General features: G+C 70.3%; 98 protein-coding genes, 1 pseudogene and 2 riboswitches. Of the genes and pseudogenes, 46 read left to right on the forward strand and 53 right to left on the reverse strand.

Features of this window, described 5'->3' with window-relative positions:
• Positions 1-689, reverse strand: a 689-nt coding sequence (locus GFJ45_RS00540) for an IclR family transcriptional regulator (protein WP_153392786.1), incomplete at its 3' end; no start/stop codon positions are given.
• Positions 690-858: 169 nt separating this feature from the next.
• Here GFJ45_RS00540 and GFJ45_RS00545 point away from each other — a divergent pair.
• The 7 genes from GFJ45_RS00545 to GFJ45_RS00575 are packed head-to-tail and all read left to right on the forward strand — an operon-like array spanning position 859 to position 9,068.
• Positions 859-1,770, forward strand: coding sequence for an ABC transporter ATP-binding protein (locus GFJ45_RS00545; protein WP_228386268.1), 912 nt, complete (start codon positions 859-861; stop codon positions 1,768-1,770).
• Positions 1,767-3,773: an AMP-binding protein gene (locus tag GFJ45_RS00550; protein WP_228386270.1), complete on the forward strand. Its 2,007-nt coding sequence runs from the start codon at positions 1,767-1,769 to the stop codon at positions 3,771-3,773. Before GFJ45_RS00545 ends, GFJ45_RS00550 begins: the two co-directional genes overlap by 4 nt.
• The gene (locus GFJ45_RS00555; RefSeq protein ID WP_153392789.1) at positions 3,770-4,642 is read left to right on the forward strand and encodes a branched-chain amino acid ABC transporter permease; all 873 of its coding nucleotides are present in this window, start codon (positions 3,770-3,772) and stop codon (positions 4,640-4,642) included. Before GFJ45_RS00550 ends, GFJ45_RS00555 begins: the two co-directional genes overlap by 4 nt.
• 8 nt (positions 4,643-4,650) lie before the next feature.
• Positions 4,651-5,718 (forward strand): branched-chain amino acid ABC transporter permease, encoded by a 1,068-nt coding sequence (locus GFJ45_RS00560; RefSeq protein WP_153392792.1) that lies wholly within the window; start codon positions 4,651-4,653, stop codon positions 5,716-5,718.
• Between the two features lie 24 nt (positions 5,719-5,742).
• Positions 5,743-6,966: an ABC transporter substrate-binding protein gene (locus GFJ45_RS00565; protein WP_153392795.1), complete on the forward strand. Its 1,224-nt coding sequence runs from the start codon at positions 5,743-5,745 to the stop codon at positions 6,964-6,966.
• Entirely contained in the window at positions 6,963-7,811 is an 849-nt protein-coding gene (locus GFJ45_RS00570) for an ABC transporter ATP-binding protein (RefSeq protein WP_153392798.1), read from the forward strand. Before GFJ45_RS00565 ends, GFJ45_RS00570 begins: the two co-directional genes overlap by 4 nt.
• Positions 7,812-7,832: 21 nt before the next feature.
• Positions 7,833-9,068: a phenylacetate--CoA ligase family protein gene (locus GFJ45_RS00575; protein WP_153392801.1), complete on the forward strand. Its 1,236-nt coding sequence runs from the start codon at positions 7,833-7,835 to the stop codon at positions 9,066-9,068.
• Between the two features lie 7 nt (positions 9,069-9,075).
• On the opposite strand, the gene GFJ45_RS00580 is transcribed toward GFJ45_RS00575, so the two are convergent.
• Complete coding sequence (locus tag GFJ45_RS00580; RefSeq protein ID WP_153392804.1) at positions 9,076-9,528, reverse strand: MarR family winged helix-turn-helix transcriptional regulator; 453 nt, start codon at positions 9,526-9,528, stop codon at positions 9,076-9,078.
• A gap of 149 nt (positions 9,529-9,677) precedes the next feature.
• Here GFJ45_RS00580 and GFJ45_RS00585 point away from each other — a divergent pair, with 149 nt between their 5' ends.
• Complete coding sequence (locus GFJ45_RS00585) at positions 9,678-11,075, forward strand: FAD-binding oxidoreductase (protein ID WP_153392806.1); 1,398 nt, start codon at positions 9,678-9,680, stop codon at positions 11,073-11,075.
• A 127-nt stretch (positions 11,076-11,202) separates the two neighbouring features.
• On the opposite strand, the gene GFJ45_RS00590 is transcribed toward GFJ45_RS00585, so the two are convergent.
• The 4 genes from GFJ45_RS00590 to GFJ45_RS00605 form a co-directional block, all read right to left on the reverse strand.
• The gene (locus tag GFJ45_RS00590; protein ID WP_153392809.1) at positions 11,203-11,478 is read right to left on the reverse strand and encodes a hypothetical protein; all 276 of its coding nucleotides are present in this window, start codon (positions 11,476-11,478) and stop codon (positions 11,203-11,205) included.
• Between the two features lie 70 nt (positions 11,479-11,548).
• Positions 11,549-12,577 carry a chymotrypsin family serine protease gene (locus tag GFJ45_RS00595; RefSeq protein WP_153392811.1) on the reverse strand — a complete coding sequence of 343 codons (1,029 nt, stop codon included), beginning with the start codon at positions 12,575-12,577 and terminating at the stop codon, positions 11,549-11,551.
• A 76-nt stretch (positions 12,578-12,653) separates the two neighbouring features.
• Positions 12,654-13,835 (reverse strand): metal-dependent hydrolase family protein, encoded by a 1,182-nt coding sequence (locus GFJ45_RS00600; RefSeq protein WP_153392814.1) that lies wholly within the window; start codon positions 13,833-13,835, stop codon positions 12,654-12,656.
• Between the two features lies 1 nt (position 13,836).
• Positions 13,837-15,066 carry a metal-dependent hydrolase family protein gene (locus tag GFJ45_RS00605; RefSeq protein WP_153392817.1) on the reverse strand — a complete coding sequence of 410 codons (1,230 nt, stop codon included), beginning with the start codon at positions 15,064-15,066 and terminating at the stop codon, positions 13,837-13,839.
• 93 nt (positions 15,067-15,159) lie between these two features.
• Here GFJ45_RS00605 and GFJ45_RS00610 point away from each other — a divergent pair, with 93 nt between their 5' ends.
• The 4 genes from GFJ45_RS00610 (at position 15,160) to ald (ending at position 19,507) form a co-directional block, all read left to right on the forward strand.
• The gene (locus tag GFJ45_RS00610) at positions 15,160-16,065 is read left to right on the forward strand and encodes a MurR/RpiR family transcriptional regulator (protein WP_153392819.1); all 906 of its coding nucleotides are present in this window, start codon (positions 15,160-15,162) and stop codon (positions 16,063-16,065) included.
• A 109-nt stretch (positions 16,066-16,174) separates the two neighbouring features.
• Entirely contained in the window at positions 16,175-17,611 is a 1,437-nt protein-coding gene (locus tag GFJ45_RS00615) for a sodium:solute symporter family protein (RefSeq protein ID WP_153392822.1), read from the forward strand.
• A gap of 1 nt (position 17,612) precedes the next feature.
• Positions 17,613-18,338 carry an HAD-IA family hydrolase gene (locus GFJ45_RS00620; protein ID WP_228386272.1) on the forward strand — a complete coding sequence of 242 codons (726 nt, stop codon included), beginning with the start codon at positions 17,613-17,615 and terminating at the stop codon, positions 18,336-18,338.
• Between the two features lie 53 nt (positions 18,339-18,391).
• Positions 18,392-19,507: an alanine dehydrogenase gene (ald, locus tag GFJ45_RS00625; RefSeq protein ID WP_153392825.1), complete on the forward strand. Its 1,116-nt coding sequence runs from the start codon at positions 18,392-18,394 to the stop codon at positions 19,505-19,507.
• A 467-nt stretch (positions 19,508-19,974) separates the two neighbouring features.
• Here the strand turns inward: ald and GFJ45_RS00630 are convergent, their stop codons facing one another.
• Together GFJ45_RS00630 and GFJ45_RS00635 are read right to left on the reverse strand one after the other, a co-directional pair.
• Entirely contained in the window at positions 19,975-21,033 is a 1,059-nt protein-coding gene (locus GFJ45_RS00630; protein WP_194288436.1) for a hypothetical protein, read from the reverse strand.
• 131 nt (positions 21,034-21,164) lie between these two features.
• Positions 21,165-21,851: a winged helix-turn-helix transcriptional regulator gene (locus GFJ45_RS00635; protein ID WP_153392831.1), complete on the reverse strand. Its 687-nt coding sequence runs from the start codon at positions 21,849-21,851 to the stop codon at positions 21,165-21,167.
• A 315-nt stretch (positions 21,852-22,166) separates the two neighbouring features.
• On the opposite strand from GFJ45_RS00635, the gene GFJ45_RS16210 reads away from it, so the two are divergent.
• From GFJ45_RS16210 to GFJ45_RS00645, 3 genes are all read left to right on the forward strand, one after another.
• Entirely contained in the window at positions 22,167-23,012 is an 846-nt protein-coding gene (locus tag GFJ45_RS16210; protein WP_194288437.1) for a LamG domain-containing protein, read from the forward strand.
• Between the two features lie 149 nt (positions 23,013-23,161).
• Positions 23,162-23,899 (forward strand): LamG domain-containing protein, encoded by a 738-nt coding sequence (locus GFJ45_RS00640; protein WP_228386274.1) that lies wholly within the window; start codon positions 23,162-23,164, stop codon positions 23,897-23,899.
• A 309-nt stretch (positions 23,900-24,208) separates the two neighbouring features.
• Positions 24,209-25,891: a cell wall-binding repeat-containing protein gene (locus tag GFJ45_RS00645; protein WP_194288439.1), complete on the forward strand. Its 1,683-nt coding sequence runs from the start codon at positions 24,209-24,211 to the stop codon at positions 25,889-25,891.
• Between the two features lie 73 nt (positions 25,892-25,964).
• Here GFJ45_RS00645 and GFJ45_RS00650 read toward each other — a convergent pair whose 3' ends face one another.
• Positions 25,965-27,674, reverse strand: a complete 1,710-nt coding sequence (locus tag GFJ45_RS00650; RefSeq protein WP_153392840.1) for a delta-60 repeat domain-containing protein — start codon at positions 27,672-27,674, stop codon at positions 25,965-25,967.
• A 203-nt stretch (positions 27,675-27,877) separates the two neighbouring features.
• Here GFJ45_RS00650 and GFJ45_RS00655 point away from each other — a divergent pair, with 203 nt between their 5' ends.
• The gene (locus tag GFJ45_RS00655; protein WP_153392843.1) at positions 27,878-31,963 is read left to right on the forward strand and encodes a PKD domain-containing protein; all 4,086 of its coding nucleotides are present in this window, start codon (positions 27,878-27,880) and stop codon (positions 31,961-31,963) included.
• Positions 31,964-32,020: 57 nt separating this feature from the next.
• Here GFJ45_RS00655 and GFJ45_RS00660 read toward each other — a convergent pair whose 3' ends face one another.
• From GFJ45_RS00660 to GFJ45_RS00675, 4 genes are all read right to left on the reverse strand, one after another.
• The gene (locus GFJ45_RS00660) at positions 32,021-32,950 is read right to left on the reverse strand and encodes a glycosyltransferase family 2 protein (protein ID WP_153392846.1); all 930 of its coding nucleotides are present in this window, start codon (positions 32,948-32,950) and stop codon (positions 32,021-32,023) included.
• 151 nt (positions 32,951-33,101) lie between these two features.
• On the reverse strand, positions 33,102-34,424 hold the full coding sequence (locus GFJ45_RS00665) for an O-antigen ligase family protein (RefSeq protein ID WP_153392849.1): 1,323 nt from the start codon (positions 34,422-34,424) through the stop codon (positions 33,102-33,104).
• On the reverse strand, positions 34,421-35,749 hold the full coding sequence (locus GFJ45_RS00670) for a hypothetical protein (RefSeq protein WP_194288440.1): 1,329 nt from the start codon (positions 35,747-35,749) through the stop codon (positions 34,421-34,423). The genes GFJ45_RS00665 and GFJ45_RS00670 overlap by 4 nt, the downstream gene beginning before the upstream one ends.
• Positions 35,746-36,672, reverse strand: coding sequence for a sulfotransferase (locus GFJ45_RS00675; protein WP_153392855.1), 927 nt, complete (start codon positions 36,670-36,672; stop codon positions 35,746-35,748). Before GFJ45_RS00675 ends, GFJ45_RS00670 begins: the two co-directional genes overlap by 4 nt.
• A 183-nt stretch (positions 36,673-36,855) precedes the next feature.
• Between GFJ45_RS00675 and GFJ45_RS00680 the strand changes: the two genes are divergently transcribed.
• Positions 36,856-38,472 (forward strand): hypothetical protein, encoded by a 1,617-nt coding sequence (locus GFJ45_RS00680; RefSeq protein ID WP_194288441.1) that lies wholly within the window; start codon positions 36,856-36,858, stop codon positions 38,470-38,472.
• Here GFJ45_RS00680 and GFJ45_RS00685 read toward each other — a convergent pair.
• Together GFJ45_RS00685 and GFJ45_RS00690 are read right to left on the reverse strand one after the other, a co-directional pair.
• Positions 38,445-39,353 (reverse strand): sulfotransferase domain-containing protein, encoded by a 909-nt coding sequence (locus tag GFJ45_RS00685; protein ID WP_228386275.1) that lies wholly within the window; start codon positions 39,351-39,353, stop codon positions 38,445-38,447. The two genes, GFJ45_RS00680 and GFJ45_RS00685, sit on opposite strands and share 28 nt — an antisense overlap.
• Positions 39,353-40,879, reverse strand: a complete 1,527-nt coding sequence (locus tag GFJ45_RS00690; protein WP_153392861.1) for an oligosaccharide flippase family protein — start codon at positions 40,877-40,879, stop codon at positions 39,353-39,355. Before GFJ45_RS00690 ends, GFJ45_RS00685 begins: the two co-directional genes overlap by 1 nt.
• Before the next feature lie 132 nt (positions 40,880-41,011).
• Between GFJ45_RS00690 and GFJ45_RS00695 the strand changes: the two genes are divergently transcribed.
• Together GFJ45_RS00695 and rfbA are read left to right on the forward strand one after the other, a co-directional pair.
• Positions 41,012-41,773: a hypothetical protein gene (locus GFJ45_RS00695; protein ID WP_153392865.1), complete on the forward strand. Its 762-nt coding sequence runs from the start codon at positions 41,012-41,014 to the stop codon at positions 41,771-41,773.
• Positions 41,774-42,189: 416 nt separating this feature from the next.
• Positions 42,190-43,053 carry a glucose-1-phosphate thymidylyltransferase RfbA gene (rfbA, locus tag GFJ45_RS00700; protein ID WP_153392868.1) on the forward strand — a complete coding sequence of 288 codons (864 nt, stop codon included), beginning with the start codon at positions 42,190-42,192 and terminating at the stop codon, positions 43,051-43,053.
• Positions 43,054-43,079: 26 nt separating this feature from the next.
• On the opposite strand, the gene GFJ45_RS00705 is transcribed toward rfbA, so the two are convergent.
• The 5 genes from GFJ45_RS00705 to cysC form a co-directional block, all read right to left on the reverse strand.
• Positions 43,080-43,691, reverse strand: coding sequence for a hypothetical protein (locus tag GFJ45_RS00705; protein ID WP_153392871.1), 612 nt, complete (start codon positions 43,689-43,691; stop codon positions 43,080-43,082).
• Between the two features lie 80 nt (positions 43,692-43,771).
• The gene (locus tag GFJ45_RS00710) at positions 43,772-44,620 is read right to left on the reverse strand and encodes an SGNH/GDSL hydrolase family protein (RefSeq protein ID WP_153392874.1); all 849 of its coding nucleotides are present in this window, start codon (positions 44,618-44,620) and stop codon (positions 43,772-43,774) included.
• Positions 44,621-44,651: 31 nt separating this feature from the next.
• Positions 44,652-46,103, reverse strand: a complete 1,452-nt coding sequence (locus tag GFJ45_RS00715) for a polysaccharide biosynthesis tyrosine autokinase (protein WP_153392877.1) — start codon at positions 46,101-46,103, stop codon at positions 44,652-44,654.
• A 91-nt stretch (positions 46,104-46,194) separates the two neighbouring features.
• Positions 46,195-46,965 carry a 3'(2'),5'-bisphosphate nucleotidase CysQ gene (locus tag GFJ45_RS00720; RefSeq protein ID WP_228386276.1) on the reverse strand — a complete coding sequence of 257 codons (771 nt, stop codon included), beginning with the start codon at positions 46,963-46,965 and terminating at the stop codon, positions 46,195-46,197.
• Positions 46,958-48,148 carry an adenylyl-sulfate kinase gene (gene cysC / locus GFJ45_RS16620; protein WP_228386277.1) on the reverse strand — a complete coding sequence of 397 codons (1,191 nt, stop codon included), beginning with the start codon at positions 48,146-48,148 and terminating at the stop codon, positions 46,958-46,960. The genes GFJ45_RS00720 and cysC overlap by 8 nt, the downstream gene beginning before the upstream one ends.
• A gap of 78 nt (positions 48,149-48,226) precedes the next feature.
• On the opposite strand from cysC, the gene cysD reads away from it, so the two are divergent.
• The 5 genes from cysD (at position 48,227) to GFJ45_RS00750 (ending at position 55,565) form a co-directional block, all read left to right on the forward strand.
• Entirely contained in the window at positions 48,227-49,138 is a 912-nt protein-coding gene (gene cysD / locus GFJ45_RS00730) for a sulfate adenylyltransferase subunit CysD (RefSeq protein ID WP_153392883.1), read from the forward strand.
• Between the two features lie 11 nt (positions 49,139-49,149).
• Complete coding sequence (locus GFJ45_RS00735; RefSeq protein WP_153393031.1) at positions 49,150-50,391, forward strand: sulfate adenylyltransferase subunit 1; 1,242 nt, start codon at positions 49,150-49,152, stop codon at positions 50,389-50,391.
• A gap of 503 nt (positions 50,392-50,894) precedes the next feature.
• Positions 50,895-51,860: an MATE family efflux transporter gene (locus tag GFJ45_RS00740; protein ID WP_153392886.1), complete on the forward strand. Its 966-nt coding sequence runs from the start codon at positions 50,895-50,897 to the stop codon at positions 51,858-51,860.
• A gap of 1,220 nt (positions 51,861-53,080) precedes the next feature.
• The gene (locus tag GFJ45_RS00745; protein WP_228386279.1) at positions 53,081-53,947 is read left to right on the forward strand and encodes a glycosyltransferase; all 867 of its coding nucleotides are present in this window, start codon (positions 53,081-53,083) and stop codon (positions 53,945-53,947) included.
• A gap of 226 nt (positions 53,948-54,173) precedes the next feature.
• Positions 54,174-55,565, forward strand: coding sequence for an O-antigen polymerase (locus GFJ45_RS00750; protein WP_153392892.1), 1,392 nt, complete (start codon positions 54,174-54,176; stop codon positions 55,563-55,565).
• A gap of 75 nt (positions 55,566-55,640) precedes the next feature.
• On the opposite strand, the gene GFJ45_RS00755 is transcribed toward GFJ45_RS00750, so the two are convergent.
• From GFJ45_RS00755 to GFJ45_RS00785, 7 genes are all read right to left on the reverse strand, one after another.
• Entirely contained in the window at positions 55,641-56,582 is a 942-nt protein-coding gene (locus GFJ45_RS00755) for an NAD-dependent epimerase/dehydratase family protein (protein ID WP_153392895.1), read from the reverse strand.
• 32 nt (positions 56,583-56,614) lie between these two features.
• A complete protein-coding gene (locus tag GFJ45_RS00760) occupies positions 56,615-57,925 on the reverse strand; it encodes a glycosyltransferase family 4 protein (protein WP_153392898.1) in 1,311 nt (436 codons plus the stop codon).
• On the reverse strand, positions 57,925-58,575 hold the full coding sequence (locus tag GFJ45_RS00765) for a NeuD/PglB/VioB family sugar acetyltransferase (RefSeq protein WP_323368701.1): 651 nt from the start codon (positions 58,573-58,575) through the stop codon (positions 57,925-57,927). Before GFJ45_RS00765 ends, GFJ45_RS00760 begins: the two co-directional genes overlap by 1 nt.
• Positions 58,572-59,174 (reverse strand): sugar transferase, encoded by a 603-nt coding sequence (locus GFJ45_RS00770; protein WP_153392901.1) that lies wholly within the window; start codon positions 59,172-59,174, stop codon positions 58,572-58,574. The genes GFJ45_RS00765 and GFJ45_RS00770 overlap by 4 nt, the downstream gene beginning before the upstream one ends.
• A 7-nt stretch (positions 59,175-59,181) precedes the next feature.
• On the reverse strand, positions 59,182-60,318 hold the full coding sequence (locus tag GFJ45_RS00775) for a DegT/DnrJ/EryC1/StrS family aminotransferase (protein WP_153392904.1): 1,137 nt from the start codon (positions 60,316-60,318) through the stop codon (positions 59,182-59,184).
• On the reverse strand, positions 60,311-61,984 hold the full coding sequence (locus tag GFJ45_RS00780) for a nucleoside-diphosphate sugar epimerase/dehydratase (protein ID WP_153393037.1): 1,674 nt from the start codon (positions 61,982-61,984) through the stop codon (positions 60,311-60,313). The genes GFJ45_RS00775 and GFJ45_RS00780 overlap by 8 nt, the downstream gene beginning before the upstream one ends.
• A 313-nt stretch (positions 61,985-62,297) precedes the next feature.
• Positions 62,298-62,570, reverse strand: a complete 273-nt coding sequence (locus GFJ45_RS00785) for a DUF4235 domain-containing protein (RefSeq protein ID WP_153392907.1) — start codon at positions 62,568-62,570, stop codon at positions 62,298-62,300.
• A gap of 86 nt (positions 62,571-62,656) precedes the next feature.
• A riboswitch (TPP riboswitch) is annotated at positions 62,657-62,761 on the forward strand.
• A gap of 44 nt (positions 62,762-62,805) precedes the next feature.
• Here GFJ45_RS00785 and GFJ45_RS00790 point away from each other — a divergent pair.
• Positions 62,806-63,927 (forward strand): thiamine ABC transporter substrate-binding protein, encoded by a 1,122-nt coding sequence (locus tag GFJ45_RS00790; protein WP_153392910.1) that lies wholly within the window; start codon positions 62,806-62,808, stop codon positions 63,925-63,927.
• Between the two features lie 17 nt (positions 63,928-63,944).
• Here GFJ45_RS00790 and GFJ45_RS00795 read toward each other — a convergent pair whose 3' ends face one another.
• Positions 63,945-65,093 (reverse strand): DUF2267 domain-containing protein, encoded by a 1,149-nt coding sequence (locus tag GFJ45_RS00795; RefSeq protein WP_153392912.1) that lies wholly within the window; start codon positions 65,091-65,093, stop codon positions 63,945-63,947.
• A gap of 54 nt (positions 65,094-65,147) precedes the next feature.
• A riboswitch (TPP riboswitch) is annotated at positions 65,148-65,253 on the forward strand.
• On the opposite strand from GFJ45_RS00795, the gene GFJ45_RS00800 reads away from it, so the two are divergent.
• On the forward strand, positions 65,245-66,924 hold the full coding sequence (locus tag GFJ45_RS00800; protein ID WP_153392915.1) for an ABC transporter permease: 1,680 nt from the start codon (positions 65,245-65,247) through the stop codon (positions 66,922-66,924). It overlaps the preceding riboswitch by 9 nt.
• The gene (locus tag GFJ45_RS00805) at positions 66,924-67,937 is read left to right on the forward strand and encodes an ABC transporter ATP-binding protein (RefSeq protein WP_153392917.1); all 1,014 of its coding nucleotides are present in this window, start codon (positions 66,924-66,926) and stop codon (positions 67,935-67,937) included. Before GFJ45_RS00800 ends, GFJ45_RS00805 begins: the two co-directional genes overlap by 1 nt.
• Positions 67,938-67,967: 30 nt before the next feature.
• On the opposite strand, the gene GFJ45_RS00810 is transcribed toward GFJ45_RS00805, so the two are convergent.
• Positions 67,968-68,777, reverse strand: coding sequence for a M15 family metallopeptidase (locus tag GFJ45_RS00810; RefSeq protein ID WP_153392920.1), 810 nt, complete (start codon positions 68,775-68,777; stop codon positions 67,968-67,970).
• A 115-nt stretch (positions 68,778-68,892) separates the two neighbouring features.
• On the opposite strand from GFJ45_RS00810, the gene GFJ45_RS00815 reads away from it, so the two are divergent.
• Together GFJ45_RS00815 and GFJ45_RS00820 are read left to right on the forward strand one after the other, a co-directional pair.
• Entirely contained in the window at positions 68,893-69,744 is an 852-nt protein-coding gene (locus tag GFJ45_RS00815; RefSeq protein ID WP_153392923.1) for a phosphatase PAP2 family protein, read from the forward strand.
• Between the two features lie 316 nt (positions 69,745-70,060).
• A complete protein-coding gene (locus GFJ45_RS00820) occupies positions 70,061-71,266 on the forward strand; it encodes an HNH endonuclease signature motif containing protein (protein WP_153392926.1) in 1,206 nt (401 codons plus the stop codon).
• 149 nt (positions 71,267-71,415) lie between these two features.
• Here the strand turns inward: GFJ45_RS00820 and GFJ45_RS00825 are convergent, their stop codons facing one another.
• From GFJ45_RS00825 to GFJ45_RS00870, 10 genes are all read right to left on the reverse strand, one after another.
• Positions 71,416-72,234, reverse strand: coding sequence for an ABC transporter permease (locus GFJ45_RS00825; RefSeq protein ID WP_153392929.1), 819 nt, complete (start codon positions 72,232-72,234; stop codon positions 71,416-71,418).
• The gene (locus GFJ45_RS00830) at positions 72,231-73,130 is read right to left on the reverse strand and encodes an ABC transporter ATP-binding protein (protein WP_153392932.1); all 900 of its coding nucleotides are present in this window, start codon (positions 73,128-73,130) and stop codon (positions 72,231-72,233) included. Before GFJ45_RS00830 ends, GFJ45_RS00825 begins: the two co-directional genes overlap by 4 nt.
• Before the next feature lie 154 nt (positions 73,131-73,284).
• Positions 73,285-73,860 (reverse strand): hypothetical protein, encoded by a 576-nt coding sequence (locus tag GFJ45_RS00835; RefSeq protein ID WP_153392935.1) that lies wholly within the window; start codon positions 73,858-73,860, stop codon positions 73,285-73,287.
• Between the two features lie 308 nt (positions 73,861-74,168).
• Positions 74,169-74,888: a glycosyltransferase gene (locus GFJ45_RS17025; RefSeq protein WP_153392938.1), complete on the reverse strand. Its 720-nt coding sequence runs from the start codon at positions 74,886-74,888 to the stop codon at positions 74,169-74,171.
• A complete protein-coding gene (locus GFJ45_RS00845) occupies positions 74,798-75,289 on the reverse strand; it encodes a glycosyltransferase family protein (protein WP_153393040.1) in 492 nt (163 codons plus the stop codon). Before GFJ45_RS00845 ends, GFJ45_RS17025 begins: the two co-directional genes overlap by 91 nt.
• Positions 75,290-75,547: 258 nt before the next feature.
• Entirely contained in the window at positions 75,548-76,228 is a 681-nt protein-coding gene (locus GFJ45_RS00850) for a response regulator (RefSeq protein ID WP_228386287.1), read from the reverse strand.
• On the reverse strand, positions 76,204-77,406 hold the full coding sequence (locus tag GFJ45_RS00855) for a sensor histidine kinase (protein WP_228386289.1): 1,203 nt from the start codon (positions 77,404-77,406) through the stop codon (positions 76,204-76,206). Before GFJ45_RS00855 ends, GFJ45_RS00850 begins: the two co-directional genes overlap by 25 nt.
• On the reverse strand, positions 77,403-78,245 hold the full coding sequence (locus GFJ45_RS00860; protein ID WP_228386291.1) for an ABC transporter permease: 843 nt from the start codon (positions 78,243-78,245) through the stop codon (positions 77,403-77,405). The genes GFJ45_RS00855 and GFJ45_RS00860 overlap by 4 nt, the downstream gene beginning before the upstream one ends.
• Entirely contained in the window at positions 78,217-79,176 is a 960-nt protein-coding gene (locus GFJ45_RS00865; protein ID WP_228386293.1) for an ABC transporter ATP-binding protein, read from the reverse strand. Before GFJ45_RS00865 ends, GFJ45_RS00860 begins: the two co-directional genes overlap by 29 nt.
• Positions 79,173-79,784: a hypothetical protein gene (locus GFJ45_RS00870; RefSeq protein WP_228386295.1), complete on the reverse strand. Its 612-nt coding sequence runs from the start codon at positions 79,782-79,784 to the stop codon at positions 79,173-79,175. The genes GFJ45_RS00865 and GFJ45_RS00870 overlap by 4 nt, the downstream gene beginning before the upstream one ends.
• A 134-nt stretch (positions 79,785-79,918) precedes the next feature.
• Between GFJ45_RS00870 and GFJ45_RS00875 the strand changes: the two genes are divergently transcribed.
• From GFJ45_RS00875 to GFJ45_RS00885, 3 genes are read left to right on the forward strand one after another with little or no spacing between them, the layout of a single operon-like run.
• A complete protein-coding gene (locus tag GFJ45_RS00875) occupies positions 79,919-80,494 on the forward strand; it encodes a DinB family protein (RefSeq protein ID WP_153392941.1) in 576 nt (191 codons plus the stop codon).
• A 58-nt stretch (positions 80,495-80,552) separates the two neighbouring features.
• The gene (locus tag GFJ45_RS00880; RefSeq protein WP_153392944.1) at positions 80,553-80,753 is read left to right on the forward strand and encodes a hypothetical protein; all 201 of its coding nucleotides are present in this window, start codon (positions 80,553-80,555) and stop codon (positions 80,751-80,753) included.
• A complete protein-coding gene (locus GFJ45_RS00885; RefSeq protein WP_153392946.1) occupies positions 80,754-81,014 on the forward strand; it encodes an OsmC family protein in 261 nt (86 codons plus the stop codon).
• A 15-nt stretch (positions 81,015-81,029) separates the two neighbouring features.
• Here the strand turns inward: GFJ45_RS00885 and GFJ45_RS00890 are convergent, their stop codons facing one another.
• From GFJ45_RS00890 to GFJ45_RS00900, 3 genes are all read right to left on the reverse strand, one after another.
• A complete protein-coding gene (locus tag GFJ45_RS00890) occupies positions 81,030-81,710 on the reverse strand; it encodes a GAF and ANTAR domain-containing protein (protein WP_153392949.1) in 681 nt (226 codons plus the stop codon).
• A gap of 72 nt (positions 81,711-81,782) precedes the next feature.
• A complete protein-coding gene (locus tag GFJ45_RS00895; RefSeq protein WP_153392953.1) occupies positions 81,783-82,625 on the reverse strand; it encodes a thioesterase family protein in 843 nt (280 codons plus the stop codon).
• 54 nt (positions 82,626-82,679) lie between these two features.
• Complete coding sequence (locus tag GFJ45_RS00900; protein WP_153392956.1) at positions 82,680-82,889, reverse strand: dodecin; 210 nt, start codon at positions 82,887-82,889, stop codon at positions 82,680-82,682.
• A 99-nt stretch (positions 82,890-82,988) separates the two neighbouring features.
• On the opposite strand from GFJ45_RS00900, the gene GFJ45_RS00905 reads away from it, so the two are divergent.
• Entirely contained in the window at positions 82,989-84,014 is a 1,026-nt protein-coding gene (locus tag GFJ45_RS00905) for a DUF2891 family protein (protein WP_153392959.1), read from the forward strand.
• Positions 84,015-84,072: 58 nt separating this feature from the next.
• Here the strand turns inward: GFJ45_RS00905 and GFJ45_RS00910 are convergent, their stop codons facing one another.
• Entirely contained in the window at positions 84,073-84,543 is a 471-nt protein-coding gene (locus tag GFJ45_RS00910) for a VOC family protein (RefSeq protein ID WP_228386297.1), read from the reverse strand.
• Positions 84,544-84,704: 161 nt separating this feature from the next.
• Between GFJ45_RS00910 and GFJ45_RS00915 the strand changes: the two genes are divergently transcribed.
• From GFJ45_RS00915 to GFJ45_RS00940, 6 genes are all read left to right on the forward strand, one after another.
• Positions 84,705-85,283: a mycothiol transferase gene (locus tag GFJ45_RS00915; RefSeq protein WP_153392962.1), complete on the forward strand. Its 579-nt coding sequence runs from the start codon at positions 84,705-84,707 to the stop codon at positions 85,281-85,283.
• A 135-nt stretch (positions 85,284-85,418) separates the two neighbouring features.
• Positions 85,419-85,709, forward strand: coding sequence for a hypothetical protein (locus tag GFJ45_RS00920; protein ID WP_153392965.1), 291 nt, complete (start codon positions 85,419-85,421; stop codon positions 85,707-85,709).
• Positions 85,710-85,719: 10 nt separating this feature from the next.
• Positions 85,720-87,174 (forward strand): sodium:solute symporter family protein, encoded by a 1,455-nt coding sequence (locus GFJ45_RS00925; RefSeq protein WP_153392968.1) that lies wholly within the window; start codon positions 85,720-85,722, stop codon positions 87,172-87,174.
• The gene (locus tag GFJ45_RS00930; protein ID WP_153392971.1) at positions 87,164-87,757 is read left to right on the forward strand and encodes a hypothetical protein; all 594 of its coding nucleotides are present in this window, start codon (positions 87,164-87,166) and stop codon (positions 87,755-87,757) included. The genes GFJ45_RS00925 and GFJ45_RS00930 overlap by 11 nt, the downstream gene beginning before the upstream one ends.
• Positions 87,757-88,398 (forward strand): VOC family protein, encoded by a 642-nt coding sequence (locus GFJ45_RS00935; RefSeq protein WP_153392975.1) that lies wholly within the window; start codon positions 87,757-87,759, stop codon positions 88,396-88,398. The genes GFJ45_RS00930 and GFJ45_RS00935 overlap by 1 nt, the downstream gene beginning before the upstream one ends.
• Positions 88,391-88,681, forward strand: coding sequence for a hypothetical protein (locus GFJ45_RS00940; protein ID WP_153392978.1), 291 nt, complete (start codon positions 88,391-88,393; stop codon positions 88,679-88,681). The genes GFJ45_RS00935 and GFJ45_RS00940 overlap by 8 nt, the downstream gene beginning before the upstream one ends.
• Positions 88,682-88,762: 81 nt before the next feature.
• Here the strand turns inward: GFJ45_RS00940 and GFJ45_RS00945 are convergent, their stop codons facing one another.
• Positions 88,763-89,212 carry an AAA family ATPase gene (locus GFJ45_RS00945; protein WP_153392981.1) on the reverse strand — a complete coding sequence of 150 codons (450 nt, stop codon included), beginning with the start codon at positions 89,210-89,212 and terminating at the stop codon, positions 88,763-88,765.
• Between the two features lie 210 nt (positions 89,213-89,422).
• Between GFJ45_RS00945 and GFJ45_RS00950 the strand changes: the two genes are divergently transcribed.
• The 3 genes from GFJ45_RS00950 (at position 89,423) to GFJ45_RS00960 (ending at position 91,563) form a co-directional block, all read left to right on the forward strand.
• On the forward strand, positions 89,423-90,172 hold the full coding sequence (locus tag GFJ45_RS00950; protein ID WP_153393060.1) for a CPBP family intramembrane glutamic endopeptidase: 750 nt from the start codon (positions 89,423-89,425) through the stop codon (positions 90,170-90,172).
• A gap of 113 nt (positions 90,173-90,285) precedes the next feature.
• The gene (locus tag GFJ45_RS00955) at positions 90,286-90,852 is read left to right on the forward strand and encodes a hypothetical protein (RefSeq protein WP_153392985.1); all 567 of its coding nucleotides are present in this window, start codon (positions 90,286-90,288) and stop codon (positions 90,850-90,852) included.
• A 102-nt stretch (positions 90,853-90,954) separates the two neighbouring features.
• A complete protein-coding gene (locus GFJ45_RS00960) occupies positions 90,955-91,563 on the forward strand; it encodes a TIGR03086 family metal-binding protein (RefSeq protein ID WP_153392988.1) in 609 nt (202 codons plus the stop codon).
• Here GFJ45_RS00960 and yczE read toward each other — a convergent pair.
• Complete coding sequence (gene yczE, locus GFJ45_RS00965; RefSeq protein ID WP_228386299.1) at positions 91,548-92,327, reverse strand: membrane protein YczE; 780 nt, start codon at positions 92,325-92,327, stop codon at positions 91,548-91,550. The genes GFJ45_RS00960 and yczE overlap by 16 nt on opposite strands.
• Before the next feature lie 62 nt (positions 92,328-92,389).
• Between yczE and yczR the strand changes: the two genes are divergently transcribed.
• Positions 92,390-93,856, forward strand: a complete 1,467-nt coding sequence (yczR, locus tag GFJ45_RS00970) for a MocR-like transcription factor YczR (protein ID WP_228386301.1) — start codon at positions 92,390-92,392, stop codon at positions 93,854-93,856.
• A 56-nt stretch (positions 93,857-93,912) separates the two neighbouring features.
• Here yczR and GFJ45_RS00975 read toward each other — a convergent pair whose 3' ends face one another.
• From GFJ45_RS00975 to GFJ45_RS01010, 8 genes are all read right to left on the reverse strand, one after another.
• Complete coding sequence (locus tag GFJ45_RS00975) at positions 93,913-94,914, reverse strand: helix-turn-helix transcriptional regulator (protein WP_153392991.1); 1,002 nt, start codon at positions 94,912-94,914, stop codon at positions 93,913-93,915.
• 127 nt (positions 94,915-95,041) lie between these two features.
• Complete coding sequence (locus GFJ45_RS00980; protein WP_153392994.1) at positions 95,042-98,875, reverse strand: S8 family serine peptidase; 3,834 nt, start codon at positions 98,873-98,875, stop codon at positions 95,042-95,044.
• Between the two features lie 430 nt (positions 98,876-99,305).
• Positions 99,306-99,707, reverse strand: a complete 402-nt coding sequence (locus GFJ45_RS00985; RefSeq protein ID WP_153392997.1) for a four-helix bundle copper-binding protein — start codon at positions 99,705-99,707, stop codon at positions 99,306-99,308.
• 158 nt (positions 99,708-99,865) lie between these two features.
• Positions 99,866-100,912, reverse strand: coding sequence for an alginate O-acetyltransferase AlgX-related protein (locus GFJ45_RS00990; RefSeq protein ID WP_153392999.1), 1,047 nt, complete (start codon positions 100,910-100,912; stop codon positions 99,866-99,868).
• 7 nt (positions 100,913-100,919) lie between these two features.
• On the reverse strand, positions 100,920-101,384 hold the full coding sequence (locus tag GFJ45_RS00995; protein ID WP_153393002.1) for a hypothetical protein: 465 nt from the start codon (positions 101,382-101,384) through the stop codon (positions 100,920-100,922).
• 3 nt (positions 101,385-101,387) lie between these two features.
• Positions 101,388-103,265 (reverse strand): carbamoyltransferase family protein, encoded by a 1,878-nt coding sequence (locus tag GFJ45_RS01000; protein ID WP_228386302.1) that lies wholly within the window; start codon positions 103,263-103,265, stop codon positions 101,388-101,390.
• Between the two features lie 84 nt (positions 103,266-103,349).
• Positions 103,350-104,135 carry a ZIP family metal transporter gene (locus tag GFJ45_RS01005; protein WP_153393005.1) on the reverse strand — a complete coding sequence of 262 codons (786 nt, stop codon included), beginning with the start codon at positions 104,133-104,135 and terminating at the stop codon, positions 103,350-103,352.
• A 3-nt stretch (positions 104,136-104,138) separates the two neighbouring features.
• A complete protein-coding gene (locus GFJ45_RS01010) occupies positions 104,139-105,020 on the reverse strand; it encodes a manganese catalase family protein (RefSeq protein ID WP_153393008.1) in 882 nt (293 codons plus the stop codon).
• Positions 105,021-105,265: 245 nt separating this feature from the next.
• Between GFJ45_RS01010 and GFJ45_RS01015 the strand changes: the two genes are divergently transcribed.
• The 3 genes and pseudogenes from GFJ45_RS01015 to GFJ45_RS01025 all read left to right on the forward strand — a co-directional run.
• Positions 105,266-106,102, forward strand: a complete 837-nt coding sequence (locus tag GFJ45_RS01015; RefSeq protein WP_228386304.1) for an MBL fold metallo-hydrolase — start codon at positions 105,266-105,268, stop codon at positions 106,100-106,102.
• Positions 106,103-106,163: 61 nt separating this feature from the next.
• Positions 106,164-106,790, forward strand: coding sequence for a hypothetical protein (locus GFJ45_RS01020; RefSeq protein ID WP_153393014.1), 627 nt, complete (start codon positions 106,164-106,166; stop codon positions 106,788-106,790).
• Between the two features lie 289 nt (positions 106,791-107,079).
• A pseudogene (locus tag GFJ45_RS01025) lies at positions 107,080-108,319 on the forward strand (lamin tail domain-containing protein); the annotation flags it as partial.

The following is a 108,319-nucleotide window of genomic DNA, read 5'->3' on the forward strand; positions in this document are numbered from 1 at the left end:
TCCCGGCTGTCGTGCGGCAGGTCCGCGGCCAGCGCCGCGACCGCCTGCCCCTGCCCGTCCACCACCGGCACCGCCACCGTGCCCGGCACCGTCGGGTCGCCACCGGTCACCAGCAGCCACTCCCTGCCCGCCCAGTCGCTGCGCCGCTGCGCCGCCTCCTCCCGGACCGGCCCGGCGGCACGCTCAAGGGCGTGCTGCCAGCCAACCTCGTCGGCGCGGGCGGCCAGCAGCCGGCCGGCCGCGCACTCCAGCGCCGGCAGCACCAGGTGGGTCTCCCGGTAGGGGCCGTGCTCGCCGCCGTCGACGCGGTCGACCGAGACCACCTCCCCCCGCACCAGCACCTGCACCTGCACGGTGCCGCCGACGCTGTCGCGCAGCCCGGCCAGGTAGGGCCCGAGCGCGCCCAGCAACGGCAGCCGGGACAGATAGCGGTGGGACAGCCGGGTCAGTTCCGGGCCCAGCCCGTAGCGGCTGGAGCGCGGGTCCTGCACGACCAGGTCGGCGAGCACGAGCGAGCGCAGCAGCCGGTGGACGGTCGGGACCGACAGCCCCGAGCGGTCCGCGAGATCGGTGAGCTGCTGGTAGGCGGCCCCCTCGCCCAGCAGCTCCAGCAGCCGGACGGCGTTGCGCACCGTGCCCAGGCCGCCCTGGCCGCGGGCGGTCGGGCCGGCCGGCTCAGCCTGGGACACGGCGCTGCTCTCTCATGGTGGCCCCCATCTTCCATCACCGAACCCGTCGTGACCAGATCGTGTCACACGATTTCGCTCAGGATCCTTGCGCTTGCAGATAGTGGAATCGTAGTGTCAGGTCCGGCAGCACCGGTTCGACGAGGACACCGAGGAACACCAGGAGACGAGCGTGCTCACGAGGGCGTACCAGCACTCGCTCAACGGCAGCCAGCTGTCGGCGGGCCGCCCGGTGCTGGAGGTCGACCAGGTCTCGCTGCGGTTCGGTGGTGTCAAGGCCCTCGACGACGTCAGCTTCACGGTCACCTCGGGCCACGTGCACGCGGTCATCGGCCCCAACGGCGCCGGCAAGTCCTCGCTGCTGAACTGCATCAGCGGCCTCTACCACCCGCAGCAGGGCCAGGTGGTGCTGCACACCGCCGACGCCCCGGCGCCGGACGGCACGCCCGGGCAGGAGCACCGCCACCGGCTGACCCGGCTCTCGCCGCACCGCATCGCCCGGCTCGGGGTGGCCCGCTCGTTCCAGAACATCGAGCTGTTCTCCCACCTGACGGTCCTAGAGAACCTCATGCTCGGCCGGCACATCCACATGCGGCACTCGGTGCTGGCCTCGATGCTGTGGTTCGGCCCGGCCCGGCGGCAGGAGATCGCCCACCGGCAGCTGGTCGAGGAGGTCATCGACCTGCTGGAGCTGCAGGCCCACCGCGGCAAGCCGGTCGGCTCGCTCGCCTACGGCATCCAGAAGCGGGTGGAGCTGGGCCGGGCGCTGTGCCTGCAGCCGGCGCTGCTGCTGCTGGATGAGCCGATGGCCGGCATGAACGCCGAGGAGAAGGAGGACATGGCCCGCTACGTGCTGGACGTGCACGAGCTGGCCGGGGTCTCGGTGGTGCTCATCGAGCACGACATGAACGTGGTCATGGACATCTCCCACCGGGTGAGCGTGCTCGACTTCGGCAAGCTCATCGCCGACGGCACTCCTGAGGAGGTCAAGGCCGACCCCGCGGTCATCGAGGCCTACCTCGGCGCCGAGGACGAGGACACGGACGTCCGCGAGGCCGTCGCCCGGCAGGGGGAGGAGCGGTGAGCACCTTCCCGCAGCTGCTGGCCGGGCTGGCCCGGGAACGACCCGACGGGGTCGCCATGCAGGAGAAGCGCTACGGCATCTGGCAACCGATGACCTGGGCCGAGTACGCCGAACGGGTGCGCGACCTGGCCCACGGGCTGGCCTCGCTCGGGGTCGGCCGCGGTGACGTCGTGGCGGTGCTGGGCGACAACCGGCCGGAGTGGCTGATCGCCGAGCTGGCCACGCAGAGCATCGGTGCGGCGGTGGTCGGGATCTACCCGACCTCCATCGGGGAGGAGCTGCGCCACATCCTCACCACCGGCCGGTGCCGGGTGGTGGTCGCCGAGGACCAGGAGCAGGTGGACAAGCTGCTCCGGCTGCGCGACGAGGAGGCCCGGCGGCTGGAGCGGGACGGCGGCAGCGGTGGTGGCGAGCCGCTACGGCTGGAACAGGTGGTGTTCTACGACCCGCACGGCCTGGAGCACTACCGCGACGAGCTGCTCACCGACATCGCCGAGCTGGAGGCCGCCGGCCGCGACTGGGGCGAGGCGCACCCGGGGTGGCTGGACGAGCAGGTAGCGGCGGGGGCGGCAGCGGACATCGCCGTCATCTGCACCACGTCCGGCACCACCTCCAAGCCCAAGCTGGGCGAGCTGTCCCACGCCAACCTGCTGGCGATGGCCGACCACCTCACCGAGGTGGACCCGATCGGGCCCAAGGACCGGTACGTGTCGTTCCTGCCGTTCGCCTGGATCGGCGAGCAGATGCTGGCGGTGGCGTGCGGGCTGTCGCGGGGGCTGACGCTGTCCTTCCCCGAGGACGCGGCGACCCAGCGGGCGGACCTGCGCGAGATCGGGCCGGACGTGATGTTCTCCCCGCCGCGGATCTGGGAGTCGATGCTCTCGGAGGTGCAGGTGCGGATCGACGAGGCCGGCTGGCTGAAGCGAAAGGTCTTCGGCTGGGGCTACGACGTCGGCGACCAGGTCGCCCGGATGCGGGTGACCGGGCAGCAGCCCGGGGGCTGGCTGGCCGCCAAGCACAAGGTCGCCGACTGGGTGGCCACCCGCCCGGTGCGCGACCAGCTGGGGCTGGCCCGGATCAAGCGCAGCTACACCGGTGGCGCCCCGCTGGGCCCGGACGTGTTCCGGTTCTTCCACGCCATCGGCGTCAACCTCAAGCAGATCTACGGCCAGACCGAGATCTGCGGGATCGCGGTCGTGCACCGCGACGACGACATCGCCTTCCACACCGTCGGCACCCCCATCCCCGGCACCGACCTGCGCATCAGCGACGACGGGGAGATCCTGCTGCGCTCGCCGTCGGTGTTCCGCGGCTACCACCGGCAGCCGGAGGAGACCGCGGCGACCGTCGACCAGGACGGGTGGCTGCACACCGGCGACGCCGGCTACCTGGACGAGGACAACGGCCGGCAGCTGGTCGTCATCGACCGCGCCAAGGACGTGCTCACCGCCCCCGACGGAACCCGGTACTCCAGCGCCTTCATCGAGAACAAGCTCAAGTTCTCGCCGTACGTGGAGGAGGCGGTGGTCTTCGCCCCCGAGTCCAGCGGGCAGGGGATGACCGCGCTGGTCACCCTCGACCCGGCCACGGTCGGCTCGTGGGCCGAGCACGAACGGCTGAGCTACACCACCTACACCGACCTGGCCGCCAAGGCCGAGGTCTACGACCTCATCGCCGAGGAGGCCACCCGGGCCAACGAGGACCTGCCGGAGAGCATCCGGGTGCGCCGGTTCATGCTGCTGCACAAGCAGCTGGACCCCGACGACGACGAGATCACCCGCACCCGCAAGGTGCGCCGCAACGTCATCAACGAGCGCTACGCCGACATCATCACCGCGCTGCAGCGGGCCACCGGTGACGACGAGGTGACCATCCGCAGCCGGGTCACCTACCAGGACGGCACCAGCGTCGAGCGGGAGCTGCCGCTGCGGATCTTCGACCTGACCACCTACCGGATCCCCGAGGGCCGGGGCCGGCGCCCCGTCTGGAGCGGCCGCCGATGAGCACCTTCGTCAACCTGCTGGCCTACGGGCTCGCCGACGGCGCCATCCTGGCGCTGGCCGCGCTGGGCTTCGTGCTGATCTACAAGGCCACCGGCGTCATCAACTTCGCCCAGGGCGAGTTCCTGCTGGTCGGCGCCTACATGTTCTACACGGCGTTCGTGGTCCTGCAGCTGCCGATCCTGCTCGCCGTCGTCGCCGGGGTCGTGGTCGCCACCGTCATCGGCGTGCTGGTGGAGCGGCTCATCCTGCGGCCGATGGTCGGGGAGAGCGCCATCAGCATCATCATGGTCACCATCGGGCTGTCGATGCTGCTGCGCGCCCTGGTGCAGATGTTCTACGGCACCTCGGCCAAGAGCCAGCCGCCGGTGCTGCCGCGCAGCTCGATCAGCATGCTGGGGGCCACCATCCCGCTCAACCGGCTGCTGGTCATCCTCATCGCCGGCATCGTGCTGGTCGCCTTCACCGTCTTCTTCCGCCGGTCCCGGCACGGCATCGCGATGCGCGCGGTCGCCGACGACCAGCAGGCGGCGATGACGATGGGCATCTCCGTGCGCCGGGTGTTCGCGATGGCCTGGGCGTTGGCGGCGGTCAGCGCGCTGATCGCCGGTGTGCTGCTGGCCGACATCTCCGCCGTCGACCAGAACCTGGCGGCCTTCGGGCTGCTGGTCTTCCCGGTCGTGATCCTCGGCGGCCTGGACTCGGTGCCCGGCACCATCGTCGGCGGCCTGATCATCGGGCTGCTCAAGCAGTTTGTGTCCGGCTACCTCGACCCGGGCCTGTCCACCGTCCTCCCGTACATCGTCCTGGTGCTGATCCTGCTGGTGAAGCCCTACGGACTGTTCGGCGAGACCCGCATCGAGAGGGTGTGAGGGCAGCCATGGCCGCGACCGCGACGGGGATCTACCACCGCAGCTACCGCTCCGAGCTGGCGCTGCGCGCCACCCGGGCCGAGTACGCCCGACTCGGGCTGCTCACGGTGGTGCTGCTGGCGGTCCCGTTCGTGCTGGACAACTACTGGCTGTCCATCGCCAACACCATCCTCATCGCCGTCATCGGCGCGGTGGGGCTCAACATCCTGGTGGGCTACACCGGACAGATCTCGCTCGGCCAGGGCGGCTTCCTGGCGGTCGGCGCCTACACCTCGGTGATCCTGTCCGACCGGATCGGGCTGCCGGTGCCGCTGTCGATCCTGCTGGCGGTGCTGATGACCGCCGTGGTCGGCACCTTCTTCGGGCTGCCCGGGCTGCGGCTCAAGGGGCTCTACCTGGCGATCGCCACCCTGGCCAGCCAGCAGATCATCGAGTTCATCATCCGGCGCGACTACGGCGGCTGGCTCACCGAGGGCGCCGGCTACATCAACGTCGAGCGGCTCGAGGTGGCCGGCTGGCGGCTGGACCGGATGGTCTTCGAGCAGCAGTGGTACTGGATCCTGCTGCCGCTGACGGTGCTGTCGGTGCTGGCCGCGCGCAACCTGTTCCGTACCGGGCTGGGCCGGTCCTTCCAGGCGGTGCGCGACCAGGACATCGCCGCGGAGGCGATCGGGGTCAACCTCACCCGGGCCAAGCTGACGGCGTTCGCCGTCTCCTCCGGGTTCGTCGGCCTGGCCGGCGCGCTGACCGCCCACTACACCGAGATCGTCACCTGGGAGCGCTACACCCTAGAGGTGTCCATCCTCTACCTGGCGATGATCATCGTCGGCGGGCTGGGATCGGTGGCCGGCGCCGTCTACGGGGCCATCTTCATGACGGTGCTGCCGGTGCTGATCCGCACCGGCGCCGACGGCCTGGAGCCGGTCGTGCCGTTCCTGGCCGACCAGCTGCCGGCGGTTCAGAACGCCGTCTTCGGCCTGACCATCATCGTCTTCCTCATCGTCGAGCCACGCGGGCTGGACCGCATCTGGCAACGCATCAAGGAGTACGTCCGCTACTGGCCGTTCCGCTACTAGCGGGCCCACCCGAAGGAGAGACCCATGTCCGTGACGACACGCACCACCCGCACCGCACGCCTGACCCTCACGGCGGCGACCGCCGCGCTGGCGCTCGGCCTGTCCGCCTGCGGCGGCGGCGACGGCGGCGCCGGCGGCGCCGACAGCGAGGACCCGATCCCGGTCGGGATCATCGCCGACCTGACCGGCGCCACCGGCGACGTCGGCACCCCCTACAACGAGGGGATGCTCGCCTACATCGAGCACGTCAACGCCGAGGGCGGCGTCGAGGGCCGTGAGCTGGAGCCGATGAGCAACGACTACGCCTACGAGGTGCCGCAGGCCGAGGACCTGTACCGCCGCTACCTCAACGAGGGCGCGGTGGTCATCCAGGGCTGGGGCACCGGCGACACCGAGGCGCTGCACTCCCGGGTGGCCGAGGACGAGGTGCCGTTCATGTCCGGCTCGTTCGCCGAGTCGCTGACCGACCCGGAGGAGAGCCCCTACAACTTCGTGGTGGCGCCCACCTACTCCGACCAGATGCGGGTGGCGCTCAACTGGATCCACGAGGACTCCGGCAGCCAGGGCGACGTGGCGGTCTTCCACCACGACAGCCCGTTCGGGCAGGCGCCGGTCGCCGACGGCCAGGCGTGGATCGAGGAGCAGGGCTACGGACTCGGTTACGAGTCCTACGCCATGCCCACCGGCCAGCAGAACTACGTGGGGCTGCTGTCGCAGGCCCAGCAGCAAGGCGCGAAGTACATCGTCATCCAGAACGTGGCGTCCCCGGCCGCGCAGGTCGCCAAGGACATCGCCGCCCAGGGGCTGGACATGACGATCGTGTGCCTCAACTGGTGCGCCAACGAGCTGTTCATCACCACCGCCGGTGAGGAGGCCGCCGAGGGGCACCTGCTCATCCAGCCGTTCGCGCCGGTCACCGCCGAGAAGCCCGGCCACGAGGTGATCGTGGAGTACCTGGAGGAGCAGGGCGAGTCCGCGGAGGACAAGTCCACCTCCTGGGTGCAGGGCTGGTACGTCATGCACGTGATGACCGAGGGCATCCGGCACGCGCTGCAGAACAACGACGAGCTCACCGGCCCGGCGATCCGCGAGTCGCTGGAAACCATGGGCCCGATCGACACCGGCGGCGTCGTCGGCGGTGGCGAGGTGGAGTTCAGCCCCGAGTCGCACCGCGGGACCAGCGGCACCGGCATCTACCGGGCCGAGGGCGGCCAGATGGTCGAGGTCCAGGAGAATGCCCAGCCATGAGCCAGGCACCCGCCACGGGACCGGCGGGGGCGACCGCTGCCCCCGCCGGCCCCCCGGCCCTGCTCAGCCTCAACAACGTCGAGGTCATCTACGAGGACGTCATCCTCGTGCTGCGCGGGCTCTCGCTGCAGGTCCCGAAGGGCCAGATCGTGGCGTTGCTCGGCAGCAACGGCGCCGGCAAATCCACGACCCTGAAGGCGGTCACCGGGCTGCTGCCCAGCGAGCACGGCGAGGTGACCGACGGGCAGGTGCTCTTCGACGGCCAGGACATCACCCGGATGGACGCCCCCGACCGGGTGCGGGCCGGGATGAGCCTGTGCATGGAGGGCCGGCACGTCTTCGAGCACCTGACCGTGGCCGAGAACCTGGTCGCGGGCTGCTACACCAACGCCTCGGACTCCGCGGAGCTGCTCGAGGAGGTCTACGAGTTCTTCCCCAAGCTGGCCGACATGCGCAACCGGGTGGCCGGCTACCTCTCCGGCGGTGAGCAGCAGATGCTCGCGATCGGGCGGGCGCTGATGGCCAAGCCGCAACTGCTGATGCTGGACGAGCCCTCGCTGGGGCTGGCGCCGCTGCTAGTGCAGGAGATCTTCGGCTACATCAAGCGGCTCAACGAGGAGCGCGGGATGACCGTGCTGGTCGTGGAGCAGAACGCCCGCCGCGCGCTGGAGGTCGCCGACCACGGCTACATCATGGAGCAGGGCCGGATCGTGCTGGAGGGCCCGGCCGCCGAGATGCGGGAGAACCCGGACGTCAAGGAGTTCTACCTGGGCCTGGGCGAGGAGGGGGGCCGCAAGAGCTACCGCGACGTCAAGCACTACAAGCGCCGCAAGCGCTGGCTCTGACCCCCGGGAGGACAACCGACCATGACCACGATCGCCGAGGCGCTGGCGGGCCACCATGCGCGCAGCGGGATGGACGCCGCCGTCGCCGACGCGGTAACAGCCGGGTGCCGCCGGGTGCCCGCGCTCGCCGAGCGGCTGTCCCGGGCGGGGATGGCCCCCGAGGACGTGACCGGCGTGGCCGGTCTCGCCGCGCTGCCGGTGCTCAGCAAGGACGAGGTGCTGGAGGTGCAGCGGGCCGATCCGCCCTTCGGGGGGATGCTCGCCGACGGTGCCGACGTGGTGCGCGTCTTCCAGTCCCCGGGCCCGCTGTACGAGCCGCAGCTGGCGGGCGAGGACCCGTGGCGGTGGGGGCAGGCGCTGGCCGGCCTCGGCGTGGGTGCCGGTGACACGGTCCTCAACTGCTTCGGCTACCACCTGTCTCCCGCCGGGGCGATGATGGAGTCCGGGGCCAGGGCCGTCGGAGCGCGGGTGGTGCCCGGCGGGATCGGCAGCCAGGAGCTGCAGGTCCGCGCGATCGCCGACCTGGGGGTGACCGCCTACACCGGGCTGCCCAGCTACCTCAACGCGCTGCTGGAGCGCTACGACGGGGCCGGGCTGGACCCGGCAAGGTGGCGGCTGACGCGGGCCATGGTGACGGCCGAGCCGCTGCCGGAGAGCCTGCGGGCGGTACTGACCGAGCGGGTGCCGCACGTGCAGATGGCCTACGGCACCGGCGAGACCGGGCTGCTCGCCCACGAGACCGGCGACGGGCACGGGCTGGCCCTCGCCCAGGGGGTGCTGGTGCAGGTGTGCGAGCTGGGCACCGGCCGGCCGGTCGAGGACGACACCGAGGGCGAGGTCGTGGTGACGCTGCTGCGGCCGGACTACCCGCTGGTGCGGTTCGGCACCGGCGACCTGTCCGGCTGGCAGGTCGGCCCCGACGGCTCGCCGCGGCTGCGCGGGGTGCTGGGACGCTCCGGCGCGGCGGTCAAGGTGCGCGGCATGTTCCTGCACCCCCGCCAGGTGGCCGAGGTGATGGCCGGGGCCCCGGTGAGCCGCTACCGGTTCGTCATCGGGCGGGAGAACCACCGCGACACGCTGCGCTGCGAGGTGGTGCCTGAGCCGGGCGCCTCCAGCGACGGGGTCGCCGACGAGGTGCGGCGCCGGGTGCGCGACGGGCTGCGGTTCAACGCCGAGGTGGTCGCGGTCGAGGCGCTCCCCGGTGACGGCGACGATGCCAACGCCGGGCCGCTGGTGGACACCCGCGACTGGGCCTGAGGGGGCCTCACTCCGGGGGGCGGGTGGCGTTGGCGACCAGCCGGTCGAGGACGTCGCGCAGCACCCGCAGCTCCTCCGCGGAGACCCCGCCGCGCAGCTGGCGGTCGAAGCCCAGCGCGGCCTGCTGCAGCCGTCGGAAGGCGGCGTGACCTTCGGTCGTCAGCTCGATGGTGTGCGCGCGCCGGTTGCGCTCGCAGCGGCGCCGCACGATCAGCCCGCTGTCCTCCATCCCGGCCAGGTGATGGGTGAGCGTGGCGTCCTTGATGCCGACCGCGCCGGCGATCTCTCGCTGCGTCGCTCCCGGGTCGCGGACCAGCGCCAGCAGGATCCACCACATCGACCGGCTCCCGCCCGCAGCGGCCAGCGTCTCCTCGAACCGGCGGGCGATCACGGTGACCGCGTCCCACAGGGCACGGCCGATGGGCGGCTCCGTGGGCCCGGGGAGGCTGTCGTCCGTCATGACTACGAGCCTACCGCGAAAGCGTTGACGACTAAACATTAGACATCGAACCCTTTGATTCCTACGCTTCGGTAGCAGGCGGCTCGCTCCTCCGGCTTGTGGACCGGGCGTATCGCCGCCGCAGGGACCGAGGAGAGGTGGAGCCGAGCATGGCTGAGGTGCAGGGACAGCTGGAGTGGGACGACGAGCTCTCGGAGCGCGTCACCGGGCGGGTGGTGCGGCCCGGCGACCGCGACTACGACGCGCTGCGGGCGGTGCTGCTGGGGTGGGTCGATGCGCGGCCGCTGGTGATCGTCCGGGTGGTCGACGCCCAGGACGTCGCGGCGGTGCTGGCCGTGGCGCGTGACCACGAGCTGCCGGTCGCGGTCCGCAGCGGGGGGCACTCGATGGCGGGCCACAGCGGTGGTGACAGGGCGGTGGTGCTGGACCTGCGGGAGCTGACCGGCCTGGAGATCGACGTGGCGGGCCGTACCGCGTGGGTACAGGCGGGGCTGACCGCGGGGGAGTACACCGCCCGGGCCGCCGAGCACGGCCTGGCGACCGGGTTCGGTGACAGCGGCAGCGTCGGGATCAGCGGCCTGCTGCTGGGCGGTGGGGTGGGCTACCTGAGCCGCCGGTTCGGGCTCACGGTCGACCAGCTGCTCGCGGCGGAGGTCGTGATGGCGGACGGCCGGGTGCTCCAGGTCGACGAGGAGCACCACCCGGACCTGTTCTGGGCCATCCGTGGCGGCGGCGGTGGTTTTGGCGTGGTCACCGGGATGCGGCTGCGGCTGCACCCGGTCTCCGCCGTCGTCGGCGGGATGCTGGTGCTTCCCGCGTCGCCGGAGGTGCTCGCCGGGGCGGTCGCCGCGGCAGAGACGGCTCCGGAGGAGCTGTCGGTGATCATCCAGGTGATGGTGGCCCCGCCGGTGCCGTTCCTCCCCGAGGCCGCCCACGGCCGCACCGTCGTGCTGCTCATGATGTGCTACTCCGGGCCGGCGGAGCAGGCCGAGCAGGTGCTCGCGCCGTTCCGCAGCCTGGCCACCCCGCTGGCGGACCAGCTGGCGCCGATCACCTACGCCGAGATGTTCCCGCCCGAGCCTGAGGGCTTCCGGCCACGGGCGGTCGCGACCAGCGCCTTCCGTGACGCCTTCGACGTGGCCACCGCCGAGCAGGCGCTGGCCCGGCTGGAGGTACCGGGGGACGGCGTGGCCGAGGCGGTGCCGATGCGCGGGGTGCAGGTGCGGGTGCTGGGCGGGGCGATCGACCGGGCGCCCGCGGACGCCACCGCCTACGTCCACCGGGGGCGTCGCATGATGCTCGTGGTCAACGCCGGGTCGGTCGGTCCGGAGGGTGACGGCCTCGCCCAGGACTGGGTCGCCGGCACCGGCGCCGCCCTGCGGGACGGGGACGGCAGCGGCTACCTCAACTTCCTGGGGGTCTTGGACGCCGACCGACTGCGGGAGGCGTTCCCGGGGCCCGCCTGGGAGCGGCTGCGGCGGGTCAAGCGCGACTACGACCCGGGTGACCTGTTCCGCGCCGCGCACCGGATCCCGCCGGCGGGCTGAGCCGCGCGCCGCGGTGGGGCAAGGGGTGCCCTCGAGCGCACTCGTTGTCCTACCGCGGCCGCGCCAGCCGAGACCTGGGTGGCGGGCCCACGGAGGGAGCGGCGCTGCCGGTCCGTGCGGCCCGGAGTCACAGGGCGCTGATCTCCCCGGTGAGGCACACCTGCACGGGGACGCCGTCGATGTCGGCCGGAACGTCTCCGGCCGTGTCCGAGGACACGACGTCGACCCGGATGCACCAGTCCTCATCGCCGGCGCGCGGGGGCTCGCGACCCGCGTCCGAGGCAGCGGCACCCGCCGTCACCGGAGCGAGCCCGATCCCGGTCACTCCTTGGCTGCCGGCGAGGGCCTCGCGAAGTCGGCGCTTGGCCGCCCGTGCCTGCTCGATGGTGGCCACGGTGATCACCTCCGGGCTCCATTGTGCCCTCGAACGGCGGGTGGCGGCACCGCGCGGACGGGCCGATGGTGACGGCCGCTCAGCCCGTGACCAGGGTGATGCCCAGCGACTCGAGCACCGCACCGATCGGGTTGACGTAGGTGAGGCCGGTCCCGCCCGGACCCCCGGTTTCCGACCCGGCGAACAGCAGCCCGAGTGCGACACCGTCCGGGCGGTAGACGAGCGAGCCGGAGTCACCGCCTCGCGAGAACGCACCGGCGCCGGTGGACTCGACCTCGACCTGGTTGTCGAAGCTGATGGCACCGAGCTCGCCGTACCCGACGACGAGGCCGTCGAGCTCGATCGCCGAGACCCGCCCGGCCGTCACGCCGGTGGTGCGCCCGACCTTGCCGACGGCCTCGCCGCCACGGGCCTCGACCGTCTCGCTGACCGGTCCCACCGGGTAGCCGAGGTCGACCCCGGCGTCGTCGAGCATCGCGATCGCGGCGTCGACGACGGCCGGCTGGCTGGGGCGCAGCGGCACCAGGTCCGCGAGCGTCCCGACCCGGTCCGCCGGGGCGGTCCCGCCGTCGGCCGGTCCGGGCTGCAGCACCACGTCACCGGGCTGCGCGGACGGGGAGCCGGCGAGCACGTGCCAGTTGGACAGGGCGTACACCTCGCCGCCGGCGCCCCGTGTCACGAACCCGCCCAGCGTGCCCGCGGAGACGTCGGCATGAGCGATGGAGACGCCGGGACGCAGCGGCCGGACTCGCCCCGTCTGGCCCTGCGCCGCCTCCACGGGCAGGGCCGCGCCGGTCCAGGACGCGGTCAAGCTCTCGATCCGGCCGATGCGCCGCACGTCCGCCGCCGGCCCGGCCTCGGCGGCGACCCGCTCGGCGATCTCCCGCGCCCGAGGGACGTCCAGGCGGTACCGGACCGCGATGCCGTAGTCGTCCTCGGCCTGCGGGGCGAGGCCGAGGGCCAGGGTCGGCGCGTTGACGACGTCCTCGGCGGTGACCCCCTCCCGGCCGAGCCTGCTCGGCCGCGCGGCGACGCCCTCCTCGTCGGCGAGCTCCTCGGCCCACCGCGCCAGCTGCTGCTTGATGGTGCGTGCGTCATCCCAGTGCATGTCTCCGAGTGTGGCTGACGGCTCCGACATCGGTCGCGGTGAACCGGGGGCTTCCGGCCAGCGAGCCGGACTGCGCTCAGTTCCGGCGCAGCTGTGCCCGGCGCACGACCCCCCACGGCCGACGCAGCAGAGCCGGGTCGGAGAACGGGTCGCCGTCGACCAGCAGCAGGTCGGCCGGGGAGCCGGGCCGGATCCGGCCGGTGGCGGGCAGCCCGAGCGCGTCGGCGGCCGCGGAGGTCGCGGCCCGCAGCGCCTGCAGCGGGGAGAGCCCGTAGTCCTGCAGCGCCGTGATCTCGTCGACGAGGCTCGGGTGCGCCATGCCGGGAGCTCCGGCGTCGGTCCCCGCGATCACCGGCACGCCCGCCGCTACCGCCATCGCGACGCTGCGGCGGTGGGCCTGGACCACCTCACGTGCCTTCTGCACCGCGTAGCCGGGAGCCGCACCCCCGGCCATGCGCCGGTAGACCTCGACCGTGGGGCACAACACGGTGCCCTGGCGCACCATGTCCGCGACCACGTCCTCGGCGAGGAAGACGCCGTGCTCGATGGTGTCGATGCCGGCCCGGACCGCGTTGCGGACCCCGTCCTCGCCCAGCGCGTGGGCAGCGACCCTGCGTCCCCGCCGGTGAGCCTCTCCGGCGAGCGCGGCCAGCTCCTCGTAGGTCAGCTCGCTGGCCCCGACCTCCTCGCCGTGCGCCTGCCCGTAGACCCCGCCGGTGGCGGCGGTCTTGATGACGCCGGCGCCCTTGGCGACCTGGCCCCGTACGCCGCGGACCACCGCGTCCGGACCGTCGCACGGGACGCCCCAGAAGGGGTCGTGCCCGCCGGTCATGATGACGGTCTGGCCGGCGGCGACGATCGTGGGACCGTCCAGGTGGCCGCGGTCCACGGCGCGGGCAACGGTGATGGCGACGTCCCAGTTGCCGCCGAGGTCGCGGACCGTGGTGATCCCCGCCGGCAGGTAGCGGCGGGCGTACTCGGCGGCGCGGACGGTCGTCAGCTGCTCACCGTCCTCGGCGACGTGGGCGACCGGGTCGGTGCTGCCGTCCCACACCAGGTGGACGTGGGCATCGACCAGCCCGGGCAGGACCGCGCACCCGTCGACGTCGACCGCCAGGTCCTCCCGGCCGGTCCGGGCCGTTCCCGGCGCGACCAGCTCCCGCACCAGGCCGTCCTCGCACACGACGTCGGCAGGACGGGGCCCGCTGCTCAGGCCGTCCCAGACCTGGCCACCGCGGAGGACCAGGGCGGGTGCCACCTCAGGGCCGTCCCGCGACGATCTCTCCGCCCTGGATGACGGCGCGAAGGTGCCGCTCCGGCTGCGCGAGGACGTCGGTGTCGGTCAGCGGGTCACCGTCCACGAGCAGGATGTCGGCGGTCGCCCCGGGCGCGATGACGCCGAGCTGGCCCTCCCGTCCCAGCAGGGCGGCGGCGGTGACGGTTGCCGCTCGCAGCACCTCGTGCGCGGGCTGCACCTGTCCGCGGATGCGGAACTCCTCGCTCTGGTGGTGGTGCATCGCCCCGAGCAGGTCGGTCCCGAAGACCAGCTGGACCCCGCCCTTCCAGGCGAGCTCGAGGGCGTGCAGGCCGGCCTCGAGCACGTCGGCGACCTTGGCCTGGCTGGCCGGGGGCAGGCCGGCGGCGGCGCCCTCGCGGTGCAGGTACTCGTAGGTCACCAGCGTCGGGACCAGGAAGGCACCGCGCTCGACGAACAGCCGCACGCTGGAGCTGTCGATGAGGTTGCCGTGCTCGATGCAGCGCACGCCGAGCTCCAGGCCACGGTTCACCGCGGGCGCCGTGTAGGCGTGCCCGGTGACGTAGCGGTTGGCGTTGGTCGCCTCCTCGACGGCCGCCCGGATCTCCTCGGCGGAGAACTGCAGCGAGTCCACCCGGTCGGTCGGGGAGGCGACCCCGCCGGAGAGCATCAGCTTGACGTGGCCGGCGCCCGTCCGCAGCTGGTGCCGGGCGCCGCGGCGCACCTCGGACACCCCATCGCAGACCAGCCCCAGGTTCGGGCAGCAGGCATGGTCGTCCAGCACCTGCCGGCCGGCGCTGCGCAGGTCGGCGTGGCCACCGGTCGGCGACAGTGCCTTGCCCCCGAAGATGACCCGGGGGCCGGCCCAGAGGCCCTCCTCGACGGCGGCTGCGATGCCGTGGTCAGCACCACCCACGTCCCGGACGGTGGTGAAGCCGCGGTGGAGCATCCCGCGCAGGATCTGGCTGGTGTGCGCGGCCACGTAGTAAGGCGACTGCTCGGCCACGTCCCCGAGGTCGGCGCTGGACGCCGTGACGTGCACGTGCCCGTCGATGAGCCCGGGCACCAGGTGCCGCCCGGCCGCGTCGACCTGCTGGGCTGACTCCGGTGCGCGCAGCCCGCTGCCCACGTCCTGGACGACGCCGTCGTGCACCAGCACGTCGGCGCCGCGCGCCTCGCCGGTCGCGGCGTCGCACACGACGCCGCGACGGATGATGAGAGTGTCCGAGGTCATGAGCTCCCTTCCCGCAGCCCGGGCGGGCGGCTGGCTGTCCGCATCGTGCCAGCCAGGCCCGCGCGAGCGCAATAGTTGTTGCATGATGGTGGCGTGACCTCCGGCGACGACGCGGTGGACGAGCTCCGCGACCAGGTGCTGCCCGGCTGGCTGACTGCCCGTCTCGGGGACCGGCGGCCGGCGGCCGGCGCGAGGAGGGTGCTGTCGGCGATCGCCACGCAGCCGCGGCAGATGTCCTACGCCAGCACCTCGGCCGCGGCCACCGCGGCGGAGGTGAACGTCGCCACCGTGGTGCGCACCGCCCAGCAGCTGGGCTTCAGCGGCTGGCCCGCGCTGCGGGCCGAGATCCGGTCGCCGTACCTGTCCGGGCTGTCGGCCTCCGAGGTGCTGAGCGAGCACGACGAGGAGGCGGAGCAGGGGCCGGCCTGGTCCACGCTGCGCCGGGACCTGCACAACTTGCAGGACCTCGCGCGGCTGCTCGACGAGGACCAGGTGGAGCGGGTGGCCCGGATCATCCACGGCGCACCAAAGACGCTGGTCCTGGGGTCGGGCAGCTTCGCCGCCCCCGGTCTGCAGCTGTCCCACCTGGCGCAGACGATCGGACACGACGTCCGGCTGCAGCGGGTGGGTGGCACCTCGCTGTTCAACGCGGTCTCGCTGCTGGGCCCGCACGACTGCCTGGTGGTGTTCCAGCTCTGGCGCACGCCCCATGAGATCCGGCACGCCATGCAGGTAGCGGCCGCGGCCGGCGCCTCGGTCGTGCTGGTCAGCGACCAGGTCCGCGCGGACCTGGTGGAGGTGGCCGACGAGCTGGTGGCGATGCCGAGCGAGGGCGCCAGCATGTTCCCCTCCCTGGTCGCCGCGATCACCGTCGTGCAGTCGGTGATCGCGGCGCTGGTGGCCTGCGACCCGGCCGCCGCGGCCGGATGGAGCGACCGGGTCGAGGGGGTGTGGTCGCGCTACGGGCTGTTCCCGGACCCGGGCGAGGATCTGCAATAGCCATTGCATTCTGCGGGGCGAGCGGGTTTGATGGGCCCACCCGATCCCCGGGCGGGCCGGCCGCTGGCCCGGTCCCGCCGCACGGATCACTCACGACCCCGGAGGCGTCATGCAGACGACCCATGTGACCGTCCTGGTGCTGTACCTGCTGCTCATGGTGGGGATCGGCGCCTGGTTCACGCGCTCCAAGGAGGTCGCGACCGGCGACGACTTCGTCTTCGCGGGCCGCAACCTCCCCCGTCCCGTGATGATCGGGACACTGCTGGCGACCTGGGTGGGGTCCGGCACGATCATCGGTGGAGCGAGCTTCGCCTACACCTACGGCCCGCTGGCCTCCATCTTCTTCCTGGCGGGCACCCCGGTCGGGATCGTGGTGCTGTACTTCCTGGCCCGCCGGATCCGACGCGGCTCCACCTACACCGTCCCCGAGCTGCTGGAGAGCCGCTACGGCGTCGCCGTCCGGATGATCGCCGCGGTCATCACCGTGCTCGCCTACACCGGCATCACGGCCTACCAGTTCACCGGCGGCGGCTACATCGTCAGCGTCATCACCCCGCTGTCGCCCGGGCAGGGCGCCATCGTGGTGGCCCTGCTGGTGACCTTCCTCGCGGTGGGAGGAGGGCTGAAGTCGGTCGCCTGGAGCGACTTCCTCTCCGCCCTGGTGATCGTCTCCGTCCTGGTGGCCGCGCTGCCGCTCGTCCTCGGCGTCGAGCTCGGCGGCATGGCTGAGTACTGGCAGGGGCTGCCCGAGTCCCACCGCACCGTCAGCGGCGGGCTGACCGCGCTGCAGCTGCTGGGCTTCTTCCTGCCGCTGTTCATGCTGATCCTGGCCGACCAGAACATGTACCAGCGGCTGGGGGCCGCCCGTGATGAGTCCGAGGCCCGGATGTCGGCCGGCGGCTTCTTCCTGACCAGCTTCCTGGTGACGGTGCCCGTGGCGCTGCTGGGCTCGGCCGCGATCATCCTGATGCCCGACATCGAGCCGGACACCGCGGTCCTCTCCCTGGCGGGCCAGGAGTACCTGCCGGTCGTGATGGGCGGTCTGCTGCTGGCCGGTGCGCTCGCCTTCATCATCACCACCGGCTCCTCGTTCCTGCTCTCCGGCGCCGGCAACGTCGTGTACGACGTGACCAAGCGGATGTTCGGCGTGCCGATGGACGACCGCCGGCGGCTGGTGATCCACCGGCTCGCGGTGCTGGCCATCGCACTCGTCGCCTACGTGCTCGGCCGGTTCTTCCCGACGGTGCTGGAGCTGCAGATGTACTCCTACACGGTCTACGGCGTGGCCATCGCCCCGCCGGTGCTGGCGGTCTTCCTGTGGCGGCGCGCCAGCAAGTGGGGCGCGCTGACCTCGATGGTCCTCAGCACGGTGGTGACCATCACCTGGGAGCAGCTCGGCCAGCCCTTCGACCTGAACTCGGTGCTGGTGTCGCTGCCGGTCTCCCTCATCACGCTGGTCGTGGTCAGCCTCGCGCTGCCCGACCGGGGCGGTCACGCTGCGGACGAGACACCCACCGACCCCGACGCCGCCCGGACGGAGGCCTGAGATGACGCTGGACCTGACCGCCTTCCGCGTGCTGAGCTTCGACTGCTACGGCACCCTCATCGACTGGGAGCAGGGGATCAGCGCGGTGCTGCTGCCCTGGGGCCGGGAGCAGGGGCTCGAGCACGACGGCGAGACGCTGCTGGAGACCTACGCCGGCCACGAGGCCGCGGTGATGCGCGAGCACCCGACCTTCCGCTACCCCGACGTGCTCGCCGAGGCGTTCGGCCGTACGGGTGTGTCGCTCGGGGGTGAGGTGAGCCAGCCGTGGGCCGAGCGGCTCGGCGGGTCGGTGCCGGACTGGCCGGCGTTCCCGGACTCTGCTGACGCGCTCGCCCGGCTGCGCCGCCACTACGACCTGGTGATCGTGAGCAACGTGCACCGCGACGGGTTCGCGGGCAGCAACCGGCACCTGCGCGGCGAGTTCACCAGGGTCATCACCGCCGAGGACGTCGGGGCCTACAAGCCGGCCGACCCGCACTTCGACGCGCTCGATGGTGCGCTGCAGGAGCTGGGCGTGGGCCGGGAGCAGCTGCTGCACGTGGCGCAGAGCCTCTTCCACGACCACGTGCCCGCCCGTCGGCGCGGCCTGTCCTCGGTCTGGATCAACCGGCGCCATGACCGGCCCGGCTGGGGGGCCACCCCTGAGCCGGCGGAGGCGTGGAGCTACGACGCGGAGTACCCCTCCATGGCCGCCTTCGCCGACGAGGTCGACCGCCAGCACGGGTAGCGGCGGCGTCTGCCACACTGCTGGCGACAGGGTTCCAGCGAAGGAGGTGGCCCGTGCGCGTTGGCGTGCCCAGGGAAGTCAAGGTCCACGAGTACCGGGTGGCGATCACGCCGCCTGGCGTGCATGAGCTCGTGCAGCACGGCCACGAGGTGGTGATCGAGCAGGGGGCCGGCGCGGGGTCCTCGATCAGCGACGAGGACTTCGTCGCGGCGGGGGCGACCATCCTCCAGACTGCCGACGAGGTCTGGGAGCAGGCCGAGATGGTGCTCAAGGTCAAGGAGCCGATCGAGGAGGAGTACCACCGGCTCCGGGAGGACCTGGTGCTGTTCACCTACCTGCACCTGGCCGCCTCCGAGCCCTGCACCAAGGCGCTGCTGGAGGCGGGGACGACCGCGATCGCCTACGAGACGGTGCAGCGCCCGGACGGCGCGCTGCCGTTGCTGTACCCGATGAGCGAGGTCGCCGGGTGCCTGGCCCCGCAGGTCGGAGCCCACACCCTCATGCGCGCCCAGGGCGGCCGTGGCGTGCTCATGGGTGGTGTCAGTGGGGTGCGCGCCGCCGACGTCGTCGTGATCGGCGCCGGTGTCTCCGGCTCGAACGCCGTCGCCATGGCCACCGGCCTGTGGGGTGACGTCACGGTGCTCGACACCAACGTCGACAAGCTGCGCGCCGTGGACCGCCAGTACGAGGGCCGGGTCCGCACCGTCATCGCCAACGCCTACGAGATCGAGCACGCGGTGCTGCGGGCCGACCTGGTCATCGGGGCGGTCCTGGTGGCCGGCGCCAAGGCGCCGACGCTGGTCTCCAACGAGCTGGTGTCGCGGATGCGACCGGGCAGCGTCCTGGTTGACATCTCGATCGACCAGGGCGGCTGCTTCGAGGACTCCCGCCCCACGACCCACGCCGAGCCGACCTTCCAGGTGCACGACTCGGTCTTCTACTGCGTGGCGAACATGCCGGGGGCGGTGCCGCACACCTCCACGTACGCACTGAACAACGTCACGCTGCCTTACACGGTGGCCCTGGCGGACAAGGGCTGGCGGCAGGCGCTGGCCGACGACCCGGTGCTCGCGCCGGGGCTCAATACCCACGCCGGCCAGGTCACCAACGAGCCGGTCGCGACGGCGCACGGCCTGTCCGCCGTGCCCGCTGAGCAGGTCCTCGGCTGAGGCGAACGCTTTCCAGACCTTCCTGGCGCCCTGCTGATTCCTTCGTTACTGGAACGTGACCTAATCGTGAAGGATACTTGAGCATCATGCCGCAGTGTTGTCCATGTCGAGGTCGAGTCCTCAGGGACGTGGACGACGGCCTCGACGCAGGTCCGGCAGGGACACGGCGAGCCAGATCCGGAACAGGGCAACCGCGCAAGCGGAGTTCCGACTGGGGAGCCCCCGAGCTGAGGCTGAACGCGGGTTGTGGAGGCGAAGACCACCGTGGGGCCCCGTCAGTCAGCCGAGGACCGAGTGCGGGACGCGGGGCCGAGCGGGGCCCCGCGTCCCGCCATGTCTGCGTCGGTCGACGCACCAGTTCGGCGCACCCGGCCTCGGCCGTGAGAAAGCCCGCCCGGAGGAGCTCCGTCCGGGCGGGCTGTTCCCTGCTCCCCTGGGCGCGGCACGCGCCCCGGCGCGTCAGGACATCACGGTGTCCCGTGGAAGACTGCGATCCCGTGCTGTGGGATGCCGGCCACCCACCCGAAGTCGCCACCCACGAGGACGCGGTCACTGGCAAGATCGATCGACCAGGGGCCCATGTTTCCACCCAGGTGCGGGTCCCAGCTGGTCAGCTGCCCGTCCAGCGTGATGGAGGCCAGCAGGTTCCGCTTTGCCTTGAAGGTGTTGATGTTGCGGAAGTGTCCCCCGAAGTACACCTCGGTATCTGACACCGCGATGGCCTGGGTGTCACCTCCCGTCTTGATCGCATAGACCGGGCTGCTCGAGACCGCGGGGTCGTAGGCGTAGAGGTTGTTGTCCGTGGTGGAGAAGAAGAACCGGGAGCCGTCCGGGCTCAGCCCCACTGCGAGGCCGACCCCACCACGCTGCGGATTGAAGTCGGTCGCCTCGCCAGTGCTGGCCAGCACCTCGGCGGCACCGTTGCGGTCTTGAGCGCCGATCCGGTTGAACCCACCGGTCGCGTAGACCTTGGTGCCGTCCGGAGAGACAGCGATGTCCTTGACGGTCCACGCGGGCCAGGGGTTGAAGGGCTTGAAGACCTGAGCCGTGGACACGTCGAGCGCCGCCAGCCGGCGACGAGCCACGTCGGCGATCGAGGTGAAGGTGCCGGCCGCGTAGAGCCTGTCCCCGGAGACCTCCACCGCGTAGACGATGCCGTTGGTGTCAGCCCGCCAGTCCACGAGCCCGCCGCTTACCGACAGCGCCGCCAGCGCGGCACGTGGTGCCCCGTTGATGTGGGCGAACTCCCCTCCGACGAAGACGGTCGTGCCATCGGAACTGCCGTCGATGGCACGCACCACGCCGTCCACCGATGGGGCGAAGGTGGGGTCGACGGTGCCGTCGGCGCGCAGCGCTGCCAAGTTCTGCCGTGGCTGGTTGCCCACGGCGGTGAACTCGCCCCCGATGATGGTGAGACCACCCACCTGGGCCACTGCGTACACGACCCCGTTGGTTTGTGCGGTGCGGGTGTGCTGGTCGGAGACGGCTGCCGACGAGGGAAGCGCTCCGGTGAGGACCAGTCCCACGGCCAGGAGGAGGGAAGTGAGCAGTCGCCCCGTCCCACGACGCGATCGAGCAGGCAGCTGTGTGGACTCCATGACGTGACGCCTTCCCGGTGCGGGCTGGTGTTGCGGTGGTGAAGAAGGGGACTTGCGGGTCAGCCGCGGAGCCGGTAACCGACCCCGCGCACCGATTCGACCAGCCTCGGTCCACCAACGGCTTCGATCTTGCTGCGTAGCCGACTGAGATGTGACTCCAGCGCGTGCGGTCCCAGCGGGCGACCGTCGCCGGCGTCGGACGTCAGCTCCTCCCGAGTGAGTACCTGCCGGGGATGGCGGGCCATCAGCAGCAGCAGGTTGAACTCGGTCTTGGTCAGCGGCACCGGGGTGCCGTGCACGTGGACCTCTCGGCGGGCGGGGTCGATGACGACGTCGACGACGCGGTACCTCTCGCCCTCCCGGTCCTCGGCCCGCTGGTCGACCAGGTAGCGGTGCATCGTGACGATGCGGGTACGCAGCCGCCGCCGCGAGGTGGGCAGACCCATCACGTCCAGCGCTCCAGCGTCGAGGACGATCGACTCGCCCTCCTCGTTGAGGTCACCGACCAGGGCCAGGACGGACTGGTGCTGCTGAGCCAGCCGCCGCACCAGGTCCAGGACGTCCACCGTGAGCCGCGCGGACTGCACGATCACCATGGCCGGGTCGACGTCGAGGCGCTCCAGCGCGGCCGTGTCTGGCGCGAGTACGCGGTAGGGGACGGCGACGTCCATCAGGAGGGCGGTGGTCTCCGAGAGCGCGGCGGCTTCCGCCCCCACGGGGATGAGCGCCACGGGGTGCTCCGCCATTGCGACCCCCTGCCCCGGGTGCTCTGGAAACGGTTCGGCTGCCACGGTCTGCTCCCACCTGTCGAAGCGGCCCCATCTTTACGATCCCTTGGGGTAGCGCTTACTAGCGCTTTATACTTGCGGAGCCGCTACCTCGAGCGCAAGAGCAAATCGAGAATTCCCTTCGCTCGGTGACGCCGGGAGGTCGGCTTCCTCACGGGTCGCTCGCCCTCAGGGCCGCTGAAGGTCAAGTTTTCCTCTAGACTGAGGCGATCAGTTGGCGGCTGTTGCACTGGAGCGGACGGGGGAGTGGTGTTCAGGGTTCGAGCAGCGGTCGTGTGCGCCCTGGTGTCAGCTGCCTCAACCCTGGTCCCGCTCCCGGCGCAGGCGGAGAGGCCCCCAGTCGATGTGGTGCTTGACCTGCGCCCACCAGCGGACGCCGCGTCAGGGCAGACCGTCGACACGTTGGAGCAGCACGGAACCGCGCGTGTGGACGTCTCGGTCGGGACGCTGGACGGCGGGTCGGCCCAGTGGGCGGACCATCCAGTAGGCGGCCTGGTCGTCGATTTCCCCCAGCCGACCTCAGACGTGCTTGTGCCGCGAGCCGTTCTGGCAGTGCGTGACCTGGGGGCGCCCGACGGCACTCAGGGGGGTGACGCCTTCAGCCCTGGCCGCCGGTCCTTCAGCTTCGGCGCTGACTTCCGTCCCAGCCTGCTCCAGAGGGGCCGCTACGACGACGGGGACAACGTCATCCAGCGGGGACTCGCCTCGGACGCAAGCCAGTACAAGCTTGAGATCTCCGGGGGGCGCGTCGCCTGCTACGTCACTGGCTCCCGTGGCACCCTAGGGATACACGTCGGAGATTCCGTGGATCCCCGTGCGTGGTATACCGCCCGCTGCAGCCGGCTGGGGGAGGCCATCGTTCTTTGGGTGGCTGAGCATCGGCCCGACGGGTCCGTCCAGGCGCAGTCCCGCACCCGGCACGGGCTGCTCGGAGAGGTGGCCTGGGACAGCGACGGGCCGCCAGTTGCGATCGGGGGAAAGCTCGGGGCGACTGGTGAGCTCGTCCGCTCCGCGACTGACCAGCTCAATGGTCACGCTGGCCGGCCCGTGATCGTGCTCGACAGCACGCTCGCACTGGAGTGCGAATGGTCCGCGTGTCCGTATGCTGTTGCGCTATGAGTCGTTGTGGGACGACCAGACGACGGGCGCTGCCGGTCATGCTTCTGTCCGTGGCAGCGGCGGCGGGAGGTTGCGCCCTCGCTGAGCCCGACGATGGTGGGTCTCCTCCGAGCGGCTCGGCGGGCAGGGTAACCAGCCCGCCGCCTGGTGTGACGAGCGCTACAACGACAACACCTGCACCCACGGTCGAACTACAGCTTGCCTTGCCGTTTGACGCCCGCGTGGGGGCGATCGTCGAGCGCATCGAGCAGCTCGGCAGTGCTGACGTCCAGGTCGACGTCGTGAGCCTCCGCGACGGTGCAGTGCGGGTCGCCCCCGACCGGTCGGGCGAGCCCGCCTTCGGTCTCCCCCCGTTTCAAGACGTGCCCAACCCGCCGCGTGCGGCGATTCGCGTCACCCCCTTGGACGACGCGCTGACGCCGGGTAATCGGGACTTCACCATGTCAGTAGAGGCGAGGCTGGATGCTCGCTCAACGGGTAACCCGGTGGACAACGGGGACAACCTGCTGCAGCGGGGCCTGGCCTCGGATGAAAGCCAGTTCAAGATCGAGCTGGACAATGCCCGCCCGATGTGTCGGCTCCAAGGCTCCGAGGGTGCGGTTGAAGTCCGCGCGCACGACCGGGTGAAGGCCGGGACGTGGTACCGGATCACCTGCGTCCGGGAGGGCGACCTCCTGACCCTGAGCGTCACGACGCTCGTCGGCGCAGGATCACAGGAGGTGCAGAGCCGGGAGGTCACCGGGCCAGTGGGTGCCATCACCTGGAACCAGGCCACCCCGCCCCTCTCGGTTGGCGCCAAGTTCGCTCCAGGGGGCGAGCTGATCCGCTCGGCTACCGACCAGTTCAACGGTCAGGTTGCCAACCCGGTCCTCCGCATCGACGAGTAGTCGGGCCCTGTGGCTCCCGCCCAGGCACCCGCAGGAGATTGACGTTTGCTTGAGAAAAGGTTCGGATTTGGTCGCCCTCAAGCGAGGTCTTCTTAAGGTTGGGACTCGGCGGCGTGAACTCTCACCATACTGGACGTGCCCAGTCAAGCCCCGTGCCCCGAGCAAGAGAGCTTCTTCGTGCTACGCCTTCCCGTCCCTGCCCTGAGCCTGTTGGCTCTCCTTGCCTCCGCCTTCGCGAGTCCTGCCGTCGCCCACGCCGGGCCGGGTGTCCAGGTAGCGGCCAACTCGGCTGTCTCGTCAGTCGAACCCGTGGCGGCGTCCTCCTCGACCTCCGCCGCCGCGGTCACGGCAACAGCCGATGTCACAGGCTTCGGGGTAGCTCGTGACATCGCCTCCGCCTGGCCGACCGGTGTCGACCGCGTGTACGTGGTCTGTGCTGGGTGCTACTACGTGTCGACCGCGGCTGCCACGCAGGCCTCCTTGTTCGATGCCCCCACTCTGCTGACCCGGCAGGGCTCGCTGCCCGCGGAGACGGCCACAGCCCTTCGGCACCTGCAGCCCGAGCGTATCGTTGTCGTCGGGGGTGACGTCTCTGACGGCGTCCTCCAGGGACTGCGGAAGCACGCGAGGTCCGGCGTCGTGAACACGGTCACGGGCACGGGCCGGTACCAGATCGTGGCCAAGGTGGCTGGCCGGTTTCCTCAGCAGCGGCCACGCGCGATCGTCGCCAGCGGCCGCTATCCCAGACATGCTCTGGCCGGGGCCTATCTCGCTGGACGGCACAACCTCCCCCTGTTCCTCACCGGGGGCGGCAAGCTGCACGATGCGGCTGTCAATCACCTCAATCGGCTGGGCGTCGGAGACATCCTGGTCGTGGGTAGCACGCGGATCGTGTCCAACAAGGTGGCCAGCCATGCCGCGTCGCTCAGTACGAGTGGCAAGGTGACCCGACGTTACGACGTCCGCGACCTCGTGGCTCAGGCCACGGCGACGTTCCCTGAGGGGGTTGGCGTCGAGCAGGCCGGCAGTTCGCTGACGCAGACGAGCCTGGTCTCTTCCGCGCTCTCGTCCGTCTTCGCCGGCTATGACCCCTCGACGGCGCCCGGGCTCGACACGCCGGAGCCGTCGCCCAGCCCAGGCACGTCCGTGAGTACCGGCTTCTACAACGGGATGGGCGGCACTGACGACGAGGCGCTCCTCGAGCTGCTCGGTGGCATGCCGCTGACGCACGCCGCTTCGTATTACACCTCGGGTGAGGTGAACGACTACTGGCCCAAGCCTCATGACCGGGAGCGGTTGGCCAACGGCACGACGTTGCTACTCGACATCCAGGCCAAGAACTGGCGGCGAGGCGGACCCGACTCCTTCATGGCGTGGCCCGACATCGCGGCCGGTAAGCACGACGCGGAGATCCGGGACTGGGGTCGGAAGATGGCAGCCCTCGAGGGGGAGATCTGGTTCTCGTTCGACCAGGAGCCGGCGGTGAAGATGCACCACGGTAAGGTGCCCTCGCACTGGACGCCCGAGGACTATGCGGCCGCCAACCGTCGGATCTCCCGGCTCGTTCGCGCCGAGGCGCCCAACGTCAAGTTCACCTTCTGGGTCGGTGGCAGCCACCGGGACCTGATCCAGCGGGCATACCCAGGCGATGAGGCTGTCGACATCATCTGCTGGGACCCTTACGTGCATGCCGGGAAGTCTCCCGACATGACGCCCTACCAACTCTGGTCTAGCTTCAGCACCTGGCTTGACAGCCGCTCGTGGGGCAAGGGCAAGACCCGTGGCCTCTGCGAGACGGGTTTCGACAACAGGCACCCGGACGAGAAGGGTGCGGCCTTCTGGAAGCAGGCGCCCGAGGCCGCGCGCCGTCTGGACTTGGCGTTCGTGACCCTTTTCCACCGCAACTCCGGGCCACTGGGGAACTACACGATGGAGAACATGCCGCTGACGCGTCGCGCATACGCCCAGGCCATGCGGGACTTGCAGAACTGACTGTACGAGGGCGCCCGTCGACATGTGGGTGATGGGCGACCGGCTCACCATCACCCAAAGTGCGTGCTCCTGACTAGCCGGTCTGCGTGACCCCTAGCAGCTCGGCGTCCATGCTGAGGTCGCTAGAGGTGGGCTGGTCCTGGTGGACCTCGACGGCGAGCACGTTTGTCCCCGCCACTACCTGCGAGGGGTTGAGGGAGAAGGATCGCCAGGCTCGCTCTGCGTTGCCCCAGCGACCGGATGCCGCCGCGGTGGCGCCGTCCACCGTCCCTGCGGGCATGTTGTCGCGGGCCACCTCGTGGCCGTTGAGGTAGACGACGGCACCGTCGTCTGCGAGCAGCCGCAGCGTCAACTCGACTGGCTCCTGCTCTGCAGTGAAGGACATCCGGAAGTAGCTGGCCATGTACTTCTCCCAGCTTGAGGGCCCAAACCCGATCACAGTCGCCTCGTCTCCGTCGCCGTACCCCAGCTCCGCGGGTCCAGCGCGCCATGAGGAGTCGTCGAACTCCGGGGCGGCCCACCCTGGCGGCCGCGGTCCACCGTCCCAGTAACGCCAGCCCGCCGCCGAGGGTGCGATGTACGTCACGTCCGTGCTGCCCGGCTCGTCATCGGGAGGCGGGGGAGGGGGAGTCGGTGCGTGGTCGCTGCCCGGGTCGCCCACGAACCGGACGAAGCCCTGGGCGGGCACCCCACTGACCCGGGTGAAGTCCCCGCCGGCGACCAGCCCGTCGGGCGAGGCGGCAATGGCGTACACCCCCCAGTACCGGTCGAACCGAGGCTCGAAGGCCGTGAGTGCCCCAGTCTCGGCATCCGCCGCGAGCAGCTTCAGCTCACTGTCGCCCTGGTAGCCGTCGTGGAAGCCGAAGTAGGTGTGGCCACCGTGGTACTCGACAGCCTGCACGTCACCGTCCACTCGAATGTGCCACCGCCGGGCCCCGGTGCTGGTGGCCCAAGCGGTGATGTTGTTGAGTCCTGCCCCAAGCGCTCCGAACAGGCGGGTGCCGGTTGCGTCCAGAGTCAGGTCCAGCACGGCGCGGACGGTGTCGGCAAACACGGGTGGCAGCGCGCCGCCGGTCGTCGATGACACGGCACCGACCCCGGTGCGGCTGGCGCCCCCCAGGGAGGTGAACCGGCCACCGACGTAGAGAACCGCAGAGCCCGGGGACTTCACCAATGCCAGCACCTCGTCATTGGGGCGGGCGTTGAAGCCGGTGTCCACCGCCCCAGTAATTGGATGCAGCTTGGCCAGCCGGGGTCGAGGTGCCCCGCCGATCTCGGTGAACGCCCCGCCAACGTAGAGCTCCCCGGCCAGGTACTCCATGGCCAGAACTCCTCGGTCGGCGTGAGCGACGAACTCTGTGTGCAACTGGCCGGTGGCCAGCGAAACGCGGGCGATCCGGCCCCGCGATGTGCCGTTCACCCAGCCGAACCAGCCGCCGAGGTAGAGGGACTGCCCATCGGTCGCGAGCGACCGGACCTGAGCGCTCGTGCGGACCCTGAAATCCCGCCGCAGCTCCCCGGTCGAGACAGAGAACGCGGCGACGTTCCGCCGATCCACCACCTCGCCCTGGCGGCTGCGCGCCTCGCTGAAGTCGCCGGCTACGTAGACGGTGTCGCCGACGATCTGGGACGCGAAGACCCGGCCATTGAGTGTCCACGACTGCTCCGGAGTGCTCGACAGGGCGGCTCGTGCAGTCGGAGCCACGCCCAGCAGCAGCAGCACGCACAGCAGCGTGGACGTCAGGCTTCGCAGCGACCTCTTCCCGGACAGCCGCGTCGACATGCCCTGACCTCGATCCGGCACCCGCCGAAGCCCATGCGGCTAGCGTGACGGGCGACCACCGAGTGCTCACGATCCTCCGGGCTCGAGGATGTTGTCAAGGATCCTGTCGAGAACCCCTTGCCTGAGCCTTGACCCAGGCTTTACTGTCGCTTTACTTGCGTCCCCGGCGTCGGCGCCGGGAAGGGGTTTGGGAAGTGCATGTCATGAGCCACACTGTCCTGTTGCGTTCCCCTGGTCGATGGATCGCCGTGTGCGGGGCGATCCTGGCGCTGTTGCTTGCGGGCACGGGACCCTGGATGGCCCAGGCGGCGCCGGGTGGCTGGCTTCCGCCGGCGGCTGTCCCGGTGGATCCAGCGACCCGGACCGGTCTGGCGCCTGATGTGGCGGCAGCCTCCTGTTGGGAGATCAAGGAGCTGCACCCAGCCTCCGCGGACGGTCCGTACTGGCTACTGACGCCAAAGATGACAGCGCCGGAGCAGTTCTGGTGTGACATGACCACCGACGGAGGCGGGTGGGTTCGCGTCGGTGCTGGCAGGGAACAATGGGAGGCCGACTACGACGGCAAGGACCGACCCGAAGAGCTGCTGGCCGAGCAGCCCCCACTCACACGCACAGTCCAGTTGCCCGCGACCACGATCGATGCCCTCCTGGACGGTGGCCGGGTGGACAATCTCGCTGAAGGCGTCCGAGTGCGGCGGGCTGTGGATGCGACCGGGACCGCGTGGCAGGAAGTGCGATTCTCGTTCGCCAACCGGGACCGTTGGGCATGGACGATGGGCGCTGAGCACCGGGTTAGCGGCTGGCGCTTCGACGGACTGACGGGTTCGGGGGGGCAGAGCAACAGCTTCGGTAGCGGCCAGGGCCTCAACCGTGTCAACGCCTCGATCCAGTCGCAACAGGGATACCGATGGGGTTTCGCCTACGGCACCCAGGTCATCGGTACCAACTCGGCAACGACCTACCTCTGGTCCAGCAGCAACGGACAGGGCAGCGCCTTGCCATACGCGGAGGTCTATCTGCGGCCCCGGCTCACTACCGCTGACGTCGTGTTCACGGACCTACCCGACGACGGCAGTGCTCCCATCGAGATGACGCCGGCCGCCGAGAGCCGGGCGATGGTGAACCCCTGGGGGGTCAGCGGGACGGCTGGGAGCACGAGCGGCGAGGCTGACGTCGAGGTGCAGGCGCTGGAGCAGATCGGCGACGTCATGTATGTCGGCGGAAACTTCCGCTGGGTCCAACGAGACGCGTCCGGTTCGGGACGGGTGGAACAGTCCTTCCTGGCCGCGTTCAACGCCAGCACGGGCGAGTGGATCACCGGGTTCCGGCCCGACCTGAACGAGCAGGTCCGTGCACTGACGGCCCTGCCCAACGGCACCCTTGCCGTGGGCGGGGACTTCACTACTGCGAGCGGGGAGCCTTCCCCTGGACTGGTTGCGGTGGATCCCGTGACCGGCGCCCGCGTGCAGAACTGGGGGCCCCTCATGGAGAACGGGCTATCTCCGGGGCTGGTGCGGGTACGTAGCCTCGAGGCCAAAGATGGGTGGCTCTATCTCGGGGGCAACTTCACACACATGAGCAACCCGGATGGGTCGGGCCGCGTCTACGCGCGCAATGGGGGGCGAGTAGCCGCCGCCACCGGCCAACCGGACAACTGGAACCCTGAGTTCAACGGATCGGTGTTGGATCTCTCTGCCGCCGAGGACGGTACAAAGACCTACTTCTCCGGGTTCTTCGGTACCTCACGGACCGAGACCGCTTGGCGAGCCGCGGCGGTGATGGCTGACGGAAGCGGTGAGCTCGACCCAGTGCCGTGGAACCCAGTGTGGAGCAGGAGCATCAGCACGGGGTACCAGTGGACGATCGACCAGCGAGGTGACCGCGTGTGGGTCGGCGGGGCGGAGCACAGCCTGTTCGACTTTGCCACTAGCGACTACCGGAAGTTGGGTGGGAGCATCACCAAGCGCGGAGGTGATTTCCAGGCGATCGAGGCTGAGGGAGAGCTCGTGTATGCGGGCTGCCACTGCAACGACTGGATATACCAGGACGCCTACACCTGGCCCGACGTCGGCACGGGATGGACGCAGGCCGACTCCATCGGGTGGTTCGGCCTCTGGGACGCGTCTGATGGCCGCTACGTGCCTCAGTTCACACCGCATTTCCGGCTCCGGCTGGGACGGGGTATCTGGGCCATTGAGATCGCCGACGACGGCACTGTCTGGGCTGGCGGTGACATCACGAGCGGTATGACCTCCTCAGGTGGGCGCTGGCTGGGGGGCTTCGGGCGTTGGCCGGCGCGTGACACTGCCGCGCCTGGGCGGCCGGGCAACCTACGGGCGGTCTCCCAGGACGCCGGTTCAGTGACACTTGCGTGGAACGGTGCCGCCGGCGCCCCGTCGGGTTACCAGATCTTGCGGGACGACCGCGTCATCGCCACCACCAACGGCGGCCTGTCGGTGACGGTGTCCAAGGGCGGAGCGAATCGGTTCTTCGTGCGGGCAGTCGACGCGGCGGGCAACGTGTCCGCCAGCTCGCCGGTGTTCGAGACCGGTGACGGCAACCCACCGCCGGTACCGGTGATCGCCCACGAGGCAGAGGCCCTCGAGGTCACGCTCGACGGGTCCGGGTCAACTGATGACGGCAGCATCGTGGAGTACCGCTGGGACCTGGGCGACGGCTCCACGGCGACCGGTCCAGTGGTGACGCATGCCTACGTCACCACTGGGCGTTATGAGGTCCGGCTGACCGTGGTCGATGACCTTGGAGCCGTCCGCACCGCTACCACTGATCTCGAGGTGTCGATGCCGGCACCGACCGACGCCTACGGCGCGGCCGTGCTCCAGGACAACCCGTTCCTGTACTGGCGCCTGAACGAGGCCGGTGGTGATGTCGCGCAGGACTACGGGGGTGAGCACCACGGCGGAAACTACTACGGCGGAGTGACTCGCCAGGCGACTGGTGCGCTGACCGGTACGAACGATGCCGCGGTCGTGCTCGACGGAAGCTCCGGACACGTCGTGGGGCGGCCCAACACGGAAGTGAGCAACCCCGGACCGTTCTCCGCTGAGGTCTGGTTCCGCACCACCACGACTCGGGGCGGCAAGCTCATCGGCTTCGGCAACCAACCCACGGGGCTGTCGAGCAACTACGACCGGCACGTGTTCATGCTCAACGACGGGCGGCTCGCTTTCGGGGTTTGGACGGGAAGCGAGAACAGGGCCACGAGCGCCGCGGCCTACAACGACGGTCAGTGGCACCACGTCGTGGCCACTCAGGGCAGCGAGGGTATGAGCCTGTACGTCGACGGTGACCTGGTTGCGAGCAACCCGCAGACTTCTGCACAGAGCTACACAGGCTACTGGCGCCTCGGTGGTGACAGGGTCTGGAGCGGGGCCTCGAGCGGCTACCTAGCCGGCACGTTGGACGAGGCGGCTGTGTACACCACGGCACTGTCCGCCGACCGGGTCGCGTCCCACTACCGGGCCGGGACTGGGCAACCCGAGCCCAACGATGACCCGCAGGCTGCGTTTACAGCACAGACGTCGTGGTTGTCGCTCAGCGTGGACGCCGGAGACTCCACCGATCCTGACGGCGAGATCGACTCGTACGCGTGGGACTTCGGTGACGGCTCCACCGCCACGGGCGTGAGTGCCACCCATGACTATGCCGCGGAGGGTACCTACACGGTCACCCTCACGGTGACGGACGACCGGGGAGCCACTGCGTCGACCTCCAAGCAGGTCACGGTGGTCGAGCCCGGCGATGCCGTGACCGAAACGGTGGTGGAACGGAACGCCTCGTGGGCCTGGTACTACGAGACAGCAGCGCCCCCGGCAGACTGGATGGAGCCACGTGCTGACCTCTCCTCGTGGTCGACCGGCCCCGCCCCTCTCGGCTTCGGGTTCGCGCAGGTAGCCACCGACATCGACATCGATGGCCCAACGTCGGATCGGCCGCTGGCGGCCTACTTCGTGCGCACTTTCGAAGTGGCTGACGCGTCTCGTGTCGAGTCGCTGGTACTGGACACCGTGGCAAACGACGGGGTAGTGGTCTACGTGAACGGGGTCGAGGTCGGGCGGCACAACATGCCCGCAGGGGAGATCACCCACTCCTCGTACGCGACGTCGGCCCGCAACGTCACCACGGCAAACAATGATCCCGTGGTTATCGAGGTACCCGTTGAGCTACTGGTGGATGGAACGAACGTGGTCGCGGTGCAGGAGCACTTGAACTACCGGAACACCCGCGATGTCAGTTTTGAGCTCGACGCCGTCCTCACGTCCCGGTAGTGCGGACCGGGGGTCGCTGACGAGCGATGACGGTTCGCCTCGCTCTGGGAGACCGCCTCATACTCCTCTACCGAGGCGGTGCAGCGCGCCTAGCACATGCTCTCCGGACGGGGGCCACAGCGCCACCAGCGAGGCGACCAGCCAGCGCCACTGACGGGGGTCGCGGCGCAGCACCTGCCCGGCGTACTGCCACGCATCTCGCCGATCCCCGCTGCAGGCGTGGGCGAATGCCACCTGCCCCAGCAGGCGGGCGGCAGCTTGCGGGTTGGCGGCAACGTCGGGGTGACGTTCCAGCATCCATAGCGAACTGTCGATCTTGGTATCCCAGCGGCGCGAGAAGTAGGACGCGCGGCCCCAACGGACGTGGACAAGCGGCTGGTCGACGTGGACCACTGGATGGAGGGAGGCAGCTCGCAACAAGATGTCCCAGTCCTCGTTCTGGCTACCAGGAACGTCTTCGTCGATCAGTCCTAGGTCGCCGAGCAGCCGGTCGCGGCGGAAGAGGAGGGTCGATGAATGCAGCATGGACATGCGGGAGCGCACCAGCATCGCGTGGGTGACACGGTCAGTGCCAGCGTATCGAGGGCTGGAACGCCCCTCGTACTCCACGATGATGGATGAGGATGCCAGCGGCGCCTCCGGTTCCTGTTGTAGTGCTGCCACCTGCCGCTCGAGCTTGGTTGCCTCCCAGTAGTCATCGTCGTCGCAGAACGCCACCAACTCGGTGTCCGCGGCCAGGATGCCGGTGTTCCGGGCCCCAGCCAGCCCGGGCGACCGGCTATTGGAGACGACTGTCACAGGTCGGTCCCCATCACGTCGCAGGGCCTCCTCGGGATCCGCGCGGTCATAAACGACGAGCACCCGCACGGCTCCGCGGTAGTGCTGTCCCCGCGCTGCCTCGATCGCCTGACGAACCTGCTCAGGCCGGTTGTGCGTGGGGATGATGACGGTCACTGACGGCGTGACGCGACTGGCCGGTGCGGTCATGGTCGGGCTCCCTTCTCCGGTACGTCGCGAGCAGCGGCGCTGAGGCAGGGGACGATGGTGATTCCGTGCTGGGGACGTGGGCGGGACTGCCGAGGGGTGCTGGTCAGCGGACCGGCGCGGCCGGAAGGGCTCACTTGCACTCTTCGCGTGGTCACAGCAGTCTCGCAGGTGTGCGTGGTCCGCGGGCGGGGACGGTCTCAACCGTTCCATGTGCGCCGGTGCCCGAATGCCGAGGCGGGGCGGCGTCGACCGGGCCTGCCATCGCGACCGCAGCGGCCACCATCAGGAGATGTAGCCCGACCGGCAGAAAACCGTAGTAGAACGCCTCTAGCATGCCGGCTACGAGCACGGCCCCAGCGATGATCCCCCCATGGTCACGGCGGCGCAGGCTGCGGGCGTAGGCGATCAGAAACCACCCCATGAACGCCACCACTGCGGGGACTCCATGAGAGTGGATGACAATCCAGAACTGCCCGTGAGTGCCGACCGGTGGAATGCTCGGGTCGGCAGAGGGCCTTGGTGCGCCCATGCCAAAAGTAGGTGACTCCTGCACGCTCACCAGCGTCTGCCGGTAGATGGTCAACCGGTCTTCGGTCGTGTCGCTGCCGCTTGTTCGGGACTCGATGTCTTCTGTGAGGTCGAGCTGTGTCACGGACACCGCTGCGATGGCCCCCAGGCCCACCACAATGACGAGGATCCGCGGGTTGCCCAGCAGCAGGTAACGCAGCCCCAAATAGATCGCGATGACGCCGAGGGCAAGGAACATGCCGCGGTTCGACGTTGCTTGGGCTGGTATCAGTGAGACTGGGACCATCGCCGCAATCCACCAGAATCGACGCTCCCTACGGACGTGCCACAGGTAGAGGAAGACGAACGGGAGGAGGAATGAGTAGGCGTTGCCCCAGTTGTTCGTATAGAGGAAGGGCGCGCTCGGCCGCGGGTCGATCTGGACCCACCCGTCAGGGTTGTACTGAGCGAACCGGCGCACGACCATGTGGTTGACCAGCTCGTTGTTCACCAGTGCGCCCGGCAGCACGTACGACAGCGGGGTCCTGACCACCGCTTCCTGCATCATCATGCCGAGGAATCCCCCCACGGTGGTCACCCCCCAGAAGACGGTGAGAATGCCGGCGACCACGCGCTCCGTTAACTGAGCGCGAGCGTTGTAGACATAGATGAACAGCGCGGTGGCGGCATAGTAGTGCATCGCTCGGTAGCCGAAGCCAACGAAGCGGCCGAGGGTGTCCAGTTGACTTGCCGAGAGAGTCATCCACACGATGAAAACCAGCCAGAGTCCGAATCCCCTCGGCACCTCGACCCGTCCGGCGCGCCCAAGGTAGAGGGCCATGACGGCGCCCATCGCGATCCAGATCACGTCGGCCACGCCGAGCCCCCACCAGAGCGGGTAGAGCCCGACCGTCGCGGCCAGCGGCCAGGCAGGCAGCGCGTGGCGACCGTCGGTGGCGAGGGTCATGTCGCTGAGCTCTTCCGCTCCCGCTGCAGGAGAGTTCGGGCACTGGCGAGCAGGTCGAGCACCGCTTCGGCTGGTAGCTCGTGATGCCGCCAACCCACTTGTGCAGCAGCCAGAGCCGCGTTGCGCTCGGCGATGGTTAGCGCGTAGACAGCGGCGATGACGGCCCTCTGCTGTGGTCCTGCGCCTAGCGCCTGCAGGACCGGGCGGGCCCGCTCGGCCCCATCCCGTAGTTGCCGGCCTGTGCCCGTCGCCGGCATCGGACCGATCGCATTCAGGTGCCAGTGCAGGGCGTCCATACCGGCCGGGGCGTCAGGCTCGCTGTACTCCCAGTCCCAGAGCCACGTGGTGCCCGCCCGGTCACGACCGGCGTTCCACGGCACCATGTCACCGTGCCAGCGACTAGCGACGGGGACCACAGCGGTAGCGGACCGCACATCTTCCCCCAGGTAGCGGGCGGCGGCCACCACCTCGGCCGCGGCGTGGGACCGGCCGGACACAGCCAGCCGGTGGAGCCGCCCCATCAAGCGGGCCACCTGTCCGGTCCGGGCAGCGGTGTCTCGACGGATCACGGGGAAGAGCCCAGCCAAGGCGCCTGTCGAAACCGCCTGCCGGCCGCGGAGCTGCACGATGTCGCGAGGGAGCGGTTCGGTCAGCAGGTACGGACGATTCCCGAGCCTCCCCGCGCCTAGCACGCGCGGACTACGTGCCGCCGAGCTCTCAGAACCATCGGCGAGGCATCGCACAGCCGCGGTCTCAGCGAGCACCATTCCTTCTGTCAAGGGGTTCCATGCCAACTTGGCGTAGCCGACCGCGCGACCCTCGGTCGTGAACAGTTGCAGAGTGGGCTTGGCGTTGGGGCCCCGCCGTACACCACACAGCGGGATCAGACTCGGCTCGTCGAGGAGCACCGCGAACTGGGTGAGCGGCTCGCTGTGCAACGCCTCATGGGTTGGCCGGTCCGTCGGGGTGGCCACGCTGAGCACCCTCCTGGAAGGCAGCGCCCGGGTAGCGGCATGAAGGGCCAGCACCACTCGAGCAACGCGACGCCGGCGGGACCGAAGCCCCCGGTAGGCAGTGAGGGCGCGGGCGGTGGCGGGCCTGGGTCCGACGCCGACCAGAAGATGCGGACTGCTCGTGGAGGGCAGCACCCGGAGGCGGTGCTGCACCTCCCACCCCGGGTCGGTCTTGCGCCCACCGCCACTGAGGTCGATCCGCAGCAGCCCCGCGGCCAGGTCAGTGCCCCACAGCTGGTGGATGAGCCGGTCGAGGTGCTCGGAGCCGCTACCGGTGGTGGTCCCCCCCGCGGCAGTCAACAATGTCGTCACGAAGCCGGCTCCAGTCCAGCCGCGGTGGCGAGGGCGCTCCGCACCGGCTCGGTCAGCTCCTCGATGCGCGCGATGTCGGCAGAGGGCAGCGACTCCCGCCACGATTGAGCGACCACGGCTGGGGTGCGGCTCAGGTTGTGTAGCGCTCTGGGGTCGACCGAGGCGCCCGGCCTCTTGGGCGATTGACGGGCTTCGGGGTGCAGGTCGGTCCACGAGTCCGACCCCCATGTCAGCCCAAGGCGGCGGAACAGCCGTCCAGCTGAGTGCTCTCCTCCGGCCGCGAGCTCGTCGTGGCAGACGACGACAGTCCGTCCGTCCCCGGTGACGTCGTGCAGTGCGAGCCCGTAGAGAACGCTCCAGAACCATGCCATGGCCGCCACCTCGTCGCTATCCGGGGGCACCGGCGCTACGCCGACTGGTGCCGGGTCGGCGGCGGCGAGCATGGCCTCGACAACGGGCGTTAGTTCCTGCAGATCGGGTCGCCAACCCATCCGGCGGTAGCTGACGAGGCAGGCGCCCGGGTGACGGTAAACCAGAACTGGTTGGGCACCGGTCACCCGCACCATCGTCGGAATCGAGAGCATTGCGAAAGGATCCTTGACGATCACTCGCGTCCATGGCAGCGGTGCCTGCCACTGGTGTCGGCCATAGCGGCTGTACACCCATGGATTGAGGCCCCGGTAGGTCAGTCGCAACGCCCGGACCTGTCCTGGCGTGGGGTCACCGAGCCGCGTCCAGCCGGAGAGGGAGCCGGCGAGCGCGTACTGTCGGCCGCGCGGGTTCATCGGCTCCCGGCCCGCGAGCGCGACGCCTGGCGCGGACGCTAAGAGGCGCGCCAGCCATGTCGTTCCCGTTCGCGGCATGCCGGTGACCAGGATTGGCACCGCGCGGGATGCCGGACCTAGGACCCCCTTGCGGCTCATCGAGCCACCGTCCTTTCCGAGGCCGAGCAGACCATCAGCATGCTAGCCAGGAAACTTGACAAAGTCATTACCTGATATTGGGGAATCTTTGCTATCCTCAATGTTGCAGGCCCGCCAGCGGGGGATGCGCCATCGAAGGCGGTGGCGGCCACCGTGGGTCGGTGATCGGGGACGGAGATGTCAGTGACCCACACGCACGACCCACAGGCCGTGGCGCTCTCACATTACACAGACGTGTTGCGACGGCGGTGGTGGGTGCCTGCCGTGGGTGCCCTGGTAGGGATCGCTGCCGCACTCGGCGCGCTGGCCATCATCCCGTCGACTGTCACGGCCACGAGCACGGTCCGGGTCAACGTCATCAGCAACGACCCGTTCAATCCGTCCCGCACTCCGTCGGCACTGCTCGATATGAATGGCGAGGCGCAGCTGGCCGGCTCCCACCTCGTCGCTGAACAGGCTGCGGCTGCATTGGGCGGGGACTTCACCCCGGCAGAGATCCGTGAGGGCTCGGGCGCCGTGGTCGTACCGGAGACGGCGGTGCTGCGTATCTCGGCAACCGCGGCCGGTGAGGATCGAGCCCGGCTGATCGCCGACGCCGTCGCCGAGGCCTACCTCGAGACGCGAGCGGAGCAGGCGCAGGCTCGTATCGACCGGCAGGTAGAGCAGTCCCGTCTTCGGTTAGAGCCGCTACGGGGTGAGCTCGCGGTCATCAACGCCACGCTGGCCACGGCCGAGCCGGACTCCGAAGAGGCGGTGCAGGCCGAGACGGATCGGTCCTTGCTCGTGGCGGAGATCAACTCGGTTCTGGACCAGCAGGCCACCACCGAGTCGATCGACACCACAGGTGGGGCCGTGCTCAACCCGGCTGCTGTTGCCAGTGTTGAGCACGATCCCAACCGCACCCTGATTCTCGCCACCGGCACACTGGGGGGCCTCGGCGCTGGGCTTATCGCTGCGTTCTTGGTCCATGCACTGGGAGCTCGCGTCCGCACGCCCGGTGACGTCGTGCGGCACACCGGGCGCCCCGTGCTCGGCGCGCTGCCGGGACGGCGGCTCGGCCTTCCGATCGAGACGGCGGACCGCGAGGAACTGCGGGTCGCGCGGGAGCGTATGCTCGCCGACCCGGCGCTTCGGTCGCGGGTCGGGGTAGCGGCAGTCCTGGGGACATCGGACATCGGAGCGCTTGCCGAGGCCGCTGCTGGCGCTGCCCTTGCCGAGCAGGTGGCCGAGGCCGGAGTGGACGTCTTACTGGTCCCGCTGGCGCTCGAAGAGGGACAGGCGCAGTCATTGTTAGCGGCCCTGCCCGTCCGCCACGACGAGCGTTGGCCCGGGGAGTCACGTCGGTTCACGGGGGGGCCGGGAGGAAGGCTGACAGTTCTGTTGCCCGCCATCGCCTCCGCGGCTGAACCACCCGGCCCCGCCCTGTATGAACAGGTGGGACTCGAATCCCACGAACGGTTGGTGCTCCTGCTGGTCCCCAGTTCCGCCTCGCCCGCGACCCGGCTGGCTGCCGCGCGACTGGCGTCCACGACAGTCCTGCTCATATCGCGCCGACGCACTCGCGTTCCGGACCTGCGGCGAACTGTGCAGGACGTCCGTGAGATGGGCGGTCAGGTCATAGGCACAGTGCTGCTGCCGCCCGGTGCGGACCCAGCGTCGGCGGAGGGGGAGCAACACCACCCTGATGAAGAGAAGCCGGTCGCAGAGGGCGGGCAACAGCCGCGCAACGGCACCGCCAAGGAGACGGCCGGCTTCTCCCGAAGGGCTCGCTCTCACCAGCCCAGCGACATCCGCAGGTAGTCTTCGAGGGCCGCGTTGTGGGGCCTGTAGTACTCACGCAAGGCACGGACAGCGCGCTGAGGCGGCTCATCACCGCTGCGTAACGTGGAGTTGTAGCCGCGGGTCGTGGAGAGTTCCCGGCGCGGTAGTCCTAGGAAATCGCAAATCTCGTCGACGACCGCCTGAGTGTGCCGGTAGAGGTCCTCGCTGCGCAGCACTAGCAGCTGCGTGGCCGGGAAGCAGGCGTGCCAGCGCTGCACCTGCGGCAGGTAGACACCGCGACGTCGGTAGGAGTACCAGTCCCAGGTGGTGCTGTGGTAGCTCGGGTCGTCAGCCATGCGCTCCGGCTCCCCTGCGAGCCGGTCGTCCTCGGCGGCCAGGGCGTCTTCGAAGTCCAGCGGTTCCACCCCGTTCTGCACTCGCTCCTGGTAGTGCGACCAGGCTCGTTTCACAGGGTCCCGGACCAGCAGGATGGCCTTGGTGCCTGGAGCGACCTGGCGAACGCGTGCGGCGATGCGCGGGTCCCACACGTAGTACGGTGACGCCTCGAAGCTCAGCGGCCGATAGCCAAGCCGACTGTGCAGCAACCGCCGGTAGGCCTCGGTGTGGAAATGCGAGCGGTACCAGCGCTCACTCTGCGTGTTGAACTTGTGGGAGAAGTAGTAGTCCGTGCTCTTCTTGTCTCGTGGCTGTGGGTATAGCGCCAGGACCCCCGGGTGTTGGGCGAGGTACTTAAAGAGCGACGTGGTACCGCCCCGCTTCGTGCCGATGATGAGGAAGTCTGGGACCGGTCGATTGGCCGCAGTCGCCAAGGCTGCACCGCGCGACGTCACGTCGGCGGTGTCCAACAACCAGCGGGGGGCGCGACTCTTGAGTGACGCCAGTTGGGCCATCCGGGACATCAGTGGTCCTCTCCCTCGCTCCGGCGCCGCTGCACCATCATGAGCACCCCATGCAGATGAAGCCGCTCCCGTAGCCATGCACTTGCCCCTGCCCACACCGCGCCGCCGACAACGGTACCGATGAGGAGCGCCGTCCAAGTATCACCCAGCAGTAGTCTGCTGACCAGAGCTGGCAGGCCGAACCCTACCGTCGCCACCAGCACCGCCACTCCCACGTCCGACCCGGCGACCGTTACGCCGATCAACCGTTGCACCTGCCACGTGGCTAGCCCGGTGTCGACCAGCGCGCCGACGCTCCAGGCGATCGCTGCTCCTTCGATGCCCAGCCACGGCACCAGGATGACGAGGAGGCCAAGGGTGACCAGCAGGGCGAGCCCCTTGTTGACCGCGACCCAGCCGCTGCGGCCGCTCATGAGCAGCATCGACTGGATGTTTCCCGCGAGCAGCACCCCGGCCAGCCCGACACAGAGCAGTCCGAGCGCGAGTGAACCGTCCTGGAACCCAGGTCCGAAGAGGCCCAGCCAGGTGCCGCCGAAGAGCGAGAACAGGATGGGCACCGGCAGGCTGCCGAGCACGATCCAGCTGGTCGTCATCGTGTAGAGGCGCTGCGCGGCTGGCACGTCCCCGCGCCCGAGCGAGCGGCTGTACTGCGGCGCCACCACGATACGCAGAGCGGTGCTGAGGACCAGCCCGGCCGCGACCAGCCGGCTGGCGGTCCCGTAGACCCCGGCTGCCGCCTGCCCCGCGAGCACTCCGACGAGCACCACGTCCAGCCAGAGCAATCCCTGCTCGAGCACCGTAGACACTGACCGAGGCAGGGCGTAGCCGCGGATCCGCCGGACGAGCCCCCGGTCCGGCCAGGCATCGACAGGGGGGTCGCCCGCTCGCCGCTCCGCACGCCGGACGCGGCGCCGCAGCAGCCAGAGGGTGACCACGACGGCGAGAACGGTGGGCGCTACCCACGAGATCGCGACGGCCACCGAGCCAAGCCCCAGCGCCGTGATCGCGAGCACGAGGGCCGGCCGGGCAGTCGGGACCGCGATGCTGTTGATCAGCACGAACGGCCGTACGCCCCCCAGGCCCCGCGTGGCGGACAGTCCCACGGTCATCACGGCGGCGAGCGGCAGGAAGCCCGCCATGCCCCACAACGCCAGGGTGAGCTCTCGCTGCTGGGGTGGGTAGGTGGCGGCGATCGCGGCCAGCCCGAGGCCGGCGACGACGCCCAGCCCGAGCGCGGGCAGCAGGAGGCCCGTCAGCCCCGCACGCAGCCGAGCCGGGTTCTCGTCGGCGAGCCGGGGCAGCAGCCACACCGCCGTGGTGTCCAGCCCGAAGCGGCCCACCGCCAGCGCGATCGTGAAGGCGGCGACGGCCTGCAGGACCACCCCGGCGCCGGCCGGGCCGAGCGTGCGGCCGAGGGTGATCGTGAAGGCGAACCCCATGAGGGCGCTCACCACGGCGCCGACGAGGGCGAGGGCACCGCTACGCGCCACCGCCCCCGAGGCGTGCACGGTCCCCCTGCTGCTCACCCGGCTCAGAGTAGGAGGCGGCCCACGGCCACCCCAGGGTGACCGGGCAAACGTGACCGTTTCGTGCTGTTGCCCACGGACTCGCGCTGTCACGATGCGCTGAGGGTTGCTCAGCTGAGGGAGGCGACCAGGGTGTCGATCCAGACCATCCGCAGTGGCGTGACGCAGCGCGGTCCCCGCGTTGTCGGGGTGACGTTGTGCCTGGTGCTACTGGTCGGCTGCAGCGGCGGTGGCAGCGAGGACGCGCAGGACACCGCCGCGCCGCCGGAGGCTGCCACCGCGACGGCAACCGAGGACCTCGCTCCGACGACGGTCCCTGACCCCGCGCCCGCCGATGCGGATGCCGCGACCACGACGGCCGGGACTGACATGGCGCCGACCACCGAGGGGTCCGCCGGTCACGATGACTCGACCGTCACCGTGACGGTGACGGCGCCACCGAGCCAGCCGGAGGCGGCCACCGCACCTCCCGAGGAGCTGGCGGAGTCGGGGCCCGCGGACGAGCTGGTCACGCCGGCGGTGGTCGCCCAGGCGCGGGCGCTGGCGGCCCCGGAGGCGCTGGATACGGAGGAGCTCGCGGACGTCACCGACGACACCATGCTCGACCAGATCCGAGCGATCGCCTCCGACTACGCCATGCAGGGCTGGACGCAGGTTGGGGTGCCGCAGGTCGTCCGGAGCGAGATCGTCGACCTCAACGAGCAGGGCGACCCGCCGACCGCGCGCGCGGAGGTGTGCCTGGACCACAGTCAGGTCGACATCGTGGATGCGGAAGGTGAGTCGATGCGCGACCCAGACGCGCAGATGCGGGTGCTGACCATCTATGAGCTGGAGTTCACCGACGACCGGTGGCGAGTGGTCCGGCAGACGTTCCCGGACGAGACTGACTGCTGACCCGCGGCTGGTGGGCCGAGCCGCTCGGAGGCCTCAGTCACGCCACGGGGCACTGGTCCCATCACGTGCCCGTTGCCCGGCGCCAGTCGCCGTGCCGGCGCGCAACGACCGGCATGTCGGCGGAGGTGCTGCGCACAGTTGCTCCCCAAGGCGGCGCGTCGCCTCCACCTCCTCACCCGTGGTCCGTGAGTGACCTAGGCCCGCCAACCGGTGGAGCCGACCGAGTACTCGAGCGACTTGGCCCGTGCGCACTGGCGCGTCCCAACGCGTGACCCTGAGGAGACCCGAGCATCGGTCTTCTCCACCAGGAATCGAACGAAGTTCGCACCGATGAAACCAGCACCACCAGTCACCAGGACGTGTGGCGTGGCCGCATCCCAGGCGGGAGCCCGGGTCGGCTGGTTAGGCTGACGCAAATGAAGGGGATTCTCTTGGCCGGTGGCACCGGCAGTCGGCTCCACCCGATCACCCTCGGCGTCAGCAAGCAGCTGCTGCCCGTCTATGACAAACCCATGATCTACTACCCGCTGTCCACGCTCATGCTGGCCCGGATCAGTGATGTCCTTGTCATCACCACGCCGCACGACGCGGGCCAGTTCCAGCGGCTCCTGGGAGACGGCTCGCGCTTCGGCATCTCCCTCCGCTATGCCGAACAGCAGCGGCCGGAGGGTATTGCGCAGGCCTTCCACATAGGTGCCGATTTCCTCAATGGGGAATCGTGCGCCCTGGTCCTGGGTGACAACATCTTCTATGGCCCGGGCATGGGAACCCGGCTCCAGCGCTTCCAAAACCTGGACGGAGCGGCGATCTTCGGTTACCCCGTCACGGACCCCGCGGCCTACGGCGTCGTGGAGTTTGATGCGAGCTACCGCGTCGTGTCGCTGGAGGAGAAGCCGGCGCAGCCGCGCAGCCGCTACGCGGTGCCGGGGCTGTACTTCTACGACGGCGAGGTGGTTGACCGGTCCCGGCGCCTGCGTCCCTCGGCTCGAGGCGAACTGGAAATCACGGACCTCAACCGAAGCTACATGGATGAGGGACGGCTCCAGGTCGAGATCCTCCCGCGCGGCACCGCCTGGCTGGACACCGGCACGTTCGACTCACTCAGCGACGCTTCCGGCTACGTGCGCACTCTCGAGGCAAGGCAGGGGTTGAAAATCGGCGCTCCCGAGGAAGTCGCCTGGCGGATGGGCTTTCTCACAGACGACGAGCTGCGGCAGCGGGCGGAACCGCTGATGAAGTCCGGCTATGGTGGCTATCTTCTTGACCTGCTGGAGGGGTAACGGCAGAGGAGCAAACGGCCCCACGATCACCGCAGGCCGGCGGAGTCCACCTTCCGGTGGAACCTCATCCCGGCGATGCCGCCCAGGATTGCGCCGATCAGGCTGACCAGGGCAATCGCGACCGCCGCGATAATGCCGCTGGTCGTGAGCTCGCCCTCGCTCAGCGGGATCCGGGGGAAGGCGTTGAGCTGGGCGTAGACGTCGAACTCCTGCCCGAGCAGCAGCCCCAGCAGGGCGACGATGATGGCGATGATAAGCGCCCACAGCCACACCGCGAGGCCCTGCTTGGCACCGTCGAACCGGGCCATCCGGCCGGCGACGTAGCCGCCGCAGAAGTAGGCGAGGAACAGGATCACCAGCAGCACGATGCCGCCGACGAGGCCCACGGTCTGCGCGTTGGCCTGGGCAGCATCGGGGTCGGTCGTCAGTCCGACGGTTGCACCGGCCGCCGCCACCAGGGCGGTGAGGAGGACGGCCATCCCGGTGGCGGTCAGCCAGCCGAAGAAGGCCGAGCCGAACTTGATGCCGCCGTACTCCTCGGCCTGGACCGCCGCGTCCCCGTCTCTGCGGCCACCACGGTAGCGGCGCCGGTCGCCTCGGTTCTCCGGGACGGTGTTGTCGTGTGGGCGAGTGCTCATGGCGCGACATCCCTTCCAGCGGCTGTTCTCCTCGAGCGTATCGATGAAGGACTGCGACCGCGCGCGGAGAGCTGAGCTGCTCAGCCCAGGGCCGAGCTGACCGTCGCCGCCCAGAGCTGCTGGCCGTCGGCGTCAGGATGGACGGCGTCGGACATGAGCGTGTCCAGGTTGCCCTCGGCGAGGAAGGCCTCGGCCACGTTGATGGTGCCCACGCCGTTGCTCTCGGCCCAGTCGGCGACGGCCTCCCGGACGTCGGCGTTGGCGTCGCCAAGCTGCGGGTTCTGAAGCACCGCCAGCGTGGGAACCTCCCCATAGAGGCCGGTGATGCCCTCGTGCAGCTGGCCGAAGTCCTCGGGCACCTGCTCCGCGGTGATGTTGTGGCCGTAGCTGTAGATGACCAGGTCCGGCTGCTCGGGAACGACGGTCTCCAGGGCGGCCAGCGGGTAGGTGGGGCCGGACCCGGACTGGCTCCCGCTCCAGATCGTCAGCGCCGAGCCGTCCCCGGACTCGCTCAGCACATCCGGCTCGACGTAGCCCGCCTGGCTGGTCTCGTCCCAGTGGGAGATGTCGACCGGCCGCTGCTCGGCGAGCTCCTCCGCCCACAGGTGCACCCACTCGTCCCGGGTGTTGCTGGTGGAGTCACCGAGCACGACGAGTGTCACCGGGGCGTCGGCAGTCAGGATCTGCTGCGCCTCCTCCAGTGGGCCCGACGGCTGGTCGTCGGCGCCCGTCTCCGTCTGCCCGTTCTCGTCGGAGCTACCGGTCGGCTGCTCGGTCGCCCGCCCGGTTTCCGCCACGCCGGTCACCTCGGCCGGCTCGGGGACACCGCCCTCCGGCGGCGCAGCGGCCCGCACCAGCGCCGCCCCGACCAGCACCGCGGTGAGCACACCGAGAGCGACCAGCGCAAGGTTCTGCTGGCGCGGGCTCACAGGGTGTCCTCCTGACAGGGCTCGGTGGTCGTCAGCGGAAGAGGGTGTCGGCGATGCTCTCGCCGTTCTCCTCATGCCCCTCCTGGCTGCGCCGGCCCCGGCGGGCCTCGGCGCGCGACTCCGGCTGCCGCTGGGGCGCGTAGCTCTCGCCGTAGTAGGCGTAGTAGGCGTCAGCGCCCCGGGTGGGCAGCCGGTTCATCACCAGGCCGAGCACGTGGGCGCCCACGTTGTGCAGGCTGGTGAGCGCCCGCTGCAGGTGCTCCTTGTGGATGATGCCGGCCCCCACGACGACGATCGCACCGTCCGCAACCTTGCTGAGGACCGCAGCGTCGGTGACTGGCAGCAGCGGCGGGGCGTCAATGATGACGTAGTCGAAGCGGTGGCCGAGGTTCCTCAGCAGTTCGGCCATGGTGGGGGAGCCGAGCAGCTCGGAGGGGTTGGGCGGGATCGGCCCGCAGCCGAGCACCCACAGCGAGTTGCCGAACGGCTGCAGCACGTCGTCGACATCGGCCTCGCCGATGAGCACGTTGGTCAACCCGACCGAGCTCTCCAATCCCATGTACTGCAGCAGCCGCGGCCGGCGCAGGTCGCCCTCGACGATGCACACCCGGCTGCCGGTAGCAGCCAGCGTGAGCGCGAGGTTGGCCGTCGTGGTGCTCTTGCCCTCGCCCGGCAACGAGGAGGTGAAGACGATCACCTTGGGCTTGTTGGCGACGTCGACGAACTGCAGGTTGGTCCGTAGCGTGCGGAACGCCTCAGCGCGGGTGCTGTGGGGGTCGTCCTGCACCAGCAGCGGCCGCTCGGCGGCACCCTTGTCGAAGGCGATGCCGCCGATCACGGTGTGGTCAGTCACGTCCTTGGCGTCGGCCTCGCCCTTGATGGAGGTGTCGAGCAGGTCGCGCAGCAAGGCTGCCCCGAAACCGAGCAGGAGACCGAGCACCGCACCGAGTGCCAGGTTGCGCAGCGGCTGGGGGGAGACGGGCGTGCTCCCCACCTCGGCCGGGCTCACGATGGTGGCCTTGACCGGGCTGGCGGTGTCCTCGGAGACCTGGTCCAGGCCACGGAGCGTCTCCACAAAGTGCCGGGTCACAGACTCGGCGATGGCCTGCGCCTGCTGCGGGTCCTCGTCGGTCACGTTGATGGTGATCAGCACGGTATCCGCTGGAACCTGGGTGCTGATCCGCTCGGCAAGTGTTCTCGGAGTGGTGTCGAGGCCGAGTTCTTCGATCACGGGGTCGAGCACCAGCGGAGTGGTGACGACGTCGGCGTAGGTGGCGACCTGCCGCTGGGTGAAGCTGCTGCCCTGCGCCAGGTCGGTGGGGTCCTCGGCGCTGACCGTGGAGACATACATCTCGGAGGAGGCCTGGTACTGCTTGTCGGTCAGCAGCGTCACCAGTGCGGTCACGGCCAGCACGGCCAGGAAGGTGGCCACGATGGTCCGCCAGCGGCGCCGGGCCACCTGAAGATAGCTGTGCAGGTCCACGCGCTGGTGCTCCCCTGTCGTGCGTGCGGGTGTCGCCCTGCACCGTACCGGATGGTCGCAGCTGCGCCTGGGCGCTGGGCTGGTCGGACTCCTACTCGGCGCCGGTGGACATCTCCTGAAGAGCGGAGAGCAGCTCCTCGGCCACTTCTGGCCGACACACCAGCAGGTCGGGCATCCAAGGGCTCGGGTTGTTGTAGACCAGCTCGGTCCCGTCGATGCGGCTGGTGTGAAGACCGTGGGCGCGCGCCACCGCCACCGGTGCGGCCGAGTCCCACTCGTACTGACCACCCGCGTGGACGTACGCGTCCGTGGTGCCGTCGAGCACCGACATCGCCTTGACGCCGGCCGACCCCATCGGCACCAGCTCGGCACCGAGCCGGTCGGCCAGCGCGGTCACGAATGCAGGCGGCCGCGACCGGCTCACAGCGAGGCGGAACGGGGCGCCCGCCGGGCGCGAAGGCAGGGACGCGGAGCCCGGCTCAGTGGTGTGGGAGACCCCCCGTGCCGGCAGGGTGACTGCGCCGGCAACCAACTCGCCGCGGCGCCAGAGCGCGACGTGCACCGCCCAGTCGTCCCGCGGCACCTCGCTGAACTCCCGGGTCCCGTCGAGCGGGTCGATGATCCAGACCCGGTCCGCCTCGAGCCGACGGGAGTCGTCAGCGGCCTCCTCGCTCAGCACCGCGTCCCGGGGGTAGCGGCGGGTGAGTTCCGCCGCCAGCACCTCCTGCGACGCCTGGTCGCCCCGGTCCTTGAGCTCCTTGGGGTCGATTCCGTTGGCGGAGAGGTCTTTGCGGAGCGAGAGGAGCACTCGACCGGCGGTCTCGGCGATTTCGCGCACCTGGAGGTGGAGGTCGTCAGTCACGGGCGACCATTCTAGGTGCGGCCTCATCGAGCATCGCCAGCACGACGTCGCGCAGCTCGGTGACGTCCCGGCCGGTGGTGTCGATGCGCAGGTCCGCGTCCTCTGGCTCCTCGTACGGCGAGGAGATGCCGGTGAACTCGGGGATCTCGCCGCGGCGCGCCTTGGCATAGAGGCCCTTGCGGTCCCGCCGCTCGCACTCCGCCAGCGGTGTGGCGACGTGCACGAGCAGGAACCGGCCGCCGCGCTCCTCCACCATCGTCCGCACGTCCCGGCGGGTCCGGTCGAACGGAGCGATCGGGGAGCAGATGGCCATGCCACCGTGGTAGGCGATCTCTGCCGAGACCCACCCGATGCGGCGGATGTTGGTGTCGCGGTCCTTGGCGGAGAACCCCAGTCCCTTGGAGAGGTGCCGGCGCACCAGGTCGCCGTCCAGCAGGGTCACGAGCTGGCCGGCCTCGAGCAGGTAGTTGCGCACCGCCCGGGCGACCGTCGACTTGCCCGACCCGGAGAGACCGGTGAAGAACAGCACGGTCCCGCCGCCTAGCCCTGCTCCCGCGGCGTCTGGCTCACTGCGCGGGACCTCGACGACCTCAGCACCGCCAGCGAGGGCACGGAGTATCAGTTCGCGCTTCCGCCCCGCCTGTGGCGCACGGGGGCTCCAGGGGGCCACCATCGCTCGGACCTCCTCGGGACGGCCGGTTGCTGCTGCGTGGGCGGACCGCACGGCCGCGAGCGCCGCCGGTGCCGGTTCCCCGTCCAGGCTCGCCAGCGCGAGCACGGTGACGCGCCCGGCGCCGGCGAGCGCCTTCTCCAGCGCCGAACCGTCGACCGGGCCGTCGACCACCACCAGGCGCTCGGGCCCTTCTGCGCTCGATGAGTCGGTGACGTGGAGATCCTCGAAGGGACGGCTCGACCGCGGAGACAGCCAGGTCGGGGCGCCCGCCGCTACGAGACCGTCACTAGCCTGCGCCAGCGGCACCTGGGCTACCGGAACTCCCTCCCCGTCAGTCAGCTCGACGGTGTCCCCCGCGCCGGCGTCACGCAGCTCCGGTGGGAGTGAGACCGAGACCAGCTGGTCCGGCCCGACCGGGCCGGCGAGGATGCCCGCTCGCATCAGCTCCAGTTCATCGAGCACGTGGACCGGTGGGCAGAACTGGGCGGGGATACGGGGAGAAGGTGACACGGCAGGTATTGTGCCAGCGAGCACGTCACGGCAGCCGGTGTCCGATGACGTCCGATGCACCACGAGGAGAGGCTGCGTATGTCGACTCAAGCCGGGTACCAGCTCAGTCACCTGGACGAGCTTGAGGCCGAGTCCATCCATATCTTCCGCGAGGTCGTTGCGGAGTTCGAGAAGCCGGTGCTGATGTTCTCCGGTGGCAAGGACTCGATCGTGATGCTGCGGCTCGCGGAGAAGGCGTTCTACCCGGCCCGGGTGCCGTTCCCCGTGCTGCAGGTCGACACGGGTTACGACTTCCCCGAGGTGATCGAGACCAGGGACCGCTGGGTCGAGCGGCTGGGAGTGCGCCTGATCATTGCCTCGGTCGAGCAGGCGATCAAGGACGGCATCGTGGTCGACGACGGGAAGACCAGCCGCAACCGGCTGCAGATCGGCACCCTCCTGCACGTCATCGAGGAGGAGGGCTTCACGGCGGCGTTCGGGGGCGGTCGCCGCGACGAGGAGAAGGCGCGGGCCAAGGAACGCGTCTACTCCCACCGGGATGAGTTCGGCCAGTGGGACCCCAAGAACCAGCGCCCCGAGTTGTGGTCGCTCTACAACGGGCGGATCCACGAGGGCGAGCACATGCGGATCTTCCCGCTGTCCAACTGGACCGAGCTGGACATCTGGTCCTACATCGGCCGAGAGCAGATCGAGATCCCGTCCATCTACTTCGCGCACAACCGCCGCGTGTTTGAACGCGACGGGATGCTGCTCAGCGAGAGCGATCACAACCCGCTGCGCAACGCCGAGGAGGTCAAGGAGCGGCAGGTGCGCTTCCGCACGGTGGGTGATCTGACGCTGACCGGCTGCCTGGAGAGCAGCGCCTCCACGGTCGAAGAGATCATCGAGGAGGTCGCTATCTCCCGCGTGACCGAGCGCGGTGCGACCCGCGGTGACGACCGGTTCTCGGAGGCCGCCATGGAGGACCGCAAGAAGGAAGGCTACTTCTGATGGACGAGCAGATGGACCTGCTGCGGTTCGCGACCGCCGGCTCGGTGGACGACGGCAAGTCGACGCTCATTGGGCGGCTGCTGCTGGACTCCAAGGCGATCTTCGAGGACCAGCTCGCCTCGGTGGAGGCCACGTCCAAGAGCCGCGGCTACGACTACACCGACCTCGCGCTGCTGACCGACGGGCTCCGCTCGGAGCGGGAGCAGGGCATCACCATCGACGTGGCCTACCGCTACTTCGCGACCCCGCGGCGCAAGTTCATCATCGCCGACACCCCGGGCCATGTGCAGTACACGCGGAACATGGTCACCGGCGCCTCCACGGCCGACCTCGGCCTGGTGCTGGTCGACGCCCGGCAGGGGATGACCGAGCAGTCCCGCCGCCACGCAGTGCTGCTGTCCCTCCTGCGGGTGCCGCACCTGGTCCTCGCCGTCAACAAGATGGACCTCGTCGACTACGACGAGGAGGTCTACAACCAGATCCACCGGGACTTCACCGCGTTCACCAGCAAGTTGACCGTGCCGGACCTCACGATCATCCCGATCTCGGCCCTTCAGGGCGACAACGTCGTGACGCGGTCGGACAAGATGCCCTGGTACGAGGGCCCTTCATTGCTGCACCACCTGGAGCACGTGTACGTCGCCTCGGACCGTGACCTGGTCGACACCCGATTCCCCGTGCAGTACGTCGTCCGTCCCAAGTCGGACAAGTGGCACGACTACCGCGGCTACGCGGGCCGGGTCGCCGGCGGCGTCATGAAGAAGGGCGACGAAGTGATGGTGCTGCCCAGCGGACTGACCAGCCGCATCGCGGGGATCGACCTGTTCGACAAGGAGATCGACGAGGCATACCCGCCCATGTCGGTCTCGGTGCGCCTCGAGGACGACCTCGACGTCTCGCGCGGGGACATGATCTGCCGGCCCAAGAACGCCCCAACGCCGTCGCAGGACATCGACGCCATGGTGAGTTGGATGGTGCCAGAGCCGATGAGAGTCAAGCGCAAGCTCGCAATCAAGCACACGACGCGCACGGCCCGAGCGCTGGTGAAGAACATCCAGTATCGCCTGGACATCAACACGCTGCACCGTGACCAGGACACCCACGAACTCGGTCTCAACGAGATCGGGCGCGTTCAGCTGCGGACGACCCAGCCACTGCTGTGTGACCCTTACGCCACCAACCGCGACACCGGCTCCTTCATCCTGATCGACGAAGCAACGGGAGTCACGGTCGGCGCTGGAATGATCAATTAGCCTGCGCGGATGTGGAGTGCTCAAAGCCTCCTTGGCCACCTTCGGTATCTGCTGCGATTGCCGTGCAGTCGCTGTCCCGGGAGAGCGGGTGACGGAAGGCGGGTAGGGTGCGCCGTCGCTGCGTCTAGCATGCGGTCGGGCACGGGCTGTCAGGCTGCATGTCACCACGGCCGATCTTGGGTGCGGCTCCGAACGCCGCCTTTCTCCCCTAAGCATGGCCACCATCTGAGGGCGCACGTGGGAGGGTGGAAAGCGTGGTACTTGCTCGAGTCCGCTGGCTAGCGAGCAGCCCTTTTACCCGCGTAGTCAGTGGCACTGGCGTCGGCCAACTGGCAATGGCTGCGGCGCTGCCAGTAGTCGCCCGCCTCTACGATCCGGGCGCGATTGCTGCCCTTGGGCTCGCGCTGGTTTGGTGCCAGTGGGTTGGCATTCTCTTCTCGGCCGGGTTGGAGCGCCTCCTGCCGAAGACCACTCGTTCGATCCAGGTCACTGTAGTGCGACTTATGCTGGTTCTGACGGCTGTCACAGGAGTCGTGGCTGGTTTTGTCATCCCCCGAGTTATAGAGGTGTCTTTTGGCGGCGTCACACTGCTTGCCGCCAGCATGGTGGCTACGAAGATCGTTATCTATGCGGCCCTGTCGAAAAGGGATTACCATGCGGTTACGCGCGCCAAGGTGGTCCAAGGACTATCCATTGCGGCTGGGCAGATTCTGGGAGGCATATTCTGGCCCACGGCAGACGCTCTTCTCGTCGCGCATGCCGCCGGCATGGTAGCTGGTGCCGCAGTTGGAGCAGCCCCGCTCGTCTCGCTCCTTCGCGTCCGCGTAGCCTGGCTACCAGGTCCACTGGCGCGTCGGGAAGTCGTGCGCTTCGCAAGCCGGGTCGGGCCAAGCACTCTTCTGACCAACGTCGCTCTGAACATCCCGTTGATCGGTCTGGAAGCCGTGTACGGTGCTCAGGCGGCGGCGACTTACTTCTTGGCGCGTCGCATACTGGCAGTGCCGAGCCAGTTGATATCGCGATCGCTGTCAGAAGTTAGTTACGCGGAAGTGGCTCACCTTACACCCGCCGAGCGCTATCGGCGGATCAACCGGTGGAGCCGGCTGGCGACACACGCCAGTTTGCCGCTGATTGCGGTTGGAGTGGTCCTAGTCGGTGCTATGCAGTTCTTGGTCGGCGATAAGTACCCTGGGATTATGCTAATCGCGGTTATACTGCTGGTACCATCAGTGTCGCAGGCGGTCGGTACAGCCTTCGCGTCGGTGCTCTACGCCCTCGATGAAGAATCGTGGCTACTCGCATGGAGCGCCCTCCGGGTAATCGTGCTGGCAACTGCGATTGCTATTCTAGGTATAATCGATGTTCCGTTTGAGGCAGGGGTCTTCTTGCTGAGCGCGGTGGGCGTGGTCGCGTACTGGCAGCTGATGCGCCGGTCTGTTTCCTCTGCCAGAAGGGCCGCCGCGGCATGAGGATTCTTTATGTATGCGGCTATGGCCGCAGCGGTAGCACCATACTAGGCCGTGTCCTGGCGCAGCACGGAGAGGCGGTCGCCCTCGGTGAAATGGCCAATGCGCCTGAACTGTTGAGAGGTGCCGCCGATACACAGTGTGCGTGTGGCGAGCGCGTAAACCGATGTCCCGTGTGGGGAGAGGCCCTGCTGCGCACAGCCCAGGATGTGCAGTGGCCAGCAGCGGCGTGGCTGAGCAGGGTGTTGAATGGACCACTGGCACTTATGATACCCAAGAAGTGGTTAGCGTGGCTCGCCCGAAGATGCACGCTATCTCCCGCATTACCGCATACGTCGCTTCCCGCCGCGATGGACGTATTGATCGGCCAGTGCTGCTCAGGGGCGGCTGTCGACATATCCAAGACTTCGTACCTAACCTGCGGGCGGCCGTTGGCACTCGCGGCGGCAGGCGCAGACATCCAGTTGCACCTAGCTGTTCGGCCTTGGCGCGATGTACGGGCGTCCTATGTAGCCGCGCATGCTCGCCGGGACCGAGAGATCAGTATTCCGGTAGCGACGATCCGCGTGCTCGCTGGGATCACCTTCTCGCGGTTCACGGCGCGCATCGTGGCCGCACGGTTAAGAAAGCCCCTACACGTGCACCGAATGGCAGAGATTCTGTTGGATGCCTCCAAACTCGCAGACGACGGGCCCACCAACCACATGCTGACCGGGAATCGCAGCAGGAACCGGCCGATCGTAGGAACTACCGGATCGGCGCGCCCCGGGGGACACAGCGTGGCATGATTGCGACGCCTCGACGGGAGATAGGGACATAATCATCGCCGCGTCATCCACGTTGTCTCCATCGTCATGAGTTCCTATCGAAGGAGAGTATTGCATGCGACCAGAAGGTACAGGCTCGTGCTTTGTCTTTGCGAGCACGGCTCTTAGTCGATCGTGCCGGGGCTGGCTGTGAGGGGTCAGGTACTCATGATCAGCTGTGAGGGACCTTACCCCGGCTCAGCGATGGAAGCCCACCTGAATGGGGTCAGGCGCGCGCTGGAGTCGTACGAGGTTCGTGTTGAAACAGCCTGGCCAACGATCCAATCAGCTGGGCTCCGGCGCGCGTTCGAGCTGGCACAGGTTCAGTTCCGGGCTACTCGGCGATTACGACGCCATGACTCGGTGTACCTACGCTTTCATCCGTTCGCCTTCGTTGTTTCGGCAGCATGCCGGCTCATGCGAGTGCCGTACGTTGTCGAAGTGAACGGATCAACCGATGATGCGCTATTGGCTCATCCTCGCTTGGCTCCCTTAGCATCTGTGCTACGCGGATTGGCGCAGCTTCAACTGGGTGGAGCTTCGGGCCTGATTGCGGTGACCCCCGGTCTAGAGATCTGGGCACGGGAGGTCGCCGGGCGCCCCGTTCCTAGCACGTGGCTCCCCAATGGTGCGGAACTCCGGTTGCAATCCCGACGTGCAAAGCCCGATACTCCTCCGTACGCTGTCTTCGTCGGCAAACTGGCCCCTTGGCAGGGAATTGTGCAGTTGCTGGAGGCGGCCGCCCACGGCGACTGGCCGCAGGAACTCCGCCTCGTGATTGTAGGGGATGGTGCACACGCCGAGCTGGTCGCTAAGAACGCCGCGACGTTGAGCCACGTCGAGTACAGGGGCGCCCAGTCCCGCAAGGATGCCCAGGACATCCTGAGCCGAGCCGTGATGAGCATAAGCACACAGTCGGTTTCGCTAGCACGTAACAAGCGCGGAGTTTCGCCACTTAAGGTTGCGGAAAGCCTCATGCTCGGCGTGCCCGTGGTCGTGAGTTCGGTCAATGTATCTGCGCAAGATATCAGCGCCGCCCACGTTGGAAGCCTTGTGACAAGGGACGAGCCTCAACAGTTGGCCGCGGCGGTGAAAGATCTGTGGGCGATGGTGAACCGGCAGCCTTCAGTCCGGGATCGCGCTGCGAAGTTAGCGGTTGATAAACTGTCCTGGGAAGAGATTGGGCGAAAGACATACATGTTCATGACCTCTGTCGTTCCTAGCCTCGCCCCCGAAAGCGGGCACAGTCGATCTGTCGGGCCGTACGACCAGGAACATCCATGATAGAATCGGACCCCAGCGCGGCGACCATGGCGTTGCGTTCGTAAGAGGTACTGCGCCGGGTATGCACAAATTCGCCAGGGGCAACTCCAACGCCGTGACGACAGTCGACAGACTCGTGATGGGCGGGTAGACATGCAAATCCCTCACCATGCTTGTCACCTTGGCAGTGTGAAACTGCGCAGGTCAGCATACCTACGGCTCGCCTGCACTGCGTCAGGGAGGGACAATGAGCGGTGGTGATATAGTTGTTTATCTCGTTTACAGCGTCATAGCGGTCTTCTTGATCGCTCTAACATATCAGTCTTGCCTACGTGGATTCTCCGTTCTTCCGCTGGTCCTCTTCGCGGGAATTGAGGTGGCGGTTGTATGGCCTGCTTTGGTGCCTAGTGCCTATTCATTGGAAAGTATGGCCGGAATCTTAGCAGCAGCAGGCCTCCTCGCCGCCGCGCTCGCGTATTACCCTTTCGCTGGCGGCCAAGCGGGAATGCGAAAGTGGCGCGAGCGGGCATCGATCTTGCAAACGGACACCTCACGCGATCTACAGACGGGACTGTGGATACTGACCGGAATTCTTGCCGCGATTGGGTCTTGGCGGCTTGGGAACGTGGTCACTGTGCGCTCCGGTGTTTCCTGGCTGCTGAGTCCGTCACAGGCCTCAAGCGAGTTGGCTTCAATTCGCGAGTCACGTAGGTTGCTGACAAAGGGGCACCTGTTACTAGGGGAGGAGTACCAAGGGCAAGGCTTCTTCAATGCCTTGACGGACATTGGGTGGCAGGCAGTGGTTGCCATCGCTGTGCTGCTCCTTGCGAGCAAGGGGTGGAAGCAGGCGTGGACCTGCCTGTTCCCAATAGTGCTTGCCTTCGCGTTTCTCGTCAGTAGCGGGGTGCGAACGCCCGTTATTCTGGCCTCCATCGTGGGTGCAACCACGATGATGCTGACTCGGCCGCCGCGTGCTCGCACCTTCGTAAGCCTCAGCTGTTTGGTCGCCGCAATCGTATTGATTATTATGCCACTGTCAAAAGGCGCCGAGCGGGGTGGTGAGTCGTTGGGCGAGCGCTTTATGGCTTTGGTGGAGCGCGTTACTGACGGTAACGGAAGAAACAATGCGGCCATTGTGGAACTGGTTAACAGTGGGGACTTGCCGGTTGGGTACGGCAGCCTGTTCCTTGAACGGCTCGCTGTGATGGTTCCAGGTGTCAACGCGGACGCACCGTTCGCTTTTCGGCTAACGCAGCTCGCCTACGGAGGAGGGAACAACGTCACCGGTTACGCGACCCCAACGCAGTATGGACTCCTCTACGCTGACTGGGGACCCGTGGGTGTACTCTTCGGCTACCTGTTCACTGGCATTCTTCTCGCCGTGGTCTGGAATTTGGTGCTGCGCGTGGAACACGACGCGGCACCCGCACTCGCAGGCGTGGCCGTTATGCATCTTGCCTATATGTCCATCACCGGAGTGCACGGCTTGCTCACAACGGCCGCTCTACTAGCTGCAGTTGGTGGCGTCGTTTTCGCACCTGGCTGGCTGAGTCGCCACTGGCGAGCTGGCCGAACGAGCGCAAGCGAGGAGGATGCCGGTGCCAAGCCCCACGCGGCGCAGCGCGCAAACATGCCGTGACTTCAGCCATTATCGGCAGTGTGACAGCATCTCCTTGGACGCTCACGTAGCCTCGCGGGCATGGGGAAATCGAGTTTAGGCGGATCCGAACTCGGTCCGCTTATACCAATCGACAGTTGCTCTTAGCCCCTCGGTCAAGGGGACTGGCGTGACCCCTGGAAATAGGTCCCGCAGAGACGCGTTCGCAGCCTGAGAGTGCCGAACATCGCCTGGGCGTGGTTCCCTATGAACGACGGCCGGTGCTGTATTAGTAAGTTCCATAAGTGTGCCCGTCAGCTCATTGATGGTTGTGCGTGTCCCGAAGGCCAGATTCACTGGCTCTGCGTGCGTCACTCCCCGTTCGACGGCTTCCAAGAGTACGCGTACGACAGATCCTACGAAGGTGAAGTCACGGGAGGTCGCTCCGTCACCGTTGATGTAGACGGGTCGCCCGGAAAGCATGGCGTCGATGAAGGTGGGAACGACCGCTGCATACGTATGGCGGGCCGACTGCCGAGGGCCATAGACGTTGAAGAAGCGCAATGCCAAAGTAGAAAGACCATAGGACTGCTGAGCGGCTAGCACATATTGTTCGGCGGCCAACTTCGCCGCGGCATACGGACTCATGGGCCTGATCCATTCGCGTTCGTGTTTCGGTAGCTTTGGATTCATGCCGTACACGGACGAGGAGGAAGAATAGACGAAGTGCTTCACCTTTGCTTCAGTTGCGGCAATGAGCATCTCCAGAGTCCCGGTCGCATTGGCTGCATGGCTGGCCAGCGGGTCAGCGATACTGCGTGGAACGCTTCCAAGCGCTGCAAGGTGGACTACGCTGTCGACATTGCCGGATAATGCAACAGTTCGGCAGGAACTGTCCAGGATACTTCCTTCTATGAGTTCTACATCGAGGCCTGCAAGGTTGTCGCGAGAACCAGTGCTAAAGTCATCGAGAATGCGCACAGAATAACCCTTACGGATGGCGTCTGCCGCCAAATTTGAACCGATGAAGCCGGCTCCGCCTGTGACCAATATCCTCATCTGCGCGTCCCTCCGTCCGTATGGGCTTGCCCTCAGGTGCGCCTACCGTAGGCAGTGTCATAAAGTTCTATGAGGCCATCCCAGATCGAGTGGCGTGAAAAGTCGGTGACTGCGCGCCGACGCGCAGCCTGTCCGAGGCGCAGACGCAATGTTGCGTCCCGATAAAGCCTCGCCAACGCTTCAGCTAACGCTAAGTGATCGTCCACCGGAACCAGGAGTCCGGTCTGTTCATGGACCACAGCGTCCCGGGATCCGGTTGCCGTGGTCGCGACCGCAGGTACGGCCATACAAGCTGCTTCAAGCACCACGTTCGGGAAACCCTCCCGGTGTGTGGGAAGAGCGAGAACATCGCAGGCGGCCAGGGTGGACGCAACGTTAGAGGACCAGCCGATCTTACAGAGACGGGGGCCCAACTCGCGAAGGAGTTCCTCCATTGCTGGGTCCTCCACCCTGCCCTGAACGATAAGAACAGCATCCTTCAGCTCTGGTGTTTTCATGGACTCAACCAGCGAGGGGATCCCTTTGTCCGCTCGGACGCGACCCACGAATCCGACGCAGTAGGCGTCATTAGGAATAGCGAGATGCTCACGGGCGTCCTCTCGTTGCAAGGGACTGAGTGTGAACCGGTCCGGGTCGACACCGTTGCTACTGCCTTGCCCTATGACCACCATCTTCTGGGGCGCACCCAGCCTGTAGCGGACAACCTCCTCGGCTAGACTCGGACTTACTGCGACCACATGAGTGGACATGTACATGCATAACTTTTCGATTGCCGCAAGCAGTTTCCTCATTGGGCCCTGGCCGCTTTCGAGACGGAGCCCGCGCAATACATATATGCGAGTGGGCACTCGGAGCATCCAGGCGGCTAAGCCGGCGAGGAGGGATGCTTTCGGGGTGCTATAGTTCACAATGTCTGGCTTGAGGCGGGCGATAAGCGAAGTCCATTCAATGAAGGCCCTCAGGTCTCGCCAAATAGAGATATCTCGCTGGACCATGATCGTGTGCAACTGCACGCCCTCGAGTTGGGCGAAGTCGCTAAGGCCTGGCCCTGGGCTGCAGCTGAGGTGAACGTCCCAGTCTTGTGACTGTATGTACCGCAGTTGGCCACGGAGAAAGCTCATGGCCGTAGTGTGGTGAGTAATGGCATACAGGATTCGTCGTCTGTGGCTGCCCCGTGCAACGGACGACAGCGGCGCGGGCGCCCGGCGAGCCTCTTTGAGGTTCTTCCTATCCGCACGCACGAGGGCGGTTATGTAGGTGCTTATAGTAGTAGGTGGAGGAACCTTAAAGGGGCGTACGCTCACCTCTGCGTGCGGTAATTGAGTACGTGGTGAACGGCGCATCAGGACGCTGGCACTCCCTTTACGACCTGGGCGCAAGCGACGTCTCTGACTACGACCGCCCCAGCGCCGACTACTGCGCGAGCTCCTACCGTCAACCGCTGGAGGACTGTGGCGTTAGCGCCGACGTAAACGGAGTGGCCCAGGTGCACTTCTCCCGAAATGCAGGACGCTGGGTTCAAGCGACTGTAAGGCCCGATGGTCGTGTCGTGGCCAACGGCGACGTTCTGGTCCACCTGCACGTGCTGGCCAAGGATGACGTCGATGCTGAGCCGGGCCCCCGGTGCGACGATGCAACCACTGTCGATGACAACGCCGTGTCCGACCGTGGTCTCCGGATGGACCAGAGGGGGATAGTGAGTTGACGGCGGCAACATATCGACGATCCGATTGCGGGTTGTTGGGTCACCGACGGCGACTACCACGGCAGCCGCGGGACCCGCGTTGTTGACTGCTTCGGGGACGGTGCCCAGGTACTGAGTGCCGGAGCGCGCCAGAGACCGTAGCGCCCGTTCCGACGGGTTGTCGTCGGCTACGCCGAGGAGCTGCCAACTGTCACCGACGAGGTTGAGTGCGCGGACGATGCTGATCACCTCGCGCCCAAACCCGCCTGCGCCGACGATTAGCAGGGAGCGTCCCCCCACGGCCGTCACCGCCTCGGGCCTCGGTAGACCGGCATTGTGGCCGCTCCGGGCGCTGTGATGCCCTGGCGTTCTATGACTCGGAGCACTGTGGCCGCGAGAATCTGAAGGTCCCGACGTAGGCTGTGGTTCTCCACGTAGTCCAGGTCGAGGGCGAAGCGCTCGGACCAGTTGAGGGAGTTGCGGCCCTTCACCTGTGCAAGCCCCGTCAGGCCGGGGCGGACATCGTGTCGGCGAGCCTGCTCGGGCGTGTACTCGTGGAGGTACTCCATCAGTAAAGGTCTGGGTCCGACCAGGCTCATATCACCGCGGATGACGTTGAGCAGAGTGGGAAGTTCATCGATGCTGCTTGCTCTCAGGAAGCAACCCAGGGGGGTTAGACGAGAGGCGTCGTCTACACGTCCGGAGGTGGGGTCAACAGGACGCATCGTACGCAACTTAACCATGGTAAATGGCTTGCCATGCAGGCCCGGGCGCCGCTGGCAGAAGAAGACTGGAGCACCCATCACCGCCCTCACGGCGACTGCCCCTCCCAGTTGAATGGGTGCGGTGAGCACGTACGCAGGTACGGCGAGGAGGAGGTCGAGCGCGCGCTTTCCTCGGTAGCTCACGGAGCCGTCACCTCGCTAGGGCTGATTGAAAGAGGTCGATAACTCGGGCGATCTGGTCATCTCTCAGATTTGCGCCGCTGGGCAGCGTGACGCCAGTGGAGAAAAGTCGTTCAGACGCACCAGTGACGAAGGATCGTGCTCCGCCGAATACCGGCTGCAGGTGCATTGGCTTCCAAAGGTGGCGCACCTCGACATCGTGACAGTTCAGAGAGGCAACCAGGCGGTCGGCCGTCAAATCATAACTCTCCCGATCCACAGTTACACAGGTGAGCCAACAGTTGTCGCAGGCGTCCGCGTCGGCCCCATCTCCCAGGAACCTCACCCCGGCCAGGTTACCGAGACCCTCCCGGTAAAGCTGCCGAATGGCGCGGCGCCGGCCGATCATGTGATCGAGCCGCCGCAGCTGTCCTCTGCCCAGAGCGGCGAGGATGTTGGACATGCGGTAGTTGTAACCAATCTCTTTGTGCTCATACCAAGGAACGGGCTCACGCGCCTGAGTGGCCAGGGTTCGCGCGTGCTCAATCAGCGGCCCGTCGTCACCGAGCAGCATCCCGCCGCCGGACGTGGTCATGATCTTGTTGCCGTTGAAGGAAAGCGCGGCACAACGGCCGAAGGAGCCGGCGGGCTTTCCCCCACGGCGGGCGCCCAAGGCTTCTGCCGCATCCTCGATCAGCGCGATGCCACGATTTGCGAGGGCCGGCTCGATCGCCTCGTAGTCCGCCGCGCGACCGAACAAATCCACGGCCATTACAGCAGCGACGGTGCGTCCCTCATCCCGGAGCTCATCCACCGCCTGCAGCAGGAGGACTGGGTCCACATTTCCGTCCGATGGCCGGGAGTCGACGAAGACGGGCTCTGCCCCGGTGTAGACCACCGCGTTGGCTGACGCGGCGAAGGTCATGGACGGCAGCACGACACAAGTGCCCGGGCCAGCGCCCAGTTCCAGCAGAGCGAGGTGGAGGGCAGCGGTACCCGACGCCAGGGCGACTGCGTGCTTAACACCGACGCGGTCGGCGATCTCAGCCTCGAAGGCCTCCACGTCGGGCCCCAGCGGCGCAATCCAACCAGATCGCAGAGCAGCCAGGACGAACTGCTCCTCGACCTCCGTGACTTCTGCCTTGGATAAGTGAATTCGTTCACTCATCTACTAGGACCGTTGATCTCTGCGCGCCTGCATGCTGGGTGAGCCACGCGTGTACGGTATCGGCTCCGTCGCGCGGTGCATTCAGCGCCTCGTGCGGGTGCAGCGCCGGCACGTCGACCGCCGAGACAAGTTTGTGCGAGGTCGGGCGGCGCTCCTCGCCGTCGGTGAATAGAATCTCGGTCAGCTTCTCCCCGGGCCGCAGGCCAGTATATTCGACGTCCACGTCGTTCCGGCCCGACATCTCGATCAAGGTCCGTGCCACGTCGGCGATCTTCACGGGCGTCCCCATGTCCAGCACCATGACCTCGCCGTCCTGGCCGATCGCTGCGGCCTGCAGAACCAGCTGACACGCCTCCGGGATGAGCATGAAGTAGCGCTCGACGTCGGGGTGGGTCACCGTCACGGGTCCACCCCGGCGGATCTGCTCGGTGAAGGCAGGGATGACCGATCCCCGCGAACCGAGCACGTTGCCGAAGCGGACAGAGACATAGCGCCCGGGCTGGCTCCGGGCAAAGTCCGCGGTCAACCGCTCGGCCACACGCTTGGAGTAGCCCAGGACCGAAGTCGGGCTGGCGGCCTTGTCGGTGGAGATGTTGACGAAGGTGCCCACGCCGCTGCGCGAAGCAGCCTGCAGGACGTTCAGCGTGCCTAGAACGTTGGTCTGCCAGGCCTCGGCCGGATAACGCTCGAGCAGCGAGAGGTGCTTCAGCGCTGCCGCGTGGAAGACGACGTCGGGCCGATGCTCGGCGAACAGCCGGGTCAAGGTCTCGCTGTCACGGATGTCGGCCAGCAGCAGCTCCTCGCCCTCGAGCAGTCCGCGGCCGGTCATCGAGAGCTGTGTCCCGTGCAGGGCTGACTCGTCGCGATCGAGCAGCAGCAGCCTGTCGGGGCCAAAGCGCGCGATCTGCCGGCAGAGCTCCGAGCCGATCGAACCACCGGCGCCGGTCACGAGCACGATCTTGCCGGAAATCTGATCGGCCAGGGCGGCCTGGTCGAGCTCCACCGGGCGCCGGCCCAGGAGGTCCTCGAGATTGATGTCCCGCAGGTCCTGCACGTGCGGCTGCTGCCCCAGCATCCGGTCCATCGTCGGGAGTACCTTGACATGGAGGCCGTGCTCGCGCCCGATGTCCTGGACGCGCTTGATAAATGGAGAATCAGCGCTGGGAATCGCCAGCACCAAGTGGGTGGCGTCGAACCGCTGCGCGACCTTGCCGATCGCGGTGTGATCGCCGCGCACGGGGATACCCTCGACGCGCAACTTGCGCTTGGCGCGGTCGTCGTCGATGAATGCGACCGGCCGGAAGTCCGACTGGTCGTCGTGGAGCATGTTCGAGGCCAACCGCCGGCCCATCAGACCCGCGCCATAGATGATGACCCGGGCGTCCGCGTGACGCTTGGACGCCCGGCGAGAGCGCCAGGCCCGCACCACGAAGCGAGCCGCCATCATGGCCGTCAGCGCAAGCCCGCCTGCCAGCGGGGGCACGGAGCGGGGCAAGCTAACCGGATGCACTAGCAAAACCCAGGTCCACAGGACGAGGCCGCTGAGGAAGGCGGCCCGGGCGACGGCGGTGATCTCCTCGAAGGAGCCGCGGACGTGGCGCACCAGGTAGGGGCCCAGGAAGACGCCGAGCAGCACGTGTAGGCCTGCCGCGAGGGAGGCGCCCATCATGGTGGCTCTCGTCAGGACCTCGGCGACGTCGAACTGGTACCGCAGCCACACCGTGAAGACGACCGCAACTGCCCAGCAGGTGGCGTCGATAAGGGCCCACCCGCCCTGGATGAGTAGGTCGCGAACGGCACTTCGGCGTCTGGGCAATCTTCCTCCGCGAGTTGGGTGGAAGTATCGAACACGGCTAACGCGCTCAACTCAGGAGTATGTCAGGGCCGGTCGGGCGGCTCAAAAACATGGGGATGTCTTTACCTGCCGCAGAGGGGTAGCAGGGGAGCCCTGGCCATCCGTTAGTAAGTGCTCAAGAGCCCTACTTCAGCAGTTCCTTCGGCAGGTGGCCGGTCGCCTTCTTGTAGACCTGCGTGGCCTCCCGGTGGGCCAGCATCCGGGCGACTCCGACCATGACGCCGGAAAGGACGGCGAAGGCGATCGCCTCCTTCCACTCGATGTCTGGGTCGTCGGGGTTCTGGGGAGAATCGCTGCCGGTGACGAACTTCCAGGTCCCGTCGGTCAGCTTGCGGGCCACCACGCTCGCGCCCACGGCTGTCGCGGCCGTCATCACCTTCCATGCCACGTTGCCCACTGTGTGCTCCTTATCTGGTCGTCGTGCCCGATCACCGGGCGGCCCTCCCCAGAGCGTGCCACGTCCGGCGAGGTATCGTCATGTTGAGGAACCGACAGGGGAGCGCGAACGCGCTGAGAGTGCGGCACCGGCCGCAGACCCTCGAACCTGACCCGGCTAGGACCGGCGGAGGAAGTCGAGTCTCGCGGGAGCACCTGCTCCCGACCCCTCCTACGACGTGAGGAGGACTGTTCCCATGGACCGATCCATCCGTGCCCACACCGCTCTGTCCGCAACCGTGCTGCTGGCGCTGGCAGCATGCTCGACCGGTGGCGGTAGCGGCGAAGAGTCTGAGCAGGAACCCGCGACCGGGGACGGGGCGGCGACGAGCGAGCCCGCAGGCGGGACCGCGGAGGCCGGCGGAGAGGTCGTGCTGGTCACCCACGACTCCTTCACCCTCCCCGATGAGCTCATCGAGGGCTTCAGCCAGCAGACCGGCTACGAGCTCACCGTGCAGACGGTGGGTGATGCCGGGGCGCTGGTCAACCAGCTGGTGCTGACACAGGACAGCCCCATCGGTGACGTCGCCTTCGGCGTGGACAACACCTTTGCCTCCCGCGCGGCCAACGAGGGCGTGTTCGCGCCGTACAGCCCCGAGCTGCCCGAGGGCGCCGAGCAGCATGCCCTCGCAGGCGAGGGCGCTGAGGTGCTGACGCCGGTCGACTTCGGCGACGTGTGCGTCAACATCGACGACACCTGGTTCGCGGAGGAGGGTATCGATCCGCCGGCGACGCTGCAGGACCTGACCGACCCCACCTACGACGGGCTCTTCGTGACCCCCGGCGCCTCGACATCAAGCCCTGGCCTGGCCTTCCTGCTGGCGACGATCGGTGAGTTCGGCGAAGACGGCTGGCAGGACTACTGGCGGGAGCTGATGGCCAACGGCACCAAGGTCACGTCCGGCTGGACCGACGCCTACACCGTGGACTTCACCGCCGGCGGTGGAGACGGCGACCGCCCGATCGTGCTGTCCTACGCCTCCAGCCCGCCGTTCACCATCCCGGAGGATGGCGGCGAGCCCACGACCAGCGCGCTACTGGAGACCTGCTTCCGGCAGGTCGAGTACGCCGGAGTGCTGGAGGGAGCCGCCAACCCCGAGGGCGGGCAGGCGCTGGTGGACTACCTGCTCACCGACGAGGTGCAGGCCGCCATCCCGAACGCCATGTACGTCTTCCCGGTCGCCGAGGACGTCGAGCTGCCGGAGGTGTGGTCCCGCTGGGCCAAGGTCGCCGAGGACCCGATCACCGTGGACCCCGACGAGGTCGAGGCCAACCGCGAGGAGTGGGTGCGGGAGTGGGCCGACATCGCCACTGGGTGAGGCCCGACCGCAGCCAGCTACTCCCGACGCGGTTCCTCGTCCGCCTCCTCGTCGGGTCGGTCCTCGCTGGCCAACGCCCGGCGCTGCTGCTCCCGATGTCCGAACGTGGCCTCCCGGACCTTGTGGTCACTGTCCCAGCTGGAGCCGAGGGCGCCGGCGAAAATGCCCATCGAGGCCGCCAGCCACGCCAGCGCCAGGTAGTCGACCGGCCCCGCCGACCCGCTCTGTAGCTGCCGGGCGAGGTACTCCCCACTGATCACGACCGTGGCGCCGAGCAGGAGAACCACGAACAGGAGCACATACATGATGGTGACCGCCGTGGCCACGGTGAGGACGGTGCTGGTGTTGTAGAGAACCGCGCCTTGCAGGCTCTTGCGCCGTTCCCACAGCCCGTTGTAGCCGATCAGCCAGGCAGACATCAGGGCGATCGCCAGGCAGCTGATCAGCACCAGCCGGTACCAACTCAGCGCCTCTGCCATTGCCCAGATGCTGGCGTAGAAGATGCCGAAGGCGCCGGCCGCGGCCGCACCCGCGGTGGCACCCGAGAGGGCCGGTGCCAGCCGCCAGGGCCGGTTGATGCGCACCATCCCGACCAGCAGCCGCAGCGAGCCGAGGACGCCGCGAAGCTCGATGACGGTCTGGCCTGCCTCCTTCTCCAAGTCCTCCTCCACCGGCTGGAACCGGTCCTTGCCTGACAGCCGAGCGGTCGTCGGTCGCAGCTCGTCCTCGCCGTGCAGCATGCGCGCTACCACCCGCAGCACCGTCTCGTGCGTGCGCCGGCGCAGCGCCTGGCCCAGCGCCGGGCTGGAGACGATGGCCACCCGCTCCTGCCTGCTGACCTCGGCGAGCAGCGGCTGCCGGTCGGCCAGGTGGGGCAGGTCCGTGAAGTAGACCAGCAGGTCGCAGTCGTGCCGCTGACGCATCTCGTCGGCGTGCTCCATCAGCAGCAGCCTGCCCTCGCGGTCCATCGGGACCGCGTCCTGCGCGACCTGCAGCTCCCACCGGCGCGAGTCGTCCACCCGCAGGGCCAGCGAGCGCTGCAACTCGGCGGCGATCCCCCGCAGCGCCTTGAGCTGGACGGTGGACTCCGCGATCAGTCCCACCACGGTCGGGGGCTGCCCACCGCGGTCGCCGCTGGCCTTCGCCGCCTCTTCCTGCGCTGACACGTCCCCATGATGGCCCGCGCCGACACGACGGCGAACCCGGGGGTAGGCTGGCCAGGCACGCGACAGGGGAGCGCCTCGGCGCTGAGAGTGCGGCGGCCGCCGCAGACCCTTCGAACCTGACCCGGTTCGCACCGGTGGAGGAAGTCGGCCCATGCTCCGTCCCGCCCCGCTCAGCCGGCGCTCCCACATCACGCCCACCGGCCTGGGACTGGTACTCCTGGCGCTATTACCGCTGGCCTTCCTCGTCGTCTTTTTCGCGCTGCCGGTGGGCGGCATGCTGCTGCGCGGCCTGCGCCCCGAGGGGACGTGGGACCTCTCGGCGGTCCCCGAGGTGCTCGGCCGGGCGCGCACGCTGCGGGTGGTCATCTTCACGGTGAGCATGGCCGGTGCCGGCACCGTGCTCTCGCTGCTGCTCGGGGTGCCGTTGGCGCACGTGCTCTACCGGCTGGCCTTCCCCGGGCGAGGGCTGGTGCGGGCGGTCGTGGTGATGCCGTTCGTGCTGCCCACGGTCGTGGTGGGCGTGATGTTCCGCTCGCTGCTGGCGCCGTCCGGTTTGCTGGGATGGCTGGGCCTGGACGGGCACTGGGTGGTGATCCTCGCGGCGTTCGTCTTCTTCAACCTCGCCGTCGTGGTGCGCACCGTCGGCGGCATGTGGGAGGGCCTGGACCGCCGCGCCGAGGAGTCGGCGGCCGCGCTCGGGGCCAGGCCGTGGCAGGTATGGCGCACCGTCACCCTCCCGGCGCTCGCGCCGGCACTCATCTCCGCCGGGACGCTGGTCTTCTTGTTCTGCTCCACCGCCTTCGGGGTGGTGCTCACCCTCGGCGGGCTGCGGTACGGCACCGTCGAGACCGAGATCTACCTGCTCACCACCCAGTTCCTGGACCTGCAGGGCGCCGCGGTGCTCTCGCTGCTGCAGCTGGGGGCCGTCGTCATGATGCTGGCGGTCGCCGCCCGCACCCGCACCCGGCGGGAGCAGGCGCTGCAGCGCGGAGGCGCCCGCTCAGCCCCGCGGCCGGTGCGCCGCAGCGACCTGCCGGTGCTCCTGGTCGCCGGCGCCGTGGTGGCGCTGGTGCTGCTGCCGGTGAGCAGCCTGGTCGTGCGCTCGCTGCAGGCAGGCGGCGGGTGGAGCCTGCGCCACTACACGGCCCTGGCCGACCCCGACGCCTCCCAGGCGCTGCGGGTCAGCGTCACCACCGCGATGGAGAACAGCCTGCGCACCGCGGTCGACGCCACCGTGATCGCTATGGTGCTCGGCGTCAGCGTCGCGGTGCTGGTCTCCCGGCGGCCCCGCCGAGCCGGTGCGCGTCGGCTGGTGGCGCTGCTGGACGGGGCGTTCATGCTGCCGCTGGGGATCTCGGCCGTCACGGTCGGGTTCGGCTTCCTCATCACCCTGGACCGCCCGCCGCTGGACCTGCGGACCTCGCCGGTGCTGGTGCCGATCGCGCAGGCCATGGTCGCGCTGCCGTTGGTGGTGCGCACGCTCGCACCGGTGCTGCGGTCGGTCGACCCGCGGCTGCGGCAGGCCGCCGCCGCGCTCGGGGCGAACCCGCTGCGTGCCGCGTGGACGGTCGAGGCGCCGGTGCTGGTGCGGCCGCTGCTGGCCGCGACCGGGTTCGCCTTCGCCGTCTCCCTCGGCGAGTTCGGCGCCACCGCCTTCCTCGCCCGGCCGGACCGGCCTACCGTGCCGGTGGTGATCTACGAGCTGATCAGCCGGCCCGGCGCCGACAACCTGGGGATGGCGCTCGCCGCGGCGACGCTGCTCAGCCTGGTGACGGTCACCGTGATGGGACTGGTGGAGCGGCTACGGGTGCATGCGGTGGGAGCGTTCTAGTGCTGGAGCTGGCCGACGTCTCCGTCCGCTTCGGGGCGACCACCGCCGTCGACGACGTCTCCCTCGCCCTCCCCGAGGGGGAGGTGCTGGCGGTGCTGGGGCCCTCGGGCTGCGGCAAGTCGACGCTGCTGCGCGCGGCCGCCGGGTTGGAGGAGCTGGACGCCGGCCGGGTGCTGCTCGACGACCAGGACCTGGCCGGGGTGCCGACGCACCGGCGGGGCTTCGCACTGCTCTTCCAGGACGGCCAGCTCTTCCCGCAGCGCAGCGTCGCCGAGAACGTCGGCTACCCGCTGCGGCTGCGCCGCGCCCCCACCCAGCGACGCCGGGAGCGCGTCGCCGAGCTGCTCGAGCTGGTCGGCATGGCCGGCATGGGCGACCGGCGGCCGGGGACCCTCTCCGGCGGCCAGCAGCAGCGGGTAGCGCTGGCCCGGGCGCTGGCCGCCGAGCCGAGGGTGCTGCTGCTGGACGAGCCGCTGTCGGCGCTGGACCGCGGACTGCGGGAGCGGCTGGCCGCCGACCTGCGGGACGTGCTGGTGCGGACCCGCACCACCGCGCTGCTGGTCACCCACGACCACGACGAGGCGTTCACCGTCGCCGACCGAATGGCCGTCATGCTCGCCGGGCGGTTCGTCCAGCAAGGGCCGACGCTGCAGGTGTGGCGCGAGCCCGTCACGCACGAGGTCGCCGAGTTCCTCGGCTACACCGAGGTCCTCACCGGCGAGCCGGCCCGGCGGGTGGCAGAGCTCGCGGGGGAGGGGCTGTCCGAGCGGGTGGGCGGGACGACGCTGGCGCTGCGCCGGTCGGCGCTCCGGGTGGACGCGCAGGGGCCGCTGGCGGCGCAGGTGTGCTCGGCGGCCGCCGTCACCGACGCGCTGCGGCTCGTGGTCGACGTCGAGGGGCTCGGCCGGCTGGAGGCGCTCGCCGACCAGGCCTCCCGGCTGGACCCGGGCGACCGGGTGCGGCTGCGGGTGGACCCGGCGGGGGTAGCGACCCTGCCGGCCGGGGCAGAGTGACGGCGGGCTGCTACCCCGGCGCCGTGACGGTCAGTCGGCCAGCGCGCGCCGCGACACCGGGAAGTCGAAGTAGGTGTCGGGGAACGGCTCCTCCTCGAGGGTGTAGTGCCACCACTCGGCGGGGTAGTTGCTGAACCCCACCGACTCGAGGGTGTCCTTCAGCAGCATCCGGTTGGCCTGGGCCTCCTCGCCCACCTGTGGGTTCAGGGTGGCCGACAGCGGGTCGAAGCAGTCGAAGCCGGTGCCCATGTCGACCGAGTTGTCCGGGAACCGCTCCTCGTGCGGGGCAGTGCACGGCACCTGTTCCATACTCGGCCGCCAGTCCGGCTGCTCCGCCGCGGGCAGCTCGACGAGGGTGAGGTCCACGGTGCTGCCGCGGGAGTGCCCGGAACGCGCAGCGATGTAGCCGTCGGCGAACAGCTGGCACTTGTCGACCTCGGGGTAGAACTCGGTCTTCATCCGGTCGTCGTGGAGGCGCTCGGCCCACCGCACGAAGTGGTCCACGGCCGTCTGCGGCCGGTAGCAGTCGTAGACCTTCAGCGTGTACCCCTGGGGCACCAGCTGGGCCTGTGCCTCGGCGAGGGCATCGGCGGCGGGCCGGGTGAGCACGCAGATCGGGTCCCGGTAGGCGTGGATCGGTGCGCCCACGAAGTTGTGGGTCGTGGTGTAGCGGATGTCGTGCAGGATGGTCGGGTCCACCTCGTCGAGGGCGACGAACTCCTCGGGCGCGGGTTCCGGCTTGGCGGCCTGGGCGGCGACGGGTGCCAGCGAGAGCGCGCCGCCTGCGGCCGCCGCTGCCAGCGCCACCACCCCTCGGCGCAGCATCGTTGGTGTAGCCATCGTCGGATGGTAGCCACCTGGGCGCCGATCCGCCCGGTGACGCCGAGCGCTGGCGGCAGGTGAGCAAGCCGGCCACGCCCCATACTGGGTGGTTCCGCGGAAAGGACTGCCCCCCATGCCCCCTCATCATGCCCGCCGGGCCAGGGACGGCTTCGACGAAGAGCTGCATGAGGACCGTCACCTCGGTCGCTGGGAGCTGACCCGGTGGACCTCGCCGCTCGGACGCCTGCTGCTGGCGCTGGCGCGGTGGGTGGGACGGCTGCTGGGGCCGCACCACACGCTCGTGCTGGTCCTGGCGGTCGGGGCCGTGCTGGCCTCGACGATGACCTGGCTGGCGGGGGAGACCTACGAGGACGTTGCCGACAGCGACGGCGTGGCCCGGCTGGACGAACCGCTGTTGGAAGCGATGGGCGAGCTGCGGACGCCATGGCTGGCGAGTGCGGTCACCGCCTTCACCGACCTCGGCAGCGCGGTGGTCATGCCCGTCCTGGCCGGCGCAGTGATGATCGGCCTGGCCGTTCGCCGCCGCTCCTGGACCCCGGTCATCCTGATTGCCGGAGCGGGTATCGGCTCGGTCCTGATGACCATCGCCGGCAAGGACCTCGTCGGGCGGGCCCGCCCGCCGCTGAGCGCGGCCGTGCCACCGTTCGAGAGCTCCCCGTCCTTCCCCTCCGGTCACTCCCTCAATGCCCTGGTCGTCGCGGGGGTCATCGCCTACCTGCTGCTGCTGCGGCAGCGATCACGCTGGGCGCGGGTCGTCACGGTGACGGTCGCCGCGGTGTTCGCCGGCGCCATGGGGCTGAGTCGGGTGTTCCTGGGGCACCACTGGTTCACTGACGTGCTCGCCGCCTGGACCCTCGGTGCGGGCTGGCTCGCGGTCGTGATCACCGCCCACCGTCTGCACCTCACCCTCCGCCATGACCCGCGCCGGCAAGCCGGACCCCGCGACGCTGGGGAGCCGCCCTGACCCGACGGCCGGAGGAGTGGTCTGCGCGCGCCGGTGGCCTGCGCTGACCGCGGTTGCTGTCCACACCGAGGCGCTCGGTGTGGTGTCGTCCACATGGGAGTGGATCCGCCGGTTGCTGTCGGTGGTGCGGCTTATCCTGGACATGAGTTCGAGGCGATGGGGCCACGGGCGCACGATCTCGTAGAAGAGGGAGCGAGCGAGGGTGACCACGACGACACCGCGACCGCCGGTGGTTCACGCCGGCCAGGGCCGGGCGGGGGGTGACAGGCCGGCTCCGCTCAGCGGCGGTGGCCGTGGTGGCGGGGGCGCTGGCGCAGTGACGGTGACGGCGGTCGCGCGGTCCCGGGAGCAGCTGGCTCACGGCCGGGAGGCGGCCGGTGAGGTCGCGATGTTCACCGGCCGGGAGCTGGCGGAGGGGATTGCGGCGTTGGGTGGGCTGCGGGTGGAGCTGGAGGGGCTGACGGTGCGCCTGGTCGCCGAGGCCATTGAGCGCGGTGAGTACCTGGAGTCCGGGCTGTCCCCGCACGACTGGGTCGCGGCCCGGTGCCCGTGGCTCTCGGGTGCTGAGCGGTCCGAGCTGGTCACCGTGGCCATGGGGATCGGTGAGCCCGCGCACCGGCCGGTCCGGGACGCTGTCTGCGAGCAGGGCCTGCCGGTCCGTCGCGCCGCCCGCGTGCTGCGGTGCCTGCAGCGGGTGCGCGGCGTGACCGACCCGCAGACCTATGCCCAGGACGTCGAGGTCCTGCTGTCGGTGGCCACCGACTCCCGGTTCAGCGATGGTGAGCTGAAGCGGGTGACCGATCACCTGTTGTCGGTCGCGCTGGAGGACAAGATCCACGACGCCAAGGAGCGGGCTGTCCGGCAGCAGCGCGGGGTCAACGAGTCTTCGCTGGCCGACGGGTCGCTGACCCGGTTCGTGGTCACCGCCGACGCTGAGGGTGCGGCGCTGATCCGCGCCATCCTCGCCAGCCCCCTAGCCGCACCGGCCCCTGACGCCGACGGGCCCGACCCTCGCACCGCCCCCCAGCGCCGCTACGACGCGCTCACCACCGTGCTGGGCCGTGGCGTCGCCGGGGCGGAGGGGCAGCCCACCACCCCTAAGGCCCAGCTCGTGGTCCAAATCCGGTGGGACCACCTGCGCCAGCAGCTGACCGGCACCGGCACCACCCTGCTCGGTGACACCCTCACCCCGCAGGCGGTGCGCCGGCTGGCGTGCGAGGCAGACCTCATCCCCCAAGTGCTCGGCACCGCAGGGGAGATCCTGGACCAAGGCCGCCGACGCCGCCTGGTCACCCCCGGCCAACGCACCGCCCTGGCCCACCGCGACCGCGGCTGCACCTACCCCGGCTGCACCACCCCCGCCCCCTGGTGCGACGCCCACCACATCACCCCCTGGTCCCACGGCGGACCATCCGACCTGACCAACTACGCCCTGCTCTGCCCGCGGCACCACACCCGGGTCCACGACCACGACCTCACCGCCACCATCACCACCACCGGCGTCCACTGGCAACACAGATGACCCCGCCCCAACCCGGCCGGTCACCGGCCGGGCCGTCGACCTGCCCGCATCCAGCGAGGATCCGGTCAACACACGAGGCCGCGCCCCGGGCACCAGCCGCAGGTGCCGGGACGCGGCCCGTCTGTGGTAGCGGCGAGGTCGCCGCCGGGTCAGGCGGTCTTGATCTCCGCCCGTTGCAGCCGCAGCAGGCCGAGCAGCATCGGAAGCGCGACCCACAGTCCGGTGGTCGTCGCCAGCTGGGCCCACTGCTCGCCGGTCATCGACTGGTCCATGAACAGCGGCTGCTGCGCGGTCGCCAGGTCCAACCACGGGGCGATGTCCCGCAGCTGCTCGATGAGGGTGAACAGGATGTTGAACGCGATCGGCAACACGAAGTACAGCACGATCGCCGCGGCGCTGTTGAGCAGCAGCAGCCCGAACGCCAGACCCTGCAGGATCGCCAGCAGCTGCAGCAGCACCACGTTGCCGACCTCGCGACCGCCCACGTCCCAGGCGCCAGCGGCGGGGTCCATCGCGCCGGCGAGCGCGTTGCCGGCAGCCGCGACGCCCATGAGGATCGCCACCGCCGCCAGCCCGATCAGCACGGCAGCGATGATCTTGGCCAGCACCACCAGCCCGCGGCGCGGCTCCAGGGTGAAGGTGCCCAGCCCGGTGCGCTGACCCCACTCGCTGGTGATCAGCAGGATGCCCAGCACCGGCAGCAGGAACCCCTGCGGGGTGACCGTCACCCCGACGAAGCCCCAGAAGGTGTGCGCCTCCTCGGGGGCGAACAGCAGGTACAGCACCACCGCCGCGGCGGTGATCACGGCCATCGCGGCGAACAGCCAGATGCCGGCTCGGGTGTCGACCATCTTGCGCAGCTCGACCCGAACCAGCCGGGTGAGCGGCACCTTGGGCCGGTCGAGGGCGTCGGTCGTGGCCGCCTCGACGGCCGGCGGGGTGGTGCTGTCGGTCTCGGTGACGCTCATGCGGCGGCTCCTTCCCGGGAGTCCTCGGCGGTCAGCTGCAGGAACATGTCCTCCAGGCCGCCGCCACCGGCCGGCCGCAGCTCGGTCAGCACCAGCTGCTGCTCGGCGGCGATCCGGCCCACCTGGACCGGGTCGGCCTCGACGGCCAGGCCGCCGGCGGAGGTGGTGGTGACGTTCAGCCCGGCGCGCTCGAGGGCGGCGGCCAGCGCCGGCTCGTCGAGAGCGCGGGCGACGGTGCCGCTACCGGCCAGCAGCTCCTGGGTCGAGCCCTGGGCCACGATCTTGCCTCGGCCGATCACGACCAGGTCGTCGGCGATGACCTCGACCTCGCGCAGCAGGTGGGAGCTGAGCAGGGCGGTCCCACCACGGTGGGTGAACTCGCTCAGCAGGCCGCGCATCCATCGGATCCCGGCCGGGTCCAGCCCGTTGGCCGGCTCGTCCAGGATCAGCACCGGGGGGTCGGAGAGCAGCGCGTTGGCGATGCCGAGACGCTGCCGCATGCCGAGGGAGTAGCCGCCGACCCGCCGCTTGGCCTCCTTCGGGGTGAGCCCGACGAGCGCCAGCATCTCGTCAACGCGGGAGCGGTCCAGCCCCATCACCATCGCGCTGAGGGTGAGCACCTCCCGGCCGCTGCGACCGGAGTGCTGGGCGGAGGCGTCCAGCAGCACGCCCACCGAGCGGCCCGGGTTCGGGATGTCGTGGTACGGCCGCCCCAACACGTGGGCGGTCCCGGCGGTGGGGCGGGTGAGACCGCACAGCATCCGCATCGTGGTGGACTTGCCGGCACCGTTGGGGCCGAGGAATCCGGTGACGCGCCCAGGGGCGGCGGTGAAGGTGACGTCGTCGACGGCGACGTGCTCCCCGTAACGTTTGGTCAAGTTTCGGCACTCGATCATGCCCCCACCCTCACAGCCGGGCCCGGCGTCGCGGATCCCCCGCCAGGGTGATCTTCCCCCGCAGGCGCCTCCCCCTGCGGTCGCACGCCGGCGGGTAGCGGCCCAGGGGCACCTCAGGGTGGATCCGGAGCCGGCCGCTCGCGGGCCGGGCGGTTCAGCTGGTCTGGCCGTCCTGGACCGGGGCGGTCGGGTCGGCGCAGAACCGGAAGTCCTTCCCTCGTGCGGCGTGGTAGCTGAACAGCTCCCCGGCCGCCCGGAGCACCAGCTGCTCGCCCGGGACGAGCGCCTGGCTGTACATCATGCCCGGCTGCGGGCACCCGTGTGAGCCGTCCGGCCAGGTGACCTCCGCCCAGCCGGCCACCACCACGTCCGCCTCCGGGACCTCCAGCCGGCGGGCCAGGTCGCTGATCGCCGCCTGCACCCGCGGCTGCTGGTCCAGGTCGGTGGGGACCGGTCCGGTCGGCAGGGGGGCAGGGTCGCGAGTGGGCTCCAGTGGCGTCACCGCGTCCTCCTCAGGCTCGGTGGGGGCAGGGCTCGATGGCGATGGGTCGACCGGCTCGGGGGTGGTGCGCTCGGGGCCGGACTCGGTGGTCGCAGGGGCGGTCTGCGCCTGCCCGTCACCCTCACCGGGGGCGGTGCCGTCGGTCATTCCGCACCCGGACAGCGCCACCGCGAGGAGCGCGGCAGCCGCGACCTGGGCGGGGAGCTGGCTGGCTGGGGCTGCGGACATCGTGGTCGTCCTTCCTCGCGGCCGGGCGGTTACCCAGTGGGACGCGGGCGAGCCCGCCCGGGATCCGCTCCCGCGGCGGCCGGCCGCGTCGGCCTCTGCCGCCAGTCTGCCTGACGGCCGCGGGACGGGATCCTCGCGGCAGGCTCGACGGTGCAGCTGGCCCGAGGGGGGGCCGGGGTGCCGCCCCCTGCGACGACACCCCGGTCCGCCCCCTCGGACGCCTCCCCCCGCGCCGCCGCTCGCCCCGAACGGCCCTCCCAGGCGCATGTGCCGGGCCTTGCCCGGGGCCCGACACCCCATAAGACGCTTTATCGGGGCCGGTGGTTGCCTCGCGGTCGATGTGATCTGCGCCACAACCTGCGGATAGGGCCAACGGGTTCTTCCTGCAGCAGATGTACCAACGACTGGACCGAGGCGTGAGGGTCTCCGGCGCCTGCTGAAAGCGGCGTGGGAGAGGTCAGTTCTTGCTCGACGGTGGCGTCTAGGTCAGCGGTGTCCACGAGCACCTGAACCAAGCCCATCTTCGCCGCCCATCTGGCGAACCGCTGCTGGTGGTCGTCCACGTGCTCCCCACGACGGGGGTCGCGCGGCACCACGACCGGCGTGTGGCCGCTTGTCCGTGCGTCGACCATCGTGCCCGGACCCCCGTGGGCGATGACGGCGCGAGATGATTGCACCAGGCCCCGTAGCCCTGCCTGGTCGAGGATGCTCACTCCGGCAGCCACCCGGGGGGCACGCGAGTGTCCATACTGGACAAACACGCGGCGGTCAGGGTGCTGGCTCGCCCAGGTGTCAGCCCAGTCCACCAACCGATCGAATGGATGATGATCCGTGCCTAGCAGGACGACAACATCCGGCGAGGTCGTCGCGTTCGCTGCTTGACGAGCGTGGTCATGGGTGAGTCCGGGCCCCCTACTCGGTGTTTCGTCGTGCTGGTTCACAACAAGGGTCCGATCACGTGGGCTCCCGGATAGATCCGGGTCTGCTCGTGCCACTGCACGCACATCACGTCCGCAAATGGGCGGCACAGTCGTGCCGTAAGCGTGGGCGAGTCGACGCGGTCATAGACCTCGATATAGACCGTCCGGCACTTTCGTCGCAGCGAGGCCAGGACGAAGAAGGGCACCGCCACCCCAGCTCCCGTGCTGACCACGATCGTGGGCTGGAAACGGCGCAGCAACTTCCAAGCGATCCGGGTGTTACGCAGCAGATTCCCCAGATGCCTGGTTGTGGGCCACGCCGCCCAGGTGACGTCCGACTCCGCCGCTAACTGCGCATGGGCATCTGGGGTGGAAAACGTGCACCACCCGCGAACAGAAGCCTCCCACCATGGACGCAGCGCCATGAGCTGGGCGAGGTGGCCGCCGCTCGACCCGACGAGTAGGATGCGTTCCTGAGAACGGGCAGTGACGGGCCGCCCGGGGGTCATGCTGAGGACCGCAGGACGCAGATGCTGCATGCGAATGGCTGGGCGTCGCTCAACCGCGACGTCGGGTGAGCGACCTTTCACCCTGCCCTCCTCTTCCCGAGGCGCCTCCCCCGACGACCCGGACCCGGCCCGGCCCCCGTAGAGGCATTCTTGACCCTCGCTTGACGTTGAGCCAGGCCCGTTACTCAATCGTTACCAGGATGCGTCCGTCTTGGACGCACATGCAGACGAGTAGCCATGCGCCAAACGCGGCGGGAGCTAGCCCACCAGTCCCGACTGGTGGGCGAAGACCACCAGCTGCGCCCGGTCCCGAGCGCTCAGCTTGATCATCGCCCGACTGACGTGGGTGCGCGCGGTCGCCGGGGAGAGCACCAGCCGCTCGGCGATCTCGGCGTTGGACAGGCCCTCACCAACCAGCGCCACCACCTCGCGCTCCCGGTCGGTGAGCTCGCCCAGCGCCGGGTGCGGCCGGCGGGCGCGCGGCCGCTCCTGGACGAACCGCGCGATCAGCGTCCGGGTCACCGACGGCGACAGCAGTGCCTCGCCCTCGGCCACCAGCCGGATCGCCCGCACCAGCTCGGCCGGCGCGGCGTCCTTGAGCAGGAAGCCGCTCGCCCCGTGCCGCAGTGCGGTCACGACGAACTCCTCGGTCTCGAACGTCGTCAGGACCACCACCCGCACGTCAGTGAGCTCGGGGTCCTCGGTGATGCGGCGGGTGGCTTCGAGGCCGTCGATACCGGGCATCCGGATGTCCATCAGCACCACGTCGGGCCGCAGCCGTCGGGCCGCCTCGACCGCGGCCAGCCCGTCGGCAGCCTCGCCGGCCGGCTGCAGGCCGTCCTCGTGCTCCAGCAGCGTGCGCAGCCCCATCCGCACCAGCTCCTGGTCGTCGGCGACGAGCACCCGCACCGGGGTCACCGGGGTGTCCCCGGCAGCCACGCCCGCACCTGAAACTGTCCCCCACCCGGCCCGGCCTCGAGCCGGCCGCCCAGCCGCGACACCCGCTCCCGCATCCCCGCGATGCCGCTGCCGGACGGCTGCCCACCGATGGCGCCGGTGCCGTTGCTGGCCACCGTGATGCGCACGCCGCCATCCTCGACCGTGACGGCGACCCGAGCAACGCGCCCCGGACTGTGTCGCAGCACGTTGGTCAGCGCCTCCTGCACCACCCGGTATGCGGCCAGCTCGCCGGCGGCGTCCAGCTCAGCAGCGGCCTCCTCGGCCACGGTCAGCTCCACCGCCAGCCCGGCCTGCTCCATCCGCCGCCCCAGCGCCGGCAGGTCAGCCAGCCCGAGCCCGGGGGTGCCGGTCCCGGCGGCCGTGGCGGTGCCGGGCGCGGACTGCTCGCCCTCGGGGTCGCGTCGCACCAGGTCAAGGGTGGCCCGCAGCTCGGCCAGTGCCTCCCGGCTGGTGCGGCTGATCGCCTCCAGCGCCTCGGGCGTGCGCTCGGGATCCTTGTCCCAGACGTGTCGGGCCACGTCGGCCTGCACCGTGATCGCGACCAGCCCGTGGCCGACGACGTCGTGCACCTCCTGGGCCAGCCGCAGCCGCTCGTCGGCGACCCGCTCCCGCACCTGCTCGGCCCGCTCGCGCGCGGCAGCCAGCCGGGACTGCCGCACCGTCGCCCCGACCGCGTACGGCACCGCCACCCACGCGGTGGCCGGCGCCAGCGCGACCACCCACGGCAACGGTGCCCGCCCGAGGACGACGTGCAGCAGCACCAGCAGCAGCGCCCCGGCCGCCGCGGCGACCGACCGTCGCCACGGCTCGTGCCGCGCGACCGTGTACACCGCCACCGCCAGGCACAGCAGCATCGGCCCGTAGACGTACCCGAGCAGCAGGTAGGTGCTCACCGCGGCCGCCACCACCCCCAGCACCGGCACCGGCCACCGGCGCCGGACCGCCAGCGTGAGCGCCGCGGCCAGCACCAGGACCACGCCCGGGGCGTCCAGCAGCCGCACGTCCGGGGCGTCCGGCCACGCCGGTCCCGGTCCGGGGCCGGGCCCGCCGCGCTGCGCGCCGAGCGTGCCGACGATCGCCAGTGTGGCCACCGCCAGCGCCAGCCCGGCGTCGGTGACCTGGGACCGCACCGGCATGCCGCCTGCCTCCTGCCTCATCGCACGTCACGTCGCCAGAACACCCAACCACCCAGCAGCGCCAGCGTCACGAGGTAGCAGCCCAGCACCGCGACCGCGTGTCCCGGGCCGACCAGGTCCTGCACGCCCGGGGTGCTCGCCGGAGCGCCCAGCCAGTGCACCAGCGACCCCGCGTTGGGTCCGGGCAGCCACCGCTGCGCCTCGGCCACCTCCGTCAGCAGGGGTGCGGCGAGGGCGGTGAGCAGGTTCTGCACCGCCAGCACCCACACCAGCCCGAGACCGACCGGCAGCGCCACCGACCGGAGGAGCACCGCCAGCACCACGCCGACCACCGCCCAGGTGCCGGTGATCAGCCACGCCGAGGCCAGGCCGGTGACCACGTCGGCGGCTGCCGGCCAGGTGGCGGCGGCATCCTCCGCCGCGGCAACCGTCGCGCTCGCCGCCGCGGCGGCCAGCAGCGACGCGGCGGTGAGGGCGCCGGCGCCGAGGGCGGCGACGGCGACCTTGGCCGCATACACCCGCACCCGGCCGGTGCCCTGCAGCAGCAGCGTCTTCCAGGTCTGCCAGCCCTCCTCGCTGCCGACGACCAGCGCGCCCAGCACCAGCGCCAGCGCCCCGGCGAAGACCGGCGTCCCAGCGGTCGCCGACCCCAGGAAGGCCGCGGGCAGCATCGCGGCCAGGCCGCGGTCCGAACCGGGCGGACCGGTGGTGCCGGCCGCGTACCCGGCGTAGGGCACCACATACCCGAACACCAGCGTCAGCGTCACCGCCACACCGACCAGCAACCCGTGCACCGGCCGCCTGGCCTGCACGGCCAGCTCGGCCCGCAGGTCAGTGCGCAGCCACGACAGCAGCGTCATCGCCGACCTCCTCCTGCTCGTTCTCGTTCCGTGGAAACCCGGTGCCCTCGCCGGTCAGCGCGAGGAACGCCTCCTCCAGGCTCGGCTCCACCCGGGCCACCTCGTGCACCTCCAGGCCGGCCCGCACCAGCGCCGCCGTGACGCGCGGTGCGTGCTCGGCCGCGACGGGTCCGGGCCCGGCCACGTCGGCGACCACCCGGTCGGCGTGGGCCTGCGGGCTCGCCCGTACCCGCAGCCGGACCCCGGCCTGCGCGCGGAGCTCGGCCACCGTGGTCACGGTGCGAAGGCGGCCGTGGGCCATCACCGCGACCCGGTCGCACACCTGCTGCACCTCCCCGAGCAGGTGGCTGGACAACAGCACCGTGCACCCGGCGCCGGCCAGCGCACGCACGGTGGCGCGCATGTCAGCCATGCCCTGCGGGTCCAGCCCGTTGGTGGGCTCGTCGAGCACCACCAGCGCCGGGTCCTTCAGCAGCGCCGCGGCCACGCCCAGCCGCTGCTTCATGCCCAGCGAGTAACGGCCGTACCGGTCCTGAGCGCGCCCGGTGAGGTCGACACGGGCGAGCACCTCCTCCACCCGGGCGCGGGGCACGCCGGCGCGCGTCGCCAGCGCCCGCAGGTTGGCCCTGCCCGACAGCGCCGGGTAGAAGCCGGGACCCTCCAGCAGCGCCCCGACCTGGTCCAGGTAGCCCGGGCCGGGTCGCCGGCCCAGCACCCGGACCTGCCCGCTGGTCGGCCGCGCCAGGCCGAGCAGCAGCTGCATCGTGGTGGTCTTGCCAGCGCCGTTCGGGCCCAGCAGTCCCAGCACCTCACCGGACCGCACCTGCAGGTCCAGTTGGTCCACGGCGGTGCGCGAGCCGTACCGCTTGGTGAGCCCCACCAGCTCCACGGCGGGCCGGTCGGCGACGGTGTCGCTCCGCGCCGCCCTCACGGCCGGTCTCCTCGACCGGCGCGGGAGCCGCGCACCCGGCCCCACGGCTTGGTGACCGACAGCAGGTAGGCGGTCAGCACCGCGGCCGTCGACACCACCGGCGGGAACACCAGGTCGCCGGGCGTCAGGTCGGCGGTGCCGCCGGACTGCCACGACGCGGCCGCCTCGGCCATCGCGTCCACCTGCGGTGTCAGCGCCACCAGCACCAGGACCACCAGCACCACCGTGATGACCAGCTTGGCCGCCACCCACCAGTACCGCACCAGCCCGTACCGGGTGCCCAGCGCGAGCACCAGCCCGGTCACCAGCGTGGCCAGCGAGGCCACCAGGAGTGGCGGCAGCACGAACTGCTGCAGCGCCAGGTAGGCCAGGGCCCGCTCGGACTCACCGCCGGTCACGGCGGTGCCCACCAGCACCGCCATCACGATGTCGGTGCCGAGCCAGACGCCGGCGGCCGCGAGGTGGGCCAGCAGGACCGCCTGCCGGCCGTTGCGGGAGAGCCGCGGCCGCGCCCGGCGCGCGGGGCGCACCTCCTGCGCCCGTGCCGCAGAAGCACGCGTCGCGTCGCGTGCGCTGCCGGACGCGTATGTGTGCTGCGTCGTCGTCATGGGACCTCCTCAAGAGGTGAGCTGTCCCGACCACGGTCCGCCGTCCGGGCCGCCACCGCGTCCGTCCCGGAGCGACACCTGCGCTACGTCACGGGGCGTAGCGGCGCAGCCGGCCGCTCTGGCAGCCTCGGAGGATGAGCACCCGTCCGACTCCGCCCCCGAAGGAAGCCAAGGACTGGACCTGGGTGCTGGGGGAGCCGTGCCCGGACTGCGGCTTCGACCCGGCCGCGGTCCCCGACGCCGAGCTACCGGCGCGGCTGGAGCGGGCCCAGCAGGGCTGGGCGGACGTGCTCACCGAACCGAGTGCGACCGGGGCCGGCCGCCGCGGGCGGGAGGCGGCGCGGGAGCGGCCCGCCGCGCCGACGTGGGCGCCGCTGGAGTACGCCTGCCACGTGCGTGACGTGTGCACCGTCATGCGGCGCCGGCTGAACCGGATGCTCACCGAGGACGACCCCGAGTTCGCCGACTGGGACCAGGACGAGGCGGCGGTGGCGGAGGACTACCTCGGGCAGGACCCGGGCTGGGTGGCCGACGAGCTCGAGGAGGAGTGCGCCGCGCTCGCCGCCGCCTACGCCGAGGTCACCGGGTCGCAGTGGGACCGGCCCGGCCGGCGCAGCGACGGCCACCGGTTCACGGTCCGCACGCTGGGCCACTACGCGCTGCACGAGCTGGAGCACCACCGGTGGGACGTGGGGGCCAGGCCGACGTGACCGGTTGCTCCCCGGGCGCGACCGCGTCACCCTGGGAGTTCGATGAGAGGAGCCCGTCATGGGTGAGGTGGCCTACGTCTCCGAGGTGCGTGTGGAGCGGGAGGGCGGCCCGGTGCGCCGCGCCTACCTGCCGGTGGAGAACGACCCGGTGTGGTACGGCGCGCACGGACCGGTCCGCGAGCACTACGGCTACCCGGAGGGGGAGTTCGACGACCACGCCACGACGCTGGACCACGTGGTCGCCGCCGCCGCTGGTTGAATGACCGGGACGTTCGCCGGTGCCCTCAGGGCCCGGGGAATCGATCCCACCGGTCTGGTGGGACACGCCCGCGGAGAGATCGAGCTCGACGGCAAGGTGCTGGTCATCAAGCGCATCCGGTTCACCTACACCGGGGTGGAGATCCCTGCGGAGAAGCAGGAGGCGGCCGAGCGCGCCCTGCGCACGCACCACCGGTCCTGCCCGGTCTCGCGCAGCATCGAGGGCTGCATCGAGATCTTCACGGGCTGGGGCCAGGGCTAGCCCGGCCGCCGTCGCTCAGCGCTGGTCGGCGTCGCGGACCACGCGCTCGGCCAGGTCGCGCAGCCGCACGTTGCTGTTGCGGGACTGCTGGACCAGGGCGGAGAAGGCCTCGTCCGCGCTCAGGCTGTGCCGGGCCATGAGGATGCCCTTGGCCTGGCCGATGACGTCGCGGCTGGCGAGCGCCTCCTCGAACTGCCCGTGGCGGGCGGCCGCCACCAGCGCCACCGAGGCGTGCACCGCGAGGATCTTGCCGATGTGGATCGACTCCTCGGTGTAGGCCTCGGGCTCGGTGCTGTAGGTGTTGATCGCGCCGATGCGCTCGTCGGGGTCCTCCAGCGACAACTGCAGGCTCAGCATGCTGCGCACGCCCAGCTCCTTGACGCGGGCGGAGTAGGCCGGCCACCGGGTGTCGCTCTCGGTGTCGCGCAGCAGGGCGTAGTACTGCTCCCAGGCGGCGCTGATGCACGGCCCCTGTCGCGTGGCCACCTGGGCCTCGTCGGCTGCCATGGGCAGCTCGTCGGTGCTGGCGAGGGTGTCGATCCCGATACCCTTCCTGGCCAGCGAGATCGAGGCCTTCTCGGCGCCGGGGATCAGCCGGCAGGCTGCCTCGGCCACCGACAGCGCGGTGGCCTCCAGGCCCTCGGCCGACTGGAGCTTCCTGGCGAGGTCGGCCAGGTCACGGGAGAGGTCAGGCACGGGTAAAGTGTGTCACGCCGCGACCCGTCGTTGGGGAGGACTCGTGACATCGGCGGTGCCGGCCCGTGCGCGTCAGCGACTCTCACCCGCCCGAGCGGCGCCGGTCGCCGTCGCTGCCGCGCCCTCGGGCATCGGCCGGACGGTGAGCACCTGCTGGGCCCGGCCGACCGGGCCGTGCACGTCGTGCAGCACCGTCGAGGTCACGCCGACGCCGCTGCTACCCCAGGTCACGGAGGTGTCCAGGCCGACCCAGCCGGCGGTCGGCTGCCGGTAGAGGTGGATGGTGAGGTCGGTGTTCGGGTAGAGCCAGCGGCGCGGGTCCTGCCGGGTCGCGATCCCGTTGGCGGTGTCCACGAGGCCGACGAAGCGCGCGGTCTCGGAGCACGCCTCGCCGGCGACGAGGCCCAACGGGCTGCGCAGCCACGCCCGCCCCCGGCCCGGCCGGCGTCCGGGGACCGCGCGGAACTCCAGGGAGCTGATGTAGCCGCCGCTCCAGACCTCCTCCATGTCCTGCCAGGGCGGGACCTCCTCGGGGTGCGGCATCGGCTCGTCCTCGAGGGCCGCGACCGCCGAGGTGTCCTGCCGGGCCAGCCGCCAGGCCCTCGCCCGCACCACCGGCCGGCCCTGCGTGGAGGCGGTCGCCTCGACCAGCTCGATGGTGCGCCCGGGCCGCAGCGTGCGGGTCTCCACGGTGGTCTCCTCGGCGTGAATGATCCCGAGGATGTCGAAGCTGACCCGACCCAGCTGCAGGTCCTCCCGCGGGTCGTGCGACTCGATGGCGTGCACCAGCAGCCCGGAGACCGGCGCCATGTGCTGCTCGATGTCCCGCCAGGCACCCTGGGCGTGGATCGTCGGCTGGTAGCGGTCGCCACCCCGGGCCACGTAGTACGCGTCGACGTCGGTCGGCAGGTTCATGGCCCGAAGCCTATGGGCCGGCCGTCGTACCGCTCGGCGGGGTGGCCGCGCGACTCAGCCCTCGACGCGGAAGCCCAGCTTGATCCCGACCTGCCAGTCGGCGACCTTGCCGTCCTCCAGGTGGCCGCGGATCTCGGTGACCTCGAACCAGTCCATGTTGCGCAGCGTCTTGCTGGCCGTGCTGAGCGCGTTGTTCACCGCGGCCTCGACACCGTCGGGAGAGCTGCCCACGATCTCGGAGATGCTGTAGGTGTGGTTCGGCATCGCTGGCTCCTTCGCTACGGCTGACCGGGTCACGCCCGGCTCCTCGCCAACCTAGTCGCGGTGGGCGCCGCCCGTCAGCAGCTGCGGCACCATGGCCCGGTGACCTCCAGCCCCGCCGTCCCCGCTGCCGCCTGGGCCCGGATCGCCCGGCACGTCCTGCAGACCGCGTACCCCTACGCGTCCGGACACGTCGCCCGCGGCCCGGGCGACACCGACATCACCCCCGAGCGGCTGCACCCCGCGTTCCACGGTGCGCTGGACTGGCACTCGTCGGTGCACATGCAGTGGTCATTGGTGGTGCTCACCACCCGGTACCGCGACGCGCTGGCGGCCGCCGGTGAGCTGGACCCGGCCCGGGACCTGCTCGCCGACCGGCTCACCCCGGAGCACGTCGCCGTCGAGGTCAGCTACCTGCGGGAGCGCCCCGGGTTCGAGCGCCCCTACGGCTGGGCGTGGGCGGCGCGGCTGGCGGCCGACGCCCCACCGCCGCACCGGGAGGCGCTCGCCCCGGTGGCCGAGGTGGTCGCCGAGCACGTGCTGGCCTGGCTCCCGGCGCAGGCGTACCCGGTGCGCCACGGCAAGCACGCCAACGACGCGTTCGCGCTGCGGCTGCTGCACGAGGCGTTCAGCCGGCTCGGCCGGGACGACGTCGTCACGGCGGTAGCGGCCCGCGCCCGCGAGTGGTTCGGCGCCGACACCGACTGGGACACCAGGGACGAGCCGGGCGGCACCGACTTCCTGTCGCCGGCGCTGGCCGAGGCCGAGCTGATGCGGCAGGTGCTGCCGGCCGACGAGGCGGCCGCGTGGGTGGCGGCGTTCCTGCCCGGTCTGGGCGCCGGACGGCACGGCCACCTGCTGCAGGTGCCGCGGCTGGGTGACGACCGCGACGGCCAGCTGGCGCACCTGCTCGGGCTGGCGTTGTCCCGGGCCTGGCAGCTGCGGGCGCTGGCGCCGCTGCTCCCGCCGGAGGCAGCCGCTACCGCGCGGGCCGGCGCCGACGCCCAGGAGGCCGCGGTCCGGCCGGCCATCACCGAGGGCGACTTCATGGCCACCCACTGGCTGGTCAGCTTCGCGCTGCTCGCCGCCGGGGAGGGCGCCCCCACCTCCCGCCGACCCTCTCGGTAGGACAACAGGTGCGCCCGAGCGCACCTGTTGTCCGACGTTGTGGGTGATCGGGTGGCGTTCAGCCGGTAGCGGCCGGTGCCTGGGCGTCGGCCGGCTCCGGCTCGACCGCCGCCGGGTCCATGTGGAGGACCTCCCAGGTGTGGCCATCGGGGTCGTCGAAGGAACGGGAGTACATCGGGCCGTCCGCCATCGCGGGCCGCGGCTCGGTGGCCCCGGCGGCGACGGCGCCGTCGACGAGGGTGTCCACCGCCTCCCGGCTTGGCGCCGACAGGCACAGCAGCGCCGCCGAGGCCTGCCGTGGGTCGTGGACCGGCTTGTCGGTGAAGGTGGCGTAGAACTCCCGGCTGAGCAGCATCGCGAAGATGGTGTCGCTGATCTGCAGGCACTCGGCGGTGTTGTCCTCTCGGAACTCCTCGCTGAACGCGTAGCCGAGTCCCTCCCAGAACCGCCGCGCGGCCGCGACGTCCTGGACCGGGAGGTTGACGAAGATCATCTGCTGGTAGCCCGAGGGGGCGGTTGCGGTGCTCATGCCGGGACTGACTGGACCTCCGCGCCGATCTCATCGCTGGCCGGGACCAGGACGGTCCCGGACGGCCGCACCCAGGCGGACGGGTGGGCCGTGGACGGGGGCCACGCGGGTCAGCAGACTGGGGGCGGGCGCAGCATCCGGACCTCTCGAAGGAGCACGGCATGGGCCATGACACGCCACCCTGGGAGCCGCCGCTGGCGGGCACCGAGGCCGAGCACGTGACCGGCTCGCTGGAGCGGCTGCGTGCCACCTTCCGGTGGAAGGCCGACGGGCTAAACGTGGACCGGCTGCGGGCCCGGCCTGTCCCCTCAACGGACCTCAGCGTCGGCGGCCTCCTGAAGCACCTGGCCGTGTGTGAGGACGACATCTTCGCCTGGAAGCTGGCCGGGCAGGCCCCCGAGACCCGGATGGCGGGGCCGCAGCAGGACTTCGACCGCTGGCAGTTCGCCGTCGGCCGCGACGAGACCGCCCAGGACCTCTACGCGATGTGGGAGGCGGCCGTCGCCCGCTCCCGGGCACGGCTGCGCGCGGCGCTGGCAGCCGGCGGGCTGGACCAGCCGGGTCACCTGGAGTGGGACGGCGAGCGCCCGAGCCTGCGCCGGCTGGTGTTCGACCTGATCGAGGAGTACGCCCGCCACACCGGCCACCTGGACCTGCTGCGCGAGGCGATCGACGGCCGGGTCGGGGAGGACCCGCCCGCCGACTGGCCCGTGCTCCCCGCAGCGCAGCCGTCGGGCTGAGCCGCCACCGCGGGCGCCACTGGTTATCCCGGCGGCACGGCGGTGACCTGGTGCATCGGGTGCCTGTCGCCGCCCAGGCCCGTACCATCCGTGGTGATCACGCGACAGCTCGTCAGAGGAACAGGTGATCCACCGATGTCCGCCACCGGAGCAGGTCCCTCGTCGTTGCCCGGGAGGCAGCCACCGTCCCGCCGGCCGGGCCTGGTGCTCACCGGCGTCCTGGTGGCCTACTCCGCCGTCGTCTTCGCCTGGTGGCCGACTGGCCAGCACGTGATGGGCATCGCGCTCGCTGCCTGGCTGATGCTGGGCGGCGCGGTGCTCTGGACGGTGCTGGGCGTCGTCTACGTCGTGTGGACGGAGCGGGTGGAGCGCGCCGAGGCCCGTCGTCACGCCGCGCGTGCCGCTGACCGGCCCGGCTCGGAGTGAGGAGGGCGACGTGCGCATCACTGAGTCCGTGATCCTGCTGTGCTACCTGGCGCTGGTGACCGGGATCGGAGTGTGGTTCTACCGCCGGGCCCGCAGCTCGGAGAGCGACTACTTCACCGCCGGCAACAGCATCGGGACCCTGGTGGGGGCGTTCGCGATCTTCGCCGCTGTCGCCAGCTCCAGCTCGCTGATGGGGGCCGTCGGCTCCGGTGCCACGTTGGGGGCGCCGTTCTTCTTCGCCTACGCGATCGGGGCGGTGGCCATCCTGCCGTTCGCCATCTTCCTCATCGCGGGGCAGCTGCGCCGGGCCGGCGTCAAGACCGTGCCCGACTTCTTCGGCCAGCGGTTCGGCCGGGGCGCGCAGCTGCTCGCGGCGGTCGCGGTCGTGCTGGCGATGACCTTCTACATGGTCCCCCAGCTGACGGCGGCCGGCCTGATCGGCAGCTACGTGCTCGGCGTCGACTACGTCACCGCCGTCATCCTGCTGGGGCTCGGATTCACCCTCTACGCGGCGCTCGGCGGCATGTGGGCGATCACCTACACCGACCTGATCCAGGGCGCGATCATGCTGCTGGGGGTGCTGGTGACGGCTGCGGTCGTCCTCGGGCAGCACGGCGGGGTAGCGGCTCTCGTCAGCGACGCGCTGGCGGTGGACCCCGCCTTCGGTGAGGTGACCCAGCCGTGGATGTCCTACTTCGGGCTGTTCATCGCGTTCCTGTGGTTCGGTGTCGTCTCGCCCTCCGTGGTGATGCGGAACTTCGCCTCCCGGGACGCCCGCACCGCCCGGCGGTCCTCGATGTGGGGCACCGTGTTCTACCTGCTGCTGTTCCTGTCCGGCTTCGTCGTGATGGCCGCCGGCGTCAGCCTGGACGTGCTGGAGTCGCTGGAGCAGCCCGACCTGATGTTCGTCTCCGTGGTGGAGCACTACCTGCCCACGCTGCTGGCCGGCCTCATGCTGGCCGGCCTGCTGGCCGCCATCATGTCCTCGGCGGACGCCATGCTGCTGGCGATCTCGGCGGGTATCGCCCACGACGTCTACAAGGCACATCTGCGTCCGAACGCCTCGGAGCGGCAGGTGACCGGCCTGGGACTGATCGTCATGGTCGTCGCCAGCCTCATCGGCATCCTCATCGCCGTCGACCCGCCCGGCCTGATCGCCGTGATGGTCGGCTGGGTCGGCGGCTTCCTGCTGTCGGTCTTCGGCTTCCCGATCGTGCTGGGGCTCTGGTGGCCGCGGGCCACCAGCGCCGGCGCGCTGGCCGGGATGCTGGGCGGGTTCGTGACCTTCGGGGTCCTGGTGGCTGGGCAGTGGCTGCCCACGAACGCCGAGCCGATCGTGGCCGCTCCGGTATCACTGCTATTGGTGGTAGCCGGCAGCCTGCTCACGCCGGCGCCCCCGGCGCACGTCCAGGAGATGGTCCACGACTACCACCGCTACCGGGAGGACGCCCCGGTTGTCGGTTGAGGCACTCGGCGACGGGTCGCCGCTCGACGCCGACGGGGCGCTCCGGGCGGTGTGGAGCGGCCAGCCGCTGCTGCGCCGCGGCCTGGCCAGGTGGCGCCGACTGGGTAGCGTCCCCGTGCTGCGAGCGGAGCTGCGGGAGCAGGAGCTGCTCTGGTGCCCGCTGTGGCTGGCCCGGACGCTGGTGACCGCCGACCGGCCACCGTTCCCGCCGCGCCGGTCCGCGGTCGCGGTCTTCGTCGACGGGCTGTCCGGCTATGCCGGCCTGCTGGGTGGCGCTGCGCCGACGGCGGTGGTCGACCCCGTGGAGGGCCGCGTGCTGGCGCCGGTGCTGGACGAGGAGCAGGCGCGAGACCGCGTCACCGAGGTGCAGCGCCAGCAGATCGACCGCAGCTACCCGCTGCGCAAGCCGCTGCACCGGATCGAGAGCGTGCGGCTGGTCCACCTGCCGGTCCGGCGACTCCACCTGGCCGGGCCGCGGGCCGAGGCCGCCGGGGTGGCAGGCAGCTGGCACGTGAACGCGGTCAGCGGTGAGCTGGAGACCCACCTGGCCCGGGAGTGGTCCCGGGCCGGACAGGAGCCGTGATGACCTCCCCTTCCCCTCCCGCTCCGGGCCTGGACCACCTCGTCGTGGCGGCCGCCTCGCTCGCCGAGGGGACAGCGTGGGTGGAGGACCTGCTGGGGGTGCCGCTGGAGGCCGGCGGCGAGCATCCTCAGTTCGGCACCCACAACACGCTCCTCTCGCTCGGGCCGAGCTGCTACCTGGAGGTCATCTCGGTCGACCCGCAGGGCCGGCAACCGGAGCGGCCGCGCTGGTTCGCCCTCGACACCACGGACCTGCTGACCGGACCCAGGCTGCACCACTGGGTGGTGAGGCCGCGGGCCATGGCCGGACGCCGGCACGTCGAGAACTTTCGCCGTGGCGACCTGCGCTGGCAGCTGACCGTGCCTCCGGACGGGTCGCTGGAGCACGGCGGGCTGGTGCCCTCCTGCATCCACTGGGAGACGGCGCACCCGTGCTCGCGGCTCCCCGACCACAGGGTGCGGCTGGACGCGCTGCAGCTGCGGACGCCCGAGCCGGAGCACCTGCGCGAGGAGCTGCAGCGGATGGACGTCCCCGAGGCCGGTGCCGAGGTGGTCCCGGCGCAGCGGCGGCAGTTGCTGGCCCGGCTCACCGGGCCCGCTGGCACAGTGGAGCTGTCCGAAGGGGGAGCACGAGATGAGTGAGGACAGCGTCCGCGACGCGAGGGTGGGGACCCGGCGGCTGAACCGGCTGGCCCTTGCCTCGGTTGGCTGCACGGTGATCGCGCTCGCCGGTGTCGTCGGTCTGGGGGTGGTGGCCGTCGCGGTGTTCGCCGTCGGGGCCGGTCATGTCGCGCTGCAGCAGATCGCGGTCCGCGGTGAGCGCGGCGCCGCGCTCGCGTACGCCTCGCTCGTGGTCTGCTATCTGCTGGGCACCTGGGCGGTGCTGCACGCGATCTGGTGGACGATCCCGTTCGCGGGCCAGTGACAGCGGGCCGTGGCTGCCGCCTGGTTGGCGAGGGGCTGTGCTGGGACGGGGCCCGTACCTGCAGCGGCTGTCCCGCCCCGGTCAGGGCGCCTGCCGACACAGCCTCTCGATGACGTCGGCGAGCGCAGCGACCGGGAGCCGCCCGTCGAGCTCGAGGGTGGCGCCCTGACGCAGCAGCGGCTCGACGGTCGTCACGTACTCCGCGATCTCCGCTCGCTGCCCCGGGGTCGTGCCGTAGGGGTTGGTGGTGCGGCTGGTCACCCGCTCCAGCAGCACCTCAAGCGGCGCGCTCAGCAGCACGACGTCGTCGAAGCGGTCGTAGAACCGGCCCTGGTTCTCCACGGTGCCCGAGACGACGACGTCGGGGTGTGCGGCCAGCAGCCGGTCCATGCGTGCCTCGTCCCAGGTGGCGTCCGGCAGCGTCCAGCCGTCGTCGTCGGTGTCGACTGTCAGGTGTCCCCGCCGCTCGAGCTCCGCCAGGACCGTCGACTTCCCGGCTCCCGACATGCCGGTCACCAGCACCCGCGCCATGGCGGAACCGTAGCGGCAGCCACGACGGCCGCGAGCCCGCGTCATCCACCACCTGGCTCCGACCGCGGTGCTGAGGGAGGAGCACCACTCGTCTGCGTTGTCGTAGACCACTGCGACTCCCGCGCCGCCCCCCGCGTTCGTGGAGCGACGCGACCGTGCCTCTACGCTTCCCCCGTGGCCATCCACGCCGACTCCGGCACCCCCGGCGCCATGTCCGCGCGCCGCCGGATGTTGCTCACCGAGACCATGCTCGTGCTCGGCGTCAGCCTGGGTGCCTCGGCGGTCTGGGCGGTGCTGTCCATCATCCGCAAGGCGACCGCGCCCGAGCCGCTCTCCACCCAGACCACGGCGATGAACACCTCCGCCGCTCCGGACCGGCCGTGGCTGGACCTGGCCTACCAGCTGGCTGAGGTCGGCCTGGCGCTGGTGCCCGTGCTGCTGGCGCTGCACCTGCTGGCACGCGACGGCGACCACCCCCGGCGGATGGGACTGGACCTCACCCGTCCCGGCCGCGACCTGCTGGGCGGCACCACGCTGGCAGCGGTCATCGGGATCCCGGGCCTGGGCCTCTACCTGCTGGCCCGTGCGCTGGACCTGAACACCACGGTCGCGGCCGCCAACCTCCCGGCGGTGTGGTGGGGCGTGCCGGTGCTCGTGCTGGCCGCCGTGCAGAACGCCGTGCTCGAGGAGGTGGTCATGGTGGGTTACCTGTTCCGCCGCTGGGCGCAGGCCGGCTGGTCCGCCGCCACGATCATCGTCACCTCGGCGCTGATCCGCGGGACCTACCACCTCTACCAGGGCTTCGGCGGGTTCCTCGGCAACGTCGCGATGGGGTTGCTGCTCGGCTGGGTCTACACCCGCACGCGGCGGGTGATGCCGCTGATCGTTGCGCATGCACTGCTCGACATCGTCGCGTTCGTGGGCTACGCCCTCCTCGCCCCGCAGGTCGACTGGTTGTAGCCGCGGGGCCCAGGCGGGCAGCATGGGCCACGGCTCTGGTGCGGGTCACCTCGGCGGGGCACACTGTGTGCAGCAGCGCGGCGGACGCGCTGCCCGTACGAAGGGGACGGCCGATGCGACGCACCATCGCGGCCTGGGCCGCCGTGGGGACGCTGGCAGCGGCGACGGCCGTCGGTGCGGTCGTCCTCCCAGCCGGCGCCGATGACGAGGTGACCCCAGCCGAGCCGCCGGCGGTGACCGCCCCGGCAGACGAGCCGGACGGGGAGCTCGGTGGGGACAAGGCGCACCCTGACCACACCCACGGCCGGGGCCTCGGGCCGGGTCACGCGCATGGCAACGGTCACGGCCCGGGCCACGCGCACGGCGCGCCGGGTGGCGACGGGGACGAGGGCAGCGAGCGCGGCGGACCGCCCGGGCACGTGCGGAGCGTGGGCGGCCCGGTCTGGGTGACGGCCGCCGAGGCGCTGGGGCTGGAGCCAGGGGAGCTGCGGCGGCGGCTGCGCGCCGGCGAGACCCTCGGGGAGATCGCCGACGAGCGCGGCGTCGACCGGGACGAGCTGGTGGCGTCGCTGCTCGAGGTTCACGAGCAGCGCCTGCGGGAGCTGCTGGACCAGCAGATCCCCGTTCCTGGCGGGCCACCGTTCCGACTCAAGGACGGGCTCCCCGGCGACGACGGGTAGCGGCCCGGCTCACTGCGGGTGCTGCGCGCCGCGGTCGAGGAGGCGCAGCGGTCCTGAGCCGGTGACCGATGAGGCCGCGGTAGCGGCGGGGTCAATCGGGACATGGATACCTCTCCCGCCGCCGCCCCCGTCGACCTTGCCCCGGTGGCCACGCACGTGGCTGACCTGGTGCGCGGGATCGGGGACGAGCAGCTGTCCGACCCGACCCCGTGCACGGGGTACACCGTCGCCGCCCTGCTGGACCACCTGGACGGGCTGGCGCTGGCGTTCACGCTCGCCGCGCGGAAGGAGCCGGTGCCCGACCCCGGCCCCGAGGGGCCGATCGGCCACGCCGAGCGGCTCACGGCCGACTGGCGCACCCGGATCCCGGAGCGGCTGGCCGACCTGGCGCGGGCGTGGACCGACCCGGCCGCCTGGGAGGGGACGACCCGGGTGGGAGGCGTCGACATGGACGGCCAGATGGCCGCGATGACCACCGCCGACGAGGTGGTCGTCCACGGCTGGGACCTGGCGCGGGCGACCGGGCAGGAGTACCGGCCCGACCCCGAAGCCGTCACTGCCGCGCTGAGCTTCGTGGAGCTGTTCAGCGGGCCCGGGACCGAGGGCGAGCGCGGCGACGCGTTCGGCCCGGAGCGACCGGTGCCCGAGGGCGCCACCGCCCTGGAGCGGCTCGTCGCGCTGACCGGACGCGACCCTCACTGGCAGGGCTGAGCCACTCGGGCGTCCGTCGCGTCCGCGGCGCCCTCAGGCGTTGTGGACGCGTCGCTCGGTGTCGCGGCTGCGCGCTCCGGCACGTCCAGGCGCACCGTGAGGTAGGGCAGCATCCCCTGGGTCAACGGGCCGATCGCCAGCGCGTAGAGCACGGTGCCCAGGCCGATCACCCCACCGAGCAGCCAACCGATGGCCACCACGGTGACCTCCATGCCGGTGCGAACGAAGCGCAGCGAGAGCCCGGTCGTGCGGGAGAGCCCGGTCATGAGCCCGTCCCGCGGGCCGGGGCCGAGCTGGGCGCCGATGTACATCGCCGAGGCCACCCCGTTGACGCCGACCGCGCCAACGAGCAGCGCTGCCCGCGACGCCAGGTGCTCGGGCTCGGGCACCACCGCCAACGTCAGGTCGGCGGCCACCCCGATGAGGACGGCGTTGGCGATCGTGCCCAGTCCGGGCCGCTGCCGCAGCGGGATCCACAGCAGCAGCACCAGCAGCGACACCAGGATCACCACCGTGCCGAAGCTCAGCGGCAGGTGCTTGGTGATGCCCACGTGCAGCACGTCCCAGGGGATCTGCCCGAGCGTGGCGCGCAGCACCAGCGCCATCGAGGCGCCGTAGATCATCAGGCCCACCACCAGCTGGATCAGTCGGCGCGGCAGCCGGCCGGCGCGCAGCTGGGCCACCGGGCCGAGGTTGGCCAGCTCGGTGCGCCCGCGACGGGTGCGCGGGTGGGAGCCGGCGGGCTGCGATCGGCGTGCGCTCATGGTCTCCACTGTCTCCCACAATTGGCCCTTGCGCAAAGAGCCAATTGTGGGAAAGTGGCCTCATGCAGCGCACGATGTCGGCGGCGAAGGTGGCCGGGCTGGTCGGCGGGGGCCCGTGGGAGCCTCCGGCCTACGCCGCGCTCGCTGCCCGGCTGCGGCGATCCACCACCGAGGGCAGGCTCCCGGCGGGCACGCGGCTGCCCAGCGAGCGCGACCTGACCGGTGCGGTCGGGCTGAGCCGCACCACGGTGACCCGGGCGTACGGGTTGCTGCGGGAGCAGGGGTACCTGGAGACGCGGCGCGGGTCCGGCAGCGTGGTGCGGCTGCCGCACGTCCCGGGTGGCCGGGTGGACCACCTGCTGGCCCCGGGCGGGAGCGCGGAGGACGCCATCGACCTCAGCTGCACCGCCTCGCCCGCGCCCGGCGGGGTGATGCAGGCCTACGAGCAGGCGCTGACCGAGCTGGGCGGCTACCTGCCCGGCAGCGGCTACTACCCGAGCGGGCTGCCGCTGCTGCGGGAGGCGCTGGCCGAGCGGTACACCCGCCGTGGCCTGCCGACCGACCCCGACCAGGTCATCGTCACCTCCGGGGCGCTGGCGGGCACGGCCGTCGCCGTGCAGGCGCTGCTGTCGCCGGGGGACCGGGTGGTCGTGGAGAGCCCCACCTACCCCAACGCGATCGCCACGCTCACCGGCGCCCGCGCCCGGACGGTGCCGCACCCGGTGGACCACCGGGCGCCGGGGCAGGAGTGGGACCCCGAAGGGCTGGCGCTGCTGCTGCGGCAGGTGGGCGCGCGGGCGGCCTACCTGGTGCCGGACTTCCACAACCCGACCGGTGCGCTCATGGACGCCGCGCAGCGGGAGCAGGTAGCCGCCGCGCTCACCCGGGCCCGCACGGTCGCGCTGGTGGACGAGTCGCCGGTGGACCTGCCGCTGGACCTGGCGCCGGGGCAGATGCCGGCGCCGTTCGGGGCGTTCGCGCCGGACACGGTCACGGTGGGCAGTGCCAGCAAGTCGTTCTGGTGCGGGCTGCGGATCGGGTGGATGCGGCTGCCGCGGGAGCGGGTGGAGCAGATGGCGACGGTGCGGCTGCGCCTCGACCTCGGCGCGCCGGTGCTCGAGCAGCTCGTGGTGGCGGGGCTGCTGGGCGACAGCGAACGGGAGGCGCAGCTGCACCGGGAGCAGGTGGACCGGCTCAGCCGCGGCCGCCAGCTGCTGCAGGACGGCCTGGCGCAGCGGCTACCGGACTGGCAGGTGAACGACCCGCCCGGTGGGCTGTCGCTGTGGTGCGAGCTGCCGGAGCCGCGGTCGACCGCGTTGACCGTGGCCGCCCGCCGGCACGGGGTGCTGCTGGCCTCAGGGCCGACGTTCGCGCCGGCCGGCGGCATGGACTCCTGGATCCGGCTGCCCTACGCCCTGGGCCCGGAGAGCCTCGTCGACGTGCCCGAGCGGCTCGAGGCCGCGTGGGCGGAGGCGCTCACCGATGAGGTGACCGGTGCCGGCGCCGAGCGGCGGCCGGTGATCGCGTAGCCCGCCTGCGTGTCGTCGGGACGCCGTGACGCCGAGGGAGCACGGGGCGGCAACCGCTACCCCACGATGAGCCCGCGCTCGCGGGCGATCGCGCCGAGCTGGAACCGGCTGCTGGCGTCGAACCGGTCCATCAGCGCCCGGACGTGCCGCTGCACGGTCCGCTGGCTGGCATCGAGCTGCCGGGCGATGCCGTAGTCGGTCAGCCCGGCGTACATGAGCGCGAGGATCTCCCGCTCATCCCGGGTTACCGCGGGGGAGCCCGCACCGTCACTGGGCGTCGCGGCGGGCAGGGGCGCCCCCATCCCCCACAACGTGGAGAACAGCGCGAGCAGCGTGTCGAGCAGCTCGCTGGCCCGCACGGCCAGCGCGCCCGCCTGGCGCCCGCCGTCGACGACGAGCGGCAGGAGCGCGACCGACCGGTCGACCACGCAGAGCTTGGCGGGGAGCCGGGGGACCACCCTGGCCTGCTCGCCGGCGTCGACGTATCGGCGGACACCGGCCATGCCGCCGGGCCGGTCCAGCACCTCGCTGTCGTAGATGCTGCGCACCACCACGCCGCGGGCCAGCAGCTCGAGCTCGGCCTCGTTGTCGCCGTTGTCGACGACGAACGGCGGCTTGACGAGGAAGAGCAGCTCGCTGGATGCCTCGGACTGCAGCTGCTGGAAGCGCTGGCCGATGGCCACCTCGCCGGTCACCACCTCGACGAGCTGGGCGGCCAGCTGGGCGCGTGCGGCCTGGTAGTCGCTGGTGAGCGTGGCGAGGACGTCCCGGGCCAGCCGCAGCTGCTCCTCCTGCCCGGCGATCACCGGGCCCAGGGCGGTGTCCGGAGGTGCTGCCGCATACCGGTCGCGGGTCCCCGCCGTCCGCACCACCAGCCCCTTGCTCTCGAGCCATCGCAGCACGGCACGGGTCTCGCGGATCGGCACACCGAGGTCGCGCGCGACCTCGGTGCCGGAGCAGGACGCCGAGGCCATCAGGCGGCGGTAGACCGCCTCCTCGACCGCGCCCATGCCGATCGTGTCCAGAAAGTTCTGCATCGACTCCAGGTCGAGCGTCACCGCGCGCCTCCCCGATCCCCTTGGCGATCCGGTGAGCGTAGGGGAGGGGTTACGGGGTGTCCACCCCCATGGGTGGGACACGACGGCGCCCCGCGGGAGGTCCCGCGGGGCGCCGTCGTTCCTGGTGTCAGCCGTTGCCGTTGCCGTTGCCCTGACCGCCGCCGCCACCGCCGCCGCGCACGTTGCGCAGCCTGGTGTCGTCGGTCAGCTCACCGGAGTAGGAACCGGTGTCGGCCTCGATGATCACCTTGTAGACACCGCTGTCGAGCTCCTGCTCGAACACCACCGGCCGGTCGTCCCAGCCGATCGAGCCGGCGCGGATGTCGGTGCTCCCGGAGCGCAGCCGCATCAGCAGCTGACCCTCCTCGGAGGTCATCGCGCGGACCTGCGCGGTGACATCCTCCAGGTCGAGCACCTCCGGCAGGTCGAGGAAGGGCCGCACCTCACCGGAGAGCACCACCTCGACCTCGTGGCCGTACCCGTCAGCCAGGCCCCAGTCGACGGTCACCTCCGTGCCGTCGTAGGAGGCGCTGGCGACGTCGAGCAGCAGCTCGCCGCCGTAGGGCTTGGCCTGCGCGGCCGAGGTGTTCCAGCCGTCGTCGATGACCGGCTCGGCCACCCACCACCAGTCCTGCTCCAGCTTGCTGACCTGGTGCACGTGCACGTAGTCGTAGTCGCCGAGGGAGGCCACCAGCGTGCCCGGGTCGTACCGGAAGGAGTGGTCGGCGGTCAGGTCCGGCCGCACGTAGCTGCCGGCCTCGTGACCGTCGTCCACGGACTCCTGGGCGAGGTCCATCACGGCCACCGCGTCCTCGCCGACGTCCGACCCGACCGTGGGCTGGATCACCCGCGCCGTGTCGTCGCTGACCTGGATGCCGTCGGTCAGCAGGTAGTTGTGACCGTCGGCGGCGTCGTCATGCCGCACCACCAGGGCGTAGGAGGCGCTCGGCGCCGTCGTCTCGAAGGTGAGCTGGCCCTCCTCGTCCGTCGTGCCCATCTCCAGCAGCGCGCCGGAGTCGTCGACCAGCTCGACGGTCGCGCCCGCGAGCGGGCCGCCCTCGAGCTCGTGCACCGTCAGGTCGTAGAGCGGGGCCCGGACCCGGAAGCTGTCCGACTCGGTGCCCACGCGCACGCCGTAGGTGCCCAGCTGGTCGCGGCTCACCGTCCAGCTGACGGTGGCGGTCTCGCCTGACTCCAGGTCGACCGTCTCCTCGCCCTCCACGGCACCGTCGACGGTGAGCGTGGCGGTGTAGCTGCCGGCCGACAGGCCGACGTTCTTCACCTGGGCACTGACCCCGACGTCCTCACCGGCCTTGACCAGGTCCGGGTCGACCTGCAGGTCGTAGACCGTGAAGGTCGGCTGGCCCGGCTCCGGCGGAGGGGTGACCCAGCCCATGGCGTTGAGGAACACCATGGTCGCCTGCTCGGTCCAGTCCGAGGGGTCACGGGTCGCTGAGACGCCGTGGGTGGACAGTAGGGCGTACCGGTTGTTGGCCCGCTCCTGCACCGCGATCCCGTTGCCGTGAATCTCGGTCGCGTCGTCGCGGCCCATCGTGGCCAGCACCTCCCGGCCGTCGCCGCTGTAGTCACCGAACCAGGCGATCCACTTGGCCTGGTCGCTGTCGTCCAGCGGGATCCGGTCACCCACCTGGTAGCCCGCCAGGATCGGGTGCTCGACGGTCACCTCGTAGAAGGAGGTGGCTGCGCCGCCACCGCCGCTGGAGCCGCCGGTCGACTCCGGCTGCCCGGTGAACATCTCCAGCTTGGGGATGCCGTTGCCGGTGCCGAAGGCGTGGTCGGTGAACACGACGCCGGTCCCGTTGGCGTCGGTGGCCGCGGTGAACGCGTCCCACTCCGCCTGGGTGGTGTCCGACGTGGTGCCGTACGCGGTGATGATCGTGCTGTAGTCGGTCACCTGGTCGATCTGGTTCCAGGTGAACGTGTCGACCTCGTAGCCGTACGGCGCCAGGTGGTCGGCGTAGTGATCCGCGTAGCGGCCGATCGCCGCCACCGTCTGCGGGGCCGGGTCCAGCTCGAAGTCCAGCGTCACCGTCTCGCCAGCCACGACGGTGACCTGCGCCGGCGCCGGGTTGGAGAACCCGGCCCGGTCCACCGCGACGGTGTAGCTGCCCTCGGGCACCTCCGAGATCGTGTAGCTGCCGTCCTCGGCCGTCGTGTCGGCGAAGGTCACCGGGACGTCCAGCACCTCGACCGTCGCTCCGGGCACGCCGTCCCCGGACTCGACGAAGGTCACCGACCCGGCGATGTCACCGCGGGGCGCGGGCGCCAGCTCCAGGGCGACCTCGGTGAAGGTCTCCTCGGTGACCTCGACATCCTCGACCGTGCCGGCCTCGTACCCGAAGGCCTCGGCCTGCAGGTCGTAGCTGCCGGGCTCGAGCCGGACGGTGAACGTGCCGTCATCGCCCGTGACGACCTCGCGGTCGGAGCCGGCAACAGAGACGGTCGCCCCGGTCACCGGGTCGCCGTCCTCGGCGTCCGTGACGGTGCCGGTCACGCCGCTGTCGATCGCGACGATGGCGGTCGCCTCGTAGGCGTTGATGCGGCCGTGGCCGTAGCGGGTGTCGGGCCGGTCGGGGGAGTAGCGGTCGTCCCAGACCGAGGTGTCCTCCAGCGTCTGCTGGATCTGGTCCGGCGTCAGCTCCGGCGCGGCGCTCAGCATGAGCGCCGCGGTGCCCGCCACGTGCGGGGTCGCCATGGAGGTGCCGGACAGGTAGCGGTAGCCACCGCCGGGCTCGGCCGACCACACGTCGGTGCCGGGCGCGGAGATGTCTGGCTTGATGTAGCTGTCCGGCCAGTGGGCCGGCGGGTCCGGCCACTGGCTCGTGCTCACCACGCCACCGCAGGACGAGCCGTTGACGTCCTCGTCGACGGTCGTGTTGCCGACGGCCAGCGACTCGTAGACGTTGCCGGGGCTGGCGGTGCCCAGGGAGCCGCAGTTGTTGCCGATGGCGAACGCCGGCACGATGCCGGCGGCCCGCATGTTGATGGTCGGCTGGATCATCTCCTGGTGGAAGCCGTTGCCGCCCAGTGACATGTTGACCACGTCGGCGGGCGCGCCGGCCGGGTTGCCGTCGCTGTCGACCGGGTCGACCGCCCACTGCATGCCGGCCGCCACCTGGGCGAACGAGCCGCCACCGCCCGGGATGACCAGACCGTGCATCATGTCGGCGGTGGGGGCCACGCCGATGGCCTGCCCCGAGGTGGCGCCGCCGTGGATGGTGCCGGAGACGTGGGTGCCGTGGTAGGCGCTGTCGTGCGGCTCGGACTCGACGCGGTTGCCGGCGGAGTCGAACTCCATCCAGCCGCCCGGGTAGGTCGGGTCGGAGGCGTCGACGGTGACCATCTTGTCCGCGAGGTCCGGGTGGTTGATGTCCACCCCGGTGTCCAGGGTCGCGACCCGGATGCCGGTGCCAGTCACGCCGAGCTCGTCCCAGATTCGTGGGGCCGCGATCCGCTCCAGGCCCCACGTGTAGGGGCCCTCGTCGGCGGTCGTCAGGTCCGGCTCCTCGGGCTCGATGAGGGTGACGTCGAAGTTCGGGACCACGCGGTCCGCGGCCGGCAGCGCCGCGACCGCCTCCAAGGTCGCCTCGTCGCCGGCGAACTCCACGAGCACGGCGTTGGTGATCCAGAACCGGTTGAGGACCTCGACGTCCCCGAGCTGGGCGGCCCGTTCGATCTGCTCGTCGAGCTCGCTCTGGCTCTCCGCGGCGGCCGACTTCATCTCCGCGACGACCGCGTCGCGGTCACCCTCCACCGACATCACGTCGGGGGTCCGGTCCAGGACGATCAGTGCCTGGACCGGACTGCCGTCGGCGGCGGCGACCGTCGAGCGCAGCTCTTCGGCGACCTCCGCGGGCCCCCTGTCCGCTGCGGCAGGCGTGTCGGCCGCTCCCGCGGCCGCTCCGAAGGTGGACGCGACCAGTGCGAACGTCGCGGACACGGCGGCGCCAGCCGCCGTGCGACGGCGCCCGGGTGGTGCACTGCGAGACGCCGTTGGGTCTGGTCCTGAACGGAACGGTGGGACTTGCATGCTCGCTCCCCTGCGGTGGTTCCGGCCACGTGGTGCTCCGGGGACGGGCCGGCTGCGACCCCGGTGACCAGGAACGTAGGAGCCTGGGAGGACGCTGGGAACCGGCCTGTCGTCATTGCGCCAGTGGCGTCTTCCCACGTTGGTGAGCAGCAGGTCTGGCGTTGGCCCGGTGCTTACTCAGCGGTGCGCCGCCAGGGGTAGCCGGTCCGGGGGCTGGGAGATCTCGGCGCAGGCCATGGTCGGGCCGTAGCCTCCCTGGGTGTCCCCGTCACCGCGTTCTCCGGCTGGACAGACGAAACCCGCCCGCCAGGAGCGACGGGCGGGTCCCTCAGGTGAACGGTCAGCTGATGGTGGCGAGCAGCTCCTGGCAGGCCTGCTCACATGCTCGGCAGGCCTCCGCGCAGACCCGGCAGTGCTCGTGGTGGCCGGCGTGCTCGTCACACTGGTCACCGCAGGACTTGCACGCCTGAGCACAGGCCTGCAGCTGGGCGCGGGTGAGGTTGGCGTCGTAGCCGGTGTGCCGCGACAGCACCCGGCCGGTGACGTCGCAGATGTCGGCGCAGTCCAGGTTGGACCGGATGCACTTGCGCAGGTCGGCGACCATGTCCTCGCTCAGGCATGCGTCGGCGCACGCGGTACAGGCCTGTGAACAGGCCGCCAGCGCGTCCACGACCTTGGCCAGGAGCTCCCGGTCGAGGTTGATCTCCGCGGGGTAGGTCTCCATCATCTCGGCAGTCTTCATGTGTCCTCCGTGCATGTTGGCGTATCCACGCCCCCGCATCGGCTGACGCGGGGCACCTGCTCGACGTTACGAGGGGACGCCTGACCTTGCATCCGCACGAGGACGGCAACGATGCGCCCCGGGCGCGGCACCGGCGGACGACGGTGCTGGGAACTGGGCTAGGGCGCGGCCGCGTGCGCCGGGCGGTCCCCTCGTTCCCGTGTGGGGGCACGCAGGGAGCGGGCGACCGCGTGGCCGACCGCGCGGTGCCCGCGTGGGTTCCAGTGCATGTCGTGCCTCCAGTAGTGGCGGCGCGTCAGGTGGCGCCGCAGGGCGAGGAACCCCGCATTCCTGGACCGAGCCGACTGCGCGAGGAACCGCTCAGCGCTGTCGAGGTCGACTGCCTCCGGGCGAGAGCCCAGGGCCGCCAGCTGCTGAGCGTCCAGCACCTGGGCCGTCGGTGGGATGGCGACCACCACTAGCCGGGCGCCCGCGGAGGCGCAGACGGTGGACGCCTCAGAGATCAGGTAGTCGGCCGCGGAGAAGGCCCGGTCCTGCAGGACCGATGGGGTGCAGACCTCGGCGAACAGCCGGTCGTTGTCCCGAGGGGGTGAGGAGAAGGCCCACGGCTCGGCGCAGACGTGCTCGGTGGTGACGTGGGGCTGGCCGTCCCTGCCGGTCCGCACGAACGGCACCCGGGTTGCGCCCAGGTTGGGGTGGAGGTTGTCGGTGAGGTCGTTGCCGCAGTAGATGAACCACAGGGCGGTCTTGCCGCGCAGCTGGTCGGCGGTCTCCTGCATCATCAGCAGGCCGTGCACCATGCTGTGGGCCGGTGAGGCGACCGACTTGACGGTGAGGTCGCCGCAGTGCTCGGTGAAGCAGTCGTCGTCGTCGACTCCGTAGCCGAAGGCGAAGGAGTCACCGAAGGCGACGACGGCGGCGTCCGCCAGCGACCGTGCGTGGCGCCGGCCATGAGGATCGGTCCGCACCCGGAAGACCTCCTCCGCCTGGCCGTAGGTGTCCAGGTTCCGGCGCGGGCGGATACCCAGCAGGGGGGAGTACTCGACCAGTGGCCGGGGGAACGGCTGTGGCGCCACCCAGGGTCGCTGCGCGAGCCAGCGGGTGGCCGCGGAGACGTACCACAGCGGCATCCCCGCGGTGACCACCGGAGCCAGCATCCCCGCGCCGGCGATCGCCTCCAGGTGACGACGTCGAGGGAGTCCCATCGCCGGCCTAGTAGAGGGTGTAGGTGTCGTGGGGGAGGGCGTCGGTGACCGGCTCGCGGTCGTCCTGCAGCCAGCCGAGGACGGCCAGGCACGTGCTGAGCCACCGGGGCAAGGCCGCCGGTTGCTGCTGCGGCCGCTGCCACGTCGAGCGTCCCGGCTCTGGCGGCCGCACCTGGGCGGCACCGGTCACCGGCACGGCCGTGACGTGGGTGACCCAGCCCGCGTAGCTGGTCAGTGCCTGGGAGCCGCGCCTTGCCAGCCAGGCCCACCCCCGGTAGGCGGGGAGCATGGTCGTGGGGCACGCGATGCCGAGCCCGAGGGTGCTGACCGTCAGGGCGGTGGCTGCCGCCCGAGCCCGTCCGGGCAGGTGCGGGCGGGCAACGACGGTCGCGGTGGCGGCCGGCAGTGCCATGGCGAGCGCCCACCCGCGCAGCAGACCACGGGTGGGCGGGCCGTCCGGCAGCGTGATCATGTCTCAGTCCGCTCCTGTGGGGGGTCGATGGCCGACGGTGACTCGGAGAGCGTCTGGCTGCTGGTCCTTCAGCAGCAGGCAGTCCTGCAGGACCAGGGCGTCCATGTCGGTGGTGAGGAAGCAGCCCAGCGCGTCGTGCGGGCTGTGCACGATCGGCTCGCCGCGCACGTTGAAGCTGGTGTTGAGCACGGCCGGGCAGCCGGTGCGGCCATGGAACCGGCTCAGCAGCCGGTGGAACCGGCCGTGCCGCTCGGGGTCGACGGTGTGCAGCCGCGCGGAGTAGTCGACGTGGGTCACCGCGGGCAGGGTGGACCGGACGACGGAGACGCGGGTGACGAGGTCGGGCGAGTGCGACCGGTCCACCGCCTCGTCGTCCAGCGCCACCCGCTGGCTCTCCCGGACCCTGCTCGTCGTGGTCATGTAGGGCAGGTCGGCACCTGGAGGCACCTCGAACGGGTCGTGGGCGTACTCGCGCAGGACCGAGGGCGCGAAGGGCCGGAACGACTCCCGGAACTTGATCTTGGTGTTCACGGTCCGCTGCATCTCGGCCCGTCGCGGGTCGGCGATGATGCTGCGGGCGCCCAACGCCCGGGGGCCGAACTCCATGCGGCCCTGGAACCACCCGATGACCAGGCCCTGCTCCAGCCAGTCGCACACCCGCTCGATGAGCTCCTCCTCATCGCGTGCGGTGTGGTACCGGGCGCCCTGGCCGTCGAGGTAGAGCTGGACGTCGTCCGGCGTGAACGAGGGCCCGAGGAGGGACCCTTGCTGGCCGTCAGCTGGCTCCGGGGTGCGAGGGCGCCCGAGCTCTCGGTGCCAGAAGGCCAACGCCGCCCCCAGCGCGCCGCCGGCGTCGCCGGCGGCGGGCTGCACCCAGACCCGGTCGAACAGAGCTGCGTCCGCGAGCCGACCGTTCGCGACACAGTTGAGGGCCACACCCCCGGCCATGGCCAGGTTCCGCTCGCCCGTCACCTCCCGGGCGTACCGCGCGGAGGTCACGACCACGGTCTCGCAGACGCGCTGGATGGATGCCGCCACGTCCAGGTGCCGTTGCAGGATCGGCCCTTCCGGATCACGGCCGGGCCCGCCCAGGAGGTGATCGAGCGACTCCGACCGGATCGGTCCGCCGCGCGCGTACGGGAAGTAGTCGAGGTTTAAGGTCAGCGAGCCGTCGTCGTGAATCGCCACGACGTCCCGGCTGATCGTCTCGGTATAGCGGGGCGTGCCGTAGGGCGCCAGGCCCATCAGCTTGTACTCGCCCGAGTTGACCCGGAACCCGCAGTAGGCCGTGAAGGCGGAGTACAGCATGCCGAGGGAGTGCGGGAAACGCACCTCCTGTCGCACGTCCAGCTGGGATCCGGAGCCGTGGGCGAGGGAACTGGTGGCCCATTCCCCCACGGCGTCGTGGACCAGCACGGCGGCGCTGCGGAACGGTGAGGGGTAGAAGGCGCTGGCGGCATGGGACAGGTGGTGCCCGGTGAAGTGGACCGCACCAGCGAAGCCCGGGCCGAGCTGGCGGCGGATCCGACCCTCCATGTCGCGTCGCGTCGCCCACAGCGGAAGGGCGTGCTGGGCGAGGGGTCGAGCCTCGCGGCCGGCGCGCAGCGTGTGCAGGATCCGGTCGAGCTTCAGTCGGGGCTGCTCGTAGTAGACCACGTGCGGGACGTCGGCCAGGGTGGCTCCGGCCTCGCGGAGACAGGCAGCAACGGCCGCCGACGGGAACCGGGGGTCGTTCTTCCTCCGGCTGAACCGCTCCTCGTGAGATGCGGCCAGGACTGTGCCGTTGCGGACGATGGCGGCCGCCGAGTCGTGGTAGTAGGCAGAGACACCCAGGACCAGGGTATCCTCCCGAGCACTGCCTTCCACCACGCGCGGCTGCAACCCGATCCTCCTCGATCGACCAGCCTCGACGATGGCAGATGCCGTGGGCTGCCGTCACGCGGGGCACGCGGGGACGGCGGGCAGTCAGCCCAGCTGCAGGCTGATCCAGATGAGGCCGGCGCCCACACCGAACCCGACGGGGGTGTCCGACCACCGGGTCTGGTACCGACGAGCGGTGGGGAGCAGCTGCCGCACGCTGATGAGCACCATCATGCCCGCGACGAGTGCCAGCGCCAGGACGACCAGCTCGGCGGGCAGGACGGCCCGCAGCGCGAGGTAGCCCAGCAGCGCGCCGACCGGCTCGGCGGCTCCGGAGATGCCGGCCCAGGCCAGCGCCCTGGTCCGGCTCCCGGTGGCCGCATAGACCGGCGCTGCCACCGCCGCGCCCTCGGGCAGGTTGTGGATGGCGATGGCCAGCACGAGAGTCGCCCCCAGTGCTGGGTCGTGCAACATCGCCAGGAACGCGGCCATGCCCTCGGGCAGGTTGTGGGCCGTGACGATGAGCGCCAGCAGCACGCCGCTACGCAACAGGGCGGGAGACCCAACGGCCGGGCCGGTGTCACCGGCCGGGCCGGGAGGCCCCGGCCCGTCCGCGGCCGGCAGCAGGCGGTCGGCGAGGAGCACCAGGAGCGCGCCCACCACGAACGCGGCCAGGACCCACAGCCGAGGGCTCGCCACGCCGTGTGAGATCAGTGACTCGTGCGCCAGCGGGAGGATCTCGACGAACGAGAGCACGACCATGATGCCGGCGGCGAAGGCAAGGGCGATGGCCAGCGGCCCACGCCGACGCATCCGCGGGTGCAGGGCACAGGCACCACCCAGGACGGTCGCTGCTCCTCCCACCACCGCCGCGAGGAACGCGGCACCCACGACTCACTCCTTGTGGAGCTTGTCCTGCGCCAGGCCGGCTGCCTTCTCCACCGCGTTGGGCAGCTCGGTGGTGCCGTACAGCCGGGCGTCCGGGTGGGTGACCTCGGGCATCGGCGCGCTCGTGGTCGGGCCGTCGTGGTAGCTGAGCTCACCGTTCCCGTCGACCGAGGGGCCATGGGCCCAGGAGCCCTCCTGAGCCTGCTGGCCGTCGGAGAAGTTCTGGTACTGGTAGGACACGTCGGTGTGCTCCTTGCCCTGCGGGAAGTTGCTCGGGACGGGCAGCTGCTCCAACCCGTCCTCCTTGAGCTCCTCGATGGCCCGCAGCCACTGGTTCTGGTGCATGGTGTCCCGGGCCAGCAGGAACGCGAGCAGGTCGCGCACCCCCGGGTCGTCGGTCATGTGGTAGAGCCGGGCGACCTGGATGCGGCCCTGCATCTCGGCGTTGGCGTTGGCGGTGAAGTCGGCCATGAGGTTGCCGCTGGCCGTCACGTAGGCACCGGTCCAGGGGTTCCCCTGGGAGTCCACAGGGCGTGCCCCCGCGCCGGCGACGATCGCGTGCTGCACGTCCGTCCCGCCGACCACGGCGGCGACCGTCGGGTCGTCCTGCACCGCCTCGTCGCTGATGCCCAGCGGCGCGTCCTCCAGCAGCTGGGCGATCATGGTCGCCAGCATCTCCACGTGGCCGAACTCCTCGGCCCCGATGCCGAAGACCAGGTCGCGGTACTTGCCCGGAATGTGCATGTTCCAAGCCTGGAACGAGTACTGCATGGCCACGGTGATCTCCCCGTACTGGCCGCCGAGCACCTCCTGCAGCTTGCGCGCGTAGACGGCGTCCGGCTTCTCGGGGGTGGCCTTGAACTGCAGTTCCTGACGGTGGAAGAACATGGGATCTCCTCGGATGCTGTCGCCCGAGGCCATGGGTCAGCTCGGGCCTGGAAAAGGGAGAGAGGCGCGCTGCTGGACCCCCGTGAACCGGCCGACCATCGATGTGGTATAGGCCGTTCAGTCAACGTAGCAACGGAGGAGCGACCCGCAACCGGAACGGTGGGCCAGAGCCCGCGGGGTGGCCGCCGCCGACGGCAGCGCCGGCTCCAGATGCGGGACCAGCGGGCGGTCCCTACCGTGGGACGGTGCCACGCACCCTGACGGTGAGCCCCGGGCCGGGACCGAGCCCGCAGCACGCTGGGTCGCTGTACTTCATCGGCAACGCCTCCGTGCTGATCCGCTACGCCGGCTTCACCGTCCTAACCGACCCGACCTTCGTGCACCGGCACGAGAAGGTGCCGCTGGGCTACGGCCTCTCCACGACCAGGCTGACCGACCCGGCGATGGAGGTCGCGGACCTGCCGCCGCTCGACCTGGTGCTGCTGTCGCACTTCCACGGTGACCACTTCGACCAGGTCGCCGAGCGCGAGCTCGACAACCAGCTGCCCGTCGTCACCACCCCGCAGTCGGCGGCCGTGCTCGGCAAACGCGGGTTCACCAACAGCTGGCCGCTGCGGACGTGGGAGTCGCTGGAGGTGGTCAAGGGGCAGAGCCGGCTGCGGATCAGCGCGTGCCCGGGACGCCACGGTCCTGGAGTGACCGACCTGGTGCTGCCCGACGTGATGGGCAGCGTGCTGGAGTTCCTCCCTGACGGGAACGAGGTCACCCAGCGGATCTACATCAGTGGCGACACCCTGGTCTACGACGACCTGCACCAGATCCCGCGCCGCTACCCCGACCTCGACGTCGGTCTGCTGCACCTGGGCGGCACCCGTGTCCTGAAGCTGCTGGTCACCATGGACGCGAAGCAAGGCGTGGAAGCCATGCGGATCATCGGCCCGCGCACCGTGCTGCCCGTCCACTACGACGACTACGACGTGTTCACCTCCGGGCTGCAGGAGTTCCTGGACGCGGCTCGCTCGCAGGGTCTCGCCGACCGGGTGCATGCCTGGAGCCGAGGCGACAGCTATGCCCTCGGCTGACCGACCCGCCCGGCCTCGTCGGCCGAACGCGGCCCAGGGCCTCGTCTCGGCCGGCGCGAGCGTGGCCGGTCGGGTTCTGGCCGCGGTCAGCACCAGCCCGCGGGTGCTGCCGCGCACCAAGCCGCTGCACCCTCGGGGCTCGCTCCACGAGGCCCGGCTGGAGGTGGCCGGTCTCCCGGCGCCGACGGGTGCCCCACTGCTGGACGGGGGCCCGGTAGCCCGGGACTGCCTGGTGCGAGTGTCCCGAGCGGTGGGGTTGCCCGAGCCATGGCCGGACATCACCGGCGCCGCGGTCCGAGTGTCGGGCGCGGACGGTGGTGACCTGCTGTTCGCCTCCACGGGCACCGGTCGGTGGACCCGCTTCCTGCTGCTACCCCGGTCTTCCCGGTGGAGCGGGACGCTGACCACGTTGCTGCCGTTCCGCACTCGGCTCGGGCTGACCTGGCTCGCGCTGCGTCCGACGGGCCGCAACGAGTACCAGCTGCTGTGCGCCACCCAGGGGGGTGCGTGGGCGGTGACCGGGGTGCTGCGGATCGGTCGCCGCATCGGCACCGGTGACGAGCTGCGGTTCGGGCCGGTCCAGGAGGCGCCGGCCGGGCTGGTAGTCCCCCGCCCGCTCGCGCTGCTCAGGCAGCCTGCCTACGAGCGCGCCAGGGATCGCGGCAGGCCCGGGACGCAGCCACGGTAACGACGCGGTGCCTCGCCGCCCCGCCCCGCCTCCCGGTCGGTCGGTCGGTCGGGTAGGGAGTGCCTTTGCCTCCCGGTCGGTCGGTCGGTCGGTCGGGTAGGGAGTGCATCGTCGCGCGCAATCTGAGCCATCCGCGCAGCCCGCCGGTGACGACGGCACCCGCGGCCGCGATGGCGTCCCGGTTCACCTGACCGTCCACTGCTCAGCACCGTGTCGTCACGTGGACGACAGCCACGCGTTGCCGCGCGCACGTTGGGTAGGGACTCCTGGCCGACGACGGAGGAGACCCATGACCAGGCCACTGCGCCAGCTGACCGCCCTGCTCACCACGGCCACCCTGGCCGCCGCGACGCTGGGGACGCTCCCTGCGGTCGCGCAGCAGGAGACAGCGGTCGCGGCGCCCCCGCTGCTGGTCACCGAGATCGCGCCGAACAGCGTCTCCTACGACGACTTCGAGTTCATCGAGGTCACGAACACCACGGACGCCGACATCGACCTCGCCGCGGCCGGGGTGCAGGTGGCCTACACCTACGCCGACGACGCCGCGACTGACCGCGACGTGCCGCTGGAGGTGCCCGAGCAGTCGGTGGTGCCCGCGGGCGAGTCGCTGGTGCTGTGGCTGTCCTACACCTCGAGCACCGTGGACAGCTTCGCCAGGACCGAGCAGGAGTTCCGCGCCCACTGGGGCTCGGTGGGGGAGCCGGCGGCGGACTACCCGCTGGTGCGCGTCACCGGCCAGCCCGGCATGGCCAACGGCGGCAACCGAGGCATCCGCGTCACGGTCCCTGCCGGCATCGCCGACGGGCAGCCCGACCCGGTGGTGACCTGGTCCTTCTACGGCTCCGGTGCGGTCGGGGTGGACCAGACCGCCCACTTCAAGCGGGCCGACAGCGCCTCCGGGACCGCGCTGCTCGAGGGCCCGGCCACGGCCACCCCGGGCGTGGTCCCCGAGGCGGCGCTCGCCGAGCCGGAGCCGGCCCCTGAGCCCGAGCCCGAGCCCGCCCCGGCGCCGGAGCCCGACCCCGAGCTGGTGACCGCGCCGCTGCAGGTGACCGAGGTCACGCCTGACACCAGCAACGTCGGCGGGGCCGACGGCTATGAGTTCATCGAGCTCTACAACGCCACCAGCGAGCCGATCGACTACGGCCACCACCAGCTGGACTACCTCTACCCGGGCGCCGACCTGGTCAACACCAACGTGGTGCAGTGGCCGACCGTGCCCGAGCGGGTCAGCATCCCGCCGGCGGGCACCCTGGTGATCTGGGTCAAGAACGGCCGCAACGACGACCTCACCGACACCGACTTCAACGCCCACTACGGCAGCGACCTGACCATGGGCCAGGACCTGGTGGAGACCTTCATCGGCGGCATGGCCAACGGCTCGGCCCGCGGCCTGCAGACAGTCACCAACACCGGTCACGGCATCAACACCGCGTACTACAACCTGGACGGTGCCGACGACACCAGCCCCGACGTGGGGATCCAGTACGCCCACGACCCGGAGAACACCGAGCGGCAGCAGCTGGTCG

Origin of the sequence: Ornithinicoccus halotolerans (assembly GCF_009602535.1) — a bacterium.
GTDB classification, from domain to species: Bacteria; Actinomycetota; Actinomycetes; order Actinomycetales; family Dermatophilaceae; genus Ornithinicoccus; species Ornithinicoccus halotolerans.

Coding starts and splice junctions, on each gene's coding strand:
- GFJ45_RS00570 (WP_153392798.1), top strand. CDS start 6,963: ATGAGCCAGGCACCCGCCACGGGACCGGCGGGGGCGACCGCTGCCCCC.
- GFJ45_RS00845 (WP_153393040.1), bottom strand. CDS start 75,289: ATGACCCCCGGGCGGCCCGTCACTGCCCGTTCTCAGGAACGCATCCTA.
- GFJ45_RS00880 (WP_153392944.1), top strand. CDS start 80,553: ATGGGTGAGGTGGCCTACGTCTCCGAGGTGCGTGTGGAGCGGGAGGGC.
- yczR (WP_228386301.1), top strand. CDS start 92,390: ATGCAGCGCACGATGTCGGCGGCGAAGGTGGCCGGGCTGGTCGGCGGG.
- GFJ45_RS00585 (WP_153392806.1), top strand. CDS start 9,678: ATGGCTGAGGTGCAGGGACAGCTGGAGTGGGACGACGAGCTCTCGGAG.
- GFJ45_RS00835 (WP_153392935.1), bottom strand. CDS start 73,860: ATGTCCGCAGCCCCAGCCAGCCAGCTCCCCGCCCAGGTCGCGGCTGCC.
- GFJ45_RS00740 (WP_153392886.1), top strand. CDS start 50,895: ATGCTGGTTCTGACGGCTGTCACAGGAGTCGTGGCTGGTTTTGTCATC.
- GFJ45_RS00900 (WP_153392956.1), bottom strand. CDS start 82,889: ATGCCGAACCACACCTACAGCATCTCCGAGATCGTGGGCAGCTCTCCC.
- GFJ45_RS00650 (WP_153392840.1), bottom strand. CDS start 27,674: ATGTCGACGCGGCTGTCCGGGAAGAGGTCGCTGCGAAGCCTGACGTCC.
- GFJ45_RS00920 (WP_153392965.1), top strand. CDS start 85,419: ATGTCCGCCACCGGAGCAGGTCCCTCGTCGTTGCCCGGGAGGCAGCCA.
- yczE (WP_228386299.1), bottom strand. CDS start 92,327: ATGAGCGCACGCCGATCGCAGCCCGCCGGCTCCCACCCGCGCACCCGT.
- GFJ45_RS00575 (WP_153392801.1), top strand. CDS start 7,833: ATGACCACGATCGCCGAGGCGCTGGCGGGCCACCATGCGCGCAGCGGG.
- GFJ45_RS00555 (WP_153392789.1), top strand. CDS start 3,770: ATGAGCACCTTCGTCAACCTGCTGGCCTACGGGCTCGCCGACGGCGCC.
- GFJ45_RS00635 (WP_153392831.1), bottom strand. CDS start 21,851: ATGGCGGAGCACCCCGTGGCGCTCATCCCCGTGGGGGCGGAAGCCGCC.
- GFJ45_RS00995 (WP_153393002.1), bottom strand. CDS start 101,384: ATGATCACGCTGCCGGACGGCCCGCCCACCCGTGGTCTGCTGCGCGGG.
- GFJ45_RS00990 (WP_153392999.1), bottom strand. CDS start 100,912: ATGGGACTCCCTCGACGTCGTCACCTGGAGGCGATCGCCGGCGCGGGG.
- GFJ45_RS00885 (WP_153392946.1), top strand. CDS start 80,754: ATGACCGGGACGTTCGCCGGTGCCCTCAGGGCCCGGGGAATCGATCCC.
- GFJ45_RS00855 (WP_228386289.1), bottom strand. CDS start 77,406: ATGAGGCAGGAGGCAGGCGGCATGCCGGTGCGGTCCCAGGTCACCGAC.
- GFJ45_RS00955 (WP_153392985.1), top strand. CDS start 90,286: ATGCGACGCACCATCGCGGCCTGGGCCGCCGTGGGGACGCTGGCAGCG.
- GFJ45_RS00790 (WP_153392910.1), top strand. CDS start 62,806: ATGGACCGATCCATCCGTGCCCACACCGCTCTGTCCGCAACCGTGCTG.
- GFJ45_RS00985 (WP_153392997.1), bottom strand. CDS start 99,707: ATGAAGACTGCCGAGATGATGGAGACCTACCCCGCGGAGATCAACCTC.
- GFJ45_RS00560 (WP_153392792.1), top strand. CDS start 4,651: ATGGCCGCGACCGCGACGGGGATCTACCACCGCAGCTACCGCTCCGAG.
- GFJ45_RS00960 (WP_153392988.1), top strand. CDS start 90,955: ATGGATACCTCTCCCGCCGCCGCCCCCGTCGACCTTGCCCCGGTGGCC.
- GFJ45_RS00755 (WP_153392895.1), bottom strand. CDS start 56,582: ATGAGGATATTGGTCACAGGCGGAGCCGGCTTCATCGGTTCAAATTTG.
- GFJ45_RS00615 (WP_153392822.1), top strand. CDS start 16,175: ATGCAGACGACCCATGTGACCGTCCTGGTGCTGTACCTGCTGCTCATG.
- GFJ45_RS00705 (WP_153392871.1), bottom strand. CDS start 43,691: ATGAGCACTCGCCCACACGACAACACCGTCCCGGAGAACCGAGGCGAC.
- GFJ45_RS00685 (WP_228386275.1), bottom strand. CDS start 39,353: ATGTCCCGGATGGCCCAACTGGCGTCACTCAAGAGTCGCGCCCCCCGC.
- GFJ45_RS00950 (WP_153393060.1), top strand. CDS start 89,423: ATGTCCGCGCGCCGCCGGATGTTGCTCACCGAGACCATGCTCGTGCTC.
- GFJ45_RS00860 (WP_228386291.1), bottom strand. CDS start 78,245: ATGACGCTGCTGTCGTGGCTGCGCACTGACCTGCGGGCCGAGCTGGCC.
- GFJ45_RS00915 (WP_153392962.1), top strand. CDS start 84,705: ATGGGCCATGACACGCCACCCTGGGAGCCGCCGCTGGCGGGCACCGAG.
- GFJ45_RS00660 (WP_153392846.1), bottom strand. CDS start 32,950: ATGACCGCACCGGCCAGTCGCGTCACGCCGTCAGTGACCGTCATCATC.
- GFJ45_RS00875 (WP_153392941.1), top strand. CDS start 79,919: ATGAGCACCCGTCCGACTCCGCCCCCGAAGGAAGCCAAGGACTGGACC.
- GFJ45_RS00810 (WP_153392920.1), bottom strand. CDS start 68,777: ATGGCTACACCAACGATGCTGCGCCGAGGGGTGGTGGCGCTGGCAGCG.
- GFJ45_RS00745 (WP_228386279.1), top strand. CDS start 53,081: ATGCGAGTGCCGTACGTTGTCGAAGTGAACGGATCAACCGATGATGCG.
- GFJ45_RS00605 (WP_153392817.1), bottom strand. CDS start 15,066: ATGACCTCGGACACTCTCATCATCCGTCGCGGCGTCGTGTGCGACGCC.
- GFJ45_RS00760 (WP_153392898.1), bottom strand. CDS start 57,925: ATGCGCCGTTCACCACGTACTCAATTACCGCACGCAGAGGTGAGCGTA.
- GFJ45_RS00620 (WP_228386272.1), top strand. CDS start 17,613: ATGACGCTGGACCTGACCGCCTTCCGCGTGCTGAGCTTCGACTGCTAC.
- GFJ45_RS00565 (WP_153392795.1), top strand. CDS start 5,743: ATGTCCGTGACGACACGCACCACCCGCACCGCACGCCTGACCCTCACG.
- GFJ45_RS00830 (WP_153392932.1), bottom strand. CDS start 73,130: ATGATCGAGTGCCGAAACTTGACCAAACGTTACGGGGAGCACGTCGCC.
- GFJ45_RS00595 (WP_153392811.1), bottom strand. CDS start 12,577: ATGCACTGGGATGACGCACGCACCATCAAGCAGCAGCTGGCGCGGTGG.
- cysD (WP_153392883.1), top strand. CDS start 48,227: ATGTCGACTCAAGCCGGGTACCAGCTCAGTCACCTGGACGAGCTTGAG.
- GFJ45_RS00870 (WP_228386295.1), bottom strand. CDS start 79,784: ATGACGACGACGCAGCACACATACGCGTCCGGCAGCGCACGCGACGCG.
- GFJ45_RS00780 (WP_153393037.1), bottom strand. CDS start 61,984: ATGGGCGCCTCCCTCGCGGCAGGCCTACACGTGCTGCTCGGCGTCTTC.
- GFJ45_RS00580 (WP_153392804.1), bottom strand. CDS start 9,528: ATGACGGACGACAGCCTCCCCGGGCCCACGGAGCCGCCCATCGGCCGT.
- GFJ45_RS00945 (WP_153392981.1), bottom strand. CDS start 89,212: ATGGCGCGGGTGCTGGTGACCGGCATGTCGGGAGCCGGGAAGTCGACG.
- GFJ45_RS00655 (WP_153392843.1), top strand. CDS start 27,878: ATGAGCCACACTGTCCTGTTGCGTTCCCCTGGTCGATGGATCGCCGTG.
- GFJ45_RS00815 (WP_153392923.1), top strand. CDS start 68,893: ATGCCCCCTCATCATGCCCGCCGGGCCAGGGACGGCTTCGACGAAGAG.
- GFJ45_RS00910 (WP_228386297.1), bottom strand. CDS start 84,543: ATGAGCACCGCAACCGCCCCCTCGGGCTACCAGCAGATGATCTTCGTC.
- GFJ45_RS00825 (WP_153392929.1), bottom strand. CDS start 72,234: ATGAGCGTCACCGAGACCGACAGCACCACCCCGCCGGCCGTCGAGGCG.
- GFJ45_RS00940 (WP_153392978.1), top strand. CDS start 88,391: ATGAGTGAGGACAGCGTCCGCGACGCGAGGGTGGGGACCCGGCGGCTG.
- GFJ45_RS01010 (WP_153393008.1), bottom strand. CDS start 105,020: ATGTTCTTCCACCGTCAGGAACTGCAGTTCAAGGCCACCCCCGAGAAG.
- GFJ45_RS00800 (WP_153392915.1), top strand. CDS start 65,245: ATGCTCCGTCCCGCCCCGCTCAGCCGGCGCTCCCACATCACGCCCACC.
- GFJ45_RS00750 (WP_153392892.1), top strand. CDS start 54,174: ATGAGCGGTGGTGATATAGTTGTTTATCTCGTTTACAGCGTCATAGCG.
- rfbA (WP_153392868.1), top strand. CDS start 42,190: ATGAAGGGGATTCTCTTGGCCGGTGGCACCGGCAGTCGGCTCCACCCG.
- GFJ45_RS00935 (WP_153392975.1), top strand. CDS start 87,757: ATGACCTCCCCTTCCCCTCCCGCTCCGGGCCTGGACCACCTCGTCGTG.
- GFJ45_RS00775 (WP_153392904.1), bottom strand. CDS start 60,318: ATGAGTGAACGAATTCACTTATCCAAGGCAGAAGTCACGGAGGTCGAG.
- GFJ45_RS00735 (WP_153393031.1), top strand. CDS start 49,150: ATGGACCTGCTGCGGTTCGCGACCGCCGGCTCGGTGGACGACGGCAAG.
- GFJ45_RS00665 (WP_153392849.1), bottom strand. CDS start 34,424: ATGACCCTCGCCACCGACGGTCGCCACGCGCTGCCTGCCTGGCCGCTG.
- GFJ45_RS00895 (WP_153392953.1), bottom strand. CDS start 82,625: ATGAACCTGCCGACCGACGTCGACGCGTACTACGTGGCCCGGGGTGGC.
- GFJ45_RS00675 (WP_153392855.1), bottom strand. CDS start 36,672: ATGAGCCGCAAGGGGGTCCTAGGTCCGGCATCCCGCGCGGTGCCAATC.